Annotated in this window: 76 protein-coding genes and 1 riboswitch (2 of these 77 cut by a window edge); of the genes, 37 read left to right on the top strand and 39 right to left on the bottom strand. The window is 44.9% G+C overall.

The features are described 5' to 3' along the window. Positions 1-151: the beginning of a glycoside hydrolase family 127 protein gene (locus tag ABD894_RS11760; protein WP_345211228.1), read on the bottom strand. Its footprint begins 1,883 nt before the window's first position; 151 of the gene's 2,034 nt are visible here — the first part of the coding sequence; it begins with the start codon at positions 149-151; its stop codon lies off the left edge, out of view. Positions 152-164: 13 nt separating this feature from the next. Beyond that, positions 165-2,603, bottom strand: coding sequence for a 3-keto-alpha-glucoside-1,2-lyase-like domain-containing protein (locus ABD894_RS11755; RefSeq protein ID WP_345211227.1), 2,439 nt, complete (start codon positions 2,601-2,603; stop codon positions 165-167). A 99-nt stretch (positions 2,604-2,702) separates the two neighbouring features. Between ABD894_RS11755 and ABD894_RS11750 the strand changes: the two genes are divergently transcribed. After that, on the top strand, positions 2,703-3,557 hold the full coding sequence (locus ABD894_RS11750) for an AraC family transcriptional regulator (protein WP_345211226.1): 855 nt from the start codon (positions 2,703-2,705) through the stop codon (positions 3,555-3,557). Positions 3,558-3,817: 260 nt separating this feature from the next. Then, positions 3,818-7,819: a cache domain-containing protein gene (locus ABD894_RS11745; RefSeq protein WP_345211225.1), complete on the top strand. Its 4,002-nt coding sequence runs from the start codon at positions 3,818-3,820 to the stop codon at positions 7,817-7,819. A gap of 609 nt (positions 7,820-8,428) precedes the next feature. On the opposite strand, the gene ABD894_RS11740 is transcribed toward ABD894_RS11745, so the two are convergent. Then, positions 8,429-9,250, bottom strand: a complete 822-nt coding sequence (locus tag ABD894_RS11740; protein WP_345211224.1) for a glycoside hydrolase family 19 protein — start codon at positions 9,248-9,250, stop codon at positions 8,429-8,431. Between the two features lie 33 nt (positions 9,251-9,283). Then, positions 9,284-10,318 carry a hypothetical protein gene (locus ABD894_RS11735; RefSeq protein ID WP_345211223.1) on the bottom strand — a complete coding sequence of 345 codons (1,035 nt, stop codon included), beginning with the start codon at positions 10,316-10,318 and terminating at the stop codon, positions 9,284-9,286. Between the two features lie 334 nt (positions 10,319-10,652). Between ABD894_RS11735 and ABD894_RS11730 the strand changes: the two genes are divergently transcribed. The 15 genes from ABD894_RS11730 to ABD894_RS11660 all read left to right on the top strand — a co-directional run bounded on the left by ABD894_RS11730 (position 10,653) and on the right by ABD894_RS11660 (position 35,909). After that, on the top strand, positions 10,653-11,153 hold the full coding sequence (locus ABD894_RS11730; protein ID WP_345211222.1) for a cupin domain-containing protein: 501 nt from the start codon (positions 10,653-10,655) through the stop codon (positions 11,151-11,153). 112 nt (positions 11,154-11,265) lie between these two features. Then, complete coding sequence (locus tag ABD894_RS11725) at positions 11,266-12,102, top strand: helix-turn-helix domain-containing protein (protein ID WP_345211221.1); 837 nt, start codon at positions 11,266-11,268, stop codon at positions 12,100-12,102. Between the two features lie 172 nt (positions 12,103-12,274). Beyond that, the gene (locus ABD894_RS11720; protein ID WP_345211220.1) at positions 12,275-13,288 is read left to right on the top strand and encodes a YncE family protein; all 1,014 of its coding nucleotides are present in this window, start codon (positions 12,275-12,277) and stop codon (positions 13,286-13,288) included. 35 nt (positions 13,289-13,323) lie between these two features. Continuing rightward, a complete protein-coding gene (locus ABD894_RS11715; protein WP_345211219.1) occupies positions 13,324-14,151 on the top strand; it encodes an SGNH/GDSL hydrolase family protein in 828 nt (275 codons plus the stop codon). A gap of 54 nt (positions 14,152-14,205) precedes the next feature. Further along, a complete protein-coding gene (locus ABD894_RS11710; protein ID WP_345211218.1) occupies positions 14,206-15,717 on the top strand; it encodes a glycoside hydrolase family 43 protein in 1,512 nt (503 codons plus the stop codon). Positions 15,718-16,150: 433 nt separating this feature from the next. Further along, positions 16,151-17,446 (top strand): esterase-like activity of phytase family protein, encoded by a 1,296-nt coding sequence (locus ABD894_RS11705; RefSeq protein WP_345211217.1) that lies wholly within the window; start codon positions 16,151-16,153, stop codon positions 17,444-17,446. 156 nt (positions 17,447-17,602) lie between these two features. Then, positions 17,603-18,145: an RNA polymerase sigma-70 factor gene (locus ABD894_RS11700; RefSeq protein ID WP_345211216.1), complete on the top strand. Its 543-nt coding sequence runs from the start codon at positions 17,603-17,605 to the stop codon at positions 18,143-18,145. A gap of 82 nt (positions 18,146-18,227) precedes the next feature. Beyond that, positions 18,228-19,295 carry a FecR family protein gene (locus tag ABD894_RS11695; RefSeq protein ID WP_345211215.1) on the top strand — a complete coding sequence of 356 codons (1,068 nt, stop codon included), beginning with the start codon at positions 18,228-18,230 and terminating at the stop codon, positions 19,293-19,295. Between the two features lie 198 nt (positions 19,296-19,493). Next, positions 19,494-22,865, top strand: coding sequence for a TonB-dependent receptor (locus ABD894_RS11690; RefSeq protein ID WP_345211214.1), 3,372 nt, complete (start codon positions 19,494-19,496; stop codon positions 22,863-22,865). 4 nt (positions 22,866-22,869) lie between these two features. After that, positions 22,870-24,348, top strand: coding sequence for a RagB/SusD family nutrient uptake outer membrane protein (locus ABD894_RS11685; RefSeq protein ID WP_345211213.1), 1,479 nt, complete (start codon positions 22,870-22,872; stop codon positions 24,346-24,348). 106 nt (positions 24,349-24,454) lie between these two features. After that, the gene (locus ABD894_RS11680; RefSeq protein ID WP_345211212.1) at positions 24,455-26,653 is read left to right on the top strand and encodes an alpha-N-acetylglucosaminidase; all 2,199 of its coding nucleotides are present in this window, start codon (positions 24,455-24,457) and stop codon (positions 26,651-26,653) included. Next, on the top strand, positions 26,653-29,565 hold the full coding sequence (locus ABD894_RS11675; RefSeq protein WP_345211211.1) for a beta-galactosidase: 2,913 nt from the start codon (positions 26,653-26,655) through the stop codon (positions 29,563-29,565). The genes ABD894_RS11680 and ABD894_RS11675 overlap by 1 nt, the downstream gene beginning before the upstream one ends. Positions 29,566-29,581: 16 nt before the next feature. Next, positions 29,582-30,709: an acyltransferase family protein gene (locus ABD894_RS11670; RefSeq protein ID WP_345211210.1), complete on the top strand. Its 1,128-nt coding sequence runs from the start codon at positions 29,582-29,584 to the stop codon at positions 30,707-30,709. Continuing rightward, positions 30,706-33,987 carry a GH92 family glycosyl hydrolase gene (locus ABD894_RS11665; protein WP_345211209.1) on the top strand — a complete coding sequence of 1,094 codons (3,282 nt, stop codon included), beginning with the start codon at positions 30,706-30,708 and terminating at the stop codon, positions 33,985-33,987. Before ABD894_RS11670 ends, ABD894_RS11665 begins: the two co-directional genes overlap by 4 nt. 68 nt (positions 33,988-34,055) lie before the next feature. Next, a complete protein-coding gene (locus tag ABD894_RS11660) occupies positions 34,056-35,909 on the top strand; it encodes a right-handed parallel beta-helix repeat-containing protein (RefSeq protein WP_345211208.1) in 1,854 nt (617 codons plus the stop codon). A gap of 79 nt (positions 35,910-35,988) precedes the next feature. On the opposite strand, the gene ABD894_RS11655 is transcribed toward ABD894_RS11660, so the two are convergent. The 3 genes from ABD894_RS11655 to ABD894_RS11645 form a co-directional block, all read right to left on the bottom strand. Continuing rightward, a complete protein-coding gene (locus ABD894_RS11655) occupies positions 35,989-37,119 on the bottom strand; it encodes a hypothetical protein (RefSeq protein ID WP_345211207.1) in 1,131 nt (376 codons plus the stop codon). Between the two features lie 235 nt (positions 37,120-37,354). Continuing rightward, positions 37,355-37,729, bottom strand: coding sequence for a hypothetical protein (locus ABD894_RS11650; protein ID WP_345211206.1), 375 nt, complete (start codon positions 37,727-37,729; stop codon positions 37,355-37,357). A gap of 329 nt (positions 37,730-38,058) precedes the next feature. Further along, positions 38,059-38,211, bottom strand: a complete 153-nt coding sequence (locus ABD894_RS11645; RefSeq protein ID WP_345211205.1) for a hypothetical protein — start codon at positions 38,209-38,211, stop codon at positions 38,059-38,061. Between the two features lie 196 nt (positions 38,212-38,407). Between ABD894_RS11645 and ABD894_RS11640 the strand changes: the two genes are divergently transcribed. Continuing rightward, positions 38,408-38,683, top strand: coding sequence for a DUF4242 domain-containing protein (locus ABD894_RS11640; protein WP_345211204.1), 276 nt, complete (start codon positions 38,408-38,410; stop codon positions 38,681-38,683). Positions 38,684-38,737: 54 nt separating this feature from the next. Here the strand turns inward: ABD894_RS11640 and ABD894_RS11635 are convergent, their stop codons facing one another. The 4 genes from ABD894_RS11635 to ABD894_RS11620 form a co-directional block, all read right to left on the bottom strand. After that, positions 38,738-38,992: a hypothetical protein gene (locus ABD894_RS11635; protein WP_345211203.1), complete on the bottom strand. Its 255-nt coding sequence runs from the start codon at positions 38,990-38,992 to the stop codon at positions 38,738-38,740. A 52-nt stretch (positions 38,993-39,044) separates the two neighbouring features. Beyond that, positions 39,045-39,233, bottom strand: a complete 189-nt coding sequence (locus ABD894_RS11630) for a hypothetical protein (RefSeq protein WP_345211202.1) — start codon at positions 39,231-39,233, stop codon at positions 39,045-39,047. Between the two features lie 141 nt (positions 39,234-39,374). After that, positions 39,375-39,716, bottom strand: a complete 342-nt coding sequence (locus ABD894_RS11625) for a hypothetical protein (protein WP_345211201.1) — start codon at positions 39,714-39,716, stop codon at positions 39,375-39,377. Positions 39,717-39,818: 102 nt separating this feature from the next. Continuing rightward, a complete protein-coding gene (locus ABD894_RS11620; protein ID WP_345211200.1) occupies positions 39,819-41,195 on the bottom strand; it encodes an aspartate kinase in 1,377 nt (458 codons plus the stop codon). Positions 41,196-41,392: 197 nt separating this feature from the next. Here ABD894_RS11620 and ABD894_RS11615 point away from each other — a divergent pair, with 197 nt between their 5' ends. Then, a complete protein-coding gene (locus ABD894_RS11615) occupies positions 41,393-43,012 on the top strand; it encodes an arylsulfatase (protein ID WP_345211199.1) in 1,620 nt (539 codons plus the stop codon). 5 nt (positions 43,013-43,017) lie between these two features. Here the strand turns inward: ABD894_RS11615 and ABD894_RS11610 are convergent, their stop codons facing one another. Continuing rightward, the gene (locus ABD894_RS11610; protein ID WP_345211198.1) at positions 43,018-43,452 is read right to left on the bottom strand and encodes a PAS domain-containing protein; all 435 of its coding nucleotides are present in this window, start codon (positions 43,450-43,452) and stop codon (positions 43,018-43,020) included. A gap of 183 nt (positions 43,453-43,635) precedes the next feature. Here ABD894_RS11610 and ABD894_RS11605 point away from each other — a divergent pair, with 183 nt between their 5' ends. Both ABD894_RS11605 and ABD894_RS11600 read left to right on the top strand, forming a co-directional pair. Then, complete coding sequence (locus tag ABD894_RS11605; protein ID WP_345211197.1) at positions 43,636-46,365, top strand: family 78 glycoside hydrolase catalytic domain; 2,730 nt, start codon at positions 43,636-43,638, stop codon at positions 46,363-46,365. A gap of 195 nt (positions 46,366-46,560) precedes the next feature. Beyond that, positions 46,561-49,131: a M1 family metallopeptidase gene (locus tag ABD894_RS11600; RefSeq protein ID WP_345211196.1), complete on the top strand. Its 2,571-nt coding sequence runs from the start codon at positions 46,561-46,563 to the stop codon at positions 49,129-49,131. A gap of 2 nt (positions 49,132-49,133) precedes the next feature. Here the strand turns inward: ABD894_RS11600 and ABD894_RS11595 are convergent, their stop codons facing one another. From ABD894_RS11595 to ABD894_RS11565, 7 genes are all read right to left on the bottom strand, one after another. Then, the gene (locus ABD894_RS11595; protein ID WP_345211195.1) at positions 49,134-49,739 is read right to left on the bottom strand and encodes a TetR/AcrR family transcriptional regulator; all 606 of its coding nucleotides are present in this window, start codon (positions 49,737-49,739) and stop codon (positions 49,134-49,136) included. 9 nt (positions 49,740-49,748) lie between these two features. Further along, the gene (locus tag ABD894_RS11590; RefSeq protein WP_345211194.1) at positions 49,749-50,363 is read right to left on the bottom strand and encodes a TetR/AcrR family transcriptional regulator; all 615 of its coding nucleotides are present in this window, start codon (positions 50,361-50,363) and stop codon (positions 49,749-49,751) included. Between the two features lie 156 nt (positions 50,364-50,519). Beyond that, on the bottom strand, positions 50,520-51,929 hold the full coding sequence (locus ABD894_RS11585) for an efflux transporter outer membrane subunit (RefSeq protein ID WP_345211193.1): 1,410 nt from the start codon (positions 51,927-51,929) through the stop codon (positions 50,520-50,522). A gap of 36 nt (positions 51,930-51,965) precedes the next feature. After that, positions 51,966-55,130: an efflux RND transporter permease subunit gene (locus ABD894_RS11580; protein WP_345211192.1), complete on the bottom strand. Its 3,165-nt coding sequence runs from the start codon at positions 55,128-55,130 to the stop codon at positions 51,966-51,968. A gap of 62 nt (positions 55,131-55,192) precedes the next feature. Continuing rightward, a complete protein-coding gene (locus tag ABD894_RS11575; RefSeq protein WP_345211191.1) occupies positions 55,193-56,365 on the bottom strand; it encodes an efflux RND transporter periplasmic adaptor subunit in 1,173 nt (390 codons plus the stop codon). Between the two features lie 100 nt (positions 56,366-56,465). Then, entirely contained in the window at positions 56,466-57,053 is a 588-nt protein-coding gene (locus tag ABD894_RS11570; protein ID WP_345211190.1) for a TetR/AcrR family transcriptional regulator, read from the bottom strand. Between the two features lie 298 nt (positions 57,054-57,351). Then, complete coding sequence (locus ABD894_RS11565; RefSeq protein WP_345211189.1) at positions 57,352-58,263, bottom strand: helix-turn-helix domain-containing protein; 912 nt, start codon at positions 58,261-58,263, stop codon at positions 57,352-57,354. 622 nt (positions 58,264-58,885) lie between these two features. Between ABD894_RS11565 and ABD894_RS11560 the strand changes: the two genes are divergently transcribed. The 5 genes from ABD894_RS11560 to ABD894_RS11540 all read left to right on the top strand — a co-directional run bounded on the left by ABD894_RS11560 (position 58,886) and on the right by ABD894_RS11540 (position 67,590). Next, positions 58,886-62,023, top strand: a complete 3,138-nt coding sequence (locus tag ABD894_RS11560) for a SusC/RagA family TonB-linked outer membrane protein (protein ID WP_345211188.1) — start codon at positions 58,886-58,888, stop codon at positions 62,021-62,023. 12 nt (positions 62,024-62,035) lie between these two features. Then, complete coding sequence (locus tag ABD894_RS11555; protein ID WP_345211187.1) at positions 62,036-63,643, top strand: RagB/SusD family nutrient uptake outer membrane protein; 1,608 nt, start codon at positions 62,036-62,038, stop codon at positions 63,641-63,643. 63 nt (positions 63,644-63,706) lie between these two features. Continuing rightward, complete coding sequence (locus tag ABD894_RS11550; protein ID WP_345211186.1) at positions 63,707-64,399, top strand: hypothetical protein; 693 nt, start codon at positions 63,707-63,709, stop codon at positions 64,397-64,399. Between the two features lie 13 nt (positions 64,400-64,412). Then, positions 64,413-65,402: a hypothetical protein gene (locus ABD894_RS11545; protein WP_345211185.1), complete on the top strand. Its 990-nt coding sequence runs from the start codon at positions 64,413-64,415 to the stop codon at positions 65,400-65,402. Between the two features lie 613 nt (positions 65,403-66,015). Then, complete coding sequence (locus ABD894_RS11540; RefSeq protein WP_345211184.1) at positions 66,016-67,590, top strand: glycoside hydrolase; 1,575 nt, start codon at positions 66,016-66,018, stop codon at positions 67,588-67,590. 94 nt (positions 67,591-67,684) lie between these two features. On the opposite strand, the gene ABD894_RS11535 is transcribed toward ABD894_RS11540, so the two are convergent. Together ABD894_RS11535 and ABD894_RS11530 are read right to left on the bottom strand one after the other, a co-directional pair. Then, entirely contained in the window at positions 67,685-70,087 is a 2,403-nt protein-coding gene (locus ABD894_RS11535; protein WP_345211183.1) for a glycoside hydrolase family 127 protein, read from the bottom strand. 19 nt (positions 70,088-70,106) lie between these two features. Beyond that, positions 70,107-72,479, bottom strand: coding sequence for a beta-L-arabinofuranosidase domain-containing protein (locus tag ABD894_RS11530; RefSeq protein WP_345211182.1), 2,373 nt, complete (start codon positions 72,477-72,479; stop codon positions 70,107-70,109). A gap of 413 nt (positions 72,480-72,892) precedes the next feature. Between ABD894_RS11530 and ABD894_RS11525 the strand changes: the two genes are divergently transcribed. The 7 genes from ABD894_RS11525 (at position 72,893) to ABD894_RS11495 (ending at position 82,172) form a co-directional block, all read left to right on the top strand. Further along, complete coding sequence (locus ABD894_RS11525; protein ID WP_345211181.1) at positions 72,893-73,831, top strand: dihydrodipicolinate synthase family protein; 939 nt, start codon at positions 72,893-72,895, stop codon at positions 73,829-73,831. A 9-nt stretch (positions 73,832-73,840) separates the two neighbouring features. Further along, positions 73,841-75,421 (top strand): aldehyde dehydrogenase (NADP(+)), encoded by a 1,581-nt coding sequence (locus ABD894_RS11520; RefSeq protein WP_345211180.1) that lies wholly within the window; start codon positions 73,841-73,843, stop codon positions 75,419-75,421. Then, a complete protein-coding gene (locus tag ABD894_RS11515) occupies positions 75,422-76,426 on the top strand; it encodes a 4-hydroxyproline epimerase (RefSeq protein ID WP_345211179.1) in 1,005 nt (334 codons plus the stop codon). A gap of 32 nt (positions 76,427-76,458) precedes the next feature. Beyond that, the gene (locus ABD894_RS11510; RefSeq protein ID WP_345211178.1) at positions 76,459-77,703 is read left to right on the top strand and encodes an NAD(P)/FAD-dependent oxidoreductase; all 1,245 of its coding nucleotides are present in this window, start codon (positions 76,459-76,461) and stop codon (positions 77,701-77,703) included. Positions 77,704-77,904: 201 nt separating this feature from the next. Further along, on the top strand, positions 77,905-78,807 hold the full coding sequence (locus tag ABD894_RS11505) for an AraC family transcriptional regulator (RefSeq protein ID WP_345211177.1): 903 nt from the start codon (positions 77,905-77,907) through the stop codon (positions 78,805-78,807). A 109-nt stretch (positions 78,808-78,916) separates the two neighbouring features. Continuing rightward, the gene (locus tag ABD894_RS11500; RefSeq protein WP_345211176.1) at positions 78,917-80,707 is read left to right on the top strand and encodes a DUF885 family protein; all 1,791 of its coding nucleotides are present in this window, start codon (positions 78,917-78,919) and stop codon (positions 80,705-80,707) included. A gap of 25 nt (positions 80,708-80,732) precedes the next feature. Beyond that, a complete protein-coding gene (locus ABD894_RS11495) occupies positions 80,733-82,172 on the top strand; it encodes an APC family permease (RefSeq protein ID WP_345211175.1) in 1,440 nt (479 codons plus the stop codon). Positions 82,173-82,207: 35 nt separating this feature from the next. Here the strand turns inward: ABD894_RS11495 and ABD894_RS11490 are convergent, their stop codons facing one another. Next, positions 82,208-83,983 carry an aminopeptidase P family protein gene (locus ABD894_RS11490; RefSeq protein ID WP_345211174.1) on the bottom strand — a complete coding sequence of 592 codons (1,776 nt, stop codon included), beginning with the start codon at positions 83,981-83,983 and terminating at the stop codon, positions 82,208-82,210. A gap of 297 nt (positions 83,984-84,280) precedes the next feature. Here ABD894_RS11490 and ABD894_RS11485 point away from each other — a divergent pair, with 297 nt between their 5' ends. Further along, complete coding sequence (locus ABD894_RS11485) at positions 84,281-86,572, top strand: S9 family peptidase (protein ID WP_345211173.1); 2,292 nt, start codon at positions 84,281-84,283, stop codon at positions 86,570-86,572. A gap of 217 nt (positions 86,573-86,789) precedes the next feature. Here ABD894_RS11485 and ABD894_RS11480 read toward each other — a convergent pair whose 3' ends face one another. Beyond that, on the bottom strand, positions 86,790-86,951 hold the full coding sequence (locus ABD894_RS11480) for a hypothetical protein (protein WP_345211172.1): 162 nt from the start codon (positions 86,949-86,951) through the stop codon (positions 86,790-86,792). Positions 86,952-87,103: 152 nt separating this feature from the next. Here ABD894_RS11480 and ABD894_RS11475 point away from each other — a divergent pair, with 152 nt between their 5' ends. Then, positions 87,104-87,364 (top strand): hypothetical protein, encoded by a 261-nt coding sequence (locus tag ABD894_RS11475; protein ID WP_345211171.1) that lies wholly within the window; start codon positions 87,104-87,106, stop codon positions 87,362-87,364. A 110-nt stretch (positions 87,365-87,474) separates the two neighbouring features. Here ABD894_RS11475 and ABD894_RS11470 read toward each other — a convergent pair whose 3' ends face one another. From ABD894_RS11470 to ABD894_RS11460, 3 genes are all read right to left on the bottom strand, one after another. Continuing rightward, positions 87,475-89,928, bottom strand: a complete 2,454-nt coding sequence (locus tag ABD894_RS11470) for a glutaminase family protein (protein ID WP_345211170.1) — start codon at positions 89,926-89,928, stop codon at positions 87,475-87,477. A 543-nt stretch (positions 89,929-90,471) separates the two neighbouring features. Beyond that, the gene (locus ABD894_RS11465) at positions 90,472-91,566 is read right to left on the bottom strand and encodes a glycoside hydrolase family 76 protein (RefSeq protein WP_345211169.1); all 1,095 of its coding nucleotides are present in this window, start codon (positions 91,564-91,566) and stop codon (positions 90,472-90,474) included. Positions 91,567-91,623: 57 nt separating this feature from the next. Beyond that, positions 91,624-95,778, bottom strand: coding sequence for a hybrid sensor histidine kinase/response regulator transcription factor (locus tag ABD894_RS11460; RefSeq protein WP_345211168.1), 4,155 nt, complete (start codon positions 95,776-95,778; stop codon positions 91,624-91,626). Between the two features lie 478 nt (positions 95,779-96,256). On the opposite strand from ABD894_RS11460, the gene ABD894_RS11455 reads away from it, so the two are divergent. Continuing rightward, a complete protein-coding gene (locus tag ABD894_RS11455; RefSeq protein ID WP_345211167.1) occupies positions 96,257-99,454 on the top strand; it encodes a glycoside hydrolase family 2 TIM barrel-domain containing protein in 3,198 nt (1,065 codons plus the stop codon). Between the two features lie 79 nt (positions 99,455-99,533). Here ABD894_RS11455 and ABD894_RS11450 read toward each other — a convergent pair whose 3' ends face one another. The 13 genes from ABD894_RS11450 to ABD894_RS11390 form a co-directional block, all read right to left on the bottom strand. Beyond that, complete coding sequence (locus ABD894_RS11450; protein ID WP_345211166.1) at positions 99,534-99,812, bottom strand: Trm112 family protein; 279 nt, start codon at positions 99,810-99,812, stop codon at positions 99,534-99,536. 10 nt (positions 99,813-99,822) lie between these two features. Next, a complete protein-coding gene (locus ABD894_RS11445) occupies positions 99,823-100,467 on the bottom strand; it encodes a thiamine phosphate synthase (protein WP_345211165.1) in 645 nt (214 codons plus the stop codon). Then, the gene (locus tag ABD894_RS11440) at positions 100,464-101,510 is read right to left on the bottom strand and encodes an AIR synthase family protein (protein WP_345211164.1); all 1,047 of its coding nucleotides are present in this window, start codon (positions 101,508-101,510) and stop codon (positions 100,464-100,466) included. Before ABD894_RS11440 ends, ABD894_RS11445 begins: the two co-directional genes overlap by 4 nt. Positions 101,511-101,519: 9 nt before the next feature. After that, positions 101,520-102,239 carry a class I SAM-dependent methyltransferase gene (locus ABD894_RS11435; RefSeq protein WP_345211163.1) on the bottom strand — a complete coding sequence of 240 codons (720 nt, stop codon included), beginning with the start codon at positions 102,237-102,239 and terminating at the stop codon, positions 101,520-101,522. 101 nt (positions 102,240-102,340) lie between these two features. Beyond that, positions 102,341-102,441, bottom strand: a riboswitch (TPP riboswitch). A 41-nt stretch (positions 102,442-102,482) separates the two neighbouring features. Continuing rightward, a complete protein-coding gene (locus ABD894_RS11430) occupies positions 102,483-103,067 on the bottom strand; it encodes a DUF1543 domain-containing protein (protein ID WP_345211162.1) in 585 nt (194 codons plus the stop codon). Positions 103,068-103,095: 28 nt separating this feature from the next. After that, the gene (locus ABD894_RS11425; protein ID WP_345211161.1) at positions 103,096-104,808 is read right to left on the bottom strand and encodes an FAD/NAD(P)-binding protein; all 1,713 of its coding nucleotides are present in this window, start codon (positions 104,806-104,808) and stop codon (positions 103,096-103,098) included. A gap of 106 nt (positions 104,809-104,914) precedes the next feature. After that, positions 104,915-106,324: a DUF3943 domain-containing protein gene (locus tag ABD894_RS11420; protein WP_345211160.1), complete on the bottom strand. Its 1,410-nt coding sequence runs from the start codon at positions 106,322-106,324 to the stop codon at positions 104,915-104,917. 161 nt (positions 106,325-106,485) lie between these two features. Further along, a complete protein-coding gene (locus tag ABD894_RS11415; RefSeq protein WP_345211159.1) occupies positions 106,486-106,950 on the bottom strand; it encodes a hypothetical protein in 465 nt (154 codons plus the stop codon). Between the two features lies 1 nt (position 106,951). After that, a complete protein-coding gene (locus ABD894_RS11410; RefSeq protein ID WP_345211158.1) occupies positions 106,952-108,142 on the bottom strand; it encodes a metallophosphoesterase in 1,191 nt (396 codons plus the stop codon). A gap of 141 nt (positions 108,143-108,283) precedes the next feature. After that, entirely contained in the window at positions 108,284-110,563 is a 2,280-nt protein-coding gene (locus ABD894_RS11405; protein WP_345211157.1) for a GH92 family glycosyl hydrolase, read from the bottom strand. Positions 110,564-111,107: 544 nt separating this feature from the next. Next, positions 111,108-112,010: an oxidoreductase gene (locus ABD894_RS11400; RefSeq protein WP_345211156.1), complete on the bottom strand. Its 903-nt coding sequence runs from the start codon at positions 112,008-112,010 to the stop codon at positions 111,108-111,110. Positions 112,011-112,088: 78 nt separating this feature from the next. Continuing rightward, positions 112,089-112,994, bottom strand: coding sequence for a helix-turn-helix domain-containing protein (locus tag ABD894_RS11395; protein WP_345211155.1), 906 nt, complete (start codon positions 112,992-112,994; stop codon positions 112,089-112,091). A gap of 163 nt (positions 112,995-113,157) precedes the next feature. Continuing rightward, complete coding sequence (locus ABD894_RS11390; protein WP_345211154.1) at positions 113,158-113,568, bottom strand: Dabb family protein; 411 nt, start codon at positions 113,566-113,568, stop codon at positions 113,158-113,160. Positions 113,569-113,717: 149 nt separating this feature from the next. Here ABD894_RS11390 and ABD894_RS11385 point away from each other — a divergent pair, with 149 nt between their 5' ends. Further along, on the top strand, positions 113,718-115,343 hold the 5' portion of the coding sequence (locus tag ABD894_RS11385; RefSeq protein ID WP_345211153.1) for a L,D-transpeptidase family protein. 6 nt of this gene lie beyond the right edge of the window; the window shows 1,626 of its 1,632 coding nt (coding positions 1-1,626); the start codon lies at positions 113,718-113,720; its stop codon lies off the right edge, out of view.

The raw sequence follows: 115,343 nt of genomic DNA, 5'->3' as shown, positions 1-115,343 counted from the left end.
CATCAAGCTTGGGCGACCAAAAACTGTCGTCAATTTTTACCTGCCTTAAATTTAAAGGGGTAATGGTATGCTGTGATTGCGCGTTTGCCGTGTTTGCCAATGCAAACAGAACAGCAGGCAGCGCACTCAGTATGAGGAGGGCTTTTTTCATGGGGCGTTGTATATTATCTTTCAAAGCGTAAAATGGTGTAAGAATTGGCCGGCAGATCGTGCTGAATGAGATCGCCATTAAATATATGATCATTTGTTTTAGTGCTGATAAGGTCGGGATGTTCGGGCGTGTTTTCGGCATTAACGGCACCGCTAAGCAGGCTCACTTTTGCAGTGGGTTTCCTGTTTTTGAAACCCGCTATCTGTAAGTCGGTTTGTATTGTTTGGTTAGATGGGTTGACGATATGAATAACCAATGTCTTACCATCGGAGCTCAACGTAGCGGTCACATCAAGTCCTTTATCCACATCGGATGATATGCGTAATGGCTGATGGTTGCGCGCTGCCATTTGCTGCGAGTAAAACGGAGGCATGCCCCACACCTGCGATGGCGTATAGAATATCTGACCCTGATCCCAGCCGTTATCATTTTGCCCCAAAGCCTGTAGCGCGTTAGCCGCGCAGGAGGTAAGTACAAAATCGCCATGGCGGCGTACCGCGTTAAGGGTAGTGGCATGGCCAAGCGCACGGCCCAGGTCGTGCCTGCCGCCGTTCTCTTCAAAAATGGCACACTTCATTTTGTAATCAGGCACCCACTTTTTAAACAAGGCCTGCATGTTGGTTAATGTACTGTCAACCTTTAGGCCCGAGTTTGGCGCGTCCGCGTCGGTATGCAGGTCCCAATAATCGGCTTTGCCGTTTAGGGCTTTAAATACTCTTTCCATATTCGCCGATCCGGGGCGCCACCATGCCGAGTTGATGAACTTTATCGACGCGTCCTTAGCATGCATCGCTTTGTGCAGAATAGTAAAGCGCTCAATATAATGGTCGTATTCGGCGGCATTATCACCGTTAAATATTACCTCTTCGTTACCAATTTCAAAGTACTTCACTTTATATGGTTGCGGGTGACCATTCTGCGCCCTTTTCTTCCCCCAGGTGGTATTAATGCTGCCTTTCAGATATTCTACCATGTCGGCCGCGTCCTGCGGTGTTTCCTCAATGTTTATCGCGAAGGCAGCTTCAAAGCCCGCCGCTTCACAAAATTGCAGGAAATCTTCAATACCAAAACCATTGGTAGAGTAGGGGTACCAGTGCCCTTTGTAGGGTGGCCGTTTACTGCGTTCGCCAATCATTTTCTTGAACCGGTAACCGGGCGCGTTAACCATGGTACCGCCATACCGCACAAAGTTAAGTCCCTGTTGCTGCATTTTTACGGCGATATCAGCACGTAAGGGTAGGCCTTTAAACTGATCTTTACCGGTGGTCATCAGCGTTATCTGGTCGGCCCAAAGCTTTCCTTTTTTGGCGATATAAAACGCGAAGCGGGCTTTAGGATCGGTAGTATTAGAGGTAAGGCGGAACTGGTAAGCTTTCCATGTGCTGCTGATGTTGGCTATATTTTGCAGGGCGTAAACCTTTCTGCCATCGGCACTTTGCAATGCTACGGTAACAGGGCCTTGCAGATTTTGTGCTTTCAGATAGATACTGCCTGCAAAAGTTTGACCTTTTCTTAATGCAATTCCCCAACGGTTAAGACTGCTGTTGGCCACACCGATGATTCCGCTTCCCCCCTCATGCACAATTACCTGCGACTGGCTGCCATTAAAGGCATGCTCCGTATCTATCGAAAAACTCCCGGATTGGGTGGTGTTAAAGCCATCCCATGCACTGCTTACGGCAGGTACGGGCGCTGCCTCGAAAGATAGTTTTTCTGTTTTGCTACCCTGTGTTACCATTAACGAGCGGTATTCAACCTCAGCATCAAAAGTGCGCAGGGCAATTTTCCCGGCAGGGAAGGGCTGCTTTTCATCGGTGTAAACAAGTGCCGGTTCCTTGGCATCGTTCAAATACACACTTAACTTGTTGCCGTTAACTGCGACTTTCAGGGTAGTCCAGTCGCTGCCGTTTATATTGATCTTTTCTTCCTTAACAGGGATCCAGTTATTGAGGTGCTTGCCTAACACCAGCATTTGCCTGCGCGCGTCGATACTTACTTCATAACCATAAAAATTATCGGCACCCATGCCTGCCTTATCTACATTGAGCAACAGGCCGGCATTAAGTCCGGTTTTAATAAATTTGAGTTGTACCTGTAGGGTATAATCGCCGGTAAGCGGTTTGTTATTCACCAGTTTAAACCCAGGGCCGCCGTTTACTTTTATACCATCGTTGGTTTGTGTCCAGTTACCATCGTATACCGTCCAGTTTTTAAAAGAGGGGTTCGGCTTAGGCTCCTCAAAGCTTTCACCGAAAATGCGCTGATCATACAGTCCCCCATAAATTTCGTGGTTCACATCTTCAATACAAGAGCCGTACAGGTTGGCGGGTATATTGTTGAGCACCTGCGCGGCGTTTACCGCAATGTGCGCCCGCTGGCCAAATACAACCAAAGGTTGTATTAAAATAATGGTGTAAATAATGTTTTTTAGCAAACGGTTACGAGGTGGCATGTGTAGGTGATATTAGTTAGTTAAATTTGTTCAAAAATGGGCTATACTAAATCAATAAACTTGTACTTTGTTAGCCAATTCTGATACACATTTGATATTTTGAAACTATTTGAGGAAAAGATAATCACGGGGAACAGGTTATTCGTGGTAAAGGAAGAACGTTTTCCGTATAATGATTTTCCGCTGCACATCCATCCCGAGTATGAATTGATACTGGTGATGAAAAGCAGCGGCAAGCGTTATGTAGGCGATCACATGGCCGATTTTTTTCCGGGCGACCTCTGTTTGTTCGGCCCCAACCTGCCGCATACCTTTTACAATAAGCACCTGCCCGGCGATAGGGAAGTGCACCAGATCGTTATTCAGTTTCATGAAAATTGCCTGGGTGAGGCTTTTTTTGATAAGCCTCAGTTCAGCAATATTAAAACGCTTTTTAAGCGGTCGGGGCATGGCATGTCGTTCAGTGGTGAAGTATGCCAACAAGCCGAATATAAAATGAAAGAAATGGTAGAGGCCGATGAAGCCGATGCCACTGCGCACCTCATCAGTATATTGAACCTGCTGTCAAAATCGCCCGATTACCAGTTATTATCCAGCCAGCAAAAGGTATCAGCAAGCATCGAAAAGGATACCGAGCGGATGAACCGAATTTATCATTACTTGCTGGATAACTTTAAGAATGATGTAAGCCTGACCGAAATTGCCGATGTGGCCAACCTTTCAACCGCCGCGTTTTGCAGGTATTTTAAACAGCATACCCGTAAAACATACTCCCAATTTGTTAACGACCTGCGCATCAGCTACGCCTGCGGCTTGTTGCAGCAGAAGGATTTGAGCGTATTGCAAATTTGCTTTGAATGCGGCTTTAACAATATCTCCTATTTTAACCGCCAGTTTAAGCTGCAAACGGCATTTTCGCCTTTGCAATATCAAAAACGGTATAAAATGTATTGAGATAGTATCGGCAACTAACTTATCGGATATACTTATTCTTTTAAGTTGAATGGATATTCTTTCTGGTTGTTTTTATATTGTTTAATTTCAAATAGTTAACTATATTGCTCACGCCGAATGAGTATGAAACCGGCACCAATTATATAAATGGCCTTGTAAACCCCTGCAAGGTTGTTAGAATAGCCTATCCCGGCCTCCCCGACATGCACAGGGCCGGTAAGCGTATACATTTTTTGTACTAAGCAATTTATAGGTTTACTATGTCGAGTAAGTTTTTCTCTTTCAGCCGTAACCAGGGTGTTGTTATGGTTACCGTATTTTTCCTGGTGGCTATCGGGGCTATATATTTCTTTAAATATGTACCCAACCGTCAGCGCGAATTGGAAGAAAAGCAATTCCGCGGACTGCAAAATATTGAAAGCAATGTATCCCGAAAAATAGATAACTCGCTGGCTTTATTAAAAACGCTTAGCGATGCCTACGTGGCGGATAGCCCTAACTATCGGAGAGTAGCCGTAAAAGCTTACGCGAAAAGCTTTCCAGAACAAAACTTTACGGTAGATGTAAATGTGCTCCCTGCACCCAAAAAGCAAGACTCCACTCAAAAAAATATCGATACCTCGTCGGTTGAATTTAATAACAGGGAAGTGATACTGCGGCTGATAAAAGAGCAAACTGAAGCAAAGATGACCTACACCATGCAGCAGTTCATGGAGCCCTTGTTATCTAAAGACATGTTTAATGAGTATATTCTTTTCAATAATAATAAGGATATTATTTATCAAACATTTCCGAGCGGCATCTCAACCAACATTATCGATTCTTTAAAAAGCAGTTTCTCCAAGGGGCAAATAAAAGATGTTATTGTAAGCGGTACCACATATAAACCATTTATACAACAGCTGCATCTTAACAGCACCACTACCATTACCATAGCCGGTTTACTAACTAAGGAGAGTTATGATGCCGAAAGAAATAAACTGCCCGGCAGCGCGGTACTGCTTTTACTCACCATAGCCATTGCAGGCATATTGGCGCTACCGTGGATAAAGCTGTATCAGGTTGGTAATAAAGACAGGCTTACCTGGGCCGATGGTTTGCTGTCGTTCGGGGTATCGATGCTGCTGATGTCGATATTGTTTTTTGCGCTTTTCTCTTACAATAGCTCATGGCGGCCCGGTGTTAAGGCAACCGAAAAATCGGGGAAGGTACTGGCAGGCAAAATTAAAAAAGCGTTCGGTGCCGAAATATCCAGGGTGTATACTGTTTTAGATACAGCCGATAAACTGATCAACAAGCCGGGCATCGGCAAAATTGAATCTGACGCGGTGGGTACGCTTTATGGGGCTCAGCTTAAAAAAATAACCAAAGGCATCAGCGTTAGCCAGATCTTTCAGCTGGATAAAAAGGGGATAGAGGTGTACAACTGGTCGCCGGGCGGGCAGCCTTCACCGGCAGGGAACTTCTCAAACAGGGCATATTTTCTTAATTTGAGAGATAAAAAGCCATTTTATTTAAACGGGGATGCCCGCAGTAAGTTCTCATTGGAGCAGGTAATTTCATGGACTACCGGTACTTTTACTACGGTACTTGCCAGGGAGTCGATAAAAAACAAAGCCGTGCCTTACATCGCTATCTCTTTCGACCTTAAATGCCTCGACCGGCCAATATTACCCGCCGGGTTTATTTATTCAATTGTTGACGAGAGGGGCCAGGTTTTATATCACTCTAACGTATCGCGGCAGTTGAACGAGAATTTGTTCAATGAGTTTTCTGATCATACCCCCTTAAAGGCCGCTATTGAGGCACGCGCCGATGTGTTTTTTAAAACAGATTATGCCGGTAAAAATTACAGTGCCTTTGTTAGCCCCATCAGCGATCTGCCTTATTCTGTGGTGATACTGGAAGATAATGCCTACACCGGAATCCGCGAACTCAATAATTTCTGCTTTAGTTATTTTATGCTGTTCGGGTTCTTTTTTATTTTGGCGATAGAGTTGTTGCTGGTGTTTATTGTATCGTACAAAAAGCGTTACTACAAAAAAAGACATTTCGATATTTCGTGGATAGGCCCTAACGAGCGCTTTCATCAGCAATACAATATTTCTTCGGTTGGTAATATCTTAACCATCATATTACTGTTTGGCGCCTTTTTCTGCACTACCTTTTTGCAGTATGTTTTCATTTTGCTGCTGGCTGCCACCATGAGCTTTATCTTCATCACTTGCCTCTATATTTTAGGTTATGATGATGATGACGATCCCGGTTTGATCAGCGATAAAAGGAACGGCCTGATCGCGCTGGGGATTGCAATGCTTATCATCAACCTGTTTGCGGCTAATTTTACAAAAATTGTCCCGGTATTGGTTTTTCAAGGGATGTTGGGTATCATTTTACTGCTTTTAGGCTGGTACCATAAGGAGACGAAAAATAACAGATCAACCAATAACCGTGGCAGCTGGAATTTCAGCAGCAGTTTTTCGCTGATGACCTTTACCCGGCTTATTATTACCAGCGGCCTGCCGGTGGTTTCGTTCTATATAGCTACAACAACCTACGAGGTAAAGCTGATATCGCGTTACCGGCACACCGAGTTTTTAAAGAGCCTGCAACGGGATACCAGTATTGATCTTGACCATTTTAGCGCTGCCAGGTTTTACCTTGATTCGGTTTGGATAGTTAAGGTGGATACTGCAAGCGATACGATAAATCATGCCAATACAGCCGATGATTATTGTGCCAACGCGCTATTCAAAAAACTGATGATAGGGGCCGATGACCTGATGCCTGAAATTAAGGAGCTTGATCATGACGCGGCTGATACTTCGCTGATCTACAGCAGCCTGTTTAAGCAGGGAGTAGCAAGATCTTATTATTACTATCAAAACAAAAAACACTTCCATGTGGAGTCCGCCAACCTTTGGTATACACTGCCTAATGCTTTTGACCCCGATGATTGGTTTGTAGGGATTATTTATTGGCTTGTGTTTTTTGGAGCACTGGGTGGTTTTTGGTTTGTGCTGCACCATATTTTACGAAAGCTATTTGCCCTCAACATCACCTCCGAAGCTTATTGGGATGATATTGATACGCTGCTGCTCACTCATAACACACTTAACTCATTGGTGTTCCTTATTGGTTCGCCGGGTTCGGGCAAACTTGGGAAGGTAAAGAAGCTTATTGAAAAAGAGCTCATAAATGATAAAAACGGCAACCCTATTATTGATGCCGGCGACGATCAGCGGGATCCTACTTTTATTGTGATAGATATGATCCTGATTCCTAACGGAGAAGATAGCGAAGAAGAAAAGCAGCTATGGGAAGATATTTTGAAGAAGGCTGATAAAGATCAGTATAAATTGATCATCGTTAATCACTTTGAATACGATATTAAAAACCCGAAAACCAATACGATCAAGCTGAACCTGTTGGAAGCCCTGCTGCAAAAAAATAAGAGTAAGCTACTGGTGATCTCTACCGTGCACCCGGTTAACTTTTTGGATTCGCTTAACCAGGAGCAAAGCGACAAAGCAAAAGACCAGCGGCAGCCTGAGCACGAATTGGAAAGATGGCATGTGCTTTTAGGCCATTTCAATATTGCTATTGAACGACTTAAAAACTGCGAGATCAAATTTAGTGAAGATATGGCTGCCTGGAAACGCATATTGTTATACGAAACCCGTAACACCCACTTCCTGCAACGCTTGCGCGAACCTGTACTGGAAAAATTGAAAGAGAAGCAGGCAGAGAATTTAAAGAAAGGCGAACAGATAAAAGAACTCGACGGCGATTCATTATCGGCCAAGCTGGGAGTAACCTCGCATTATTTTTATATGTACGTATGGCAATCGCTCACTAAGGAAGAAAAGTTTTTGCTGTACGATTTGGCCGAAGACGGCCTGGTAAATCCTTACGACGACTATAACCTCACACTGCTGATAAGCAAGGGTTTGATCATTAGGGAAAATAACATTCTTAAGATTTTTAATAACGAGTTCAGGAATTTCATACTTACCGCAATAGGCCATGCCGAGGTGGTGCAAATTCAGCAGCAAATTAAGGATACCGGTAACTGGGGCAAACTAAAAGTACCATTGCTGATATTGATCGTAGCTGTTCTTATCTTCCTGTTTACCTCTCAAAAAGAAGCCTATTCCACATTGCTCAAGTACCTGGCCATTATTACCGCCGGTGTACCAATTGTATTGAATACGTTATCGCTGTTAAAACCGAAACCAAAGGATGGTGGTTCAGGGGCTTAATTGAGGGTTATAAATAGGTGCAATTAAAAGTCGTCATTGATTTTTAATTGCTTTGGGGCTTTGAAGGCTAAATGAGAATGGCTCACACGCACTCCACTGTCATGCTGAGGAACGAAGCATCTATCGTAGATAAGCATAGCGAAGAAGATTCTTCAAACGTTTAGAATGACAGGTTTTTTAACATATCATGGGTAGGAACGAAGCAATATTTACTTAGGTTGTTCTTGTGCTATAATTAATGTTAGTCTGCTCTTGGGCGCAGGGCCCCATTACTTTTGAGGGCAAAAGTAACAGACTAAGCGAAGCGATCTCATGAGCACCTATAAAAAACAAACCAATAGCGAATAAACCCTTGTCCAGCAAAAGGCTTCTTTGCCGCACAAGGCCATCCCCTGCAAATCAGTCAGAACTTAGGGCTGGAACTTTTGCCCCGCCGCTATTATCCACCCCACATGCAACAAGTTCGCTATGCCCGCCTTTGCGCTCATGGCCCCCACAGTTCTGCCCGCTTTCGCCCGAAGCTTCTTTGCTGACGAGAAAAGGAATGATATAAAAAATATAAAGCTCTATCCTTTGGATAGGTTGGGTGAGGCAAAACAAATCTTACCCTTACACAAACGCTGCCACCCCATTCTTATACCTCGAAACACGGTCGCTAAGGCCGTTGTAGCCGCCGTTTATTTTGCGGGTAATCAGTTTAAAATGATCGAGGTTGGGGCGTTCTTCTATTGATGTATGGATATTGATATTATCGGCGATGGCATTTAATGCCCGGTTATTCCAAAACCAGCCGGCGCTTAATGCCGCGTATTTTAACTGTTGCGGACTGCACACATCAATATTTTTACCGCCAAGCAAGGGTGGATTATTAACAAAGTCCTCACCAAAATCGGTACCGAGCCATTGATAGTTTCCGCGGCCGGTTATTTGTATCAGGCCGCGGCCTTTATAGCGTATGCCATCGCCCGGGTGTGTATTACCTAAATCTGTACGGCCTTCGTAAGCACGTCCGCTGGCCAGTTCTTCGGTGAAAAATAACCCGGCGCTTTCATGGCCTAATTGGGCTAAAAAGCATAGTTGCCTTATCGGCGTGTTGATATGGTATTTTGTGCAGGCGGCGGTAATGTAAGGCAAAAACTTTTGCGCGTTATTTAAAGTACTGCCGGTGGCGGCTTTTATCTTTGCCGCATCCAGCGTTACCGGTGCCGCAGAGGTAAACGGGACTACGCCGCTTCCTGAATAAAAGAAACCGGCGGCATCCTGGTACCATTTACCCAACGATGGGTTGGGGACGTTGGCTACGTCTACTTCCTGTCCGTCAAATTCAAAGCCTTTGGCCACTTTTTCAACAATGCTGCCATCATCGGGCAAACTTGCCGGTATCGATCTGCGCTTGTTGAGTACGGTTGCGGTTACAATATAATGTGCCATTTTTGTGATTGTTTAATGTATGTTGTTGTAATGCTATGCTTCTTTTTTTGGTTCGGGTTTATTGCCATTGCCGCGCAGGTTGGCTACCTTATTAAGCAGTTCGAACCAAAACGGCGCGCCCATCATTATGGCCAAAATCGTTGCCGCTAATCCGGCCACCTTGGTTGGGATGAGCCACCAGCAAAATACCCCCTGACTGTTTTTAAAAATACGGTTGTTCCAACCCAAAGGTATCGCGTCATCCAGCGCCGCCTCTGCCGAACGTAATGTCTTCACCCGGGCAGATAAAGTATCAGTGATCTGCTGCATAGTTTGGGCGGTGGTATCATTGGTAGCATGCGCGGTTTTCAGGTTTTGTACTTGTTTTATTAGCGCGGTATCCTTAGCAGCGGCATAAGCCTGGCCCGCTACATGCGCTCTCGCTGTAGGATTACTATATAAATATTGTGTAATGCTAACCGTATCGGCATTTAAAAACAGCACAACCACTACCGATGTCCAAAAGGTAAACGGACGGGCGAGCCTTGTTTTTAACGAACCGCTTACCCGCTGCATGTTGGTATCGTACCAGGTTTCTACCTTTGATTTGAACAGGTCTATTTCGCTGGCCGTTTTTGTACTTATAGCGGCATAGTTGGCTTTGGCTTCGCTGGCATAGCTTAGCAGTACACGCCTTAGTTCGGTTGGTAGTGCATCGCTGTTTTCTATTGATGTAACGATGTTAGTAAGATCGTGGGCGATACTTTTTGGGTTCTTTTCATCAAAGGTCACCTTTTCCAGCAGCGCCTCGGTAAAGTTGCGGGCATCCATGTACGAGTTTGACGAGCCTTTTGAGGATAATGCCGTGGTAGAGCAATGATCCATGATAGCCTGCCCCAGCAATTCTTTTTTTCCGCTTGAGGTTGTAATTTCTTTATCAAAAATTGTTAACAGCCATTTTTCGAGCATTTTGGCGCGATACTTTCCAACGGTAATTAAAATTTCAACCATTGAACTGCAAATAATACTCAGCAGGAAATAGATAAATATAATACCTACAACCAAATCAAGAATAGGAAAGCCACTCATAAATTATATAGTGATTTAGGGTTTACTTAGTAGCAGCCGGGAATAACCGAACCGGGGTATAGTTCGCCATGTAATTGGTGTTATAATGTTAAGTATATTCTTTTAATTTTTAATAGATTTTTTGTTAAAATATAATTGATAATCAAATGATTGAGACGGTTTATGTGCAATGGTGTGAAGTTTTGAGAAATGGCATGCCTGTGCAAGAGTATTTGCAGGAGTGATAACATTTTATCGGCACCCGCAAAATGTCGCATTTATTCAATGGCGGGCCTGGTGCAAGGGGTAGTTTTGCAGTATTAATAAATTAGTTTACACATTAAAAATCAATAACATGCACACCCAACCAGACCTTACGGCTATGGAGCCGGGAAAACAATTTATAGTTTTCGGGCACTTTTTTAACATGCTGGTAACCGGCGACGAAACCGACGGCCGCTATTTTATTTATGAGGATGTAACGCCTCCGGGTGCGGGCCCGCCGCCGCACACCCATCCGGATGAAGAGTTGTTTTACATTATTGAAGGCGACTATGAGTTTATCCTGAACGATCTGTCGAAACCATTTAAAGTAGCGCCGGGCAAACTGGTAAAGATACCTGCAAATGCCGTGCATTGCTTTAAAAATGTGGGCACAACACCGGGCCGTACCATTACCATGCTGTTACCCGGCGAACTGGAACAATATTATCGCGCGGTAGGTACACAGGTATTTGATGCCAACCAGATTCCCGACCTGTCGAAAACACCCGACTACGCCAACATGGACCTGTCGAAAGCATTCGCGCTGGCACCTGAGCATAACGTACATTTTGTAGTGCCCGAGGGCGTTTAAATAGAAAAGTGTTTGTCTTTTCTTGTTTGTTTACGGGCGATGATGCAAATCATCGCCTTTTTAATACATCAGTTGTAACATTCGCGCCTGTTTTTAGGTCTTGGTAGTAATAATGAATTACAGGGAATACGTACCAACAACCGTTTTACAACCTTATATTGATTGTTACTGGTATTGCGAAATGCAGGCATCAGCCGGCGTGGAGATACCTGTACAACGTTGTATCCCTTTGGGTACGGTTGAATTGATCGTTCAAATCAACCTGAAACCCTGTACCATTATGGATACTGATGGGGTTTATCGCGATAGTGCCGGCATTTATTTTACGGGACTTTACACTGATGCCGCCTTTTGGAAACCGTCAACCGATAATGCCATGTTCGGCATACGCCTGAAACCCGAAAGCCTTATCGAACTATTTAAACTGCCAGCTAACCTGTTGGTAAATAAGGTAATTAATGCCGAAGACCTGCTTGGTAAATCGGTAAAGCTAATGTGTGATGAAATGACAGGTATTTTCGATGTGAACCGCCTGATACAGATAGCCGAGAAATACCTGCTTGCCCTGGCCTGGAATATAGATAATCGACATAACTACGTGGTAGGGGCCTGCCGCCTTATTCGCAATACAATGGGCAGCCTTTCTGTTGAAAGCATGAGCGAGCGGTTATACATCAGCAAACGCCAGTTGGAACGTTGCTTTAAAGACCAGTTTGGTACCAGCCCTAAGACGTATCAGCGTATTATCCGCTTCAGAAATGCTTATACACGGGTAAGGCTGGCAAGAGAAAGCCGCCTGCGGTGGACGGAGATCAGTTACGCGGCGGGTTATGCAGATCAGGCACACTTCATCCGCGATTTTAAAGCCTTTACAGGCGAGCTGCCCACCACACTTGTTGAAAATACCGACGCCTTTTTTCAAACACTGGAAGTTTCGGCGGCATTATAAATCATCGTAACACTGCTAACTATTTAATTGGCAACGATTGCGTAAATAAATACCTGCTAAATCGATTGGTTTTTATCACTCTGCTTATAAATTGGCTGTATAATATTTTACGTAGGGTAATCGACGTATTTTTAATAAGCCAATCATAAACCAATTAAACTCAAATTACACAATGGAAACTCAACCATTATTAAATGGGAGCAGGCGTTTTGCAATGTTCGCTATGTTATTGTGCGCATTTTGCTCTGCCCAAATAACCTTCGCCCAAACCAATGAGCCGTTTGCACCTGCCGTATTGCCCGGCAATGGCCTTAAACATTTCGATTTTTTTTATGCAGGTGAGGCGCAAGCGCGCAATATGTACATTGTGCGTGATGGCAAAATAGCATGGGAGTATATTGATACCACCGGCAGGGGCGAAATAAGCGATGCCATACTAATGGCCAATGGCAATGTACTGTTCGCGCATCAGTACGGTATCACCTTAATTAATAAGGCTAAAAAAGTGCTTTGGCATTATGATGCTCCCAACGGATTTGAAACCCATACCGCCCAACTTATTGGAGCCGAACATGTGATATTTGTGCAGAACGGAAACCCTGCCAAGGTTATCGTGATCAACATTAAAACTGATAAGGTGGTGAAAGAATTCGCACTGCCTTTTAAAAGCGGCACCCACGGACAGATCAGGCATGCGCGCTTAACACCTGCGGGTACCCTGCTGGTAGCACACATGGATTTGGGCAAGGTTAACGAGTATGATAGTAACGGCAAAATACTTTTATCAATAGATGTGCCGAGTGTATGGTCGGCGGCGCCATTAAAGAATGGTAACATACTGGTGGCCAGCAACCAAAACTTTGTAAAAGAAATTACACGCAAGGACGAGGTAGTATGGGATATACAGTTGAAAGAAATCCCCGGCTATAAAATAACCGATCCGCAGCTGGCTGTTCGCCTCCCGAACGGGAATACCTTAATAAACAACTGGTTTAACCAATGGGATAAGAAGCTGGACGTTAACAACGTGCCTGTACAAGCTATTGAAGTTACTCCGGATAAAAAGATAGTATGGGCCTTACGTTCATGGGCTGCACCGGTAAACCTTGGCCCGGCAACTACAATTCAAATACTTAATAATACCGATAATGGTACCGAGAAAGCCTATTTTGGCGATATCAGGTAAATTGTGGTAATTTATATCAACTCTTATAAATACTAATGAGAAGAATATTGGTGCTTTTGTTGCTGATGGCGGCTTTAACCGCCTTTGCTCCTGAAAAGAAGCTGACGTGGATGGCTATTGGTGATTCGATTACCTACCACAACGGCAAACCGGAGGAAACCAAAAACAGGATAACAAAAGGATACATGGATAGGGTAGTTGAAAAATTGCCCTACATACACTTTGCCAATCATGGTCATGGTGGTTGGACGGCCCGGAGCATTGCCGATAATATTAATAACCTGGGCTTGGAAAGAGCCGATTTTTATTCGGTGTTTTTAGGAACGAACGACTGGTGGACAGGTTTGCCAATAGGCACCATGAGCGATTATGAGCAGGCCACCGGTAACCAAACCGTATATGGCGCTTACCGTACTATTATCAACAAGATTCGCAGCTTAAACAACGACGCTGTCATTATCCTCATCACCCCAATGCAGCGTACCGATTTTGTTGACGTAAATAATTCGTCGAGCATTATCTACGGTTCTTATAAGGCTAAGGATGGCCGCTTTTTATCCGACTATGCCGATGCTATTAAAGCCATAGCCAAAGCAGAAAATTTTAAACTGGTCGATTTGTATTATAAAAGCGGCATTACGCCCAAAAACGCGGTGAAGTACCGCCGCCTGCGCGACCCAAAGACAGGCGAATATAAAAATTATACTTATCCCGATTATATCAATATACCGTTTAACCCCGCTACCGATGATTACCCTTACCCGGTTGATGCCATGGATATGACTTACGATGGCCTGCACCCATCAGACAAAGGGCATGCGCTGATTGCCAAAATGCTGGTTAAAATAATGGAGAAATATTGATTTTGTTGGATTTAGTAAATCGGTTTTATGAATAGTTTGCTAATTTAGCAAGCTATGAAACCATTTATATCCTGCCTGTTATCCGTTGTTTTATTATTTGCTTTAAAACCATCATCGCTGCAAGCGCAGCAAAAAGATGGTGCCGTAATTGCCGGTGATTTTGCCGATCCGTCGATCATTAAAAGCGGTAATACCTATTACGCGGTAGGTACATCGTCGGAGTGGGCGCCGCATTTTCCGGTTTATACCTCAACCGATCTGAAGAGCTGGAAGCAGACAGGTTATATTTTCGATAAGGCCCCGGCATGGACGTCCGGTTCGTTTTGGGCACCCGAATATTATAAGATCAACGATACCTATTATATCTACTATACGGCCCGCCGAAAATCTGACAATACTTCGTTCATCGGCGTAGCCACCTCAAAATATCCCGACAGGGGCTTTACCGACCATGGTATAATTGTTGAATTTGGTAAGGAAGCGATAGACGCGTTCATTATAAAAGATAATGGCCAGTTGTATATCACCTTTAAAGCTTACGGTCTTGATGACCGCCCGATTGAAATATTAGGTTCCAAATTGTCGGCCGATGGCTTAAAACTGGAAGGCGAAACGTTTTCATTATTGAAAGATGAATCACGCATAGGCATGGAAGGGCAAAGCATCATTAAAAAGGATGGTTATTACTACCTGTTCTATTCGGCGGGTAATTGCTGCGGCGTACAGTGCAGTTATAACGTGAGGGTAGCACGCTCTAAAAATTTCAAAGGCCCTTACGAGGTTTACGGAAACAACCCTATACTAACAGAAAACGACAATTGGAAATGTATGGGGCATGGCACTTTCGTAAAAATTAACGATAATAAATACGAATACCTGCACCATGCCTACAATAAAAAAAGTACGGTATTCACCGGAAGGCAAGGTTTGTTATCTGAACTAAGCTGGCCAAAAAAAGGTGGCTGGCCGGTGTTTAAACCGCAAGTAATAGCAGGCCCGGCGGTAAGTAATATCAACGAAACCTTTACTGCTGCTAAACCCGGAAAATACTGGCAGTGGGATTTTCGTAACTCGTGGCCGGTAGTAAAGCAGCAAAAAGGTGTGCTGCATTTATCGGGCAAGGTGAAAGCGGGCAACGAAACAGGTATAGTTTTAACCGCCAGGCCGGTATCTGGTAGTTTTGAAATGACCACAACCGTTGCCAACCATAACGAAGCGCTTAAAGGCCTTGCCTTTTACGGTGATGCCAACGCGGCTATAGGTATTGGCACCAGCGGCGATAAAGTAATTTTATGGCAGGTGAAAGATAATAAATACACCATATTGGCCGAAACAAAAGCAGCCACAAGCTCACCGGTACAATTAAAACTCTCGCTGAATAATAGCACTACTTGCAGCTTCTTCTACAAGCAAGGCACCGGCGAATGGAAACCTTTAACTTCAACCACACCTATCGACATCAACTTCTTACCCCAATGGGACAGGAGCCCCCGAGCAGGTCTGCACTTTAAAGGTAATGCAACAGAGGAAGCGCAGTTTTCGGCGTTTGGTGTTGTGAATAAGTAGATCGAACTTCCGTCAGCAAACAGCTTCGGGTGAAAACGGGCAGAACTCTATGGCCATTAGCGCAAAGGCGGGCATAGTGAACTTGTTGCATGTGGGGGAGGTAAGAGCGGTGGGGCAAAAGTTCCAGCCCTAAGTTCTGCACGTTTTGCAGCGCAGAGGCCTTGTGCGGCAAAGAAGCCTTTTGCTGGACAAGCCTTTTTGTTATCTTTTGTGGCCACAAAAGTAATAGGCCCCTGCGGCTATGAGCAGACTAACGTAAATTATAGCACAGCTTTAACATTTTTAAGTACGAATCTTTATTTAATCACTGGGTCAATATTATCTAAGTTAAAAAACTTCACCTTAAAGTTATAAATCCTTGTTTTTAACTTAACCTTAGCTTCACATGCGGAAGATAATCTTGTAAGATTCTAATCACTTTTTAATTTATCACATGAAAAAAATCTTACTAAGAGCTCTTGTAATTTCAGTAGTAGCCTCAACGGGCTGTTCAAAAGATCATAATGATACTCCCGTAACGCCTATTACTTATCCTGATATGGCCGAAGCCGTTGATCCTACGGTATTGTTCACCACCTCTGCGGGTGTTAAAGTTTATAATGGCGGTTTCGGTTCTGCTGTTGCTGCTGATCCAAATTCACCGGATGTGTTTTACATGCTTACCGACCGTGGCTCAAACGTAGCGGGTACGGTGGCCAATTCTATCATCATCGGTAAACCCGATTTTGATCCGCAGATAGGTAAATTCAGGCTGAAAGATGGCAAGCTTTATTTGGAGCAGGTAATTGAACTTAAAAATAGCACAGGCGGTAAACTGAACGGTTTGCCAAATCCGGCAGGTATGGGCGCATCAGGCGAAACCGCTTACGACCTTAATGGTGCCGTTATTGCGCCAAGCGCGGATGGTATAGATTCGGAAGGTTTGGTAAGAGCAGCCGATGGCACGTTCTGGATCAGCGACGAGTACGGTCCGCACATCGCGCACTTTGATGCTACCGGTAAAACCATAGAGCGTATTAACCCGTTTGGTACAGGTACCGGCGGTCGTAAAATACCGGCTGTGTTTGCCAATCGCAGGGCTAACCGTGGTATGGAAGGTTTGGCTATTACACCTGATGGTAAAACATTGGTAGGTATGATGCAATCGCCAATGTACAACCCTAATAAGGCTGCTGTAGCAAGTTCGGTTGTGTTACGTATCCTTACTTTTGATATCGCTACCGCTACTACAAAACAATATGCTTATTTAATGGATAACACTACCCTTACCGGTGTAAGCGATATCGTAGCTGTTAACGCAACCACCTTTTTAACCATTGAGCGCGACGGACTTTTCGGCGGTAATGCTACCAGCCCGGCTACGTTTAAAAAAGTGTTCAAAATTGATTTAAGCGCGGCTACAGATATCTCTGACCCTGCAAACGGCCCAACCGGTAAATTATACGGTGGCAAAACAGTTGAAGAGCTAAACAATGCGGCAGGCTTAGAAGCCGCGGGGATTAAACCGGTTACCAAAACATTGGCGGTTGACTTATTGAAAGATTTGCCATCTGTTTATCCGCACGATAAGGCTGAAGGTTTGGCCTTGTTACCGGGCAATATCCTGGTTATTTCAAACGATGACGACTTTGGCGTAGTTGATAACGGTGCCAGTGGTTTCGCGCAAAAAATATTACCGTTAACCAACTCGGTTGATCGTAACCGTTTATATTTCTTTAAACTGAAATAATAAACTCATACAAAAATATGAACAGGGCTGTTACATCAATGTAGCAGCCCCGTTTTTTGTTCCGATGTAAACTTTAGCCAATTGCTGTAAAAAATTACCTAATTTTACTACACCACCGCGGGTGCTTTCATAAAAGAAATCACCGGTGATTTTAAATTGACTATACAAGACCTCTTTAATTTAATTCGTTTTGAACACGACGAATCGGCTTTTAACGCGTTATACCGTACACAAGTGGTTAAGCTTTCGCGTTTTGCCCGCTCGTTTCTGGATGATAACGAAGCCTGCAAAGAGATAGTGAACGATGTTTTTTTGCGATTGTGGCTTAACCGCGATAGCTTGCACCAGGTGCGCAATGTGCAGGTATACTTGTATGTGTGTGTTAAAAATGCCTGCCTTAACTACCTGAAAAGTGTTTCATCGCGCAAGGTACGCGAGTTAACAGTTGCGGGAAAACTGTATTTCCGGCTGGATGCCGACCCTGCCGAACTACTCATCAATAAAGAACTCCATATTGAAATTACAAAGGCCATTAATAACTTACCGCCCCGTTGCAAACTGATCTTTAAAATGGTGAAGGAAGACGGCTTGAGCAGTAATGACGTAGCCGCGATACTCGAACTCTCCAATAAAACCGTATTTGCCCAGCTGGCCATAGCCCTAAAACGCATCGAAGGCGTTGTTAATTCGTATCAATAAGCTGTTCCTTTCAAAAAAATAAAAAAAGTTTAAAATGCTTTAGGAAAATACCCGGGCGTAGTTGTCCTTGCTTCAGAATATTATGGGAAAGTCACGATTTACCGAGCTGATGGCCAAAAGCCTTGCAGGTTCGGCCAGCGAAGATGAACTGAAAGAGCTTGAGCGCTTCCTTGAGCAATCTACGCGCTATAAAAAAATGCAGCAGGTAACAAATGCTATTGTTCAGGATGATAACGGAGCCGAAAATATAAATATTGAATCGCAAATAGAAGAGTTGTGGGGCAGGATCAACAATGCGGAGCAGAACGAAGAACTTGTTCAGATTAGCGAAGCGCCGGTAAGGCATATCAACATTATGAAATGCGCAGGCGCTGTTGCTGCTATGCTGGTGATAGCTATATCAGTTTTCTTTTTTTACAATCGTAAGCAGGAATCGATAAAGATCGCCTACCAAACAATTAATGTTCCTCTTGGCAAGGTAATGCAGGTCACCCTGTCCGATGGTACAAAGGTTAAACTTAATGCCGGCAGCCATTTCTCGTACCCTGCAAGTTTTTCGGGTGCTAAACGCGAAGTTAAATTAGATGGCGAAGGCTTTTTCGAGGTGACAAAAAACGCGGATATGCCCTTTTTTGTACATACCAATGGCATTACGGTGCGTGTGTTGGGCACCGTGTTCAACGTAAAGGCCTACGGTGCCGATGCTAAAATAGAAACCACGCTTTTAGAAGGTAAGATACAGGTTGAGCTTGCCGGCGATAGCGAAAAGAAGATCATCCTTACCCCGCACGAAAAACTGACGGTAAATAAAACGCTTACAGCCAAACAGGCAAAGGCTATTGGTAACGAAGTTTCACCTATAAAATATGAAGTGGCCGCCCTGCCCGAAACAGGGGAGAGCGTATATCCGGAAAACGCCTGGATAGAGAACAAGATCATGTTTGCCAATACCAGTTTTGATGAGGTAGCTTTGGCAATGGAACGTAAATACAATGTGCACATCATATTTAAAGATGAAGCCTTGAAAAAGGAGCAGATCAGCGGTGTACTGGAGAATGAGAGCCTGCCAAAGGCGCTGGGATTGTTGAAGCAGATAACCCCGTTGCAAGCAAAAATGGTTAATGATACCGTTTACCTGGGGCGTAAATAAAAGCAAAAACTAATTAAAATAATAACTTAACCCTAAAGTATGAACAAAAAAAATTACCTGACAGATTCCTGAAATTACCCGATATAAATAAGGGAAGAGTTACGACCTCTTCCCCTTAAAAATGTGGGATTTAGTATTGAGAGTAAGACGATTTTCGACGGCGACTTACTCTATCCATTAATTTTCAAAACAAAAGTAATGAAAAAATTAAGAAGGGCATTTGCCAGTCCGGGTGCCTCTGTATGCCTAAAAGTTATATTGCTAATGAAAGCAACTTTCCTTTTAATTCTTGTTACGTGTATGCAGGTTTCCGCGCATGTGTACTCGCAGCAAAAATTTACCCTTAGTATAAAGCAAACGGAAGTGAGCAGTATACTAACCAAAATGCAAAAACAAAGCGATTATCGCTTTTTTTACAACTATGCCGCGCTCAAAAAGCTGGGCAAGGTTGATGTAGATATTAAGGATGCCACTGTTGAACAGGTTTTGGCCCTTATCATCAGCAATAAATTGGCTTACAAATTTGCAGACGATCATGTGGTGATCATTTCCACACCCGAAGCTGCCGACAGCCAGGTAGCCATAAAAGGTAAGGTAGTTGATACCGCCGGGGTTGAATTGATAGGTGTTACCGTGCGTTTGCAGGGTACTAACATCGCTACCTCAACTGATGTTAACGGTGCATTCAGCATTGAAGCGCCTGTTAACGGTGTGCTGGAATTCAGCTACATAGGTTACGAAAAAAAGCTGGTAACCATTACGGGTAATCAGCCGCTTAACGTTACCATGAAAAGTTTGCCATCATCACTTAACGAGGTGGTAGTAGTAGGTTACGGTACCAGTAAAAAGGTTGATATCACGGGTTCGGTAGCCAGTGTAAAAGGTGCCGATTTTCAGAATTTACCTGTAAGTACTGCTGCCCAGGCGCTTGAAGGCCGTGCAAGTGGTGTAAACATTGTACGTAACGATGGTTCGCCGGGTGCTCCGCCAAGTATCAGGATACGTGGTACAGGTACGCTTAACGATGCCAACCCGCTGATCATTATTGATGGTGTACCTACTAACAACCCCGACGCTTTAAATGATATCAACCCTAATGATATCGCTTCGGTAGATATATTGAAGGATGCGTCATCAAGTGCCATCTACGGTACACGTGCTGCCAATGGCGTAGTATTGGTGACCACTAAAAAAGGTACATACAGCCAAAAACTGTCAACAACGGTTAACTTTTACAACGGTTTTTCAAACTCAACCAAGTATATTAGCCTATTGACCGCCCCTGATCTTTATCAGCTTAAACGTGAGCGTTATACTAATGATGGCCAAGCCATTGGAGACCCATGGAATGATAGTTATTATGCTACACAACGTACCGACTGGCAACGTGCCATTATGGGCACAGGTCATGTTACTAATGGCGATGTGAATATACAAGGCGGTAATGATGCATCAAACTATTATTTTTCTACCTCTATATATAATGAGAAAGGTATCATCGATAAGTCGGACTTTAAACGCTATAGCCTACGTATCAACTCAGAACATAAAGTAAAACCATGGTTAAAACTGGGCGAAAATGTGCAGCTTACTTTTGCTGATAATAACGGTTTTGATAATAATAATTCACAAACAGGTTTAGTTTTTTCTGCTTTACGCTTTAATCCGGCTATTCCGTTAGTTAACCCCGATGGGTCTTATGGTACATCAAAAGCCTTAGCCAATCAGTTAGGCGATATCAATAGCCCTTACGCAACTATTCAGCAGGCTGATAGATACAATCGTAAATATAGAGTACTAGCAAATGCGTTTGCAGAAGTAGCTATTCTGAAAGAATTGAAATTCAGGATGAATTATGCATTTGATGGCACTATTACCCGTACATACAATTTCAGTATTGCAGATGTAAACCAAGCGAGGCAAACTAACGCATCAACTTTGACACAAGGAGAAGCAGAAAACTCTTCGCAATTGATAGAGGGGTTTTTGACGTATGATAAACAGCTTAATAAGAGTCACATTACATTTACCGGCGGTGTTTCGTATCAAAATTACAAAGGCAGCGATTTCAGTGCAGGCCGTGTAGGGTTTGATGACACCTCTTTTGATCAACGTATATTGAATAATGGTACAGGGCAGCGTAGTGCTACGGGTGCCTATGCGGATCCATACTCACTTGCATCAGGTTTCGCGCGTGGATTTTACGATTATGACGGGCGCTTTTTGGCTACGGTAACTTTCCGTGCCGATGGTTCATCTCGTTTTGCTTCAGGTAACCGTTGGGGGTATTTCCCGGCTTTCTCATTAGGATGGAGGCTGTCTAATGAGCCTTTTATCAAAAAGATTGATTGGATTAGCAACCTGAAATTAACCGGTGGCTGGGGTGAGCTGGGTAACCAAAATGTGAGGCCTTTTCAATACCTGAGTTTGATTAAAGTTAACAATACTTATGGTAATGGTGGTTATGCCTTTGGCGGTAACGGTGTAAGCGGTTCGGCCGTGACAACTATTGCTAATTTGGATATTCATTGGGAACGTACACAAATGACCAATATCAGTTTAGAGGCCGGTTTCCTGAATAATCAATTGAATGGTACGTTAACCTATTTCAATAAAAATACACAGGATATGTTAACCACGCCTCCATTGGTAGGTACTTATGGTTTGGTATCAATCCCTGATCAGAACATAGGTAAAATGAATAACAAAGGTATTGAGGTTGAAGTAAATTACCAGGGTGGCAATGAAGTAAAATATAGTATAGGCGCTAATGCTGCTTTCATCAAAAATAAGGTAACGCAGTTAACCGGCCCTGGTAGTTATGTACCTTCAAGAACTTACGGACGTTCGAGCCAGGAAATCTCCAGAACTTATGAAGGACAGCCAATTGCTTCTTTTTACGGTTACAAAACAAATGGACTGTATCAAACGCAAGCCGAAATTGACAGCGACCCGGCATTGGCCAATGATTCACGCAAGGCAAGAATAAAACCAGGTGACGTCCGTTTTGTGGATTTGAACAATGATGGATTAATTGATGGTGCAGATCGTACCAACATTGGTAACCCTAACCCAAATGTAACTGCAGGTTTACAAGGAAGCATAAAATATAAAGGTTTTGATCTGTCGGCCAACTTTACCGGCGTATTTGGAGTAAGTCTTTACAATGCCGACAGGATGCAGGGTATCGACCCAACTTATCCGTTTAACCTGTATGCCGAAACGCTTAACCGCTGGACAGGTCCCGGAACCAGTAATACTATACCGCAGTTATCACTTGATCGTAACAATGATAATTATCGTACTTCCGATCTGTTTGTTGAGAGCGGTAACTACTTCAGCATGAAAAATATAACTATCGGCTACACCCTACCTGAAAGCTGGGCTAAAAAAGCTGCTTTAAGTAGTGTTAGATTTTACGCATCTGGACAAAATGTGTTTATTATAACCGGGTATAAGGGTTATACACCTGAACTTGGTTACACAGATGGCAACATACAAAGAGGGGTTGACGTTGCGCAATACCCTGCCGTACGTACAATTACATTTGGTGCAACAGTTAAATTATAACCTCATGAAAGCAAAACATATAGCATATATAACAATGGCGCTGGTTATTACATTAACCTCTGCCTGTAAAAAAGCGCTTGATCTTGATCAGAAGGGCGTATACAATACCGATAATTATTTCCGTAACGAGGCTGATGCCGTAAATGCCATAACGGGTATTTACAGTTTGCTGGAGGGTGAAGATTATATATCTCATGCCGAAACCACGTTCGATATCGCATCTGACGATTATTGGCGCTCCGGTGATCATAGCGAAGATGAGGCGATTGAAAACCTCACCTATGACGCCTCAAACGCGCAGGTAAGGTATAGCTGGAAATGGAAATATGAAACCGTTAACCGTTCAACAAATTGTATCATCAATATAGCTAAGATTACCAATATTACCGATGCTATTAAAAAGCGCAGCATGGGCGAGGCTTATTTTTTCCGTGCTTTTGGCTACTGGCGTTTAATGGTAATTTATGGCGAAGTTCCTATCATTACCAATGAGGATTACCTCACCCAAAACTTCAATGTGCCTAAATCATCTGTAGAGGAGGTGCGTAAACAAATAGAGGCCGATTTGAAACAGGCTGTTGATATGCTGCCTGAAAGTTATACCGCTGCCGATAGGGGCCGTGTAAGCAAGGGTACCGCGTTAGGCTTACTTACCAAGTTATACATGTATTGGGAAAAATTTCCTGAAGCGATAGCCGCGGGTCAGCAGGTGATAACAAATCCTAATTACGCGCTTGCCGCCAATTACCAGGACAATTTTACCCGCGCTAACGAAAACAGCAAAGAGATACTTTTTGCTGTGCAGGCAGTACAAAACGTAATACAAAACGATTATACCATTTATTACATTCCGCGTGCATGGGGTGGTTATGGCTTTAGCCAGCCGCTGCAAGGTTTGGCCGATGAGTTTGAGGCGAATGACCCGCGCAAAGCTGCTACGCTGTTAAGCGTTGGCGATCAGATGGATTTGGGGGATGGTAACGGTTTAACCACCTTTACTGCCGATCTTTCAGAAACGGGTTACAGCTTTCGTAAATACGCTGTGTTTAACACGGTAGGTGATGGCGGTGGTCCGGATCATACTTACGCGGTGCCATTGATGCGCTCGGCAGATATTTACCTGCTGGTAGCCGAAGCGCAAATCAGAACGCAAGGCGCAGGCGCAGGCGACGCGTTGATTAACCAGGTCCGCAGACGTGCCTCGGCAGCGTTGCCGCCGGTATCAGGCGCGGGCATGACCCAGCTTATCCACGAACGCCGTGTTGAACTGGCCGGAGAAGGCGAACGCCACCAGGATTTGATGCGTTGGGATAAAGCGCAAATTGTTGATATAGCAGCTATTTATAACCTGCCGGTATCAAAAGCGCCGCTTGACAGAAATAAGACGATTAACTTTATACGCCCTAAGCACTACTACTATCCAATTCCGCAAGAGGAAATTGATAAGAGTAAGGGCGTTTTAGTTCAAAATCCTAACTTTTAAATAAAGTATACCCGGTAATTGCCGGCAGTAATTTTAATTTGACCAGATCAGCTAATTTACTGCCGGCAATTTTTTAATATCAACCCCATAAAAACTCATTTTAATAATGATGAAGAAAGGCCTGTTTACACTTTTTGCTTTTTTGTTGAGTTTCCCATTGTATGCCCAGGTAGATCAAAAGGCGACGACCGATTTTATAGAACGGGTGATCCCCGGCAGGGCATCGGCCTTTGTTATTGAGGAGATACCGCAGGTAAACGGCAAGGATGTGTTTGAACTGGATGCCAGGCAGGATAAGATAATATTACGCGGTAACAATGGACTTTCGGTAGCTTCGGCGTTGAACTACTATTTGAAAAACTATTGTTTTTGCGATATCGGCTGGAATGGTACCAATTTAAAACTACCCGCCACACTGCCCACGGTTACCAAAAAAGTACACAAGGCTACGCCATATACCTATCGTTATTACCTTAACTACTGCACGTTTAACTACACCATGGCCTGGTGGAACTGGGAACGCTGGCAAAAAGAGATAGACTGGATGGCCCTTAACGGTATCAACATGCCGCTGGCCATTACCGGCGAAGAAGCGATATGGCAGGAGGTTTACAAAGAAATGGGCTTTACCGATAAAGAACTGGATGCCTTTTTTAGCGGCCCGGCTTATTTTTCGTGGTTTTGGATGGGAAATATCGATGCATGGGGTGGCCCGCTGCCGCAGCATTGGAAAGACACCCACAAGCAGTTACAAAAGCAGATATTGGAGCGCGAACGTTCATTCGGTATGAAACCGGTATTGTCATCTTTCACCGGGCACGTGCCGCCGTCGTTTAAAGATAAATTTCCGCAGGCTAAAGTTAAAAAGACCAATTGGGATGCCGGTTTCCCGGATGTATATATCCTTGATCCGGATGATGCCCTGTTTGAAACCATCGGCAAAAAATACATTACCGCGCAAACCAAGGAGTTCGGTACCGATCACCTGTATTCGGCCGATACCTTTAATGAGAACATTCCGCCTACAAATGATTCAACATATTTGGATGGCATGAGTAAAAAAGTATTCAGGTCGATGACCGCTGCCGACCCGAAAGCGGTGTGGGTAATGCAGGGCTGGATGTTTCATTACAACAACAAATTTTGGCAGCCGCAGCAAATTAAAGCCTTGCTGAACGCGGTGCCCGATGACCAGATGATCGTGCTCGATCTGTACAGCGAATCGCACCCGGTATGGAACCGTACCGAAGCTTATTATGGCAAGCCGTGGATCTGGAATCTGCTGCAAAATTTTGGCGGTAACATCAGCATGTTTGGCCGTATGCGCCATGTGGCATCTGATCCGGCTGTTACGCTGCACGACCCGGAATCTAAACGGATGATGGGTATTGGTTTAACCCCCGAAGGTATTGAACAAAACCCGGCGTTGTTTGCCCTGATGCTGGAGAACGTTTGGCGCGATACGCCTATTGATGCCGACGCCTGGTTAAAAAATTACGCGCTGCGCCGTTACGGTAGCAATAACAGCAAGGCCGATGAAGCGTGGCATATATTACTGAACACGGTTTACAGCGGCCCGCTTACCGAAGGTGGTAACGAATCTATCATAGTAGCGCGCCCAACTCAAAAGCCTGTGGTAGACAGGGTGCTCACCAAAATAGCTTATGATCCTAAAGAACTGGCCAAAGCATGGGGCCTGTTAGTAACCGCTGCCGACAGCCTGCAACAAAGTGATGGTTTTCAGTACGACCTGATTGATGTGACAAGACAGGTTTTGGCTAATTACGCCACGCCTTTGCAGCAAAAATGGGTAGCGGCCTATAAGAGCAAGGACGCGGCCGAGTTTAAAATACAAAGCGCGGCCTTTTTGCGCTTAATGGATGATATGGACCAGTTATTGGCCACCCGTAAGGATTTTCTACTGGGTAAATGGATCAGCGAAGCACGTGCCAATGGTATTACCACTAAAGAACAAGACCTTTATGAATTTAATGCCCGCGACCTGGTAACTCTTTGGGGCGATAAAGAAAGCGGCCTGCGCGAATACTCTAACAGGCAATGGGCCGGGTTGATCAAAGGTTATTACAAACCCCGTTGGGAACTGTACTTTACCGGTTTAAGCAAGGCCATGGCTGCTAAAACGCCATTTGATGAGGCCGCTTTTGATAAGCAGGTTAAAAACTGGGAATGGCAATGGGTGAACAAGCACGATAATGCCTATCCAAATGCTACCAAAGGTAACCCTGTTGACGTGGCAAAGGCCATGTTTATTAAATACAGCAGCATTATAGACGCCGCTTATTAATGAAAAGATATTTATTATTTATTGCTGTTTATCTGCTGCTATACCCCGCTATAACAAGGGCGCAGCAGGTAAACGATCATATATTTAAACCCGCACCGGCTGCTAAATCATTTATTGATTTTGATAACAAGGGCTTCATGGTGAATGGCAAGCGTACCTTCCTGGTATCGGCAGGGTTGGAGTACGCACGTGTGCCAAGGCAGCTTTGGCGCGACCGATTGATGCGTATAAAACGTGCCGGTTTTAACTGCGTGGAAGTGTACACGATATGGAACTTTCACGAACCGGTTGAAGGCAAGTTTAATTTTAGTGGCGATGCCGATCTCGACGCTTTCCTGAACATAGTGAAGGAGTTGGGTTTGTATTCCATTGTGCGGGTTGGGCCGTATTACTGTGCCGAGTGGGACAGTGGCGGCTACCCGATATGGCTGAAGTTTAAAAAAGGACTGCGCGTACGCGAACACAACGCGCTGTTTGAACAGTATGTTGATCGCTTTTTTGATAAGCTGCTGCCGATCGTATTTAAGCATCAGATCAATCATAATGGCTCGGTGATATTAGTACAATTGGAAAATGAGCACCCGCAGGGTTGGGGTACCGATATGCCCGACGATTACTTTAGGCATCTGCAAACCAAAGCGCTATCGATGGGGATGGAAGTGCCGTACTTTTTCAGCGGCCTGCACCATGCCAGCGACCCGGCAGGTGACGGGCATCTGGATGACGCGAAACGGCCTAATCCCTGGTTTTCTACCGAATTTTGGAGCGTTTGGTATAACCAGTACGGTGCCAAACCTGCCGATGCCGCTGTATATGATCGCCGTACCTGGAAGATCATCGCCCATGGCGGCAACGGTTACAATTACTACATGGCGCATGGCGGCTCAAACTTTGGTTATACCAATAATGATGAAGATGCCGCCTCGTATGATTATGGTGCGGCTGTCGGGCAGGCCGGTGACCTGCGGCCAATTTATTATGCCTTTAAACGGGCTTCCTGGTTTTCGCGCAGCTTTGAGGATGTGCTGGAAAACAGCGTAAATGATTCTGCATCTTACAGCAAAATAATAGCTGATACCGCTTTAAAAGTAAGTGTGCGCAAAAGCCCTGAAGGTAGTCTGATCTTTATCGACAACCCCGGTAAGCAAGCCATAACAGCGAAGCTGAACATTGATTCTGTTAGTGATTTCAACTTGAACGTTTCTCCCGGCGAGATTTACCCGCTGGTACATCAATACCGCCTTAATCAGCAGGTGACACTTAACCGGGCGCTTACCCGTATATACGCCATTGTAAAACAAGGCAATACTATTACCATTATTACCGATGCCGAACAAGGCGCAAGGCTCTATCTGGATTTTACTGTGCAATTGGCACCCGATATGTTATCGCCGGCCTTTAAGCTTACAGGTAACCGTTTACTGCTTGATGAGTTGATGTCTGCCATCGATCAGCCCAAAGAATACATGTTCGAAACCGGCGACCAGATAGTGCGCGTTTTAGCCATGAACAGGGCCTGGACAGACAGGACTTTTATCGATGAATCAACCGGGCAAAATTTGATAATCAGCGGAGCTGATTATATACATGATGTTAAGCTGAAAGGGACGCAACTATCTGTCGAAACAGAAGCTCCGTTATTGGCAAAAGAACAATATCCCAAGCTATTATATACAGCTAATAAAACCATCAACCTTAACGAAACGGTTGTACCTGCTATTGCTCCGGTTAAACCTGTTGCATTAAGCAAATGGACAACTAAAACCGGCTGGCCTTCGGCAACAACTCATTGGACCACATCCGCGAACCCATTACCCATGGGTGCCGACGCTGATGTTACCGCCAATGCCTGGTACAAAACCAGCTTGAAAGTTGCAGCCACAGGCAAATACATATTGCAGGTAAAAGGGAACGGCAGGGGACAAGCTTTTGTTGATGGCAAAGCCGCCGCCAACTGGAAACTGAACGAAGGTGAGGTATCGCTCAACCTTAAAAAAGGAACGCATCAACTGACCATATTTACCGCGCACGACGGCCGGGACAAGCTTGCCGCATACATCGGTCCGCTTGATGAGGTGGATAGCAAAGGCATTTTTGGTCCGGCAGTTATAAAAGCAGGCGGTCCGTTCATAAAAGAATTGACAGATTGGTACTTTGTAAAAGCCGCCAAGAACGACGATAAAAAGGGTCCGCCTGCTTTCAACACTTCTTCATACGGCAAATATAAAATAGGTGCCGATGTGTTCAATTTGAGCGAAGGTTACGCGTGGTTTCATAATGTTATCGCTCCGCAGCATACATCAAAAATAGTGTTGCAGTTTAAAAGCGTTGATGAAAACGCGGTGGTGTTTATCAACGGTAAAGAAGTTCATCGTCACGTTGGCTGGAACCAGCCTTTCGAGATTGTGATAGACGATGCAGCAATACTTAAAAATGCCATCAACCTGGATGTGTTTATCGAAAACTACTCTAATGAGGGTGGGATAGATCAGCCTGTAAAGATCAACACCATTGGCAATGTGCCTGCCATAAGCGGCTGGCAAATGAAGGGCGGCCCCGGTAGTATTGCGGGTGGCTGGAAAGTGATGCCGGTGAATAGTAAAGCGACTGATCGCCCGGTATTTTATCGTACCACGTTTACAGTTCTTCCGTATAAAAACCATACTTTAATATGGCGTTTCAACCCAAAAGGTTTAGGCCATGGCTCTGTTTGGGTGAACGGCCATAATTTAGGCAGATACCCTGAAAAGGCAGCCGCGCCGGGTTTATACATCCCCGAATGCTGGCTCAACGCAGGCGCTAACGAATTGGTTATTTATGATGAAGATGGTAAAAAGCCGCTTCAAACAAGTCTCCTTTCGGAGCCCGAGGCAAGCCGTAAAAAGGTGAATATAATTGCAGATATTAAATAAAAAATAGATCATAAAGATGACTGCTACCAGCCAAAGATTTACCGCGCTCGATGTTTTTCGCGGTATGACGATATGTTTCATGATCATTGTGAACGCGCCGGGTTCGGGTGCAGCAGTGTGGGCACCGCTGGACCATGCCCAATGGTTTGGTTTTACACCTACCGACCTGGTTTTTCCGTCGTTCCTTTTCGCGGTTGGTAATGCGCTGAGCTTTTCAAAAAAGAAATACGAAAGCGATGTGGCTTTCATCACCAAAATACTTAAACGTACGCTCATTATCTTTTTACTGGGCTACCTTATGTACTGGTTTCCGTTTATGCACCGTACCGGCGATGGCTGGGCCTTTAATGCCTTGGCCACTACGCGCATTATGGGGGTGTTGCAACGTATTGCGCTCTGTTACTTTTTCGGTGCATTGATTGTGCATTATTTTTCGCGCAAGGCGGCGGTGATCATCTCTGTGCTGATATTGATCGCTTACTGGCTTATCCTGCTGTATTTTGGGCCGCAAGGTGCCGAGTATACCATGCTGGGCAACGTAGGCACCAGTTTCGATATTTTTGTAATGGGCAACGCGCACCTGTATCATGATAAAGGCGGTCCGATAGCTTTCGATCCCGAAGGGTTGTTAAGCACATTGCCCGCTATAGTAAATGTAATAGGCGGTTATTTGGCCGGGGCTTTCATTCAGCAAAAAGGTAAAAACTACGAGAGTGTGGCAAAGCTGTTTGTATACGGCGCGGCGCTTATTTGTATCGCTTTGTTTTGGGGGCAGTTTTTCCCTGTGGCTAAAAAACTGTGGACAAGCACCTTCACCCTGTTAACCATCGGTATCGATCTGGCTATACTGGGCTTCCTGCTTTTTGTTATCGAAATAAAAAATAAGAATATAGGCACTAACTTCTTCCTCACGTTCGGCCGTAATTCGCTGGCTATTTACCTGCTTTCCGAACTGTTATTTACCGTTATCATCACCATCAGGGTGGGTACAGATCTTAGCCTGTACGATTGGATAAACCAGGTGCTCTTTCAACGGGTGTTCCCGGGTTCGTTCGGTACTTTGTGCTTTGCTATTTGCTATATGCTGCTGTGCTGGCTGGTGGCTTACGTGTTGGATAAAAGAAAGATCTACGTTAAAATATGAAGCAGCACTGTAGTACACTGTTAAAAATTAAGCTGTTTTTGTTGCCGGTATTGCTGTTTGTGATGTTGCAAGCCAACGCGCAACCTGCCGGTGAAAACCACTTGCAATACGTTAATCCTTTTATTGGTTCGGCCAAAAGCGATGTGCCCACACGTTGGGGAAGCGCGGGTGGAACTTATCCGGGGGCTGTAGCGCCATCGGGCGTGATCCAGTTGAGCCCTGAAACGCGATTAACAGGGGCAAGGGGCTACAATTATGCCGATTCTGTCATTTACTTCTTCAGTTTTTTCGGGCACATGAGCGGCTTTCCGGAAGGTTCGGCCGGTAAACTGCATATTATGCCGGTAGGAGCCGCAAGCAAACTTACATCAGGCAATTACAATCGCAGGTTTACACATGCTGATGAAACCGCTTCGCCGGGGTATTATAAAGCAACTTTTAACGACGATAACACTATTGCCGAAGCCACCGTTACCGCCCGTACGGGTATGTTTCGCTTTACGTTTAGCAAAGGCAATCAACCACAAATTTTTATTGCCGATGCAGGTGAATTAATCTTTCCATCGAAAACCGAATTGCACGCCGTGAACAGGAACACAGTACTGCTTTTTTCAGAAGCCTATACTGCCAAACAAAAGTTACCTAATGGCTGGCTATTTACCTTTGCCAAAGCAACGGCTGCCAATAAAGTATTAACTATAAAACTAAGCACATCCACTATTGACCATGCTTCGGCGAAGCACAATATTGAAAGTGAGATTGGCAAGCAGGGATTCGATGCCGTACGTACGCGAACTGTTGCTGAATGGGCTAAAAAGCTATCGGTAGTTGATGTTGAAGATAACAACGAGCAAAATAAAACAGTGTTTTATACCGCGCTGTACCATTCGTTGCTGATACCCTGGGTAATTGACGATGCCGACGGACGCTACAAGGGCGGTGATGGCAAGATCTGTAAACGGAGTGGCGCTAACCAATATGGCGCGTTTTCGCCATGGGATACCTTTCGTTCGTTGCACCCCTTACTTACCTTGCTTTACCCCGATAAACAGCAGGACGTGATATTATCGATGCTGGATATTTACAAGCAAACGGGGTACCTGCCCATTGAATCGATGACGGGTAACCACAGCATCCCTGTCCTTGTGGATAGCTACCTTAAAGGGATAACCGGCTTTGATAAAGTATTGGCCTATAAAGCCATGAAGAAGAGTATTGTAGATGGCCCCTTTCTGCAAAAGGATATGGTAAGCTATCACAATAATGGCTACATTCCGTTTATGTTTGCCGAATCGGTAACGCGCACGGTGGAGTACGCTTATGATGATTGGGCTTTATCGCAGTTTGCCAAAAACGTAATGCACGATGACGCTACCTATAAACTAACACAAAAACGCGGCTACAACTACCGTAACCTGTTTAACACAGATGACAGGCTTTTCTTGCCCCGTAATCAGGATGCTGTAAAGTTACAACCCGGCATGTCGGGCTATAAGGAGGGCGACAAATGGGTGTATGGTTATTTTGTGCCGCATAATGTGCAGGATTTAATCAACTATACCGGCGGCGCTGAAAGCTTTGCCGAACGGCTGGATTCGGTACTGACGAACGAAGTTTTATTTTTTGATAACGAAACGGTATTTCATGTGCCTTACCTGTTTAACCAAGCCGGTATGCCGTGGCTAACGCAAAAATGGTGCAGCAAAATTATGCTCGAAAGGTTCGGCAATTCGCCAGGCGGTTTGCCCGGTAATGATGATCTGGGTTCTACCTCAAGCTGGTATGTGTTCAGTGCCATGGGCATCTATCCTTCAAGTCCGGGCAGGCCGTGTTACAGTATTGGTACGCCGCTGTTTAAATCGGTTACCGCGCATCTGCCCAATAAAAATAAGCTGACTGTCACCAGCGATCAGAAAGGGCCTTACGTGCAATCTGTAAGAGTAAATAACGCGGATTGGCAGCAGTTAATCATCCCGCATGATATATTGTCAAAAGGCGGCACAATAGCATTCAACACTGCTGATAAGCCAACCGGCTGGCCGCGCAGCAAACTAACAACAGAACTATCCGTAACAAAAGTTCCGGCGGTGTTTACAGTACGAAGTTTCGCGCCGTCGCTTGCAAAAGTGTTGCCTAACGAGCTTTTTTACGTAAGGTTTTCGCTGACCAATGAGGGGAGTAAGGGGCTGAAAAAAGTGATCGTTTTAAAAGACGGACAGCCTTATGCCTATAAGAATTGCCTGGTTGAGCAGGGCGTAACTGTGAAAGATTCTATCGGCATCAAGCTGTATGCCACAGGGAAACACGCGTTGGCTATTGATGGTTTAAAGCCGGTATCGGTAGAAGTGCTGAACAGCGATCTTAAACCCGATCAGGCCTTCGATATAACATCGCTTACGGTAAAGCCGATGGTGAAGCTGAATGAAGAGCAGCTTGTACAATATACCATCCAAAATATCGACGGAAAACCAAATACTTACTATCTGCCAATATTGCGGAATGATACGCTGTTGATGACGGATACAGTAAGTATTAATCCAGGGGAAAAGAAGGAATTGAAGCATATATTATCAACCACGCATGCCGGCTTTCAGCAAATGAGTGTGAGCGGTAAAAGGATAGTTTACAAAGTTTACAACCATACTATGGATGCCTTGTTATTGCAGCTTTCGCCTGTGCGGTATACCGCCAATGGTTTGCTGGCCGATTCATCAGGCTTTAATAATAACGGGCATATTGTATCCGCTAAGCCGGTAAAAAGCGGCAAATTACTTTTCGACGAAAGCACCCACATTGAAGTACCCAACGCAGCTGCTTTGGATGAAATGGATGAAAGTTTGAGCATGATGGGCTGGGTATTCCCAACGGGGAGTGAGCGTGGTTTGGTAGATATTATTACCAAGGGCGATAGCCATGTGTTACAGGTGACCGACCAGAAAACGCTAACCTTTTTTGCCGGTGGCTGGGGCCGTGGCGATTGTACGGTAAAGCTGCCTGCCAACTGGAAAAGTAACTGGCACCACATAGCAGGCGTATGCAATGGCAAAAAGCTGGAATTATACATTGACGGCATATTGGCCGGTACTACCATAGCAGATGAGAACGCTAACCTTTCGAATACCAGTAAATGGTTTTTAGGGCAAAATGAAGAGTTTCCGGGAGAACGCATTTTTCACGGGCGATTAGATAAGGTAAAGGTTTACAAGTCGTCGCTTAGCGCCGCCGAGGTTAAGGCTATCTTTACTATCGAACAAAAAATTGTTAAAAATTCAAATTAGGCTGTGCTGAAATAGGCTTATGTAGTATATTCGCCAACCCCCGCAAAGTATTACTACAAACCTAAAACATGCAAAAAATTATTGCGCGCTTAAAAATTTGTGTGCCTTTGCTACTGCTATGCTTTGGCACCTGCACATTATTCGCCCAAACTAAAACGGGCAAACATTTTTCAAATACTAAAGGGGTAACCAAGGGTAAAACCTGGTTTGTAAACCCCCAAACCGGGGATGATAAAAACACGGGTACCGGTAAGCAACAAGCCTGGAAAACCTTTGTACCCGTTAACCGCCTGCAACTTTCGGCAGGTGATGTGGTGGAGGTTTTGGCAGGAGGGGAGTTCAGGCAGTCGTTAGTAATAAAGGGGAAGGGCAATAAGCAAGCGCCCGTAACTGTAAAACTTGCACCCGGCAGGTATGATATCTTTCCGGATGACGCGGTAAAAAAGCAGCTGCATATTTCAAACACAAACGATAAACCTTACGAGCCCAAAGCCATAGCGCTATTTTTTGATAACTGCCGTTATGTGCAGGTGCAGGGTACCGGGGCTAATATTGTGCTGCATGGCAAAATGCTTGAAACGCTGGTTGACCATTGCGATAATATCAGCATTACCGGCTTAAGCTTTGATTATAACCGGCCTACAGTATCTGAATTACAGGTTACTAATGTAGGTGATGGTTATGCCGATGTTACCATTCATCCCGATTCGAAATTTAGTATTAAAGACAGCCTGATCACCTGGATAGGCGATGGCTGGAGCTATCAGCCCGATGGTTACTGGCAGGTGCTTAACCCGCAGAGCAATGATCTGCAACGTATGGATATGCCTATGAAAGAGCTTCGTTTTGTGGCAGGTGGAGGACGTAATGCGCGCATCTATTTCAAAAATAATCCCGGTTTTGCAAAGGGGAATATCTACCAAAACCGTGATGTAACGCGGGATTGTGCAGGTGTGTTTATGCGCTACAGTAGCAATATCAAGCTGAATAATATCCGCATTTATTTTATGCACGGGATGGGTGTGGTAAGCCAGTATTGCCGTAACATTAATATGGACAAGGTAGTGGTAAAACCTGCTGAAAATTCCGGGCGTACCTGCGCTGCCTGGGCAGATATATTGCACTTTTCGGGATGCAGCGGTAAGATAGAAGTGGCCAACTCGTACCTGTCGGCAGCTAATGATGATGCTGTTAATGTGCATGGCACCCATCTGAAAATAACAAAAATACTTGCGCCCAACCAGGTACAGGTTAAGTTTATGCACGGACAAACATTTGGTTTTGAAGCCTTCGCCGCTAAAGACAGTGTGAGTTTTATTAACCCGGAAAGCCTGTTGATTGTTGAAGACAATGTTGTTGCTGTTGCGAAACAACTTAACGATAAAGAGTTTCTACTCACGTTTAAAAAGCCACTATTAGGTAAAGTAAAAGATGGGTTGGTGGTAGAAAATACTACAGCTACACCGCAGGTTTGGATACATCATACCACGGTAACCCGCATACCTACACGCGGCGTACTCACTACCACAAGGCGCAAAGTGCTGATTGAACATAATACCTTCGAGCAAACCCACATGAGCCCCATTTTTATTAGTGATGATGCATCAAGCTGGTTTGAATCGGGTATGGTTACCAATGTAACTATCAGTCATAATAACTTTAACCTCTGCGGTGGCCCGGTTATTTTTATTCACCCCGAAAATACGGTTAATGGCCCTGAACCTGTACACGCTTATATAAACGTAACGAACAACACCTTTCAACTAAAGGATAAAGAACTGTTTGCCGCTAAAAGTACTACTCATATAACTATAGCCAACAATACTATTAAAGTGGCTAATGCTGTCGATATAAGTGATCTTTTAAAGTTGGTGGATTGCAGTAACGTGGCAATTAGCGGAAACAAACTGATCAATAAATAAGCTTATTTCATAGTTTACAGCAAACAATAATGGCAAGGTGTTAAGCCCTTGCCATTTCTATTTTAAAGATATTGGTGTATCAATAAATAACTAAAGTATTTACAACAGTTGCAGTAGCAAGCGCAACCGGGACTTTATCATACCAGCCTTTAATTGATAACGGCAAGTCGTCGTGGTTAGGTTTAGCTGTTTTACTATCGCGCAGTACGTACCAAAACGATATGTCTTTCAGTATAGAGTCCTTTACTTTTAGTTCGTCGGGTTTTTTGCCGGTGAGCAATATCAGCTTGTTATCCTTACCAATCACTATTAACGATACCCTGGTTAAGAAACTGTAACAGGTAGCGTTATCCGGGTTTATCAGCAGGTAATTAATGTTATGGAATTTCTCTTTACTGATACGTGCGCCCCATTTGGCTTTGAATACCAGTACACCGTTATCAATGTGTGCCGGTGTGCCGCCTAAAATGATCTGGTCGCAACCCAGTTGATATGCTCTTTGAATAGCTTGCCAGTAAAGCGCGGCCACCGCTCCTGAATGCACCAGCGCCGAATCGCCGTTTAGCCATCCCATTTGCGATAGCGTGTACTTGCCATCGTTAAGCAGTGTAAGCATTGAGGCCACACATACATCGTTATGGCATATGTTGATGAACTCGGATCCCTTTTGCCTTAGCTGGTCTTTAAGCGCGTTTATTTGGGTAATGTAAGCGCCCGTATCATGCCTTAGCTGCATGGCAGGCAGGTGGTAGTTATGGAAAAAGGTTTCAACCCAGTTGATATCGGTCGACAGGGCATGCGTATAACCTTCACGTTTAATGCGGCTAAGATCTGAACGGGCAGATTTTGGCAGCGCGTTGCGGTACTCGTCAAACGTTGCAGGTAACGGAATAATGAGCCAAACCAGGTCGGGTACCATCAGGGTATCCTCAACGGGTACTTTCAGCAGCATCTTTTCTGTGACAACAACCAGCCCGGTATTGCTAAGCAACTCTTTTTGTGTAGCGATGCTATTTGAGAAATACTTCCGGATAAGGCTGAAATTTTGCGAGCCTAAATATTGTTTTACATAAGGCCTGCCATGCCCCAATTCGCCTATTACCGCAAATGAGGATTGCTTATTCTGCGGATCGGAAAACAGGCCGTAAAAGTAGCGTATATAAACACGTACGGCTTTTTGTTTGATTTTATTGAGGATGGATATAAGCATTGGTTCTTCAACGTGATAAAGTGAATGTTTTAAATTAGGTCTCTTTTTAAGGGAGACTGAAATTGTCATTAACTTAATATGCCGGCATAACCGTTGCGTTAAAAGCAGCCCTATAAGCATGCCATTAACAAACAGTATGTTAACATATACGTGGTATTTAAAAACGGTCAGTTAAAAAAGGTTGCAGACGTGGGGACTGTCGATTAACCTTTTTAACACATTTACAACCAATAAACTACCTGCCGCCGAGATGCTTTATCTTAGGATCGCTTGTTGCATTAGCGCCGGTATTTTCGAGCAGGTGGGTGTATTTGATCAACAGATCGATATACTTATCTTTCCACTTTTCGTCTTCACGATGATCTGTTGGTTGTTTCGCCTGCGTGCGTTGTTTAAGATCTTCAGCAGCAAATAATCCCGGAAATTCTTCCGCGAAATCATAATTCAACGTTACCGCAATGCGGTAAATGACGGGTTCGCTCAACTGTTCCTGTTTGAACCAATTGTAAATGGTTCTACGGTCAACACTTAAGCTCCTGGCTAAATCACTTATATTGATGCCGGTCTTTCTTACAAAGTTTTCAACTAATTTTCCGCGGTGTTTGTTCATGGTTGTAGGTGAAGAAAGTTTGCAACAATCAGGCCAATTTGTTTATGCAAAGCGTTTTACAACGTTTGGTTGTGTGTCTGCTTTGCATTATCTACTGGTTAATATACATAATTTATCCGAAAATAGAAATGGGGAACGTTTGTAGTGAAACAATTTACACAAAGTGTGAAAAATATTACTCATTTCCCGCAATTTTTCTCGTTTGGATTAACTGATCGATTAATTTGTGTGGTGTAACATCTATTCATCGGTTTCCGAAAAGGAAATACACAAATCAGCTGTAAGAAAATTTTATCTTTTGCGCCATAAAGTTAACATGCTTCCTTTCGCTAAACGATAGCTATGTTTTCCACATCCGGATGCTTAGCGCTTAACCCGTTATATAATATACCGGTGTTTTTAATCCGATGTATCTGTTCGGTTTTTTCCGCCTCCTGATAGGCAGAAGGCACCCATTCGGGCCTGATCTGTTTGTTGCTCATCGTAACTGTTTCTTTATCATGATAAATTTAAACAATAGGGTCTGCTTTTAAACCATAGTATTAGCATAAAACGTGTTTTTTAATTACAACAAACGGTTGTAAAAACGGGGATAATACCACGCAAAACAGGTGAAATCACTACCGGTAAAATAATGGCCGAGTTTTAATATTGTATAAGTAAAAACAACGCTCTCTCATGAAAAAATTTGTAATTGAACGCCACTTACCGGGTGCCGGTAAGTTAAGCAGCGAAGAACTTGCAGGCATCACCCAAACATCATGCGCCGTGGTTGATGGCTTAGGCAAACCTTACCACTGGGTGCAATCATTCGTTACCGACGATAAGATATATTGTATACACATAGCCGAAAGCGAAGAGGTAGTACGCGAACACGCTGCTAAAGGCAACTTCCCGGTTACGTCGGTTGCCGAGGTAAAGGCGGTTATTGACCCTACAACAGGCAACTGGTAGGAGATATAAAAGCAAAAGCCGCTATCGGGTAGCGGCTTTTGCTGAACGTGGAATTTATGATTTCCAGATCTTGAATGTATTTGCATACCGGTTGCCCGTATCCCTGATCAGTATCAGCAGGTCGTCCTGCCGTGAGGGAAAGTAGGCCTCAATGATTTGTTGAATACGCTGCAGCAAAAGCCCCAGGCGTGTTTCAAAATCGGTTGAGGGAATGCTTATTTCTATCTGTATTCCACGTATGGTAATTGTGTATAATTCTTTAAGTTCGGTTTTCAGTAAACTGGCAACCTTACGCTGTAACTTTTTCATTTTTTGATAAAAGCGCATTGGTTAATTAATATGTGCAGAAGAACTGGTGTTATTATTCGGCTATTTCAACATCATCAAGTGTGATAAAGCGAGCAATGCCCAGGTAATCAACCCATATACTCGACCAGCCACAACCGTCGTAACCTAAAAAGGTCATGTGGGGTTCGTCTTCGCGGAAGCCTTCAAATCCTCTGCCTATGTACAATAACCTTGTTTGAACTGTTAAATGGTGCTTACTCATCCTGTTTTTCTGTTAAATGATTCATAAATTGTGTACTGTAGCCATTAAAATGTTTCCGTGCTATGCCGCTGTTCATTTAAAGCAGGTAGATTGATGCTTCAAATTTTAATGCGGCGCAGGAATGATCTTTAATTGGCGGTACTACCAGAACCCGTGAAAAGGATAGAGCATTAAACGGTTTGCCGACCGTATGTACGTATCAGTTAAATTAATTTTAACATCAACGCTAACGGGGTAAACTTTTAAAGAAGGGGTGCCAACCGGTACTAACAAAACAAAAGGTTCTGTTACCCGGTGTATAGAATTACTTAAAGGGCAAATGATCTGAACATCCAGTTCCTGATCGCTTTGCGGGTTCAGGATGGCTTGTCGGTACGCGTCGGCTTTCAGGTTGATAACGGCACGCAGTGGTATAGCGCATGCTATTGAAGCTATGCTCAGGAAAACTATCAGTAAAAGAAATTTACCCGGCTTTAAACGCATATAAACAAATATACATGTAAAGCGATAGTTTTACTCCTTTTAGTACTAATGCTTTGTAAAAAAAAAGTTACAAGACGCTTTTTCTTTTAAAGCGCCTCATTGCTAACCTAATGCCTCATTTAACGCTATAATGGCCGTTTTAAATGATTCGCGCGAGATGAGGAACTGAATGTTAACCTTGCGCAACGCAAAACCGGCGCTTATAATGTTAATATTATTTTGAGCCATGGCATTCGCGCTTTTAGCCAGTAAGCCGGGCTGATCCATATTGCTGCCCAGCAGGCAAACCATAGCCACGTTATCTACCGTTATTTTTTCAAAGGCAGCTTCCAGGTCGGTGATCAGTTCCTGCTTAAAATCGGCCTCCCATATCACTATAGAAATGCTGTTGGCGCTGGTAGCCTTAAAGGTGTAGCTAATTTTATGCTGAAAGAAAAGCTGCATGATCTGCAAATCGCTACCCACATTGCCTACCATCAATGGGTCGTACACATCGATCAGCATCAGTTTATCAATCCCGGTGATCACTTCCACACGTTTTTGTTCCGATACGTATTCGCGGGTGATGAGTGTACCCGGATGTGCCGGTTCAAAGGTGTTTTTAATACGCAGGTTAATGCCGTTTATTTCTAATGGTTTTGATGCCTTCGGATGTATGGCCTCCATACCTACGTCGGCCAGTTGATCGGCAATGTCGTAATTGGTATAACCCACGGGTTTGCAATTTTCGATACCTACAATACCCGGATCGGCGGTTGACAGGTGGTACTCTTTATGAATAATGGCTTCCTGTGGTTTTAATATCTCGGCAATCTTGCTGAAAGTTACTTCCGAATAGCCGCGGTCAAACTCGCGCATAATGCCCTCGGTACCTTTGGTATAACCGGTAACAATGCATATACACTGCTCCAGGTCTATGGTTGAAAAAGCTTCCTTAATACGCTGGTCGATGGTGAAAGGGCGCTGATCGTCAAACCCGCTCAGGTCAATTAACCGTGTATTGATGCCTCGGCTTTGCAGAATATTGGTGAGGTTAAATGCCGAATGTGTTTCGCCAATAGAGGCTAATATTTCTCTCGCGGCCAGTAAGATACCTTCGCGGCTTACATAGCCCGAAGCCAGTATGTTGGCCAGGTTTTCGAGGTAAGTTTGCGCTACCTGTATATGTTTTTCAATAAAAGTATCAGCGGCGTTTAAATCAAGGCCGAGGTATACATATTGTTGATTAATGGCTTTCAGGCGCACCACCAGTTCCTGCAAAGGGGCATGGAAATCTTCGTGTTTGGCTATGCGATGATAAACGCCCGGTTCGGCGGTCTTCTTATTTTCCAGCAACATATTGGTTACGCCCGAAAAAGCCGATACCACAAAAACGCGGTTATATAATTGCTTGCCGGTACGCTCGTAAAGTACAATGTTATTAATTACCTGTTCAAGTGCACTCATCGAAGTGCCGCCTATCTTTTCAACTGTCAACATCTTTTATTGCTTTGGAAGGGCCGAAGCTATAAATTTTTCAATAAAATTTAACGGATTTTATGATGTTATCAGCTTACAGCTATACTTATAATGCTTTAAAGAACTGATAGTGTATCGGCCTATAACAAACGAGGCATAAGCATGTTAATGTTTTTTGGAGTAGATTACTATTTTTACATACCGGTTAAAATATACCTATGAAAGCTTTTTTTAGTTCGCTGGCCTTATGTGTGCTGGCTTTAGCCATGATCTTCTTTAAAAACCCGAAGGATAAGGCTGTTGCCCCAGCCCCGCGACCCAATATTATTGTAATTATGGCCGATGATATGGGCTTTTCGGATATTGGTTGCTATGGCGGCGAAATACCCACGCCTAATATTGATGAGCTTGCAGGCAAGGGGGTAAGGCTATCGCAATTTTATAATAATGCGCGGTGCTGCCCCACGAGGGCCAGCTTGTTAACCGGTTTGCACCCGCACCAGGCAGGAGTAGGCCGTATGGCCGAAGACCCGGAAAGTGTTGACGCGCATAATGAAGGCGTTGATGGTTACCGCGGTTACATCAGTAAAAACACGGTCACCATTGCTGAGATATTGAAGTCGGCAGGATATCATACCTATATGTCGGGCAAATGGCATGTGGGTATGCACGGTAAAGAGAAGTGGCCTATGCAGCGCGGCTTTGAAAAATTTTACGGTATATTATGCGGCGGATCGAGCTATCTGCATCCTTTTCCGCCACGAGGTATAACAACAGGTAATGGCGATATGCAGTATGATTTCCCCGAGGGGTATTATACAACCGATGCCTTTACTACACAGGCAATAAGCTTTATTAATGATCAGGCCGATGCCAAACCCTTCTTTATGTACCTCGCGTATAACGCGCCGCATTGGCCTTTGCAAGCTAAAAAGGAAGATATAGCGCTGTTTGCCAATAAATACAATATCGGTTGGGATTCGGTACGGCACGAACGTTTACGTAAACAGCTCGAAATGGGGCTTACCAAACCCGAATGGGGGCTTGCCCAACGCGAAATGCGCCCCTGGAATGAGCTTACCAAAAAAGAACAGGAAAATGTAGCCTACCGCATGGCCGTTTACGCCGCGCAAGTATACAGTATGGATCAAAACATTGGTAAGCTCATCAGTACACTGAAAGCTAAAAAACAGTTTGATAATACGTTGATCGTTTTCCTGTCGGATAACGGCGCTTGTGCCGAGCCGTACAAAGAACTTGGCGGCGGCCCGATGGCGGAGGTGAATGACCCGCTGAAGTTTTGGGCGGTATCGTATGGTACGGGCTGGGCCAATGTATCAAACACTCCCTTTAAAAAATGGAAGAATCAGGCTTATGAAGGTGGCCTGGCCGCGCCGTTTATCGCCTGTTGGCCAAATGGCATAAAAGCGCAGGCCGGTAAATGGAGCAATACGCCATATCATGTTATTGATATGATGCCCACCTTTATAGAACTGGCCGGGGCAAAATATCCTAAAACATATAATGGCAATACCATTATCCCTAACGAGGGTATTAGCATGTTGCAGGCCTTTAAAACAGGTAGCGGTAAAACACACGATTATTTTTATTGGGAACATGAAGAAAACTGCGCCGTAAGGCACGGTAACTGGAAAGGAGTAAAGCGTCTGCCTAACGGAAGATGGGAGTTATACGATTTGGAACATGACCGCACCGAACGCAATAATATTGCGCAGCAGTATCCTGATGTGGTGAAAGATCTCGATGAAAAATGGCAAACCTGGGCCGATACACATAAGGTGTTCCCAAAAGGGACAGATTATTATAAATCGAAATAGGTGCGTTACGCGAAAATGCGGTTATTAAGGTTATTGGTGGTGATGAGCAAATATGCAGGTCGCCCGCCATCACCTTTTAAGGGTACAATATCCAGCTGCCACCAGCTCTCGGTAAATTCGCCGGCATCAACAGATGGAATGTTGTAGTAAAAGGGTTCGGTAATGACTATTTCGTTGGTTTCTACAGCCTTTAACAATGCTTTAAATAAGGTGTTAACGCCGTCGCCGCCTTTGTCGGGATTAAAGGCTTCCCACAGGTACCAGCCGGTAATATCGCGATGATGGGTGTAGGTAGCATGCTTGTAAGCTTCGTTATAGGCCAGAATAGTAAAGTTTGGTATATCCGCACGCAAAATGATCCTCGGTAAGGTGGTATCAAATAGGGCGGATATCTCAAGTTCTTTAAAGTTCATGTGGCGCGAACTTGTATACGGTGACAAATTAAAAATTGATTTGTTCAGCACTCGTTCATTTTGTTCACAGGGTTGAGTGGGATTTATTATATAAATTTTCTATAAAATACACTTAACAGCCACTGTTATTTTGTAAAATGCAGACAGTTGAGGAAGGTTTATGGCATGCTATGCTATAAATTGCAACCGCTTTATCCCAATTATATCCTGATGAATAAACTATTACTTACTATTTTGTTTTCCTGCCTTGCAGGATTAAACTGTTTCGCGCAGTTAGGCGTAACCCAGTTACGTACCGAAAATCAAAAAGATCCGCTTGGTATTGACGCCAAAACACCACGCTTTAGCTGGCAGGTATTGGCCGGTAATAAACGCAACGTATTGCAAACCGCCTACGAAATAAAGGCCGGTGGCGTACAGGGTGGCAAAACACTTTGGCAAAGCGGAAAAGTTACTGCCGATCAATCATTATATATACCATACCAGGGTACCGACCTCAAAGCGGGCGAACAATATTACTGGCAGGTAAGGATTTGGGATAACAACGGTCGTGTTTCGCCATGGAGCGCTAAGGCTACCTGGCGTATGGGCCTGCTTACACCTGCCGACTGGAAAGCCAAATGGATAGGGCCGGGTTATGCCGGCGATGTGGTGGGCAAACCAAGTCCGCTAATGCGTAAAAGCATTTCGCTTACCAAAAAGGTTAAAAGCGCGGTAGCTTACGTAACTTCGCACGGTTTTTACGAAGCTCAGATCAACGGTAAAAAAGTAGGCGATGCTTATTTAACCCCGGGCTGGACAAGCTATAACAAACGCCTGCAATACCAGGTTTACGATGTTACCAATATGCTGTTGCCAGGTGAAAACGCCATTGGTGCCGAATTGGGTAGCGGCTGGTACCGTAGTCCTCTTGGGCCAGGTAACCCAAGCCCCAATCATTATGGTACGGATGTGGCTTTGTTGTTTCAGTTAGAGGTTAACTATACCGATGGCAGCCACGACACCATTATATCAGACGAAAGCTGGAAATCATCAACCGCGGAAGTGCGCTATGCCGAAATTTACAATGGCGCTAACATTGATGCCCGCCTTGCCAAACCGGGTTGGGCTAAAGCGAAGTTTAACGATGCAGGCTGGGATGCAGTAAAGGTGCAGGATTACAGCAAAGATCGCCTGATTGCTACCTATAATGAGCCTGTAAGAAAGCACGCCGTTTTTAATCCAGTAAAGCTAATCACTACCCCGAAAGGTGAAAAGGTGATTGATTTTGGGCAAAACGTGGTAGGCTGGGTGCAGTTTAAAATTACCGGGAAAGCCGGCGATTCTATCAAAATATCACACAATGAAGTACTTGACAAGGCCGGTAATTTTTACACCGAAAACTTAAGGGCTGCAAGGGCGCAAAATATCTACGTACTAAAAGGCGGCGGCGAAGAGTTCTTCGAGCCGAAATTTACCTGGCAGGGTTTCAGGTATATAAAGGTAGAGGGTATAGCAGGGAGCTTGGATACCAGTAAGTTTAGAGCGGTGGCATTATATTCGGATATGGAACCTACCGGTACGTTCACCTGCTCAAACCCCTTGCTGAACCAATTGCAGCATAATATTCAATGGGGGCAAAAAGGTAACTTTTTAGATGTGCCTACCGATTGCCCGCAGCGCGACGAACGCCTGGGATGGACCGGCGACGCGCAGGTATTTTCACGTACGGCCTCGTTCAATATGGATGTACATAACTTTTTTGCCAAGTGGCTGAAGGATGTATCTGCCGATCAGTTTAAAAGCGGTAGTATTCCGTTTGTAGTGCCCGATGTGTTTTCGGGCGGAAACAACGAAGTTGGCGGCAGTACCGGCTGGGGCGATGTGGCTACCATAGTACCGTGGAATATGTACCTGGCTTACGGCGATAAGCAGATATTACAGGATCAGTACGCGGGTATGAAAGCCTGGGTTGGTTTTATGAAGAACCAGGCTAAAAACGATCTTTGGAATACCACTAACCACTTTGGCGACTGGCTATTTTACAGTATAAATAACGATGTGGACGGTAGTTCGGCCATAACCAGTAAAGCGCTTATAGCACAATGTTTTTATGCGCATTCAACGCAATTATTGATCAACGCGGCTGCGGTTTTAGGTAATAAAGAAGATGAAACTTTTTATACCGCTTTGCTGGCGAAAATAAAGGCTGCCTACATAAACGAATATGTTACCGGCAGCGGGTTGATCTCATCTGATACGCAAACGGCTTATGCCCTTGCTTTGCAGTTTGATATGCTGCCCGAGAACCTGCGCCAGCAGGCTGCCGACAGGTTGGCTTCAAATATTGGCCGTTATGGCGATCACTTAACCACAGGTTTTTTAGGTACCCCGTATTTATGCCATGTGCTAAGTCGTTTTGGGCATACCGATGTGGCTTTTAAACTATTACTGCAAGAAACCTATCCATCGTGGTTATACCCGGTAAAAATGGGTGCTACCACTATTTGGGAACGTTGGGACGGTATTAAACCCGATGGCACTTTTCAGGATGCGTCAATGAACTCGTATAATCACTATGCTTACGGTGCCATTGGCGATTGGATGTACCGTGTTATAGCAGGCGTTGATACTAAAACTGAAGCGCCGGGTTATAAAAATATCACTATAAAACCAACAGTAGGGGGTAACCTTACCTATGCCAATCTGGATTATACCACCATGTACGGCAAGCTAATATCCAACTGGAAAGTACAGGGCGATAAATTTTCGCTGGATGTGGTGATACCCGCCAACACGACAGCAACCGTTTATTTCCCGGATAGTAAGGGCGCGATATTGGATGGAAAACTCCCGGTACTGAACGATAAAAACATAAAGGCAGGCACTGATGTACCCGGCTTTAAGGTGTTCAACATAGGTTCGGGCAGTTATCACTTTAACAGCGAGAAAGCTAAATAATATACAAATCTAACCTGCACAAGAAAAGGTATGCCTGTAATCGGTATACCTTTTCTGCTTTATACAGGCATCAAATGTATCAGCACCGTTACGGGCTTTTTATCGGTTGATTTTAGATGTGCCGTCCGTTATTTATTATATTCGGCCATGCTATGCTGCTGTTTACCCTCCGCAGGTAGAAATAATAATAACTGAATGAAATTTTCCGCAACGCTTATATATTCTTTACTGATCTCAGGTATTGCTACCCCATGTTTCGCGCAAAAAAAAGAAATAAAGGTAGAACCCGGTGTTTCTTATTCATTAGCTGCTTACAGGCACCAGGTATTAACTAATATTCAGTACGATATTAACTTTAATATTCCTGCCGATAAGGACAGCGCCATAGCAGCCGAAGAAACCATCAGTTTTGATCTTAGTTCTACAGCGCAAGGCCTGCAACTTGATTTTAAGCAAAGTGCCGGTCATATTAAAAGCGTTACCATAAACAGTACGACGACTACACCCAACTGGCAGCAAGAGCATTTGGTTATTGACGCGAAGTATCTGCATAAAGGGGCCAACAAGTTAACTATTCAATTTACGGCAGGTAACGAATCGCTTAACCGTAACACCGGGTTTGTGTATGCCTTATTTGTTCCCGATCGTGCCCGAACTGTATTCCCGTGTTTTGATCAGCCCGATCTTAAATCGAAATTCCTGCTTACCCTGCAAGTGCCTGTCGACTGGAACGTACTCGCCAATGCCGTTAAAAAAGATTCGGTGCTTAATGGTGAGCGCTGCACCTATCATTTCGCCAATTCAGATAAGTTACCTACTTACCTATTCTCGTTCACGGCTGGTAAATACACCTCGCTAAGGCAAATGACGGGTAAGCGGCAGTCCGAATTTCTGCACCGCGAAACAGACAGCACTAAGATCAGATTGAGCGTTGGTTCGTTATTTAAGGCACATGAAGATGCCATAGCTTTTCTGGAGCAGTGGACGGGTATTCCTTACCCGTTTCAAAAAGTAGGTTTCGCGGCTATTCCCGATTTTCAGTTCGGTGGCATGGAACATCCGGGCGAGATCCAGTATAAAGCATCTGCCTTGTTTTTAGATGATGGCGCTACCAAAGATCAATACATCGCCCGTTCAAACGTGATTTCTCATGAGGTAGCACACATGTGGTTCGGAGATATGGTCACCATGGCCTGGTTTAATGATGTGTGGATGAAGGAAGTGTTCGCTAATTTTATGGCCGATAAGGTAACCGAAAAACTAATGGGTACCGAAACCTTCAACCTTAAGTTTTTGCAGGATCATTACCCTGCCGCTTACAGCATTGACCGTACAGCCGGTGCCAACCCCATAAGGCAGCAGCTTGATAATTTGCAGGATGCAGGCTCACTATACGGCAACATCATTTACCATAAAGCACCCATTATGATGCGTCAGCTGGAGCTGCTGATGGGGAAGGACAATTTCAGGAAAGGGGTACAGGAATATCTCAGAAAATACGCGTACGGCAACGCCACCTGGAATGACCTGATCGCTATTTTAAGCAAGTATACTAAAGCCGATTTATATAGCTGGAACAAGGTATGGGTTAACCAACCAGGCAGACCTATATTTAGTTATAAGGTAAGTTACGCGGGCGATAAGATCAGCCAATTTACTATTGAGCAACACCCCGAAAATGGCGCCATGCGGATATGGCCGCAGCAGTTTCAGGTTACCTTAGTGTATCCGGAGGGAAACAGATCAGTAAGTGTAAATATGAATGCGCAACAGGTTGTTGTAAACGGTTTAAAAGGATTGGGCAAACCTCAATATATCCTCTTTAATGCCGATGGGATGGGTTATGGCTTGTTCCCGGTGGATAAGGGCATGGAGGCTGGTTTGTTCGCTATTGCCAACCCATTGCAGCGTGCATCGGCCTATATCAATGCTTACGAAAACATGCTGGCCGGCAGGTCATTTACCCCGGCAGAACTGTTAAAACTGTTCAGCAGCGGGCTGCAAACAGAGCAGAATGAAATGAACCTGCGCTTGCTAACCGGCTATATCGGCACCATATTCTGGGAGTTTACACGTCCGGATGAAAGGACTACGTTAAGCGCCGGTTTAGAACGAACCTTGTTAGCTGCTATGGAAAGCCAAACGGCTGCCAATAATAAAAAGGTTCTGTTTAAAACTGTTCAGGATATTTATTTGAGCAAAGATGTACAAGGCAAAATGTACCAAATATGGCAGCATAAGCAAGCGCCCGCAGGTGTAAAACTAAACGAAGACGATTATATTTCACTGGCCTTAACACTCGCGCTAAAAAGCGATACCGCGACATCGGTAATTAAAGAGCAGCAGGGTAGGGTAACCAACATCGACCGTAAGGATCGACTTGCCTTTTTAATGCCAGCTCTGTCATTAGATGTGCACGAACGAGATGCTTTTTTCGAGAGCCTGAAAGACACTAAAAACAGGCGAAAAGAGGCTTGGGTAGTATCTGCACTTTATTACCTGAACCATCCGCTAAGGCAGGCAAGCGCTGTAAAATACCTACCCCAAAGTTTACAGTTGGTAGAGGAGATACAGCGTACCGGCGATGTGTTCTTCCCGCAATCGTGGCTGGGGGCGGTGTTCGGCAATTACCAGAGTAAAGAGGCACTTAAGGTAGTGGATGATTTTTTGAGATCACACCCAAATTATAACCCTAAACTGAAAGCCAAAATTTTGCAGGCTACCGATAATTTGTATCGTGCCAATCAACTGTTTGGCGGCAAATAATATTAGGCGGTTTGTTTATAGTTGTTGAGTATTTCGATGCCCTTAAAGGTACATATACCGTAGTTGAAATGTTGCAGAAACTGCGATTGTACTTCCCAAACATTATATTCAGCAACCGGGAATATTGTAGTGTTGAAACCCGTCTCAATCTGGTTCATACGCATACGTGCCATTATTTTGGCATCGATGCTATCGCGGATGTAGCCTTGTTTAATCCCTTTTGCTAAAAGCTGTTCCAGGGTTTGGGTTAATACATCGGTCTTAAATTTCAGAAAGAGGGCCCATGCATCGGGGTGGTGCTTTTGCAGCTCGTTAATAGCTATAGGGTTAACGCGCGAAAACAACTCCTCAGCAAAATGCGTCATGCTGATCAACTCCTCAATCATATTGCCCGATTGGTTCATGAGCGCGCATAAATGGCTATGATCCGCATTGAGCTTGCTTTGCACAAAGGCTTGTACTAACTCATCCTTATTTTTAAAGAACTGGTATATGGTTTTCTTGGAGATGCCTAAATGTTTGGCAATATCATCCATGGTTACACTCTTAAAACCCGCGTTTAAAAACAGCTGTTCGCTCCCCTCAATTATCTTCTCTGCACCTGTCACTTAGCTTCGTTAATTAATTGGCGGTACAAATATGATGGAGGTGGTAATGCCTTTTACAGCCCCGGTCAATATTTCGAGCCCCATTTTTTCGTCGGTAGTTTGTTGAATGATATTGAGCGAAATGAGGCCGTGTACAACCGCCCAGTAAGTGTAGTATTTCATCCGGATGGTTTCGTCGCTTACCGGCTTGTTTTTAAACAGGGCGGCAATCACTTCGGTCATCAGGTCGGGCACTAAATTGGCCTCTGCCGAATCGTTTTCTGTAGGTACGCAAACAAAGTTGATGCCGTACATCAGCTGGTAAAATACTTTGTGTGTAAAAGCGAAGTTCCAGTAGGCAATCCACATGGCTTCTATCTGCTTTTCGGGGATGCGGTGGCGGCTTTTGGCTTCGCGCACTTTTTCGGCAAGGGTAAGGTGCCCTCTTTTGGCCAGTTCAAGGTAAATACATTCCTTGTTCCTGAAATACTCGTAAATAACAGGCGGCGAATATTCTATCTGGTCGGCAAGCTTGCGCATGCTTAAGGCATCACAACCACCGGTTTCAACTATATCCAGGGCAGAATCAAGAATATTACGCCTGGTTTGGTCTTTCAGGCGCAATATTCTTTCTTTACTTCCCATAAATATCTTAATAATAGGCTCATAATACTCAGTAAAAACGATAATATGAATTTCTGTTTATTTATTGGCAATTGCAATGTTGAAATGCCGTTAAAATATGTCTGAAACTCTGCTGTTTTTAATGTTTCATATAGCAATATGAGCCTATTTATGTTTTTAACGCCATCCGCCGCCTAAAGCCCTATACAGGTTTACAATAGCCTGCAATTCCTGCAAACGGTCGTTAACGCTGCTTAACTGGGCTGTAAGTAAACTTTGTTCGGAGGTTAAAACGTCGGTATAGTTTGTTGCCGAGCTATAGCGCAAAAGCTCCTTGGTATAATCAACCGATTTTTCTAAGGCCTGTAATTGTTTCACCCTTGAACCTTGCTTTTCAACCGCGTTTTGGTAAGAGTACAAAGCGTTTGAAACTTCCTGCCCGGCTGTAAGTAACGATTGCTGAAAAGCGTAGTAAGCTTCTTGTTGCTGTGCTTTGGCGGTTCTTAAACGAGCCCTGTTTTGTCCCTGGCTAAAAATAGGCTGGGTGAGGCCGCCAATGAAGTTGTAAAAGATAGAATTATCAAAGATGTTCTTCAATTGCAATGATGACGCGCCGCCCTGTCCGGTAATGGTTAACTGCGGATAAAAATAGGTACGTGCCAGGTTGGTGCTTTCAAAAGCTGCCCTAAAGGCAAATTCGGCCTGCCGCACATCGGGCCTGTTTTTTAACAGTTGCGATGGAACGCCAATTTTAAGATCGGCAACGGTTTTTTGCTCGTTTAGTGAGCCGCGTTTAATAGGGCCGGGAGCACGTGCCAGCAATATACTCAACGCGTTCTCCGCTTCGCGGATGCTCTGGTTTAAATCCGGAATGGTTACCTCGGCGGCATAACGGTTGGCCTCGCTTTGTACTACGGCGGCACCGTTCACTATCGCGCCTTCTTTCAGGCTTTTCACGGTTTCTACGTCTTTTATCCTTATCTCCAAAGTTTGTTTGGTGATAGCCAGTTGCTGATCAAGCGCCATCAGATTATAATACGTATTGGCAATGTTGGCGATCAGCTGGGTTTGCACAGCCCTTTTAGCCGCGTCGCTTTGCAACAGACCAGCCAACGCCGATCTTTTGGCACTGCTCAATTTACCCCATATATCGGCCTCCCAACTGGTATTAAGCACCAGCTGGTAGGTAGTGGTTTTTAAGTTGAACGAGTTGGCAAACTCCGGCGGAAAGTTAAGGCTTGCCGCCGATGTTTTCGCCCGGGTTACATTAGCCCCCGCGCTTAAGCTTGGCAAAAAGGCAGCCTTGCTTTGCCCAAAGGTAGCCTGTGCTTCGGCAATACGCTGCACGGCGGTTTTCAGGTCGAGGTTTTCGTTCAGCCCTTCCTGTATCAGGTTGGTAAGTACGGTATCCGAAAACAACTGTTTCACCGGCATGTTGGCCATTGATGTGGTATCGGTAAGCGTGGTATCGCGATACAGGTGATCGGTATTAACGGTTGGCTGCCGGTACTTTTTAGTAACACATGAGGCAAGTATGGCCGCCGTTGTCAGCACGGCCAATACTTGTCTTTTATATAAATAGGTCATTTTATGAACTTGTTTAATAGTACTTAATAAATTGTATTATAGCGTGGCATGTTCCGCCCATTGCGCTTGTTCTTCTTCTTCGCTCATTGGTTTGCCGCTGATGCGTTCCTGTAAGGTTTGGAAAATGATGAACAATATTGGTATTACAAATACCCCGAAAATGGTACCGATAAGCATACCGCCAACAGCGCCTGTACCGATAGAACGGTTACCTGCCGCGCCCGCGCCCGATGCCAGCATCAGCGGCACAAGGCCCAATATGAAGGCGAACGAGGTCATGAGGATTGGCCTTATACGTGCTACCGAACCATCAATAGCCGCCTGCACAATACTTTCGCCTTTACGCCTGCGCATTACCGCGAACTCAACGATCAGGATGGCGTTCTTAGCCAGTAAGCCGATGAGCATGATAAGGGTGATTTGCAGATAGATGTTATTTTCGATACCGAATAACCAGGCGAAGATGAATGCCCCGGCTAAACCTACTGGTAGTGAAAGCAATACCGCGAACGGCAATATGTAACTTTCGTACTGCGCGCTTAGCAGGAAGTAAACGAACACCAAACACAAAATAAAAATGAAGATGGTTTGGCTGCCGCTGCTGATCTCCTCGCGTGTTAAGCCCGAAAACTCGTAACCATAACCCGCAGGCAGTGTAGTGGCGGCCACTTCCTGTATCGCCTTAATGGCATCACCTGTACTAAAGCCCGGTTTTGGCGCGCCCGTTACCGATATAGAGGTAAATAAGTTGAAACGTCTGATCGACTCCGGTCCGTAAACTCTTTTAAGCGTTACAAATTCAGATATCGGCGCCATTACATTGTTGGCGTTGCGTACATATATATTGTTTAAGCTGCCGGTGGTGCCCCTGTAAGCGGCATCGGCCTGTATCATTACCCTGTACTGTTTACCAAACTCGTTAAAGTTGGAGGCATAAATACCACCGTAATAACCCTGCAAGGTGCTCAATACCGAGTTTACAGGTACGCCTGCATCCTTACATTTGGCTATGTTAACATCCACCAAAAACTGCGGGAAGTTGGTATTGAAGAAGGTTGAAGCGTATTGAATTTCGGGGCGTTGGTTCAACGCGCCTAAGAATTTTCCGTTTATTTCGGCAAACTTATTAATATCGCCGCCGGTACGGTCCTGCACCTGGAACTCAAAGCCGCTGCTGTTACCAAAACCCTGCAAGGTTGGCGGGGCAAAGAATAATATGGTAGCGCCTTTTATCCCGGCCGTCATCCCGAACAGTTTACCGGTAACGCTGGTTACGTCCGATCCTTTGGCGGTACGGTCTGCCCATGGTTTCAGCTTGATCATGATCAAACCATAAGAACCACCCGCGCCGCTCAATATACCCTGACCGGCCACCCGGATCACCGACTCTACTTCTGGCATTTTTTGTATCATGCCGGCAACCTGGTCAACCACTTCGGTAGTACGTTCTAATGAAGCGGCAGGAGGTAATGATACGTCGCCAATGATAAAGCCCTGATCTTCGTTAGGTACGAAACCCGACGGCGTAGTTTTCAGCAAGAACCAAAATATCACCCCGAATACAACGATACCCGCGATAGCTATCCATTTTTTGGCAGCCAAAAAGCCTACCGATTTTTTGTATTTGCCGGTAAATGCATCAAAACCCGTATTAAACGCGGTATAAAAACGCTGCAATAAGCCCGATTTATGATGTTCACCTTCGGGATGCGGTTTTAATAACAAGGCGCACAATGCCGGACTTAAAGTAAGCGCGTTAACAGCCGATATCAAAATAGCGATAGCCAGCGTTAAACCAAATTGCTTATAAAACACCCCGGTTGAACCGGTGATAAACGATACCGGGATAAATACAGCCGCCATTACCAAAGTAATTGATATGATAGCGCCGCTGATTTCGCCCATGGCGCCAATAGTAGCTTCCTTACCGGATTTTGCACCGTTATCGAGCTTGGCGTGTACCGCCTCTACCACCACAATGGCATCATCTACCACAATACCAATGGCCAGTACCATCGCGAACAAGGTGAGCAGGTTAATAGTAAACCCGAACAATTGTAAAAAGAAGAAGGTACCCACAATAGCTACCGGAACCGCGATGGCCGGTATCAGCGTAGAGCGGAAATCTTGCAGGAAAATAAATACTACGATGAACAGCAGTATAAATGCTTCCACAAGGGTGTGGATCACTTTGTCGATAGATTCATCCAAAAAGTCGTTAACACTGAATATGGAGGTTTGGCTTATACCCGGAGGGAATGTTTTTGATGCCGCCTCAATAGTTTGCTCACAGGTTTTTATCAACTCGTGCGCGTTTGAACCCGCTGTTTGATAAATAGCTATACCGATGGCCGGTTTGCCATTCATTTTAGCGGTACTGGCGTAACTTTGTGCGCCCAGTTCTATACGGGCTACATCTTTAAGGCGTAATAACTGGCCTTTGGCTGCCGACCGTACCACAATATTCTCGAACTCGGAGGTGCTTTTAAGCCTGCCTTTATATTTTAAAACGTATTGATATGTTTGATTGTCATTTTCGCCTATTTTACCCGGTGCGGCTTCGATGTTCTGCTCGGCAAGGGCCGTATTTACATCATCGGGGATGAGGCCGTAACTGGCCATAACATCGGGCTTAAGCCAAATACGCATCGAATAATCCTGCAAACCAAAGGCTGAAGCCTCACCAACACCGTTGATCCGCTTAATTTGCGGTAAAAGGTTAATGTTGGCATAGTTTTGCAAAAAGGTTTGATCGTAGCTTTTGTTAGTGCTCGATAGGGTGAACACCATCACCATGCTGCTTTGGCGCTTGCTGGTGGTAACACCGGCCTTGGTAACCTCGGCAGGTAATAAGCTGGTAGCTTTTGATACCCTGTTCTGCACGTTTACCGCCGCCAAATCCGGGTCGGTACCTTGTTTAAAATAAACGGTAATGGTAGCGGTACCATCGTTACTGGCGGTAGATGTCATGTAGGTCATGTTCTCCACACCGTTAATCTGCTCCTCTAACGGAACAATAACGCTGTTCATCACCACCTCGGCATTAGCACCCTGGTATGATGTGGATACCTGCACCGTTGGCGGCGCTATATCCGGGTACTGTGTAATAGGGAGCGTGGTGAGCCCCAGTATACCCAGTATTACTATAATAACCGATATCACTGTGGATAGTACCGGTTTTTGAATGAATGTACGTAACATAGTTAATTTATGTTGATAGCCCGGCTAAGCTGCTAAGCCTGCCGTGCCTTATTGCGTGAAAATTAATTGAGATCCTTGTAAATAGTTTCGGCGGTTTGGGCTTCGGGTTTAATTACCATGCCGTCCTTTAAAGTATTTGCGCCATCGGTCACTACGGTTTCGCCTGCTTTTATGCCGCTGGTAACCACGTAAAACTGGCCGGTTGCTAAGTCCATAATCTCGATCTCGGTACTTTTAACCGCACCCTTGCTATCAACCACATATACAAAGTGTTTGCCTTGCAGCTCGTAAACCGCTTTTTGCGGTATCAGTATAGCATCCTTTAAAGTTTGCGGTATTTGTATGGTAGCAGTACCACCACTGCGGATAAGGCCAACCGGGTTAGGGAATGTAGCCCTGTAACTTGCCGAACCTGTTTCGGTATTGATCAATCCGCTGATGGTTTCTACGCGACCTTTTTCAGGATAGGTAGTACCATCGGGCAGTACAAGCGATACCGGCGGCGTGTTGGCCAGTTTCTCGTTCATGGTTTTACCCTTCATAGTGCGCGAAAAATCAAGCAACTGCTTTTCGTTGAGCGAGAAGTAGGCGTAAACCTTACCAATGTTTGAAATGGTAGTTAGCGGCTGCGCGGTGTTGGCGTTTATTAAACTACCTAATTTATAAGGTATGGTTCCTACCACGCCATTAACCGGGCTGGTAATGGTTGTATAACCCAAATTTGTTTTTGCATTGGCCAGGTTAGCTTTAGCCTGTGCCAACGCGGCACGGCGTGCTTTTAAGGTTAGTTGCGCTGCCTCCAGTTCGTAATGGCTGATGATATCTTTTTCAACCAGCGGTTTGGTTTTGTTAACCTGCAATTCGGCGCTGCTTACATCGGCTTCGGCACTGTTGATGGCGGCCGCTGCGTTGTTTACATCTTGCTGATATTGCGGGGCGCTTATCTTAAATAATAACTGGCCTTTTTTTACCACGCTGCCTTCGTCAATAAATATCTGTTCAACAAAGCCGTCAATTTTGGGGCGTATGTCGATATTCTGCTGGCCTTGCAGGGTAGCAGGGTAGGTGCTGTTAAGGGTAGCGTTATGTACTGTTAAGGTAAATATCGGGTAGCTTTGCGCAGGCGGCGGACCGCCTGCTGCTGCTGCCGCGCCCTGCTGTGTTTTATCGCCGCATGACGATAGCAGGATCAAGCCCGCGCTAAAACCGGTTAAAAGTTTAATTGTGTTTTTCATAAATATAAAGCCGTGGCTGTTTGAGTGGATTAAATGAGTAGGCATTGAGGTACTTCTATTTTTGTGTTTGACAATTTTGTTAATGGAGGTTCAAATTTTTTTACTGGAAGATCATTTTACAGATCATCATTTTGCGTTCTTTTATTAAGCCATTGAACTCATCGTTACTGAGCTCGAAAACTTTTTTATAAATAGGGGCCATTACCAGCGGATAGGCCATCAGCGAAAAAAGGTTCATCATGAAATGGATGGGGTTCATGGCCTCAATATGCCCGGCATCCATTTCGGCCTGTATCTGGCTCAAAAAGTATTGCATGCGTTCAGGCTTATCTTCATCAGCGTACTTACAGGTATCTGAATTGATCTCGGTGATCAGAAAAGTTTCCTGGTAGGGGAACGCGATGGATTCAGTGAGGAAAACCTCGATGAAGTTTTCGATCTTTTTGCGGAAAGGCAGGTCGGCCTTCATTACCGTATCCAGCTGTTGCGACAGGCCGTGCATGGCTTCCTTAAAAACCTGGTCAATTAAAGCGTCTTTCGACCGGAAATAGTAATTAAGCAACGTACGGCTAACTCCCGCGGCATCGGCAATGGCCTGCGTATTGGCATGCAGGCGGCCTTCGGCAAAGAAAATGTGTTTGGCGGTATCCTTAATTAATTTTTCGGTACCGGTATCTCTAACGGGCATATTTATAAGCACTATTAATAAGAGTGCCCGGCAAAATTGCCTTAATTAAATATGCAGCAGAATGTTGAAAGGGTGTACTAATATGTCAAAAGTTCTGTTTTTCTGAAATGATTGTAATAGATTAGTAATAATATTACAATGATGGTAATAAACAATGTTAACTTATATAACAAGATTAGAGAATGGATATAGATGATGCCGGTTATGCTTTGTCATTTGCAGATGATTTGCATCAACATGATTAATAAATATTTGATATGTCAATAAGTCTGCTAAATATGTCTGAAATTCTGTTCCGCTACCGCTTGCCGGTATCGCCCGATTTTCGGTATTGACTTGGGCTGATGCCTGCCTGTTTTTTAAAATACTTGCTGAAAAAGAACTGGTCGCTAAAGTTAAGGTACGAGGCCACCTGGCCAATGGTGAGGCTAAGGTCGTTCAATAATATCTTGGCTTCCATTAATACCATCTCGTCAATAAACTCGCCTGCCGTTTTGCCCGTAATTTCTTTAATGGTTTGCGACAGGTATTTGGGGGTTATATTTAACATGGCGGCATAAGCCAAAACGCTGCGTTGCTCGCGGTAATGTTGCGGCAGTAGTTTTAAAAAGCGGAAGGTAAGCTCTTCTTTACGCGTACCGAAAACATCATCGTACGATTCCTGCTTTTTATACAACGAACCCATCTCGTAAATAAGTGCAGCGAAAATGTTAAGCACTATTTCGTGCTGAAAGCCCTGCTTATCATCATCGGTTTTATATTTAAGTAATTGTACCATGGTTAACAGCACTTCCGCTTCTTTTGGCTGCAATAGCAGGAGCGGACTGATCTGCGGTGATAAAAACTCCATGGCATCTATATTCTTATTATGTATGCCCGCGCTCGACAAAAAATCGGAACTGAAAACTACCGAAGCTATCTTGCAATCGGGCGATACGCGCACAAACTGACGCACTACCTGCGGCGACAACATCAGGGCATTGCCAACCGTAAGCTGATAAGCCATCAGGTTTACATTGATCTCCAGTTCCCCCTGGGTAATTATAAAAAACGCGAAATGGTCCGACCGGAAAGGATACATAATAGGCGGAGGCGTTTCGCTCGCATCGGTATATATTATATATAGGCCTTTATTGGGGTCGTTAATACCAAAAGGGGCAAGTAACTGGTCAATAGTATGTGTTTGAACAGATGTTATGTTTAAATTCATGTACAGTGCGCTGTGTTTTTCAAAAAACTATCGAACCTAATACAAAAAATCAGGATAATAACCAGTGTTTTTTTAAAGATTGCTTCAAAATGGCGCAATAAACCGGGTTGAAATTTGGTAAAACGTTTCATTTGGCTGCTAAATCAATAAAATGCTGGCTGTTAACTTATGATATCTGACAGGTTTCATACGATTCATTGAATTTTATTCGATAATTATTAACCATTTCGGGCATATTTTATCAATATGTTAAAAAGCGGTGACTATAGGGTAAAATAGGTGATAATGCCCATACGCCAAACGGATACTTTTATAAGTAATTACTATTTAACACTTTAAAACCCCATTTGGTATGTTCATTAATTTTACTATTTCAATTTTCGGAACCTTTTTCAAATCAGAGCATTTACTGCTGTAGCTTATAATAATGGTGTATTGGCTTTGTAAAAAGGCGCCTGTTCTCAGCCAGGCAAATATACATCAAAACAGCAGCACGGCTGCACTGAGCTATAAATGATAGTTATTTAAATAAGCTGCTCACATAAACATAAGGCCTACCGATCTCCGCGTGGCCCGGTGAGTAGTGCTTATATCCGGTCTATAAATATTATATATCATTCTGATGAAAGAAAAATACTTTCTAACGGTTTTCATTTGCCTGTTGCTAATGCAAAACGTGTTTGCCCAAACAAAAATAACGGGCGTTGTTAAAGACGATAAAGGGAACACACTGCCATCTGTAAGCATTGTTGTAAAGGGAGGTAAAGGCGGGCAAACAGATAATAACGGTAAATTCTCAATAGAGGCTCCGGCTGATGCCACCTTAATAATAACCTATATAGGTTACATAAAACAGGAGATAAAACTAAACGGTAAAACCACCATAAACGTGGTGATGGAAGAAAGCCAAACCACGCTGAACGATGTGGTGGTAATTGGTTATCAAAAGGTAACCCGTAAAAAAACTACCGCGGCAATATCCAGTATATCGGCCAAAGAGATCGCCAATTTACCGGCATCCAGTTTCGATCAGTTATTACAAGGCCGCTTGTCGGGTGTAAACGTGCAAAACTTTTCGGGTATGCCGGGTGCTACGCCTACCGTATCGGTACGTGGTAACTCAACGGTAAATTCAAGTTATAATGAGTTCAGCGTAGTTAACTCGCCGCTGTATGTGGTAGATGGTGTACCGCAACCTACCGAAAGTTATGTAGGCCCCGGTACCGGAACAGGTAACAACTACCTGGCAGGTATCAACCCTAACGATATCGAATCTGTCGACGTATTGAAAGATGCCTCGGCTGCAGCTATTTACGGTTCGCGTGCTGCAAACGGCGTTATTTTGATCACTACCAAAAAGGGATTGAATACCGAGCCTAAGGTAATGATAAGCGGTTACACAGGTATTACGCAAAAACCTAAGCTGAGAGACGTTACGCTCGGTTCGGCAGAGCGCAGCCAAAAAATGGACATTTTGAGGGCGCAGCTTGACTATGCCTCGCAAAAGAACCTGCCTTATATGCTTACCGATAGTTTAAACCCGGCCTTTAATGGTAATACCAACTGGCAGGATATGTTTTACCAAACCGGTAAAATAAAAGATGTCGACCTAAGCTTATCAGGCGGTGGTACAGGTGGTACAACCTACCGTTTCAGTTCGGGTTATTATGATGAAGAAGGTATTATTAAAGCTACAGGATTTAAGCGTTATACCATGCGCCTTAACCTGCTTACCAAAGCTTTAAAAGAAAGGTTGACCATTAACCCAATTGTTGGTTATTCGCGCTCAGAGCGGGCGAGGGGTAACGGTGATAATGCTTCGCCTATATCTTTAGGGGCAGGTAATATGCCTTCGTCGTTATTTGAATTATCGCAAACTAAAAAAGATTTTTATTTAGGGGCCTACAATGCCAATTCGGATCAGAACGTGAGTAACCAGTTTACTTTCAACCTGAATATCGGTTATGATATTACCAAGAACTTCAAATTTACATCGCAATCGTCGTTTCTTAATAACTCGGCACGAAGGGATCAAAGCCAGTCGAGCCTTTTAAGAAACAACACGGGTAACTACTCGTACTCTTATGCTGATAACGGTATAACCGCGCTTACCTCAAACTACTTTACTTACTCAAATTCGTTCGGTAAACATAACATCAGCTTAATAGGTGGTCAGGATATCCAGTACGATCAATTCCGTTACACTACTGCATCAGGTACAAATGGCGCGTCAGATCAAATTACGGTAGTACAGGGTTTCCTGCAAAGTAATATTTTCGGTTATTCTGATTATCAGGCCAGCGGTTTGCTGTCATACTATGGCAGGGCGGCTTATGATTATGATAGCAAATACCTGTTATCGGTAAGTACCCGTACAGATGGTTCATCAAGGTTTGGTAAAAACAGCAAATGGGGTTTCTTCCCATCGGCATCAGTAGCCTGGATCATTTCTGAGGAGAACTTTATGAAGGATGGTGGCTCGCCATTTACCTTACTTAAGTTAAGAGGTAGTATTGGTGCCACAGGTAGCTTACCGGGAACTAATTATCTGCAATATAACCTGTACAATGTTAACGCCGGCGATTACGCGGGTAGTAACGGATCATCATCATACGGCGGTGTTACCGCGGTTACCCCAAACTTTATTAATGGTGTTGCGCAGGCAGGCCTTACCTGGGAGCGTTCAACCCAGTGGAACGTAGGTACCGATGTGGAGATCGATAACGGCAGGTACTCAATGGCGCTCGATTTTTATAACAAAGAAAGCTCAATGCAATTGTTCAGCGTAAGGCTGCCGGTTACCACAGGTTATGATAATGCCCTTACCAACTCAATTGGCGTGCGTAACGCGGGTGTGGATCTGTCTATCACTGCTAACCTTTTGCCTAAAACAAGTGCTATCAAATGGTTTTCAAGATTAAACGTATCGTACAATAAAAACACCATCATGAACCTGCCAAACGGCGGTCGCGATTTGGTTTTGAGCGGCGACAGGTTTGATAAATCGCACATATTAAGTGTGGGTAGCCCTATCAATACCTTCTACCTGTACAAAACATTAGGTGTATATAAAACTGATGCCGATGTGCCTGTAAATCCTTACACCGGCGACAGAATGTCCGCAGGTGGCAATGCTTACAGGGCAGGTGATTTTCAATTGGCCGATATGGATGGTGATTACCTTATCGATCCGTTCAATGATGGTATCAACCCCGATAAATTGCCAATTGGCGACCCTAACCCTAAATGGACAGGTGGTTTCACCAACAACTTTACCTGGAAAAATTTCACGGTGGGTGTGTTTTGTACCTTCACTTTCGATCGTGATGTGCTGAATATTTTCAGGTCAGATCTGATGTCGAACTCGTCAAGCGGCTCGCCTTCAAACTTCGCGGCCTATTCAACGCCCGATTTCAGCAAGATCAATATCTGGAGGCGCCCCGGCGATGTGGCTGAGTACGCTAAGGTAGATATAGGTAACTACCGTTACTATTACACCAGCGCACAAACTTTCTTCTTAGAAAAAGGCGGTTACTTCCGTATCAAGAGTATCAACCTTTCATACGATCTGCCGTCAACCGTAACTAAAAAACTGGGCCTAGGCAGGGTAAGAGTGTTTGGCGTTGCCGATAACGTGGCTATGTTCCAGCAGTCGCAATATTTACCTGATGCCGAAGCGGTAAACCCTTATGGCGAGTATAACGGAGCAGGATACCCTATTCCTAAGAAATACACAGTTGGACTTGAAGTTAATTTTTAAAAAACGGGAAGCATGAAAAATAAATATCTGATAGGCAGTTTAATGTGTGCAATGGTTATTGCCGTGCTAACAAGTTCGTGCAAGAAACTACTTGAACAAACACCACAAAATTCAACTTACTCTGAGGTTTTTTGGCAAAGCTCAAGAGATTTAAACAGTGCCATAGCGGGTAACTACGCCTTACTGCGTGCCGCGGCTAATAGCGGTACTTATAATCCAAGTCCGCGGTATTACATGTATGGCGATGCGGTAGCCAAGAGTTATTTCACCATGCAGTATGTGGGCGACGGGCTCGAAAATATCCAGAATGGCGATTATACCTTTATTTATAACCTTAACTCGCTGGCCAACTGGACATCGTATTACAAAACCATCGCGATGTCGAACATTGTACTAAGCAAGGTGCCCGGCGTACCCGAAGATAAGCTGACCGATGTAACCAACCCGGCGCAGTTTAAACGCAAAATTATGGGCCAGGCATTGTTTATACGTGCGTTGTCGTACTTTATGATGACACGTGTTTGGGGCGATGTGCCATTGGTTACCGAGGCTTATGAAGATCCGATCAGCGCACCGCATTTACCGCGTAGCCCGAAAGCTGACGTAATGAAGCAAATTGAAAAAGATTGCCATGATGCCATCGGCATGCTTGATTGGGGATACACCAATACTGCGGAGGCTCACATTACGGCCAGTAAAGGATCGGTTTACGCTTTATTAGCGCACCTGTACCTGTGGAGGGCAACCATGACGGATGTACGTTCAAACACACCTATTGCTGCCGATGTTGCAAGCGCCGATACTACACTTACAGCGGTTATTGCCAAAGGCGGTTATACCTTAACCGATACCAGCAAGTATTACGATACGTTTGTAGGCCGAAGCAACGAAGGCATATTTGAGCTGAACATGAGCGAGAACACTAAAGAAGGTTCAAGCTGGAGCATCGCCAATATGTTTCTACGCAGTAACTATATAGCCTATAACAGCGACAACTCCAGAAACTATGTTAACACAGGTTATTTAAACGATCATTTTTATAAACTAACCAAGGATTGGCAATGGGTATGGACAGGCTCTCAATGGGTTTGGACGGAAGTATCTGTAAAGACGATCGATTCGCTTGATGTAAGGTATCGTAAGAACTTTGATTATCGTGGTACAGATCGCCCTACCTGCATCAAATACCATAACGTGGTTTACCGTAATGCAGGGCAGTTACAGGATGCTTATGTAAGTAACAACATGATCATCTTCAGGCTGAGTGATATGAAGTTGCTGCAAGCGGAGGTAGCCCTTTACCAGGGTAATACGGGCAAAGCAATTGACATTATTAATTCATTCAGGAAAAGATACGGCGCCTCGCCCGATGCGCAGTTAGCTACCGACCTTACAAAAGACCAGGTGATGGACGAGTATATACTTGAACGTGGCAAGGAGATGTACCTGGAAGGACATATATTTTACGATTTGCTGCGTACCCGTAAGTACGAAACCTTTGTGCCCTGGCTATCATCAACCAGGTTTGCACAGGAAGGCTTTTACTGGCCGGTATATCCATCATTATTCAGTGATAATAACCTCTTGAAACAAACCTCTTACTGGTTGGGCAAAATATAGTGGCCTGGCCCGAGAGTGAAATGATTAGTTAGCAATTGATATTGATTTATTACAATGGATAAAATGAAAAAGATAAACAGATATATACTATGCGCCATAATGGGTTTGCTTGCCCTTACCGCGTGTAAAAAGAACGACTATATTAATGATGGGGGCAAAGCCAACGCGCATGTTAACATGACTACGTACGACTTCCTGAAATCGCGCCCGCAATTTGATTCGCTGGTACGCATAATTGATAAGGCCGGTATGAAGGATGAAATAAACGGTAACATCACCTTTTTCGCTACCACTAACTATGGTATAGTTGATTATGTGAAAGCCAAAAAACAATTGAAAATTATTGAAGTAGGCGATGAGAATATCAACTTCGGTATCAAGGATCTGAACGCTGCCGAGTTGCGCGATTCGTTGAAGATCTACATGTATAAGGGTGCTATAAACCGTGCGCAAATGACCACTGAAGGCACCCTGTACGATTCAATGCTGGGCGCTATACCTAACGTGAAGTTTATGATAAGGCTGCGCCGCACGTTAGATTATGGCGGCTATGTTGATTATGTTGACTATGTGAACTTTACCAAAGTAATAGGTACACGCGACGATAAAGAGGCCGACCAGGCAAGCATCCCGCAAAATCAAAAAGATATCTCTTACGATTGCCAAACCTCCGGTATTATCACTACCACAGGGATACTGCACGTACTGTCAGACAACCAGCGATTATTTTTTAACGGTGAATCATTAGGTAATTAAACCCGCAATTAAAATGAAAATCAGATCAATAAAAATAGCATCAGCGCTTGCCCTGGTAATTATGGGGGCCATTGCTTGTAAAAAAATAGATAAGGGCTTTTTAAGCGATACCATTCGTTACAAGGATAATGATATTTACGCTAAGCGGGGGATGACCCTAACCCTTTCAGACCGTATCAATGCCGATGGCTCAACGCCACCGTTCGAATTTGAGATGATCAACTTCAGGGATGTGCTTACCGGCGCCCCGGTACCCGAGGAATTCTATAAAAAGTATGAAATAACAACGTTTAAAAATGGCATGACCTTTAACGCGGCCACCGATACCACCGTGGCGCTTTTGAATGCTAAACGGGAAACCGTTTTACGTGCACCTATGGAGTTCAATCCTATAAGCGGGCAGCTGGCTTTTAACAGGGCGTCGGCCTATTTACCGCTGGGTGTGTATGTGTTCGATTTAAAGGCTACTAACTCTTTCGGTACCAAAACCTATCCTTCATTCGCGCGGATAAACGTAATTGAGCCAAGTATTGAGGATGTTTTCCAGATCACCTATCAGGCAGCAAGCGGATCGAGCGATGCGGAAGCATTTACTACTATTAAGCCGCCACGCCTTACCTGTACCAAAATATCAAACGATGGCGCAAGGGTTATCTTAAAAATTACCGACAAAAATGGTGTTGCCTTTAACCCTGCCAATGGCGAGGTAGTAAAACGCGGCGACAGGCCAACATTTGAATCGCATGCTAAATTTAACCCGGTATTACCAACTGATACAGCGTTGATATGCGATTACGAAGTGGCGCCGTTCCCGCTGGTAAAATACATAACTCCAACAACGGATTGGGGATACCTGATCTACTATCGGATACCTAAACGTTTCGCATCCATTGATGGTGTTCCCAACAATAACGTAAACCCGGTATTTGGTTTCAGGGTGTTAATGGAAGGTACCTACGTAGTTGAAGTAAAACTTACCGACGTAACACGACTGCCACAATAACAAACTAATAATACCCCTAATAAACTAACAAACCGCGGTAGTGATGCTACCGCGGTTTTGTTGTGTTGTTTGAAAGTTTTTACAATAAAAAGTGTTGTCATTGCTTTATACCTCGCAATGACACGTTTTGCCTCACCCAACCCTCTCCATGGGAGAGGGCTTTAGACACCCCTTTCCGTTTTCCGTCAGCAAACAGCTTCGGGCGAAAGCGGGCAGAACTGTGGTGGGTAGGAGCGTAGGTGGGCATAGGAACTTGTTGCACGTGGGGAGGAAATGAGCGGTGGGGCAAAAGTACCAGCCCCCAAGTTCTGCACGGTTTGCAGGGCATGGCCAAGTGCGGCAAAGAAGCCTTTTGCTGGACATGCCCTTTTGCTACTTTTGGGGCACAGCCAAAAGTAGTAGCCCCTGCGGCAATGAGCAAACTGACTTTAATCATAGCACAACAAAAACCTACGTAGAGATTGCTTCGTTCCTCGCAATGACGATAGTGATAGAAACCGAGTTAAAACGCAATAAGATAATTGCTTTGCAACTCGCAACAATGACAATTACTTAATACTATTTATAAACAACACTTACCATGTTACTGCTATTTACCTACTTTTAAAACACAATGAAAACACTAACATCATTACTGCTTTCGGGCGTTGCCTTGTTTGCTTTAACGGGCAATACCCGCGCACAAAATACGCCAACATTAATTTTGCAGATAGACGCGGAAAACAAGGTGCAAACCATTCAGAATATAGGTGCTTCGGGTTGCTGGTTTTCCGAGGGGATAGGCAAATACTGGCCTTCTGAAAAAAAGGAAAAGATTGCTGAACTATTGTTCAGTAGTGAGGTTGATAAAGGCGGCAACCCGCAGGGCATTGGTCTTTCCGCATGGCGGTTCAATATTGGCGGCGGTACTGCCGAGCAAGGCGACAGCAGCGGCATTGTCGATTTTCGTAAAAGGGTAGAATCTTTCCTGGCACCCGATGGTACTTATGATTGGAACAAGCAGGCTGGTTACCAGTGGTTTTTACGAAAAGCAAAAAGTTATGGTGTTAAAGAACTCATCGCTTTTTCAAACACGCCGCCTGTACAGTTCACCCAAAACAACCGGGGTTTTAAAACGGAGAAAGACTATAAGGCCAATTTAAAGCCTGATAGGTATAATGACTACGCCGAATTTTTGGCGACCGTTATAAAGCACTTCGATAAAGAAGGACTGCATTTTAGTTACATAAGTCCGGTGAACGAACCGCAGTGGGATTGGTCGAACAAACCGGGGCAGGCCAGCCAGGAGGGTAGCCCATGGGCAAATGAAGATATTCATCGTGTGATATTGGCTCTGGATGCATCGCTGGCAAAAAATAAATTGCAGACCCAAATACTTACTACCGAAGCAGGGATGCTTACCTACCTGTATTCGGGTAAATCGGCATCATCAAGCCAGATCCAGGCATTTTTTGACAACGGGAGCAAATACAGCCTTAATAACTTGAAGAGCGTACCCAAAGTTATTGCCGGGCACAGTTACTTTACCGATTCGGGCGATAGCGCGATAGTTGCCGTACGTAAAAACCTGGCCGATACCGCCCGTAAATACAAGGTGGATTTTTGGCAGTCGGAATACTCTATGCTGGCCGATGGTTTCAGGGAGGGTACAAAAAACAGCAGGAGTGCTATTGATTGCGCCTTGTTCCTGGCAAAAATAATTCACCATGATATTACCGTCGCCAACGCCTCGGCATGGCACTTATGGAACAGCTACGAACCCGGCAGTGCCGAAAAGGATACCCGCTACTATCTCATCGCCCTCAACCCCGAAAAAGACTATAAGAATGGCGAATTTACCGTTACCAAAAATCTGTGGGCAATGGGCAACTTCAGCCGTTTTGTAAGGCCGGGTATGCAGCGTTTGAACACGCAGCGGAATGACGGCATCGATTTGGTAAAGGCCGCGCAGGATGTAATGGTATCAGCCTACACCGGCAACAACAAACTGGTGATCGTAGCCATAAACTATACCAATGCCCCGCGCGAAATAAAACCGCAGCTAAGTAACTTCAAAGCTATTAAAAGCTACCGCACCTACACAACATCAGCAGCGAGCGATGATAACCTGAAAGCATCGGCTGTTGAAAAAGCCAATACGGCTGTAACGCTTAAACCACGCTCAATAACTACCATTGTGTTTGAATAAGGAATCATCAAGCTAAAAATATAAGCAACAAAAAAGCGGAAGAATTTACTCTTCCGCTTTTTTGTTGCGTTTTATGCGGGTGTGATAGCAGGTGCTATTTAATTACCCACTCGTGTATGCCCGTGGCGTTATCAACCGGTAATTGTATCTCCATTTTAATGGCGGTGGTTTTTACAGGTTCAAAGCTCACGGTGTTCATTTTGTCTTTCTCGTTTTGGTACGGCTTAGTGGTTTTTACCTCAACCCATTGGTCGCCTTTTTTGTAAAGCAACTTGTACGATGCCGGTATTCTGCAACCTCCCCACGGGCCATCATCAAACCAATAAACACTTGATGATGATATAGTGTGCTCGGTATCAAAATCGTACTGTACAAACTCGGTGGTGTTCTTTTTAGGCCACCAGTGCAGGTACGGGTAGTTGGTGTCTTTTGAGTCGGCAGGCTCGTACTGGTCTTTAATGGCGCTGTACATGCGCTTGTTTTTTAACGACGACGATACCATGCTCATGCTGGCAATAGTAGGGGCAGGCTTAGGTTTAACAGCGCTGCTTTCGTAAGGGATCCATACGGTCATTTCGCTTGGGCCGCGGTTTGCCCAGGCGTAATAAGGTATAGCCGTAACTTCCTGCTCGGTTTTTATCAGCGAATCTGAATTTAACTGGCGCTTTGTGCTTACGCCGCTCACGGTAATTACATCAACACCATTTAACAAATTAGGGTTGTAAGCAGTTTTAACCTCGGCGTTTTTGCTCACCATAATATTTTGCACCAGGCTGTCTTTATTATCGGGGCCTTCAAGGCAATATACGATAGGGCCTTTTTCAAAAGCGAAGCGATCGCGGTCGTCTTTAACATTGCTGTTGGCCAGTACTTTTTGCACTTCCATAGGCAGTAAAAGCGTAACCTTGTCGCCTTTTTTCCAGGTTCTGTTCAATACGGCGTAGCCTTTCTCGGTAGTAAAGGTGGTGGTTTTTCCGTTGATCATTAACGTAACAGGCAATTTAGCACTGCTGTTGAATGAGTACAGATCGCCCGGTACAGGCTCTTGTTTAGCCCAGCCCGGTATACGTACCCTTAGCGTGAAATTGCCTGCTTTAGCCGGGGTAACGGTCAGGTCTATTTTACCATTCCATGGGTAATCGGTAGTTTGCTCAATGTTAACGTTGCCCGATGTAAGTTTGATGTTACTGGTGCTGGTCATAAACAGGTTTACGTACAGGTCATTTTTGTTTTGCGCGTACACATAACCCGGTACCGATGGTAAAAAGCGGGTCATGTTTGAAATACAGCAGGCGCAGCTAAACCAAGCGCTGCGTTGGTGCTGAAACATAGATGCCAGCGGGTTCGGATAAAAGAAACGGTCGCCCGATAGTGATACGCCCGAAAGTAAGCCGTTGTATAAAGTTCTTTCGAGGATGTCAATATATTTTGAATCGCCGTGTAGTAAGAACATACGGTTGTTCCAGTACACGTTACCAATAGCGGCACAGGTTTCGGCATAGGCCGACATGTTTGGCAACTGGTAGGCATCGCCAAAAGCCTCACCGGCTCCGGTAGCGCCAATACCACCTGTAATGTAAAGCTTCTTATCCACTACATCGCCCCAAATATCATCAATGGCGTTCAGGTACTTCACGTCGCCGGTAAGCGCGGCAATATCGGCCATGCCGGTATACATGTAGGCCGCACGTACAGCATGCCCCACAGCGGTATGCTGATCAACCACGCGTTTATCGGCCTGGTTATAGGCCTCGCCTTTAGGTCCGCGTACATCCAGGAAAAATTTAGCCAGGTCGAGATATTTTTTATTGCCCGTAACCCGGTACATTTTCGAAAGACCGATCTCCACAATCTGGTGACCCGGATATTCTTCAACCTTGCCCGGTCCGAAATCGCGCACCAACAGGTCGGCATTTTTTATGGCGATGTTGAGCAGTGTTTTTTTGCCTGTAGCCTGGTAATGCGCTACAGCGGCCTCAAACAAGTGGCCCGAATTGTAAAGCTCGTGGCTTAATACTTCTTCTTTCTCCCACCTTTTGCTGCCAATCCAGTCGTGTGGTTTGGCTGCCTTAACGGTACGGAAAGTGTACAGGTAACCATCCTTCTCTTGCGCGGCACCAATAATGGTGATCAACGAATCGATATAGAGATCGAGCTTAGGGTTCTTTTTAACCTGCATGGCATACGATGCACCTTCAATTACCTTGTAAATATCGGTATCATCAAACGGGAACTCGCTTAGCTTATCGCCACTCAATTGCCCGGCTGCCCTTAAAAAGTTATCAACCCGGCCATTCAGCTTACATTGCTGCAAGGTGTAGGGGATGGTTACATTGGCGTTTACCTCCATTTTGGGCTCCCAAAATTTATCGTGTACGTGTACATGCGTAAACGAAACGGGCTGTATGGGATAATCTTTGTATTGCGCCAACGCGTGGCCGGCCATTGCCGATAAGGCCACCGTAGCAATACATGCCGTTCTTAATTTATTGATCATAAACTTATCGTTATGTTGGTTAGTTGCTTTTTACCATGCGCACACCATATATAGGGCCTGCGCCGTTGCCTTGCTTAGGCATTAATTTTATCGTTACTTTCTTTTTGCCCTTGGTTAGTTCGGCAGGTATTTCGTAAGAGATATCGTAAAAACGGCTCTCTTTATACTTGTTCAAATCTTCGGTGGCTACCTTAACATTGTCAACCAGTATATCAAAAATACGCCCGCGGTTGTCCATGCCCCAATAGGTGCCAATCAGCGTGTTCTTTTGCACGTCGTCGGTTTTCATATCAAAGGTGATGTAACCGCCTTCCCATGCCGAACGCCATTTACGCTGGTGATCTTCACCGGTGCCCAGCTTTTCGCCCGCGAAATTATGGTCGCGTTCGGGCTGCATTTCGCCTACACGTAAAATATCGGTGGTGCGTGCTTCCAGTTCCTGGGCTTGTTTACGGGCCTCGTCGTAGGCCTTTTGCTGTACCACCCAGGCATCAGGGCTAAACACATCCCAATAAACCGAATAGTATTCGTTTTTGGTTTGATTGAAAGGCACCAACTTAACATCTGCAGGCTGCGCTATTTTTGCCGTACGGAAATCCAGCTGGCTCTTATCAACCATTTGCAGCCACTTGTTAGGGTCGGTTTCGCTGGTCACAAACACAGGCACACCTTTCAGCGGATCGGGCTCAACGTCGCCCAATACACCGGCTAATAACACCGGACCGTAAAAAAGCGCGCGGCGGTTAGCATTATCAGGCATTGACTCGGTGTAAATGTTTTCGGGAGTGGTAAACTCAATTACATCGTTGTTTTTCCAGGTGCGGTTTACAACAAGGTAGCCGGTGCTGTCTTTACTTACTTGTATAGCCTTGCCGTTTACTTTAAGTACCGCGCCGGTGGTCCATTTTGGTTCACGTATGCGGATGCCCAGCTTGGTGGCTTTTTTAGCGCTGATGGTAAGGCTTATCTTATCGCTTTGCGGCAGGGTAGTTTCCTGTTTAATGCTGATGCCTTTATCCTTATAATTAAGTACCGATGGGATGAACAGGTTTACATAAACGCTGCCATCGCTGCCGCGGAAATAGATACTCTCGTTGTATTTTACATGGTTCTCCATACCCGAACCCACACAGCAGGTAAAGGTGGTGAACGGCGTGCTGTACTCTTTTTTACCGCCCATGCGCAAAGGTACAAAGTAGCACATCATGCCGTCATCATGGTTTTGTGAGGCCAGTATGTGGTTGTAAAGCGCCTTCTCGTAATAATCCATTAACCCTGCCGATGGATTAACCGCGAACAGATGGCGGGTAAGTTTCAGCATGTTGTAAGTATTACAGGTTTCGGTTGTATTTTCGGTAAGCTTATCGTTCAGCTTGCGCGGCTCGCTCAGGTACTCATAGTTACTGTTGCCGCCTGTGGCGTACGAGTGGTTGTTAACCACGGTAGCCCAAAAGAAATCGGCAATGGTTTGATCTTTTTTACTACCGGTAAGCTCGTACCTGCGGGCGCTGGCAATAATTTTAGGTATCTGGGTATTAGAGTGTTTTCCGGGGAGTATGTCCTGCTTTTCGGCCAATGGATCGAGTATGCGTTTATCGTAAAATTTGTACGACAGGTCGAGGTACTTCTTATTACCCGTAATAGCGTACAGGTTCACAAAGGTTTCGGCCATGCCGCCATATTCGCAAAAAAGCATTTTCTCCAGTTGCTCGTCGTTCAGGTTTTTGAGGGTTTCACCTGTCCAGTCGGCAAGGCCTTCGCTTACTTTAAGGGCTTGTTTGTTACCGCAATACAGGTAAACATCCAGCAAGCCTGCAAATACCTTATGTACGGTATACCATGGCGACCAGCCGCCGTTCAAGTCGAATCCGCGCGAGCGTATATCGCCTTTGGCAACTTCGGCCCAAATGGTGTCTTCTTTAGGTATGGCGCCTATGTAACCCGTTTTGCGCGCCTTTTGGCATTCATCCAGTTCGGCTACTATATAATTGGCGCGTTTTAAAAATTCAGCATCGCCGGTTGAAGCATAATGCATAGCTATGGCCGATAAATAATGGCCTAAGCTATGACCCGCCAACCCGGTTGATTCCCAGCCCTCATACATCTTGCCTTTGGGCTTTAAACCCGAGTGCGAACGGAAGCCTGACAGCAGCCTGTCGGTATTAATTGAAAGTAAATATGCCTCGTCGGCTTTCATGGCTGTTTTAAACGGACCATCGAGCAATTGCACCTGGTTTAAATCAAAACTGTAGGCCTTTATAGGCACGGTAGCTTTAACTTTTAAACGGCTATCATTAAACTCGGGGACATAGTTTTGTGCATATAAAGTGTTAAAAGCACACGTATTAATTAACGTAAGGCATGCAGCAAATAGTAAGTTTTTCTTCAACATATTAAGTTGTGTAATTATTTGAATGAACCATGGGTAAAATTAGCTTAAATAACACACCCATGTTATCTCATTCTTGGCAATTGATAACCATATTTTAACTCATTTGGGCATAAATGCCAATCAATTAACAGCCATTGTTAATGTGCTTAAATATGCTAAAACGAGTAAGTTTGCTATATGCAGGTTTTTAATTAATAATAGTACAATATACAATTATAATATAATATTGATGATTTTTGATATATTGCTTTAAATAAAATTAACCCATGAAAACAGTCGCCTTTATATAATATATACCATACATATATTGTTAAACGCGCCGCAGTATGTTTGGTAAATTATTGCTATCATCTGTTAATTTTCAAGTTAAATTATTTTTCACGTTAAGCTACTTTTGAAAAAACGATAACGAAATGATAAAATTTGACTGGAAAGGTGTTTTCCCTGCGGTAACAACAAAGTTTACTGATAACGATGAACTGGATTTTGACGCATTTGATAAAAATATAAATGCCCAGTTAGAAGCCGGTGTTGATGGTATAATATTAGGCGGCTCACTTGGTGAAGCCAGCGTTTTAAGCGACGATGAAAAATTTTCGCTGCTATCACACACCGTTGAATTTGTTGAAGGCCGCGTACCCGTGCTGTTAAACATTGCCGAGCAAACTACTAAAGCAGCCATAGCGGTTGCTCAAAAAGCGCTTGATTTGGGTGCCGATGGTTTAATGGCACTGCCGCCAATGCGTTACAATGCTGATGCTGTTGAAACGCTTACCTATTTCGGCGCTATCGCGAAAAGCACACCTTTGCCTATAATGATATATAATAACCCGGTTGATTATAAAATTGAGGTTACCCTTGATATGTTTGAAGAGCTTACCGCTTATGATAATATACAGGCCGTAAAAGAATCAACCCGCAACATTTCAAACGTTACCCGTATGATCAACCGCTTTGGCGACAGGTTTAAACTGATGACAGGTGTTGATCCTTTAGCTATGGAAAGCCTTGTAATGGGCGCGCATGGCTGGGTTGCCGGTTTGGTTGATGCCTTCCCTAAAGAAACCGTAGCTATTTACCGCTTGGTAAAAGCAGGCCGTATTGATGAGGCTTTGGCTATTTACCGCTGGTTTTTACCTGTTTTGGAACTGGATATTCACCCTAAACTGGTACAATACATTAAACTGGCCGAAGTAGCCACAGGTATTGGCACCGAAACCGTACGTGCGCCGCGTTTGCCACTGCAAGGTGCAGAGCGTGTACAGGTACTAAAAGTAATTGATGATGCATTGGCTGTTCGCCCGGTATTGCCTGTTGGCAGCTGGGGTAAACTAAGTGAGGTAACAGCATAACTTAACTAAATGAATACTAAAAATATTGTAGCGTGCAGCTATGTTGAAGGCAGCGATAAAAAGTTTACAGGGGTAGAGGCTTCTACCGGAAATAAACTCGAAGGCGAGTTCAGCACGGCCACCCAACAGGATATTGACAGTGCGTTAAATGCGGCAACAGCCGCATTTAACGTTTACAAAAATACCGGTAATTTTAAAAAGGCGGCATTTTTAACAGCCATAATTAACGAGCTGAATGCCATTGGCGAAGTGCTGGTAGCCAGGGCGGTACAGGAGAGCGGCTTGCCTTTAGCCCGCTTGCAGGGCGAACTGGGCCGCACAACCGGTCAGCTGAAAATGTTTGCCGATTTGCTGGAGGAAGGCTCATGGGTAGAAGCCATTATCGATAATGCCCTGCCTGACAGGAAACCCCTGCCAAGATCAGACATCCGCAGAATGCTGATCCCGATTGGGCCGGTAGTTGTTTTTGGGGCGAGCAATTTTCCGCTGGCATTTTCAGTAGCGGGCGGCGATACCGCTTCGGCACTGGCATCGGGTTGCCCTGTGGTGGTAAAAGCGCACGCGGCGCACCCGGGTACCAGCGCTTTGGTGGGCGAAGCTATAGTTAAAGCCGCCAAGCAATGCGATATACCCGAGGGTGTTTTTTCGCTATTGTATGATGACGCTTACGAAGTAGGCAGCCAGCTGGTAAAACATCCAGAAACTAGAGCGGTAACATTTACCGGCTCATACAAGGGTGGCATGGCATTGGTGAAACTGGCGCAGGAACGTAAAGAACCTATCCCGGTATTTGCCGAAATGGGCAGTATTAACCCTGTATTGTTATTGCCGGGTGCTTTAGATACCAGTGCCGAAAGTATTGCCGCTAAATATGCCGGGTCTATCACTTTAGGGGCGGGGCAGTTTTGCACCAATCCGGGTTTATTGATCGCGGTTAAATCAGCTTCGCTGGACGTATTTAAAACCGCTTTGGTGAGCGCTATAGAGCAGGTGCCATCGGCAACCATGCTTACCAAAGGCATCTGCGAAAACTATCATAACCTGTCAAAAAACATACTGGCCGAAAACGGTATTACCGTGCTGGCCGAATCAAAGGTGACGAATGCCGAGCTGATCAATCAATCTGCCGCTAAAGTGGTAGAGGTAAGCGCGGCAACATTCTTAAGCAACCCTAAATTTCAGGAAGAGATCTTCGGGCCATACTCTTTATTGGTTGTAGCCGATGATGAAGCCGAGCGTTTAGCCGTGGTAAAGGCACTGGAAGGACAGCTTACGGTAACCCTGATGGCTGCTGATAATGAACTCGCCCAATACACTGAACTTGTATCGGCATTGCAAAATATAACCGGGCGCATTATTTTAAACGGTGTGCCTACCGGTGTTGAAGTTTGCGCGGCAATGCAGCATGGCGGGCCGTTCCCGGCTACTAATGATAGCCGTTTTACTTCTGTTGGCGCTACCGCGGTTTACCGTTTTGTAAGGCCTTTTGCCTGGCAGGATTGGGATAACGCCCTGTTGCCCGACGAGCTGAAAAACGGCAATCCCCTGAATATTTGGCGCAAGGTTGATAATAAATGGACAAAAGACTAAATGAGCAGTAAAACTTTTTTTTGTATAGACGCGCATACCTGCGGTAACCCGGTTCGCCTGGTAGCGGGCGGCGGCCCCAACCTGAAGGGTGCCAATATGAGCGAGAAACGCCAGCACTTTTTAAAAGAATACGATTGGATCCGCAAAGGCCTGATGTATGAGCCCCGCGGTCACGATATGATGTCGGGCAGTATATTGTACCCGCCTCATGACCCGGAGAATGATGTAGCCGTATTATTTATTGAAACCAGTGGTTGCCTGCCAATGTGCGGTCATGGTACTATCGGTACTATCACCATCGCCATTGAGGAAGGCTTGATACAGCCTAAAGTACCGGGCGTAGTGCGTATGGAAGCACCTGCGGGTTTGGTGTTGATAGAGTATAAGCAGGAGGGCAAAAAGGTAACGTCGGTAAAGCTGGTTAACGTACCATCTTACCTCGCGGCGGTAAATTTGGAGGTAGAATGCCCGGATCTGGGTACACTTACCTTTGATGTATCGTACGGTGGTAACTATTACGCCATTGTTGATCCGCAGCCTAACTTTCCGGGATTGGAAAACTACACCGCTTCGCAACTGATTGCCTGGAGCCAGGTGATTCGCAAGCGGATCAACGAAAAATACACCTTTGTGCATCCGCAAAACCCTACCATTAATACCTGTACACACGTATTATGGACGGGCGCTACCTTATCTGAAGATGCCACCGCCCGTAATGCCGTTTTTTATGGCGATAAAGCGATTGACCGTTCACCATGCGGTACCGGTACATCGGCACGTATGGCGCAATGGCATGCCAAAGGGAAGCTTAAACAAGGCGAGCCTTTCATCCACGAAAGCATTATCGGCAGTAAATTTACCGGTAAGGTAGAGGAGGTGGTAAAGCTGGAAAACTTTGACGCCATTGTACCAAGTGTTGAAGGCTGGGCAAAGGTTTATGGTTACAATACCATCAAAATTGATCCGGAAGATGATCCTTACGCTTACGGTTTCCAGGTAATATAATTTAAGAACAAAACATATCGAAATAAGCGTTTATGGCTAATGTATTGATTATTGGCGGGGGTATTATAGGCCTTAGCTCTGCATATTATTTAACCAAGGCCGGTCACCAGGTTACCATACTGGAAAAAGGCGACCTTACCGACAATTGCTCTTTCGGCAACGCGGGCATGATAGTGCCAAGCCATTTTATTCCGCTGGCCGCGCCGGGCATGTTGCAGCAGGGCATCAGGTGGATGTTTAACAGTAAAAGTCCGTTCTACGTAAAGCCCTCACTCAATCCCGAACTCATTTCATGGGGATTGAAATTTATCAAAAATGCCAATGCCGGGCATGTAGAGCGCTCTGCTGAACCGCTGCGCGATCTATCGTTATTGAGCAAAACCTTGTACGAAGATCTGGCTAAAGAACCGGGTTTTGATTTCGGCCTGGAAGAAAAAGGTATCCTGATGTTTTATAAAACAGAAAAGGGAGCCGAAGAAGAAGCGCATTTAGCCGAAAAAGGCCGCGAGCTGGGTTTGGATATGGCCGTGCTGAATCCCGAAGAGTGCCGTCAGTTACAACCGGACTTAAAACTGGATGTATTGGGCGCGGTACATTACCGTTGCGATGCGCACCTGTATCCTAATAAACTGATAGCCGACCTGGTTACTTACCTTGAAAAAGCGGGTGTTAAAATTATGCGCAATCACCAGGTAACTAATATGGAGGTATCGGCCAATAAAATTAAAAGCGTATTTACCGGGCCTAAACAATGGGTGGCCGATGAATATGTGATAGCGGGTGGTTCATGGTCGCCGGCTATCGCTAAGCTGGTTAACCTTAACGTACCGCTGATGCCGGGTAAAGGTTATTCTTTTATGGTAGCCGAACCGCAACAGCGCATGAGCATTCCGGCTTTGCTTTGCGAAGCCCGTGTAGCCATAACCCCGATGAATGGCAGCATCCGCTACGGCGGCACTATGGAATTGTGTAAAATGAACGATCGTATTAATATGAACCGGGTTAAAGGTATTGTGGAAGCCATACCGAAATACCTGCCCGATCTGCAACCTGCATTACCTGCCGAAAAAGACATTTGGTTTGGTTTCCGGCCTTCATCGCCGGATGGCTTACCATATATCGGCCGTAACAAAAAGTACGGTAATTTGGTGGTAGCAACCGGGCATGGTATGATGGGTTTAGGACTTGGACCCGCAACAGGCAAGCTGGTAAGCGAGCTTATCAGCGAGGCGAAACTGTCCATTTCTGTCGATTCTTTCGCTCCTGACAGGTTTTAGCTAATAATTGTATTGCAAATAAGCGGGCTGCCAAACAAAATTTTGGCAGCCCGCTGTGTTTTGTAGCTATTTTGATTTTGTTTTAGCGAAATAACATCAAATATTAGCAAATACTATCCATATTTTACCCTAATTAGCATTAAGTGTTGGTATTTTAAGTTAAATAATTGTAAATTGAACACATATTAAAATTACCACCACATGAAAGTACTGCAGTTTACAATCCCCGTAGCACACGATAAAAGTGTTATTGCAGAGCAGGTTAATCTGCCGCATCATTACCCTTACCTGCATCGTCACCAGGAGGCACAGATCACCTGGATTCAGGAGGGTGAGGGAACTTTAATAGCCGGCAACAATATGCACGCTTTTGCTCCTGGCGATATCTTTTTACTGGGTGCCAACCTGCCACACCTGTTTAAAAGTAACCAGGAGTATTACCAGCCCGATAGCACCCTGCGGGTAAAAGCGATCACTATTTTCTTTAACCCCGATGGTTTGCTGGCATCCATGTTTGAGCTGCCTGAGATGAAAGCCTTCAAGATATTTATTCAGCAGCACCAGCAAGGGTTTAAAGTACCGGCAGATCATTCGTACAAAATATCGCAGGTAATGTATTCAGTAAAAAAGGCCAAGGGTTGTGATCAGCTGATCGCTTTCTTCAGCCTGTTGAAAAACCTGCAAACCATGAATGTTAAGCTTGATCCTTTATCGGCTTTCGGCAGTTTGCCCGGCATTACCGAAAACGAGGGGATCAGGATAGGTAATATCTACAACTTTATAATGCAAAACTACAGCGAATCAATAACGCTGGAAGATGTGGCCAAAGCCGCCTACATGACGCCCGAATCGTTTTGCCGTTATTTTAAAAAGCACACCGGGCACACTTTTATATCGTTCCTTAACGAAATGCGCATTAACGAGGCTTGTAAAAAACTTACCGAGCACAAGTTTGAAAGCATTTCAACCGTGGCCTATAGCTGCGGCTTCAAGAGCATCAACAACTTTAACCGAGTGTTTAAGTTTGTAATAGGCAGCTCGCCGCGCGAGTACCTCGATAGCTATAATAACAGCGTAAGTAACCTTACAAGGGTAGCCAGCTAACAGCATTTATTAATTAATTTCTATTCAAGTTTTATAGCCGGACAAGCACCGGACGGCAACCCTTTTGTTTTTACTTATGAACAACCTCTATTCTTTATTTACAATTTTTATGCGGCGTAACAAGCTGTATAAGGGAATTTTTATTTTACTGCTGATGGCTTACAGCCCGGTAGCATCCGCGCAAAACGCGGCAAATATGACCGCCATTTATGAGCAGGCCAGCGAAATGACAGGTAAGATCACCCAGTACAACCGGGATGTGAACGCCATACAGGATTTTTATTCGCCCTATACTACTAATGACCGGTCGGAATACCAATACAGGCAGCGTGTACTTAATTCGCCACAACAACGCAAGCGCCTGGTTGAACTCAATAACGATTACCTTAAACAGTTAGCCGCAGCCGATTTTGATGCCATGAGCATTTATGGTAAGGTTGATTATATTTTGCTTAAAAAGAAGATCAATTTTGAACTGCTTGATTTAAGTAAGGAAGAAGAAAAGTACAACAGCATAAAAAGCTATATTTCGTTCGCACAACCTATTTACGAGCTGGAAATGATCCGTCGCAGGGGTGGCAGCATGGATGCCCAAAAGGTAGCCCTGCAACTGGCCGATGTGATCAAACAACTTAAAACGGATTCGATAACGATTAAAAAGCTCGCGTCTATAGATATGCCTTTGGCAAGAATAGCGCAATCTGCCGTGATGGGTTTGCGTGCCCGTTTAAGGAGTACCTGTACTTTTTATCTGGGTTATGATCCGCAATTTACCTGGTGGGTAAACGCGCCGTACAAAACATTGGAGAGCAGCCTCGACCAATACAGCAGGATGCTTATTGGTAAAGGCAAGGTAAATACCACACAAAAGCCCGATAGCAGCGGGATAAAGGGCGTACCTATTGGCCGCGATCAGCTGATACAGGAACTGAAAGCCGAACTGATCCCTTATACCCCTGAAGAACTTATCGCCCTCGCCAATAAAGAATTTGCCTGGTGCGATAAAGAAATGCTGAAAGCATCAAACGAAATGGGCTTCGGTAACGATTGGAAAAAGGCTCTCGAAAAAGTAAAGAACAGCTATGTAGAAGTTGGCAAACAGCCGGAGCTGATTGTGAAACTATATAACGACGCGCTTTCATTTATCAAAGAACGCGATATGATCACTATACCGCCGCTGGCCGAAGAAACATGGGGCATGGTAATGATGTCGCCTGAAAGGCAACTGGTGAACCCTTTCTTTACCGGTGGTAAAGAGATCAGCATATCGTACCCTACCAATACCATGAGCCAGGAAGATAAGCTGATGAGCATGCGCGGCAACAACCCTTACTTTTCAAGAGGAACCGTACAGCACGAACTGATACCGGGCCACAACCTGCAATACTTTATGAACAGCCGCTACAAACCGTATCGCGAAGATTTTTCTACGCCGTTCGCTACCGAAGGCTGGTCGTTATATTGGGAGTTGCTGTTGTATGAAAAAGGCTTTGCCAAATCGCCCGAAGAACGGATAGGCATGTTGTTTTGGCGCATGCACCGTTGCGCGCGAATCATTTTCTCGCTCAACTATCACTTAGGCCAATGGACCCCGCAGCAATGTATCGACTTTTTGGTTGATCGTGTAGGCCACGAAAGGGCCAATGCCGAAGGCGAAGTTCGCCGGTCATTTGTAGGCGGCTACAGTCCGCTATACCAGGTGGCTTATCTGGTGGGCGGCCTACAACTCTTCAGCCTGAAAAAAGAACTGGTTGATAGCGGCAAAATGACCTTTAAGCAGTTTCATGATACCGTTATTAAAGAAAACCTGATACCGGTAGAACTGCTCAGGGCCACCATGACCAACCAGAAGCTCGACCGCGATTTTACCACGAAATGGAAGTTCTACGATTTTAAATAACCCCTAAAATAAGCACCGATACTTTATGGATAACAATACCCAATTTAAGCCCTCGTTGCGCCTGGTTGATGCCACCATGCTGGTTGCAGGCAGTATGATAGGCTCGGGCATATTTATTGTAAGCGCCGATATTACCCGTAACGTAGGCAGCGCGGGCTGGCTCATTATGGTATGGCTCCTTACCGGTTTCATGACGCTTACGGCCGCCCTAAGCTACGGCGAACTTAGCAGCATGTTCCCCAAAGCGGGCGGGCAATACGTGTACCTTAAACAAGCCTACAACCCGCTGGTTGGTTTTTTATACGGCTGGAGCTTTTTTACCGTGATACAAACCGCTACCATAGCCGCGGTAGGGGTAGCCTTCGCCAAGTTTACGGCGTACTTGATACCGCAGGTAAGTGAAGATTTGGTAGCAGTAGATCTGGGTTTTATGCACATATCGCCGGCGCAGTTGTTATCTATTTTGGTTATCGTGTTTCTAACCTACATTAACACCCGCGGGGTAAACAGCGGCAAATTTGTGCAAACCATACTTACCATGGCCAAATTGCTGAGTATTTTAGGTTTGATCGTATTTGGGTTATTCGCCCTAAAAACGAGTATATGGAACAGTAACTGGACGGATGTATGGAACCTGCATAAACTTAATAAAGATGGTTCTGTAGCATCTTACACTACTATTGCGGCTTTAGGTGCCATAGCGTCGGCAATGGTAGGTTCCATTTTCAGCAGCGACTCATGGCATAACGTAACCTTTATTGCCGGAGAGATAAAAAACCCGAAACGTAATATAGGTTTAAGCCTGGCGCTGGGTACCATCATTGTAACCGTAATTTACGTAGTCACCAACATTATGTATACCGGCGTATTGTCGTTACATGAAATAGCGATATCTGATAAGGACAGGGTAGCGGTTACCGCCTCACAACAAATTTGGGGAAGCACCGGTACCGTTATCATTGCCCTTTTAATTATGGTATCCACCTTTGGCTGTAACAATGGCTTAATAATGGCAGGGGCAAGGGTGTATTATTCCATGGCTAAGGACGGCCTGTTCATTAAAAAAGCAGGCGAGCTCAACAAAAATTCCGTTCCGGGCTTTTCTTTGTGGGTACAGTGCCTTTTTGCCTGCCTCTGGAGTCTGAGCGGACGGTACGGCGATCTGCTGGATATGATCTCTTTTGTGGTAGTGGTATTTTACATGCTCACCATTGGCGGTATCTTCATCCTCCGCAAAAAAATGCCCGATGTAGAGCGACCTTACAAAGCTTTCGGCTACCCCGTTTTGCCAATAATTTATATCATTATGGGGCTGTCGTTTTGTTTGCTGCTTATCTACTACAAACCTAACTACACCTGGCCGGGGTTGATCATCACCCTTTGTGGCATCCCGGTTTATTACCTCATTATGGGTAAAGATAAAAAGAAACCCCAACCAGTGCCCGAAGCGGCATTGACCGAATAATAGAAAAAGGCCCTTATTTTAAGGGCCTTTATGTTTTATATCGCTTTGGTCTTTTCTTTAAGCCATTGCTTTTCTTCGTCGTTCAGTTGTGGGCTAAGCCTATCGTAAACGGTTTGGTGATATTGGTTAAGCCAGTTGATGTGGTATTGCTCCAACAGGTCTTTTTTAATGAGGCGGGTATCAATATGTGCCAGCGTAAGCGTTTCAAAAGCGTAGAACTCGCCAAATTCGTTAACGCTGTTCTCAATAGTTAAAACAAGGTTTTCTATACGGATGCCATGTTTGCCCGGACGGTATATTCCGGGTTCGATGGAGGTGATCATACCCAGCTCAACCGGGATAGGGGTAGCCGTAGCGTTAAACACCTGCGGACCTTCGTGCACGTTCAGGTAAAAACCTATGCCGTGCCCGGTACCGTGGCCATAATTGCGGGCATAATCCCACATCGGTTTACGACATATCGCATCTATCTGGTAGCCGCAAGTCCCTTTTGGGAACAGGGTGCCCGAGCCTTCTATCATCGCTTTCAGCACTAATGTGTAATCGGTACTTTCCTCATCGGTATTGTTGCCCAATGGCATCATGCGGGTAATATCGGTAGTGCCGTAAAAATACTGTCCGCCCGAATCTATCAGGAACAAACCTTCAGGCAGTATCTCGCTATCGCTTTCCGGAGTGGCTGCGTAATGAGGCAGCGCGCCGTGGGCTTTGTAACCGCCAATGGTATTAAAGCTCACCCCGGCAAAACCATCCTGCTCTGCACGGAAGCCTTTCAGCTTTTCGGCAGCGCTAAGTTCAGTTATGCTGATGTTGCCAACATTTTCTTCGGCCCATTTAAAAAAGCGGGTAATGGCTACGCCATCTTTTACCATCGCCTGGCGAATGTTTGCTACTTCAACGTTGTTTTTAACCGCTTTGAAATGGGTAGATGGATTGATGTCTTTAATTACTTTAACACCTGCCGGTAACAACTTTAAAAAGCCGAAACAGTTACGTTTAGGGTCGATAAAGATGCTGGTATCTGCCGGTAGCTGCTGCAAATCGTCGGCTATGGCTTCGTAAGGTTTTATGGCTACACCGCTTTGCTGTAGCTTTTGTTTGTCTGCATCGGCTATCTTACTATTGTCGATATACAGGGTAGCTGTATCGGCATTTATCAAAGCGAAACTCAACACCACAGGGTTATAGCTTACATCGTTACCACGGATGTTGAACAACCAAGCCATATCATCTAATGATGAAACAAGGTGGTAGGCAGCCCCTTGTTTTTTAAGCGAATCTCTAACAGCAGCCAGTTTATCCTGTACCGATTGCCCGGTGAACTGCTCGTCTATCAAAAACGCGGCGTCGGCAGGCAGGGCAGGGCGATTTTTCCATACGGGGTTCAGCAGGTCTATATTTTTAAGGCCGATGCTTTTGGTGGCCAGTTTGCCCTCCAGCAATTCGCCCGATAGGATAGGCATCAATTGAAAATCGAACGCTACGGTATCCCCTTCGTTAAGGGTTTCGTGCAGCCAGTCGATGTATTCGGGGGCGTGTTGTACTTTTAATTTAACCAGTTCAAAACCGGTATTTTCCAGTTGCTCGTTTGCCTGTACAAAATACCTGAAATCGCTCCACAAACCGGCAAAACTTTCGGTGATCACCAGCGTACCGGCCGAGCCTGTAAAACCCGAAGCGAAATGAAGACATTTATACCTGTCGGGCACATACTCGCTAATGTGCGGATCGGCAGAAGCGATGATATAAGCGCTAACCCCATTCTCTTTCATCAGCGAACGTATAGCGGCAAGTTTTTCTTTATAAGTCATGATATAAAAACATTGATAGTGCAAAAGTATTGTAATACACGCTATATAAACTAACCCATATTACCATAAAGTGCCAGTAATTTGATTTTATGATACTAAGGTTAAAATGTGGCCTGAATTAACTAAAATGCAAGTATAAAGCTTTACAGTTTTGCAATACTTTTGAAACATAGCTTACGCTTTAAGGGCAAGCGAGTTTGCTCATTATATAGTATACCGTGTTCAGGAAAGCCCGATCGGGCAGGTGTGCGGGTGGTTCCGGTATTTGATCGTTTTATATTAATCGAACTTATAAATATGAATTTCAGGTTAGCGCCATTGCTGATAATGGCTTCAGCTACATTTTTTACTACCATAGCTTTAGGGCAGCAAGCCGTAACGCCCTATTTGCCTACCCATCAGGAGGTGATAGCCTCGTATAAAAAGGCGAACGATCTGGATAGCGCGCTGCGTAATATTGCCGTGGTTACCAATATTGCCCCCAACTGGCAGCCCAAAGGCGAAACCTTTTGGTACCGCAAAGCCCTTGATAACCGCAAGCAGGAATATTACCTGGTGAACGCCGCTACAGGCAGCCGCAAAAAGGCCTTTGATCATGAGCGTATTGCCTCGGCACTTTCAAAACTTACCGGTACTGCTTACGATGCGCAAAAGCTACCATTCACTGATATGCTTTTTAGTGAGGATGGTACTGCCGTAACCATTAAAGCCGGTGCTGATTGGGTAAAATGCGACCTGAATACCTACACCGCCGAAAAAACTTCAAAACCCGATTACCGGGCTTATAACCCTAACCTCCCTTTACAGCAACGAACTTACCGCTGGGAAGGCTCGCGCAGCAGGGATTCGATATCGCCGGATAAGCAGTGGACAGCTTACGCGAAAGATGGTAACCTCTTTGTTAAAAATGTAAGTGATGGGCACGAGGTGCAGTTTACTACCGATGGTACATCTACCCAGCCTTATGGCGGTTTTGTATGGTCGCCGGATAGTAAGAACCTGATCGGTTACCATATCGACCCAAAGAAAACAAAAGAGGTTTATTATGTGCTGAGTTCGGTTACAGGCACTACCCGTGGCGAATTGAAATCGCATGAGTACGATCAGCCCGGTGATGATTTTACCAGCTACGAGCCTTTTATATTTAATATTGCTACAAAAGCCAAATTGCCTTTTAAAACCGATAAGATAGATTTTTTCGGAACGCCTAAGTTACGCTGGCGCGAGGGCAGCACCCGCTATTTTACCTATGAAAGGGTTGACCGCGGTCACCAGCGTTTCCGGGTGATAGAGGTGGATGTGCAAACCGGGAATACCCGCAACATCATCGACGAAAAAACTAACACCTTTATTTATGAGCAGCGTATTGATACCCGTTACTTGCCTAAAACCCACGAGATACTTTGGGTTACCGAAGAGGATGGCTGGCGACATGCTTACCTTGTAAATGATATTACCGGTAAGCAGCAGCTGATTACCAAAGGAAATTGGGTGCTGCGTGATATTGACAGCGTTGATGCCAAAAAACGCGAAATATGGTTTAAAGCCAGTGGGATGAACGCAGGTGAAGACCCATACTTTATGCACTATTACCGCATTGGTTTTGATGGGAAGAACCTGGTAAACATTACGCCCGAAAAAGGTAACCACAGCGTTACTTTCTCGCCGGATAGAAAATATTTTATTGATACCTACTCGCAGGTGAATGTAGCACCGGTGATAACCCTTAAACGTACGGCTGATGGTAAAAAGGTGACCGACCTGGAAACTGCCGATTTAACCAGCTTGCTGGCTACCGGTATTAAACTGCCGGAAGTATTTGTAGCGAAAGCCCGCGATGGTAAAACGGATATATGGGGCGTGATCTACCGCCCTGCCTTTATGGATCCGGCTAAAACTTACCCTATCATCGAAAATATTTACGCCGGTCCGCAGGATTCATTTGTGCCCAAAAGCTTTTCGGCAGTGAACGAAATGCAGAGTCTGGCACAGTTAGGTTTTATTGTGGTTCAGATGGATGGCATGGGCACGGCCAACCGTTCAAAAGCCTTTCATGATGTATGCTGGAAAAACCTGGCCGATGCCGGTTTCGACGACCGTATATTATGGATGAAGGCCATGGCGGCCAAATACCCGCAGGCTGATATTAACAGGGTAGGCTTATTCGGTACCTCGGCAGGCGGACAAAATGCCGCGGGCGGACTGTTGTTTCACCCCGAATTTTACAAAGTGGGCGTAGCCGCTTGTGGTTGCCACGATAACCGTATTGACAAACAATGGTGGAACGAGCAGTGGATGGGTTACCCGGTTGGGCCTCATTACGAAGCGCAATCAAACATCACTAATGCCGCCAAACTTAAAGGCGATCTGTTGCTGATAGTAGGCGAGGCCGACGAGAACGTACCGCCTGAATCAACCTATCGCTTTGCCGACGCGCTGATAAAAGCCAATAAAGAATTTGAACTGCTTACCGTACCCGGCATGGGGCATAGCGATGGCGGGCCTTATGGTCGTCGCCGCAAAAGAAACTTTTTTATTAAACACCTGCTAAACGCCGAACCACCATCAAAAAATACAGGCGAAATGTAGATGCAAGATATTTACTATATCTCTCATGGGTTAGTAAATTTGATCAGTTGGTTAAAAGGCCCGTCTCGTTAACGGGCCTTTTTTGTGTTTTGAAGAGATGTGTCATTGCGAGGTACGAAGCAATCGCGAACTATACAAAGCGTGCCTGTAAACCGGAGATTGCTTCGTGCCTCGCAATGACATTCGTTTTTTAATTCCTTGATATTAAGTAAAAATATTACTTCCTGAATGCTGACACTAACCAAAGTATCAAAGCGATAACAACGATCACCACGATGATCCCGGTTACGGCACCGGCTTTAAATATTCCTCCGATAACTGAACAGCTGTTCAGCAAAAGCATTAAACAAACGATTAATCCTGCATGATATGTTTTCATAGTTTTATAGTGTTTAGCAGGCCTCAATGTGGCCATGATAGTACATATAATGCGTTAATAAATCATATTGTTTTGCGGTAAACGTATTAAATAAACCTAAAACAAGATGGATATACGGGTGTTAATCAGATAGAATCAAAACTTTAACGATTATGAAAAATCCATTCAAAAAAGATAACAACAAGTATTTGGTGCCTGTGTTGATTGGTACTGTCGCGGCGGGTGCTGCGGCCTATTTCCTACTTTCGGGCAATACTTCTGAATTACGCAACAAGCTATCAGAGAATATTGATAAGGGCTTAAGCGACCTTAAAGGTAAATTACCGAGCGGCGAAGAATTAGTGGCCCTTAAAGATAAGGTGCTGCATACGTTTACAGCTAAAGCTAACGCTGCTGTTGAACAGGTTTCTTAAGCTTATATAAAATACTAAGCAGGTATGAAGTATCTGCATAAAACAACAATCCCCGCTATGGCTTACATTAGGCCATGCGGGGATTTTGTTATTGTGGGGGTAGGTTTGTGTTATTTTTTAAACTTATCGTCGAGTATTTTTATAAAGTATGCGCCAACTACGCTGCGGGCAGTAAAGTTCATACGTTGCGCGTTGGTGGTGCGGTGCCAGTCGGTTAAAGGTGAGCGGTCACTTGTTTCTACGGCAAATTTGTACATTGGGGCAACTAAGGCATCAAAATCCTTTTGGTTATCGGCCAACGTAGCCGACCAGGTAACCCAGTCAGATTTGGTATAGGTTTCGCGGCTATCCAAAGGCAATCCATACTTGTTTTGCTTGGTCAAATAAAAATCGATCTCCTTTTTGTATACCGTTTTCGGGAACAGGTTTAGGCCGAGTACTTTATCCCATACCATATTGTATTTTTGGCTCCAGGTGTTCTTGTTGTCAAAGGTAAGCGCGTAGTGGTCGCCTGCATCGGCAGCTTTCATCCAGCGTTTGGCCATATCTTTAGCCATGGTTTCATATTTTTTACCGGTAGTTTTATCGCCCAGCATATTGGCCAGCATTCCGTAGCTGCCCAATGCCTCAATAGCTTTTACCGATAAGTTGGCATTACGTGCAAGGTGGCCCGAAAAATCATCGCTTGATAATTGATTGGCCGGGTCAAAACCTTCTTTGCTCAGGTACTCGGCCCAAATAGTTAATGTTTTCCAGTGTTTTTTAGCGTATTCGGCATTGCCATCGGCTTTAGCGATAGCAGCGCTCAGGATGAGCATATTGCCCGATTCTTCAATCGGCATATCTTCGCCGTAAGTTTGGCCGTTAGCAATAGGGTAGGTACCCAAATCGTGCGAGGCGAATGGTTTTGTCCAGCGGCCGCTTTCGCTGTAATAAAATATGCCGTTCATCATTCCCTTTAACAATTCGGTATTGTATATCAGGAATAATGGTGCCGATGGATAGGTAATATCAACCGTATTGATAGAGCCGTTGCTATAGTTCTCCTTAGATAAGAACAATATCTCACCTTCCGGACTTTTAGCCAGTTTATGTGCCGATATGGTTTGCCTGTAAGCAATTTTGCAAAGATTAGCATAGGCTTCTCCACCGCTTTTAAGCGCGGTATTGTACAACTGTGTATCAAATGCTTCGCATTGTTTTACAACCTCAGCGTATTGCTGCGCGGCCAGTGCCATTTGGTGTTCAATGGTTTCGGTGCCGTTGTTGTTCCACCACGGGCGCAGGTTATTGCCGAAGTATTGAACAGAGAACATATCGTCATAACCCATCAGGATGAACTGTTCTTTAGCAGTTTTGCCAACAGTACCTAAAGGGATCAGTGTGTTCAATACCAGTTTTTTACCGGTTAAATCTGTCGCGGCGGCATCCGTATTGGCAGTTAATATTTTCAAAGCGTCCAGCTCGGTACTTACCGTTTGGATAGCCTTAGCTTGTTCAGGAACGCCTACGTACATGTATCCCCAGTCTATCCTAACGTTATCGCCGGTTCTTTTAAGCATGGGTTGTTCTATAGTTCCGGCTTTTAAAATATTGAGGCCATCTCTTGAATATTCAACCCCTTTTACCAGTTGAAAAGGTATGTGGGTAGCAACAGTGCTTGAAGCGCCAAAGTATAACTTAACCTGGTGCTCATTACCATCGTTAGCGCTTACTTTAGCCGAGATGTATGATACCGGCCTCGCCAAAAGATCCAGGTTGTTCATCAACAGCGGCGAAGTGAAAGTAAGGGTAAGGTTAGCCGTGCCGCAGGTAAATTCATAAATGGTTTGGGTGGCGTTAAACTTAAGGCCGGTTTGTTTAGCCTCGGTAATATTAGCGGCGTTGTCGGCTTCGGGTTCTGCTACCAGGCCTGCATCTAACCAACGACCGCCGGTTAAATTTACGCAATGTATGGCCAGTATATTCTCGCCTGTTTTTAAAAGATCCTTGCTGATAGGGATGTAAATGAAGCTATCTGTCCAGCCTACTTTGCTGTATACCTGTTTACCGTTCAGATATACTTCCACGTTTTCATCGTGATTAAGTTTAAGGTAAAGTTTGTTCGCGCTTACTTTATCTAAGTTGAAGGTTCTGCGGGTCCATATATTGTCTGTTCTCCATTGAGTTTTGGCATCGCCCTTTTCAAAGCCGAACGGCGCGGCACCTGTTTTCCAGTCGGCATCCTTAAACGAGGCAGTTTCCCAACCGTCGGCAGGTTTGCTTTCGGTATATTTAACGGTATAATTGGTTTCGTCGCCTGCCGGGATGATGGTGTTATACACCTTTTCAACCTTACCTAAAAAGTTATACAGCTTGCCATCTACACTTAAAATACCGTTTAAAGATTGGTTAGCACCCGTCCAATGCGAAGTTGTGGCGGCATTAAGCGTATCACTGGTGGACCATATACTGAAATAAGGATCGTGCGTGATAAGCGGGTACGCCGGTGCCTGCCTTACCTGCGCGTTAGCACACGAAATACATAGCAGTCCGCAGGCAATTGAAAGTAATTTATTCATCATTTTTTGTAGGGTTTAACGGATAGTTTATTAGGGATTGTTTAAAGCTTATTGTATGATATTATTATATATAATTAGGTTATTATTACTCATATTGAGCAGTATTGCAGACCTAAATATAAGCTAAAAGCCACACGAAAACACAGTGCAAACACTGATTGAACCGATATGATGAAATATTGAGAGGATATGAAGAACTGCCTGTTTAGCAATCGATAAACATTTTATTTCTTTTAAAAACTATGGTAGATATTGGGTGATGTTGTAGTTTCTGAAATTACCAAAATGCGTCATTGAAAGAATTTTAACTCTTTTTAGACTTTGAAGGTAAATGACGATGGCACACCACCACTCTCCACTGTCATGCTGAGGAACGAAGCATCTATCGCAGACAAGCATAGCGAAGAAGATTCTTCACTGCGTTCAGAATGACAGTTTTTTTTAACACGTCATGGGTAAGCACGAAGCAATCCTCGATTGGCAGAGCCGCTCTGTGAGTTTGGGATTGCTTCGTGCCTCGCAATGCGCGAAGATTTATTAATAAACTTACTTACCGCTTTTCAACTGCTGTAGCCTTGCGTAAATTTCTATCATGGCTGCCTGATCAATAAGGCGTTTGCTTTTTTCTACGCCTACCAGGTTGTTGGCATCGCGTTCTTTGTTCCAGATGGCTTCGGCGTCTTCTTCGTAAAAGTCGATCCAGTTTTTGTCCTTGTCAATTTTGTACAGGTCAACATATCCGCGCAGCATTACCGCGTTAAACCAGTAGTTACCGCTTGGCAGCCTGCCGTTTTTAAAGAAATGCTCACGACCGGCTTTGGCTACGCGCTGTGCTTCGGTAAGGTATTTTTTGTCTTTAGTGATCTGGTACAGCAATACGTTCGATTGCAACATGGTACCTGTATTGTAGGTATAGGTATCCTTGTTTACCTTAAGCGTTTTAGTGCTGATGTTATCATAATACACGCCGTTTGGGTCTTGCAGGTATTTGTTGGTCCAGTGATAAATATCAAGGGCCGTTTTAAGGTACGATGCCTTGTGGTTTACCTTGTACAACTCCAGCAATACCAGTATGCCCGGTCCGTTCGAGCAGGTGTTTTTGGTGCTTTTGTCGCCTTCTTTCCAGTAAATACCGCCGCCGGTTACAGTATCCAATCCGCCCAAAATATAACGGCCAATCAGTTCAGATACTTCCAGATATTTCTTTTTATGGTTACGTTTATAAGCATCAAGGTAGGCAATAGCTATCCACTGGTTATCATCGTAAAAACGACTGCTCAGGCGTTCTTTGGTTACGTAATCCTGGTAGCCGGGTAATGGCGGCTGGGCGCTGTAGTATTTATCTATCGCCTTTTCAACGGGCAGCATGTATTGCTTTTTAGGCTGCAATACCTCCATTTCGTTAGCGCCTTGTATGTAAGCGCATAAAGGCCACAACCACGAGTGCGGGTTCTCTTTTTGCACGGCATCGTTAGTTTCGAGGTACAGCCCTGTTTTATGATCGCTTAAATGGGTATTGATGGCCTGCTGAAGCGCGTCGATCCTTTTTTGATAATCTACATTTTGAGCGTTAAGCGTTGCGGGAAGTACGGCAATGGCCACCAGCGCGGCGGCGTATTGTAAGCTTCTTTTTAAGTTCATTGTGGGGGATTTGTTTTAGATTTTTATATGGATGATCTTTTGGTTAGTTATTCATTATTAAGTCCGTTTCAATGCCTGCATGTATTGTAACGGCGATTTGCCGTATTCCTTTTTAAACGCCCGCGAAAAGTTTGAGCTGCTTTGAAAGCCTATGCGGTCTACCACCTCGTTCATGGCGATATCCTCATGCGTCATGATCTGGATGGCTTTTTTTAGGCGGATGGTTCGTATAAAATCGCCTACAGATTGGTCGGATATGCTCTTGATCTTTTGATACAATTTTGTGCGGCTGATGTACAGGTGGGTGCACAAAAACTCCACGTCCAGTTCGGGGTCTTTAATGTTATCTTCGATCAGGTTCAGTAGTTTTTGTACAAACTCTTTATCCTTTTTAGAGTGTACCAGCTCGGTAGCTTCTGACAGGTAATTATCGGTATATCGCTGTTTCAGTTTTTCGGCCTGTTCAAAAATATTGTTTACCGTTAACAGCAACAGGTTAATGTTGAGGGGTTTTGAAAAATAGTAATCCGCACCCGATTCCATCCCTTCAATTTTGGTATCCAGCGCGTCCTTAGCCGAAAGTATAATGAAGGGGATATGCCGGGTTTCAAACGTATCCTTAATTATTTTACAAAGCTCAATACCGCTCATACCCGGCATCATCACATCGCTGATGATCAGGTCGGGTAATTTCTCCGAGGCCATTTCAATGGCCGAACTGCCATCTTCAGCTTCTTCAATATGGTAATGCTTTTCGAGGGTTTGCTTTAAAAACGCGCGCAGTTCCTGGTTATCATCTACCAGCAAGATACGCTTGCGCGGATTGGAAGCCACAGTTACCTGATCTTGCTCGGCAACAGAAAGCGGCAGCAGGGTAGAGTTATCAATCGGTTCCAGCTGGGCTTCCATATCGGTGCCGGTAATCGCTTTTTCGTTTTCGGCGTAATTTTCATCGCCCCATGGCAAACCTATCACAATCTCGGTGCCTTTATAACGCTCGCTGTACACATAAATATCGCCTTTGTGCAGCTGGGTAAGGCTTTTAACCAATGCCAAACCCACACCCGAACCCAAATGGTTTTTACTGAAGCGGTAATAACGGTCGAAGATCTTGGAAATAGATTCCGCCGAAATACCAATACCCGAATCGGCCACACGGAAATAGATGTACTTTGTTGCCCTGTGCTGCTGGTTCAATAATTCGTAACCGGTAGTAAAGGCAGGTTTAAAGCTCTCCATATCAAAAAACACGTCGAAGGCTATCTGCCCGCCGGTATTGGTGTATTTAATGGAATTGTTGAGGATGTTGAACAGTATTTTTTCGAGCACCTGCACATCAAATAAGCTGGTGAACGGATAACCGGTTTCGCCCTCGGTATGGTCGGTCATTGTAAATTGGATGCCCTTGCCGGTAGCCAGGTTTTGAAACTCCCATGCCAGATCTTTACAAAACTGGTTGATGAGCAACGGCTGTACCTGTAGCTTGATAATACTGTCGGCCACTTTTTTAAAGTTCATCAACTCACTGATCAGGTTCATCAGTCTTTTGGCGTTACGGAACATCAGCTGATAGGAGTGGTTGAGCGCTACATTCTTATTCTCGGTAATCAAGCCTTCCAACGGCCCCAGTATCAGGGTAAGCGGGGTGCGAAACTCATGCGATATATTGGTGAAAAAGGTAAGCTGCTGCTGATAAAGCTCCTCGCGCTGCTTGTGCATTTCCTCCTTCTTTTTTTCGTTGATGGCCCTGACTGCCAGCTCGCGTTTAAGGCGATACCACCTGGCCTGGTAAAGGTAAATACCCACCAGTGCCGATAGCACCAGCAAAGCATAGATCACCTTAGCCGCGACGGATTTCCACCATGGCGGTGTAATAATGATGGCAGTTTCGGCTTTGTAGCTGCTCCAAATTCCATCGTTATTGGTGGCTTCCACTATAAAATGGTAGCCGGTATAGTTGAGGTTGCTGTAGGTAGCGCTCGGGTTCTTTCCGTCGGTATATCGCCAATCTTTATCAAAACCTACCAGTTTATAGCGGTATTTGCATTTTAGCGGATTAGCAAAATGCATTGACGAAAAGAATATAACAAAGTTGTTTTGCAGGTAGTTAAGCTTTAACTCGTTGCTGTAACCCATAGGGGCCGCGATGGTATTGGCGGATGAATCCTGCTCACCATAACGCGGCTTTCTGTTATTGATGAGTATACTGGTAAGGATAGGGCGGGCAGCTAAATTATTAGGCTTAATTTGATCGGGGTAGAAATAATTAAGCCCGTTTATACCCCCGAAGTAAAGCCTGCCATCTGCACCCTTGTATGATGAACCCACCTTGAAGCTATTGCCCTGCAAACCATCGTTTTTATCATACCTGATGAGCTTTCCGCTAACCGGATCGAAACGTTGCAGGCCATTACCGCCCATCCATATATTGCCTGTATTGTCAATCTCCAGGCTTTCTACATCCTTAAAAATACCGTAATTATCAGCATAAGATTTTATGGTGTAAGCATCGCTGTTCGCTTGTAACGAAAGCTTGTTTAAGCCGCCGCCAATGGTGCCTATCCAATAAGTATTATCGCGGCCGCTGATAGGGTAGGTATAGTCGGAACTCAACACATTACCCTTAGCCCCGGCATTATAACGGACGGTTTTTACAATGTTGCCCTCTTTATCAATTACTAATCGCTTAAGCCCCTGCGTGCTCGATACCAGCAACTGCGGACGGTTGCTATCGGCAAAAATGAAGAAGCCTTCATCATAATATTTTACGTTATAATGGTTAGCCGCATCTTTCCAGATTACACCATACCTATCCGTATGGTTGCCGAACCATATATTTCCATAGTAATCTTTGGCCAGCGTTTCTATCACGTAGGTAGGGAACTGGTCGTACCCAGGTGGTTGCCATAAGGCATTGCGGCCGGGTTTTAGTATTTCTATCCCGTTGGCAGTGCCCAGCCAAAGATTATGGTCGTTATCGAGCGTGAGCGAAGCTATCAGATCTTTCTTTAAGCGTAATGCGGAATTGTAAGTATTGTAGTGCGTAAAGGCCTGTGTTTTTAAGTTAAAGCGGTTAAGTCCATTGGCTGTAGTGCCTATCCAAAGGTCTTCGCCATCTTCCATTACCGAGCGGATGTGGTTGCCGCTTAACGAGTTGCTGGTTTCAGGGTTGTGCTGTAAGGTGTAAAACAGCTTTTGGTTTAAATCACAATAATTTACCCCGCCGCCAAAAGTAGCCACCCATAAACATTCCGACCTGTCTATGAATATATTCAGCAACGAGTTGGAATTGATGCTGCGTAAGGAGCTTTTATTGTTAACCACCTGTATCAGTTTCAGGCTATCGTTAAGCCGCAGCAAATCGCCCCCGGCGGTATTCACCCAATAATCTGTACGGCCTTTTTGTACTACGTTTTTTATGTAATGATTATTGGGCGCGGTAAATTGCCAGGTTACGGTTAGGCTTTGCCTGTTAACGAGTGCCAGCCGGCCTTCGTTTGCCAGTACTATATTGTTAAGGTGATCGAAACTGATGCGGGTGATGCTTTGATAGGGCAGGCCTTTTATGGCTACCTGTTTAAAGTGGTTGCTTTTATCAAGTGTCCAAAGGCCTTTATTGCTGGTGAGGTAAATTAAGCCATTGTTATCATAGCTCATATCGCTAAAGCCAACATCGTGCGGTACGGGTAGCACCTGCTCCTGAATGGTATCGCCTTTCAAAACAAATAGTTTTATGCAATTCCAGGCCAGGCCATAAATACGGTTGCCTGCGGGTTTGTAGATCTTCCAGATTCCGTAATCGCTTTTATTGCTGCGGTAGTCTATATATTTTTCGGTGTGGGTATTAAAGCATTGGAGGCCGCCTTCGGTACTTAGCCAAATATTGTCATCATCATCGGCAAATAAACTGTTGAGGCGGTTTTTAAAGGCGTTGTTTAACGGCACATTGGTATTGTAAAACTTCTTTACCGAATAACCATCATACCTGTCGAGCCCGAAGTTAGTAGCCACCCAAATGTAACCATGCTTGTCCTGCACAATATCGTTGGCATCGGTATGCGAGAGGCCTTCATCAACCGTAATGTAATTGAATTTATAAGGGTACGACTGCCCCGGGCTAAGGTTAACGGCACCGAAAATAAACAGCAGCAGAAAACACAAACCTTTGGCGTAAGTTTCTTTATTAAAACAAAACAGGTTGTTAATTCTCATTTATACCGGGTGTTCAAACTAATCTTTAAAAATAAAAAGCCGCATAAATATTAGCGCCCTTTTGCCAGTAAATTTAAAGCATTGGTTGTTATGGCCATGCTTGCATAATTGGTTACGCGGCTTTTTTCAAAACTATGGCTTTATTTGATCTTTTGCCTAATTGAAATAACAACGCCCGCAAAAATGAATTTATATGCCCAATAAACAGAATTATAAGGCTGCGAAATGTACGCTTGGTCAAAAAATATGTATGATTTTAATATTGGCGCATTTGTGTAAAGAGCCTTTCTATCAGGTGTTTGTTTTGGAGGCTATTCAAGATCTCCGCGCGTGATACAATGGCTCTGTATTGCCGCTTTAACATTAGTGTACGCTGTGTCAACAAATATGTATGCTATGGCAAGCCACTGTTTTTAAAAATGCGGTTATTTGCTTTACGATAAACCATACCGTTTAAACTAACCATTATTAATAATTCATGAACCAACCTCTATCAAAAAAAATAATTGCCGGTGCATTACTGGCTTTTCTTTTTGTGTGCAGCTATAGCCGTAGTTTTGGCTTTCAGCAGCAAACGGGTAACTTTTTGTCGGCAACAGATACCGCGACAGTACCCAAGGAAATTGAAGACCCCGAAAATATCGGTATCAATAAAGAGCTTAACCACGCTACCTTAATGCCTTATGGGTCGTTAAAAGAAGCGCTGGCGACCAACAGGCATGCCTCCACCTACAGCCAAAGTTTAAACGGCTTATGGAAGTTTAACTGGGTCGACTGGCCTCAAAAGCGTCCTGTTAATTTTTATAAAACAGATTATGATGTATCGGGCTGGAAAAATATTAAAGTGCCGTCGAACTTTCAGGTAGAGGGTTACGGTACACCTTACTACAGTAACTACAATTACATTTTTCAAAAAGATTTTCCGAAGGTGATGAGTGCGCCTCCCGAAAAGTTTACCGCCTATAAAGAGCGTAACCCGGTAGGTAGTTACCGCCGCGATTTTACGGTGCCTGCTACCTGGAAAGGCCGTCGCATCTTCATTACTTTTGATGGTGTTGATGCCGGTTTCTTTATTTGGGTGAACGGCAAAAAAGTAGGCTATAGCGTAAACAGCCGTAATGCTGCCGAGTTCGATTTGACCAAATACCTTAAGCCGGGCAAAAATATACTGGCCGTTGAGGTGTACCGCTTTACCACGGGCAGCTACCTCGAAGATCAGGATATGTGGCGATTGAGCGGTATTTTCAGAAATGTGACACTATGGAGCAGTCCGCAAGCGCATGTTCGCGATTATTTCATCAAAACCAACCTGGATAAACAATATCGCAATGCCGAGCTGGTAACCACTGCCAAAGTGAAAAACTACGGCACTACGCCAACAAAAGCACAGGTATTAAACGTTGCCCTGTATAATGGCACTGTACCTGTAGCGGGCGCTGTTGGTAAAAAAGCCATTCCGGCGTTAAAACCCGGTGAAGAAGTAACGGTTAATGTAAGCTTTAACGTAGCCAACCCTAAAAAGTGGACTGCCGAAACGCCTAACCTGTACACCGCTGTTATTACTGTTAATGATGGCGCGCGTACTGTTGAAACCCTTTCGGCACGTACCGGTTTCCGCCAGATAGAGCTTAAAGGCCGTTTGTTTTTGGTGAACGGAGTGCCCATCAAACTGAAAGGGGTAAACCGCCACGAGAACTGGCCGGATGACGGTCACGCGGTTACCGAAGCGCAAATGATTAAAGATATTATCCTGATAAAACAGGCCAACTGTAACCATGTGCGTACCAGCCATTACTCTGATGACCCGCGCTGGTATGAGCTGTGCGACCAATACGGGCTTTACCTTGTTGCCGAAGCCAATGTGGAATGCCATGGCGCTATGAATGACTTTAACGACGAGCCCCGTATTAAAGCCGCTATTATTGAGCGTAACGTGGCTAATGTGGAGAATTTCAAAAACCATCCGTCGGTAGTAATATGGTCCTTAGGTAACGAGAACGGCAGCGGGGGTACTAATTTCAGGGCCGCGCTGAAAGAAATAAAAGCGATTGATCCGGACAGGCCTACACATTACGAGGGTTTCGGTATAGGTGATAAAAATCCGGCAGATATGGATAGCCAGATGTATACCGACTTGGTAAACCTCGAAAAACATGCGAAGGATAATTCGCTTACTAAACCTTTTTACCTGTGCGAATACGCCCACGCCATGTTTAACTCTATGGGCGCGGTTGATCTGTATAACGATTTGTTTGATAAGTACCCTGCATTGCTGGGCGGTGCTATTTGGGAGTGGCAGGATCAGGGTATTTATAATAATCGCGACCCTAAACACCCGATAACCGCGTTTGGCGGCGGCTTCGGTGAGTTTCCTAACGATAGGTATTATATTCATAAGGGCGTGGTGTTTTCCGATAGATCGCTTAAACCGCATTATCCCGAACTGAAACACGCTTATCAATGGGTAAGCATAGTGGCGGCCGATTTAAAAGCACAATTGTTCACCATCAAAAACCGTTACCAGTTCACTAACCTTAACAGCCTTACAGGCAAGTGGGAATTAACTGAAAATGGTGATGTAGTGGCTAAAGGCGGGTTAGCCCTTGGTTCGGTAAAGCCGGGTGAGCAAAAGGATGTGAAAATACCTTACAGCGTTACGCCTAAACCGGGTGCCGAGTACTTTTTAAGAGTGTCATTTGATTTGGGTGCCGATGAACTTTGGGCTAAAAAAGGATACGAAGTAGCCTCGCAGCAATTTGAATTACCGGTAGCTGTTCCGGCTGTTGCCCCAACCGTAACCGGCACATTAACGCTTGCCGATAGCAAAGAAGCGATCAATGTAAAAGGCAATGGTTTCGCGCTGGAATTTAGCAAAGCGAAAGGCACTTTCTCTAAAATAGAAGAGAACGGCAATAACCTGCTGCAAGCAGATGGCGGCCCTATGCTGCACCTGTGGCGTGCCCCGCACCAGATAGATGATACCTGGACCTCACCTAACTGGGATAAGAATGGCCTTAAAAATATCAGCTGGGTGGTTAACGAAGTAAAAAGTAGCCAGCCAGCTCCCGGTGTGGTTGAAATTAAGGTGAGTTTGACAGGTACGGGTAAGCAAAACTTTACCGTGCAGCACCAGGTAACTTATACCATTAATGCTAACGGAACGGTAAAAGCGGTAAACAATGTGAGCTTCAGCGATCCTAAACTGGTACTGGCACGCATTGGGGTGCGTTTGTTCCTGAATAAAGATCTTGACCAGTTTGAATATTTTGGCCGCGGCCCGATGGAAAACTATGCCGACCGTAAAAGCGGATCGGACGTAGGGCATTACGCCAGCAGCGTAGCCAAACAACAAACGCCTTACGAAAAACCGATGGAAAGCGGTAACCATGAGGATGTGCGTTGGGCGAATGTAACATCGGTAAAAGGAGAGGGGCTATTGGTTAAAAAAGATACCGCCCTGTTACAGGTAGCCGCGTTGCCTTACAGCGATGAAGAGATGGAAAATGTAGAGTACAAAATAGATCTGCCAAAAAGTAAAGGCACTGTTTTGTGTATCAGCCATAAAACGCTGGGCGTAGGTACCTTCGGTTGCGGCCCGGTACCTTTAGAGCCTTTCCGTGTGTATGCCGTACCAACTACCTTTAGCTATCAGTTGCAATTGCTGAAAAAGAAATAAAGCCCCAATCCCTTCTACAATTAAGTTTAGTTTTACTGCTGCAAGGCTGCCCCAAAAAGGCAGCCTTCGCGGTTTTATATTAAACGGTGGTAGTGCTCACAAAAGGCAATAACTGTATTTCGCTGATGCCGTGTTCAAGCTGCCATTGCTGTACTACGGGTTGCTCCAGTTTTAACTGGCGGTATTCATCAGGCGCCATGATGGGTACGCCATAAATAATGGGATAATTGCGGCGACAGGTGGCGCAGCTCAGTAAGCCCTCGGTAATGTTATGGTCGATGGTTTGGGCGAATATTTGTAGGGTAAGATCTGCCTTATCAAAAGGGCAGCAAAGCTTTTCAATGGTTTTTAATCTCATATCAATCGGTTTAAATGCCTGCGGCATCTTTATATTGTTTAATTATTTCTTCAGGGTCGTCGGCACTCATAATGCCCGATATTACGGCTATGCCATCAAACGGAACGGTAACTTTTAATTGCCCCGCATTGGCCGGTGTAATTCCGCCCGATACAAACAGGGGCATAGCGGTAAGCGCTCTTGCCTGCCTCACCGTTTCGGGCATCACAATGCTGCAACTCCCGGCGGATGGCGACGGGAACATGGCGCAAAACGATATGTAATCAAAGCTATTCTCATTGGCGTAGGTTACCGGTAGCAGATCATCCGAACAGGTTATGCCGGCAATAAATTCACGACTCACCTGTGCCCGTATGGCAGCGATATCATCAGGTATTTCATCAAAGTGAATCCCGTTCAATAATGGATTTTCAATCAGTAATTGCCAATCGTTATTGATGAGTAACGGAACATCATAGCTTTGGCATAATTCGCCTGCTTTATTGATCAGCGCGTGCTTATCTGCACCCGGAGCCCAGTTATCCCACAATTGCACCGCCTGTAAGCCGCCACGTAAGGCAGCTGTAAGTTTATTGAGCAGTACATCTTCATCCATTGCCGGATTGATGACCAGGTAGATGCCACCGGCAATAGCTTGTTGCTTTGTTTTCATCATTTCCATCCGTTTTTATAAGCGTTATAAAAAGCTGCCCAGTAAGGGTCTTTGCTGTAGTAGGGCATCGGGTTGGCTGTGCCATTTTCTACCAATAAGCAGCCGTGCGCTTGTTCTTTCAGCTCGCCTACAATAGTCGCGCCGATACCCTGCGCTTGCAAGTGCTCGACTATTGCAGGGGCATAAGCCGGATCGGCAGCCATTACCATAGCACCCGCGCCAATGCAGAAACGAGGATCAAGATCAAACAATCCACAAATTTCTCGCTGTGCTTCGCCGATGGGGAGTTGATCATTGTAAACCAATACCCCGTTGCCCGATGCTATGGCCATTTCGTAAATAGCGCCTAATATGCCGCCTTCGGTAACATCGTGCATGGCTGCCAATCCTGTTGGACTGACTGCTTTTGCCGCGAGGGCGTCAGCTAATGATGATGTTTGATAAAAGAGCGCGCAGCCTTCATTATAAATTTCGATACCGAGTTTGTTCTTCACCGTATCCGGGAAGCTCATGGTCAGTATAGCGGCAGATGACATGGCGCATTGCTTGGTAACAATAATTGCATCGCCGGGGCGGGCATATTTGCTCAATAATATCTCGTGAAAAGGAGCGGTTAGCACCATAGTGCCGCCACCTGCAATGGTGGAGTTTTGCCCTTCAATGCTGCCGGTATGCCCGCCGGTTATGGCTACGCCAATAGCTTTACAGTATTGATGCACAAACTCCCAGTAGGTTTTAAAATCGTCCTCGGTGAGAGTAGGCGGCAGGTTAAGTACCATTTGCGCATATTGCGGAGCAAAGCCGGTGGTGGCCATATCATTAGCCATAAGGTGCGCCGATAACCATGCCGACTCCTGTAAGCCAAGTGAGGGGATAAGCGACAACGGATCGCTGGTGAGTGCCAGCCCGAGTTCGCCGGGCAATTCAATAAGCGATACATCAACCCCAAAGGCGGGGCCGCTTTTTACCTCGGAGCGATGGTGCCCGCAGTAAGGTAAAATGATCTGCTCAAAACCCGGATGGTCTATTTTTCCTGATAATGCCATGGGTGTAAATTAATCGAGCAGTTTAACATATAAACCGAAGAAGTCGCCAACGGGCACACCCCACTGTTGCACCGGGAACCATTTTGGTAAGCCTGTACAAGTCCACTCTACACTATACTGACGGCCTTGCAGGGCTTCGTCTATTTTTTGAATGAGCAATGCCGGCGTATAAAAAGTAGCCGTTACATAAAACGGGTTTTTACCGAACATTTGCTGCACACGCCTGCGCAATACTTTGGGCGAATTGCGATTCATCATGCCAAAGGCAATGCCGTGTTTACCTACACGGGCAGCTTCGCGTATCACCTGCACCGGGTCGCGGTAATACTCAAAAGTGGTAATGAATGCTACCGCATCAAACGTATGGTCTTTAAAAGGCATAAAGTGCGAGTCGGCATTTACCAGGTCGCCGTTGAACAGGTGCACGGCCTGCCCCAGCATAAAAGGGGAGATATCGCCGCCTGTGGCTTCAATACCTATCTCATGCCACCAGCGGGTAAAGCGGGTAGTGCCGCAGCCAAATTCCAGCAGTTCTTTAACGCGGGTATCCTTGCCCAATAGCTGGCCCATTACTTTCTTTTGCCATACTTCGGCGCGTTTGTAACGGCCCTCGTACCATTGCTCGTAAGTATCGGTATGTTCGCGGTTAAAAAACCATTCTTTACGGCCCTGCCAGTTGCTGAGGTCGCGGGTAATGAGCCCGAAATTGTTTTGGGGTAATGTTTCCATAAATGCTGTAAATGTTAAAAGCCTTGCCCGCTGCGCCGGTAATGCGGTACAGGGGACAAGGCTTTTTAGTATACAAATACAGCTTATGCTGAAACGTTGATCTAATTATGCCCATGCATTCCTACGCCGGTATTATCCGTATCAGGTTATCGGGTATTATCTCAGCCTTTACCAAACAGTAAAAGCACCCCGTGCAAGTATGAAAGCAAATATAGTTAATTTGGCGGCTTGGCAAAACGCATATTAAACCAGTTTTTCCAGTTTAAAATAGCCCAGGTGAATCTCATCTTCGGCCAACCCTTGGGCGGGCGTTATTTGAATATGGTACTTAGCTTTTTGAGCCGGACTTAATATTTCTTCTATCCGATAAATATCATCCACATCTATACCGTATTTTTCATCGATATGCGAGTTAGCACCCTTGATGGTATTGGTTTTAAAGAACACGGTTTTCTTGGCATGCTGTACCGCTAACGCCCTATCTGTTTGCACGGTGAGCAGGGTATAATGCTGCTCTTCCAGTTTACCATGCTGGTATCCGCCTAAATTGATAAAAAAGAGTTGCTCCGCTGATTCTGCACCGGCCTCCTCTTTTAGCACCGCTTTGATTTGGTAACCTTCAACCACGTTCACTTCGCGCCAGCCATCTAAATGGATGCTGTTGCCTGCTTCGGGCCAAAAGGCTTTTATTTCGGGCACCAGTTCTTTTAAGCTTGTTGCTATCGCGAAAAAATAATCGTGCTGTTCTACATTGCGCTGCGGTGCTTTTGAGCCTAACAGCAGCAGGTATAATTTAAGTTGGGGCGATGCCTGTTGTATGGTAGTCATGTTAATAATAATTGAATAGCCGGACAGATCAACTGCCCAGCATACTTTTAGCAATACAATTAGACGCGGTATCACAAAAATCAAGCCCGGAGTAATCGGGGTTGTAGCCGCCAATGTAAGGTACGGCCATCATGTAAATACGTTCGTTATACGCGCCGTAGCTGTCCACCACCTGGAAACAATCGTTAATGGTAACTCCCGGCACTTTTAAATAATAGTTCCCTTTGGCATCGGCTTCCACATCGGTATTGCCTTTCTCCATTATTTCCCGTGCGGCATCATTATCCCTGAACTGCAGCTTCGCCGGACTAACCGTATGTTTGTCGATCAAACTTTTATAAGGCAGTTCGCTGAAAGGCAGCGGCGGTTGGCCTACACTATCAATAAAGGTTTCATAGTGTTTGTCGCATTGCTGTCCGTCGCAATCGGTATAATGGTAAATGATGCCGCCTTTTTCAACAGGTTCAACCCGGCTGTCGTCATCTACCGATATCAGATCGAGCACATCGGCCTCATGGAGCGCCAGTATCACTTCTGCCGAACTCTGAGGCACAAAAGCTATAACTATGGAAATCAGCGGCATCAGCACCTTTTTCAAACGCAGCATATCCTCGGCCGAAAAGTATTTTGCGGGATAGTTCATCACATAGCTCAATTCGGCCAGCATCTCTTTCCAGTATATAGATTCGTGCCGTTTTATTGATTGCTCTGCTTCTTCGTATTCGGCTTCAAATAGTTCAAAGGCATCGCGCTTTTCGCGGCGGTCCATCATAGCCGTCACAAAATCTTCCATGCGCATGTCCTTTATCTGCTCATAGATTTCCGGTTGTTTATCGCGAAAGCTATCCTTAAAACTCTTTTCAAATACGTAATCCAATTGCAGAAAACCCTCGTTAGCACCACGGTTGGCCTTAATCTCTTCGGGACTAAGCAGCGCGTCCTGCGTAACCAGCGATTCCTCCAAATGGAACCTGATAGCAGGCAGCAAGCCATTGCGGGAGTGCATCACAATTTTAAAATCCGGACTGTCATCGGCTAACTTGAAAACCGGGCGTTTGTTGTCTTCATGTACAAAGGTGCCGTTATGCATGGCCAGCGTACGTATGGCATCAATTGCTGTTAGCGAAGCCCCCTTTATAGCCACCGGATGATTGGCCCTGAACTGCAATTTTGCCGGCGGATAAGGCGAATCAAAATAACCCGGTATAGTGCCCTCATGCTTTAACGGCCAGCAATGCCCGGTACTGACGATCACCCTATCGAACTCAAATTTGCCATGGTCGGCAGTATCCACAAGGGTGATGTTTTGTTCGGGATAATCTGCCACATCGGTTACCCGGCAACTGAAACGGGCGTTTACTTCGATGCCTTTCTCTTTGGCTATCTGCTGTAGCAGCACAAATTGATGCGCAAGATACCTGCCGAATAACAGCCTTGGCAGCACTTCGTATTCATGAAATTCGTCGGGATCGATCTTAAAGCGGTGCAGGGTATCACGGTCAACGGTTTTTATCCAATCAACAATGGAAGTAACCAGGTGCGGTATCTCATTGTCGGATATGTTGGTGATGTGTTCATCGTTAGCGCCATCGTGGCTGTAGGGCATCCCCGGACCCAACTGCTTTTTCTTCTCGAAAATATCGATAGCGATGTCATCCCTGCCGCTATCGAGCAGTTTTTTAAACAGAAACAAACCGGCCGGGCCGCCACCCAGTATAGCAATACGTAAAATAGTTTTCAATTAAATTATAGTAAATGGTTGAACGGTATCAGCAGGAAAAGCACAATAACATAAATGCTGAATAAGTACAAACAGCCGGGCTTGTTTGTTTGGAAAAAATAACCTTTTACAGGTTAACCATATACCTCGTTGATATTCTTAAATAAGGATAATTACGGTTCACGTCGGGGTAATCCTTATACGTACCGCGCAGGGTAAAATAGCCCGGTTCAACGGCAATCAGCAGGTCTTTCACAATGGCATAACTCACTTCGGTTGATACAGTATGCAGAAAATAACTCGACTCGTTGCCATTAAGTGTTTTCATCCAGCCGCCACGGTAATAAAAGTTGTAAAAGAATTTATTGGCTATGTTAAACCCGCCGCCGCCGTTAATAGCAAAGCCCGGTCCGTAATTATAGTTGCGGCCTTTGTACAGGTAGGGGTCGGGTACGGCGGCCAGTATCACCGGACCGGCTCCCAATGTGGTGTTCGCTTTTATTTTTTTAGAGATGTTATAGTTGGAGTACAGGTTCATTTTTACGCTTTGCGCGCCATAAAAGAATGCCTCGTTACGGATGTAATCGTAATTGGCCGATAGTATGGCGAGATGCTGCGTACGCCCTGTCGATTTTATTTCCCAGCCTGCCAGTGAACCATACACGCTGATCACATTCACCTTGGTACTGTCATCCTGCCCGAACTCGGCATTAATGGTAATGTTGCTAAAAGGGGTATCATAATCTTCATAAGGCGTGCCATAAATAAAGCGCGCATGACCGTACCAGCCAAACCTGCCGGAGGTAATGAGATTGCTTTCATCGGCATTAAACTTTCTTAAACCGATATCAAATTCGGCGCTTATTTTTGATGAATCGCGCTTGGCAAGTCCCGATACCTTGCCCCATTTACCATCCAAAATGCGGTTCAAGCCATTCATCGGACTAACGATAAAGCCCATTACTTCGCTCACCTGCCTTTTAAAACCACGACTATTATTGTTCACTATTTTGTTGGATAAGCGATAGGTCATCTCGCCTAATACAATACCTCCGAAGCTGGTATTCACAAAATCATTAGGAGAAGGAGCTTGGTTTTCGGCAAAGGTTTCCCATAAATAACTGCCCACTACCGCCGCCTGTGCCGACTGCCAAAAGCTATAACCATTGGTACGAAAGGCGTTGAAAAACTGGCTGCCGTGGTAAGGATGCCCAAACTGATTGGTTTGAAAAGGGTCGTTATCCCAGCTCCAGCTACCGGGCTTTATATTATGCCCTACGGTTTTCCATGATATTTTAGCGTAATCAACCTGGGCTACGTAGCGGTCATAAGTCCAGGGAATCACTTCGGCAAGGCCCAATTCAAACGCTGCCCGGCCGAAATGTTTTTTTACTACAGAGGTGTCTTTTACAGGCTTTTTAAACAAGTTGGTTTTAAATACCTGGTCGTTATAAATGGGGGGCTGTTGTGCAAATGTTTTTTGGTAGATAAACAGAATAGCTATAAACAGTAGTTTTTTAGTAGTTGTAGAGATCATCAAATAAACGCGCTGTGAAATTTCGGCAATCAATTTTTTTAATGAGGATAATACCCTGTTAACCTATCGTTTGTTTTACGCTAACATAGGCTTAATGCCAAACTGATGCTGTTAAGCCCGTTTTATTAAATTAATTTGACAATTGCCGCATCATCAACCCATCAGAATGGCCTGAACCACGGCCTGCTGATAAGCGGTGAAAACGCCCACGGAATTGATGATAATATAACCAGCAAACCTATGGTGAACCATACAGCCTGTGTACGAAATTTATCATTATCGGTAAGTTTCCTTTTGGCTTTTGCCGAACCTATGGTGACGAGCACAATGCCGGTGAGCATCATGGTAACATGCTCCATACCAAAAAAGCGGATCTGGCGCATGTGTACCGCCTCTTTAAAGTTGTGCAAAAAGTAGCTGACTATTGGGCTGATAAAATATAATGCTACACCAATAATCAACTGTATATGCGCTATGGTGGCGGTAATGTGCCTTACCGTATTATCAAAGCCCGTGTAGGTTTTCTTTTTTAACCAGCCACTATACGAGCGGAATATGGAGAATAGCAGGCTCAGCAAAACCAGCCAGCGCACCAGCGAATGTAAAGCTAAAAACAGGGGATACATATTATGCCTTTTTTACTTGTCGTTTTAAGGTGATCACTGCTATTTCGGGCCATATACCTACACGGCCTTTTAATCCCAAAAAGCCGAAGCCACGGTTTACATACAGGTACTTGCCGCTTTGCTGGTATAGCCCCGCCCATTGCTTGTACACGTATTTGATAGGGCTCCATTTAAAGCCAAACAGCTCGATACCGAACTGCATACCGTGCGTATGGCCTGCAAAGGTTAAATGAATATGCTGCTCATGGCCAAGAGTTACCGCTTCCCAATGTGAAGGGTCGTGCGAGAGGAGGATATTGAACGAGTCGCCGGATATTTGGGCGGTGGCTTTTTGCAGGTCGCCGTATTTGTGGAAACCGCCCTTGCCCCAGTTCTCTACGCCGATAAGCGAGATCGACTGGTCGCCTTTATGTATCTTAACGGTTTCGTTAAGCAGTAGCTTGAAACCGATATCGCCATGCACTTCCTTAAGTCTTTTTAAATTAGCCTGCTGAAGTTCTTTGCTTTCCCACGGGATGTAATCGCCGTAATCATGATTGCCCAGTACCGAATATTTGCCAAAGGGAGCGCTCAGTTGAGAGAAATACGGGATCCACGGATCCATTTCTGATGCCTTGTTGTTTACCAGGTCGCCCGTGAAAAATATGATATCGCTTTTCTGTTCGTTCACCAGGTCGATGCCTTTCTGCACTCCCTGCGCATCGCTGAAGCTACCAGAATGAATATCAGATAACTGGGTGATGGTGAAGCCGTCGAATGCCTCCGGCAGATCGGGGAAGTATATGGTTTCGCGGCGCACCTTGTAAAAATGCCTGCCGCGGGTAATACCAAATAGCAACGAGCCGAAGATGAACAATGCCAAAGCCAATGTCAACTCGCTTACTATAGCCGAACGCGGCGGGAAGCCCCTGAAAAGGCGGGTAATATCTTCAAGTAACAATAACGGCATCGAAAATAGCCTTGGCACAAATGATAACAGCATCAGCGCCATTAACCAGGTAACCAATTGCTGCGGATTGCGGTTAACCCGGCGCGCAAATATAACGGCTATAAGCCCGGCGATGAGTGTAAAGTCAATAAGCCAGTAACCCCAGCGCAGCAGGTTGTTATAGGAAAGGGTTTCAATTGCGTTATAAAAATAAATATCAGTAAATAACCAAAGGAGGAGTATTAGGGGAAGTCTTTTTGCCATGTAGAAATTAAAAAATGCAATGTGTTTGCTTATATAGACGATTGCCGCTTCAAAACATTTTAAGCAATCGTCTATATTTTTTGCTACAGGTAAATTAAAGGTTATTTTAAATACCCATCGTCATTTTTTAATCAGGAATATTTACTTGGTTTTCGGCGTAGCTGCCATATATAATTCGAGCTGACCACCGGCGGTTATATCCTTAAAGCTGATGTAGTTAGTATTCAATACCTTGCCATTCAACTTTATCGATTGGATGTAAATGTTTTTTGGCGAATTATTGTATGCCTTGATAATAAACTGCTTGCCTTTAAAGTATTTAGTGTTCAGATTGATCTTGACGTAATTAAAAAGCGGACTGGTAAGGTCTATCCGCAGATCGGGAGAGGTGCTGCCGTTCATTTCAAATATACCAAGCGAGCTTAGCACAAACCAGGCACCCATCTGGCCTTCATCTTCGTCGCCGTTCCAGCCTACGTAAGGCGAATCGTCATAAAAAGTATCCAGCAGTTTGCGGGTATAATATTGGGTAAGGTATGGTTTTGAAGTATAATTGAACAAGTAAGCTGCCTGCATGTTCACCTCGTTACCATGGTTGATGTAGTACTCGGCAGATTGCTCCATGGTGCGATCAAGCGCGTGAGCGGCAAATTTATGTTGTTCTGATTTTTTAAAGCCTGTTTCGAGCCTGTTTAAAAAGGTGGTTTCACTTACAAATTTTACCAGGCCCTTTATATCATGCGGAACATAAAACGAATACTGCCACGAGTTACCTTCTACAAAGTGGTTTACCGAAAACAGGTCGAAATTATCTATGAATGAGCCATCAGCATTTTTTGGGATTACGTACCTGCTTTTAGGATCGAATACATTTTTCCAACTGTCAGCACGTTTCAGGAAGAAGTTATAATCATCGGTTTTGTTCAGCAGTTTCGCCATTTGGGCAACGCACCAATCGTCGAAAGCGTAATCGAGTGTTTTGGAGGTAGCACCTTTTTCAACCGGCACAAAGCCCAGCTTGGCATAAGAAGTTATCTGCGGGTTACCCGGATTACCGCCGCAGGCAGGTTGCGGCTCAACTTCCATATTCTTTTTCATGGCAGCATAAGCCAATTCAGCATCGGTTTTTACAATGCCTTTCAGGTAAGCGCTGGTAATGAGCGCCATTTCGTGCGAGCCCTCCATAATTCCCGAATATTCCACACCGGCCGGGCCTTTTGAGAGCCACCCTGTTTTTTCATACATTTCCAGTTGGGTGCCGGTCAGGTCTTCAACAGTTTCGGGCGAGGTGAGCGTCCACAGCAGGTTCAAATTCCAGTAGGTGTTCCAAAAGGCATCACCGCCTATCATCGCTTTACGATGGGCGGGGAGTTGCTGCACATTTTCGCAGGCATCGGTATATTTGCCGTTGGCATCACTCATGATCATTTTGCCGGTAAAGCAACGGTAAAAGTTGGTGTAGAATTTAGTTTTATCTGCTTCGCTCTTGCCATCAACAACAATCGTTTTCAAAATGCCGTTCCACTTGGCGCGGTTGCTTTTTACCAGCTTATCAAAATCCCAGTTGAAATCTTTTAGTTCGATATCGAGATTTGATCTCGCCTGATCTATACTTACAAATGAGATCCCGGTTTTGATGATCAGCTGTTCGGATTTGGCAGTAGGGTAGGTCACATACGCGCCCAAGTCTTTGCTGCCTTTTACTTCTTTGTCGCCCTTGGTTTCCTGCTGGTTCACATAACCATGAAACCCGGAAAACGCCTTGCTGAACTGCATTACAAAGTACAGGGTGTATTCGTTAAAACCCGCGCATGATGAACGGGCGTAACCCTGCACTTCGGTATTTGATATTTTGGTGATCACGGCATCGCGCAGCTCCAAACCATATTCGGTAGGCATATTGAGCTGTATCATTACCCGGTTGCTGCTGTCTTTAGGCAGATGATAGCGTTGTACGCCGGTTCTTTCTGTAGCGGTAAGTTCAGCTTTAATGCGCGAATCGAGCAGGTATACCGAATAATATCCCGGTGAAGCATGTTCCTGATCGTGCCTGAAACGGGAGTGATAGCCTGCATTTGCTCCCTTAAAAGGTTCATCGGGTGTGCCCGGTTTCAGGGCAAGGTCGCCGTTGGTAGGCATGGTGAGTAAGCCGGCCATTGTCCACCCATGGATATGCGTAAAACCATGTATACTACCTACCGAATACTCATAACCGCCCTGCCAAACATCTCCCTGGTTATCCGGACTAAGCTTCACCATCCCGTTAGGCATGGTAGCCCCCGGAAACAGCATCCACCGGCTGTTGGAGGTGCCAATAAAGGGATCAACATAATCAACAGGTTCTTTTTTTACCTGCGCGTAGCTATTGGCATACGCTCCCGAAAGCAGGTAAAACAATAAGGCGGTTTTAAGTATATTCATGTATGGTTTACAGGCTAATAAAGTACAAAAACGCCTGCAATATAACACTTCATTTTAATTGTATGTACATATATACATAATTAAATAAAAAAATGGTTTTAAACAATATTGTCATTGCGAGGGACGAAGCAATCTCGTCGCGTTTTGTGCTTCTTTCATGTTAGGATAGTGCTGTAATCAACGTCAGCCTGCTCTTGGGCGCAGAGCCCCATTACTTTTGAGGGCAAAAGTAACATACTAAGCGAAGCGATCTCATGAACACCAATAAAAAACAAACAACCGCGAATAAACCCTTGTCCAGCAAAAGGCTTCTTTGCCGCATAAGGCCTTCGCTGCAAACCGTGCAGAACTTAGGGCTGGAACTTTTGCCCCATGCTTCGCCGCGCATTTCCTCCTCACATGCAACAAGTTCCTATGCCCGCCTTTGCGCTCATGGCCAATACAGTTCTGCCCGTTTTCACCCGAAGCTGTTTGCTGACGGTAGGGGCGAATTGAACGCCTGTCAATGTAATGACAGGCGTTTAATAAGACTCAAGATTTACTCTTAACCCGGAAAGCTTATGCCTGTAACTTCTTCAGCAAGTTCCCATAGTTTTATGGCAGCGGCTTCATCCACACCATTAGCGGTAATAACCGATTGTGAGGGGAAGCCACGGTAACCGTTATCCTGATCCGGGCCATACAATGCACCGCCCAACGCGCGGGCATCAACGGCGGCGTAAAGTTGCGATAAGGCACCTTGCCATGGTTCCATCAGTTCGCCAACACGTTCAATCGCGGCTTTGTACTCTTCATCCGTCATGTGGCGGGCAAGGTCGGTTTTATTGGCGCCGGGCTGGGCCGCTATGGATAGTACATTATGTTTTGCCGCATTGATGCGGCGTTGCAGTTCGAGCGAGAACAGGAGATTGCCCAGTTTGCTTTGGCTGTATTCGCGCATGGCATCGTAAGATACCTCTGATCTTAAATTATCAAAATCAATACTGCCGCGCAGGTATGCGCCACTGCTTACCGTAATTACTCGCGAAAATGGCGTTGCTTTAAGCAAAGGGTACAAACTGCCGGTAAGCGCGAAGTGGCCTATCACATTCACCCCAAACTGCAATTCAAAGCCATCCACGGTTTTTGATGCAGGCGGAATCATCACACCCGCATTATTAATAAGTATGTCCAATTGCCGGTGCGTTTTTAAAAATTGCGCAGCGAACTGTTTTACCGAATCGATACTGCCCAGATCGAATAGCGCAGTTTCTAAAGAACCAGTTCCGCCGGTTGCCTGCAAACGGGTAACCGCCTGTTCTGCATTGGCCGAGCTGCGGCAGGCGAGTATTACATGCGCGCCTGCTTTGTATAGTGCCAGCGCGGTTTCAAATCCAATACCTGTATTTGCCCCGGTTACCATGGCTACTTTGCCGGTTAAGTTGGGGATGTTTTCTGTTGTCCACATAATTAAAATATTTATGGCACAAAGTTGAGGTATTATATGGCGGCAGTTTAACGGATATAAATCCAAAAACTACAAAAATCAATCAATATTCAACTGGCGGAACTTTTTGGGTGTGGTTTGAGCCATCTTTTTAAAAAAGCCTGAAAAATGATTAGGCTCCTTAAAGCCGAGGCTCCATGCAATTTCATTGATGGTCCAGTTGGTGCTTTTCAGCAGGATCTTAGCCTCTTGGGCTATGCGGTGGTTAATGAGCTGTGAGGTACTTTGACCGGTAATTTCTTTCAGTGCTTTGTTGAGGTGGTTAACGTGTATGTTAAGCTGTTTGGCAAAAGCCGATGGGGTATTGAGTTGAATAACCTGGTCTATCATTTCAATAGGAAATTGGCGTTCCAGTAACTCTGCAAACAACGAAGCGATGCGTTCCGCGGCGTTTGAGCCGGTGGCCGGGTTACCAATAGCGGGCTGCATTTTTTGCGCGCCGTGTACAATCTCCATTAACAGGTTGCGCAGCAGGTTATACTTATAGGCATAGTCGCCGTGTAACTCATCAAACATCCTGTTAAACAGGCTGGTGTAATAAGGTTTTTCATCTGCAGATAATGGTATGATGGCTGCATCGGCAGAATGAAAAACGGGATAATCCTTAATATGCTCGAACCGGTTAAAAAAGGCTTCGGTAAAAATGCACACATAACCGCTGTGCTGTGCGCTTATGCGTTCCCAAAAATAGGGGATCAAAGGATTAGTGAAAACCAGTGCGGTATCGGCCACTTCAATACACTGATCGGCATAGTATATTTTGCTGCGCCCGGTAACCAAACTTATCTTAAAAAAATTACGGCGACTGTAATTAACCGGCCGTTGTTGCTGTGGCAGCAAAAGATCTTCTACCTTGAAAATATTAAAATGACCTATCTCATCGGGCACAGGTCTTAAATTTTCATTAAGCAGTTTATAAAAAGCCGGTAATTCAACAAGTTTCATTAATTACAAATGTACATAAATCAAATGGTGAACGGGCAGTGAGTGAGTGAGTGACGGTTGGTTAGTGGGGAGTGGTGAATTGATAGTGAATAGGGAATTAAATGAGGCCGAATGCGTTGAAAATACGAAAGCCGAACCTCATGTTCGGCTTTCGTAATATTAATTAAGCTTCAGTGGCATCGTAAACGATCACCTTTTCCCATAAATGACTATAGTTTTTTACGAAGGCCAAGTGTACGGGGTGGGTTTGGTAAGTGGCTTGCCCGGCGAGGTCTTTAAAAAATATCAGTTCAGATACGCCCCAGCTGTTATCAACCACGTCGCGTTTTTCGGTGCCGGCCACTATGCCTACACGCAGCGAGTGTACAGTTTCAATTTTTGATAGTGTTTTTACACCTTCTACCAACTTGTCCCTGTCGGCAGTTGAAGCCGGGTTTTTAAGCCAGAAGAACACATGGTGAACAATAGGGTAAGTCTCTTTGGTCATAACTAAATTGTTTGCTGATGCCGCGGCGGCGGTTGTTGCTAAAACCGTACCTGTGGCTATAAATTTTCGCCTGTTTATTGCTTTCATAATGGATATAATAAAAGGCTTAATTTATGTATAATTTAATTAAGTAGGGATGATGCCGGGTTATTCAATTTATAATTTAATATAACCACGATGTTTTAAGTTTTATATTAGCGGTATACGGTTGCGGCCGTAAAACTTAAATCTTGCTTATGCGTGTACAGTCGTTTACATCAGCCTTGTTAATTATTGCGGTAAGTATCATTAGCCTTAATAGCTGTAACCGTTCGGCCAAGAAAGTTAAAAAGAAGCGGGATACCGTACACAAAGCCTGGAACAAAACCATCCCCGGCAGCTTTAGTGAGCAAACTATCCTTGTTTTCGATAGCGGAAAGGTGGCCACTTTTTTAACTCAATACCCCGAACTGGATGCTTATAAAAGCGATATCAGAAACTTCTACACCAAAAGAAAATACGCTTATGCCTGGTTTGAAAAGAACGCGCTGATAGAGCAGGCGGGCAACCTTGCCAACCGGGTAATGAACATACAGCAGGAGGGCATTTACAAAGCGCCGCCTTATCAAAAAAAGCTCGATTCTTTACTATACACGGTTAATTCGGCTAAAAAGCAAAAGCCTAACCCCGAGCTGGAACTGATGCTTACCGCGCAGTATTTCGTATTCGCTAAAATGGCCTGGAACGGTTTGAGTAGTGCCGAAAGCAAAGCAAGCAGCTGGTATGTGCCACGCAAAAAAATATCTTACGATCAATATCTCGATAGCCTGTTATCGGCTAAAGGGCGTTCGGCTGATGAGCCTGTTTACCGCCAGTATGATCTGCTTCGGGGCTTCCTTAAAAAGTATACGCAGCTGGACACCCTCGAAAAATGGGCGCCTATAGTGGCTGCCAAAACATTAAAACCCGGCGATTCATCGGCGGTGATAGCGAAGATAAAACGCCGTCTTTTCCAGTTAAGTGATTTTAAGGGCGATACCACCGGGGCCTTATACGATACCACCTTACAGGCATCGGTAAAACAGTTTCAGGAACGCCACGGGTTATATATCAGCGGGCAGGTGAACAAAGCCACGCTAACCGAACTGAATGTAACACCTAAAGACCGCATCAGGCAAATACTGGTTAATATGGAACGCAGCCGCTGGTTGCCGGTTAGTGTAGATAAAGACTATCTGGCAGTAAACATTCCAGAATTTAAGCTGCATGTATACCATGCCGATAGCTTGCTTTGGAGCTGTAATGTGGTGGTGGGGCAAACGGTGCATCAAACTACGGTATTTTATGGCGAGGTTAAGTATATAGTATTTAGTCCGTACTGGAATGTGCCGCCGGGTATCCTGAAAAACGAAATATTGCCCGGTATGCGCCGTAACCCCAATTACCTGGCTGCCCACAATATGGAACTTACCGGTTATGAGGGCAAAACCCCTGTTATAAGGCAAAAGCCTGGCGCATCAAACTCCCTGGGTTTGGTGAAATTTCTGTTCCCTAATAGTTATAATATTTATTTGCACGATACACCATCCAAATCCCTTTTCGGCGAATCATCCCGTGCTTTTAGTCATGGTTGTATCCGTGTGGGCGAACCCGCGCGACTGGCCGCTTTTCTGCTAAGGGATAAACCCGAATGGACTCCCGAAAAAATAGATAAAGCTATGCACGCGGGCAAAGAGCAGTACTACACCCTTAAACAAAAAGTGCCTGTATTTATAGCCTATTTTACCGCTTTTGTTAACCGCGATGGCCGACTGAACTTCCGCAAGGATATTTACAAGCTGGATGAGCGTTTGGCAGCTACCATCATGTCGGGAAAAGGCAGC

This window comes from Mucilaginibacter gynuensis, assembly GCF_039541195.1.
Lineage (GTDB): Bacteria > Bacteroidota > Bacteroidia > Sphingobacteriales > Sphingobacteriaceae > Mucilaginibacter > Mucilaginibacter gynuensis.
Note: the sequence above shows the minus strand (reverse complement) of the source record. Positions and strands in the feature narration are given on the sequence as shown.

What these genes read in the sequence shown, in the direction of transcription:
- ABD894_RS11755 (WP_345211227.1), bottom strand. Translation starts at nt 2,603, where the DNA reads ATGCCACCTCGTAACCGTTTGCTAAAAAACATTATTTACACCATTATT.
- ABD894_RS11745 (WP_345211225.1), top strand. Translation starts at nt 3,818, where the DNA reads ATGTCGAGTAAGTTTTTCTCTTTCAGCCGTAACCAGGGTGTTGTTATG.
- ABD894_RS11740 (WP_345211224.1), bottom strand. Translation starts at nt 9,250, where the DNA reads ATGGCACATTATATTGTAACCGCAACCGTACTCAACAAGCGCAGATCG.
- ABD894_RS11735 (WP_345211223.1), bottom strand. Translation starts at nt 10,318, where the DNA reads ATGAGTGGCTTTCCTATTCTTGATTTGGTTGTAGGTATTATATTTATC.
- ABD894_RS11730 (WP_345211222.1), top strand. Translation starts at nt 10,653, where the DNA reads ATGCACACCCAACCAGACCTTACGGCTATGGAGCCGGGAAAACAATTT.
- ABD894_RS11725 (WP_345211221.1), top strand. Translation starts at nt 11,266, where the DNA reads ATGAATTACAGGGAATACGTACCAACAACCGTTTTACAACCTTATATT.
- ABD894_RS11720 (WP_345211220.1), top strand. Translation starts at nt 12,275, where the DNA reads ATGGAAACTCAACCATTATTAAATGGGAGCAGGCGTTTTGCAATGTTC.
- ABD894_RS11715 (WP_345211219.1), top strand. Translation starts at nt 13,324, where the DNA reads ATGAGAAGAATATTGGTGCTTTTGTTGCTGATGGCGGCTTTAACCGCC.
- ABD894_RS11710 (WP_345211218.1), top strand. Translation starts at nt 14,206, where the DNA reads ATGAAACCATTTATATCCTGCCTGTTATCCGTTGTTTTATTATTTGCT.
- ABD894_RS11705 (WP_345211217.1), top strand. Translation starts at nt 16,151, where the DNA reads ATGAAAAAAATCTTACTAAGAGCTCTTGTAATTTCAGTAGTAGCCTCA.
- ABD894_RS11695 (WP_345211215.1), top strand. Translation starts at nt 18,228, where the DNA reads ATGGGAAAGTCACGATTTACCGAGCTGATGGCCAAAAGCCTTGCAGGT.
- ABD894_RS11690 (WP_345211214.1), top strand. Translation starts at nt 19,494, where the DNA reads ATGAAAAAATTAAGAAGGGCATTTGCCAGTCCGGGTGCCTCTGTATGC.
- ABD894_RS11685 (WP_345211213.1), top strand. Translation starts at nt 22,870, where the DNA reads ATGAAAGCAAAACATATAGCATATATAACAATGGCGCTGGTTATTACA.
- ABD894_RS11680 (WP_345211212.1), top strand. Translation starts at nt 24,455, where the DNA reads ATGATGAAGAAAGGCCTGTTTACACTTTTTGCTTTTTTGTTGAGTTTC.
- ABD894_RS11675 (WP_345211211.1), top strand. Translation starts at nt 26,653, where the DNA reads ATGAAAAGATATTTATTATTTATTGCTGTTTATCTGCTGCTATACCCC.
- ABD894_RS11670 (WP_345211210.1), top strand. Translation starts at nt 29,582, where the DNA reads ATGACTGCTACCAGCCAAAGATTTACCGCGCTCGATGTTTTTCGCGGT.
- ABD894_RS11665 (WP_345211209.1), top strand. Translation starts at nt 30,706, where the DNA reads ATGAAGCAGCACTGTAGTACACTGTTAAAAATTAAGCTGTTTTTGTTG.
- ABD894_RS11660 (WP_345211208.1), top strand. Translation starts at nt 34,056, where the DNA reads ATGCAAAAAATTATTGCGCGCTTAAAAATTTGTGTGCCTTTGCTACTG.
- ABD894_RS11655 (WP_345211207.1), bottom strand. Translation starts at nt 37,119, where the DNA reads ATGCTTATATCCATCCTCAATAAAATCAAACAAAAAGCCGTACGTGTT.
- ABD894_RS11650 (WP_345211206.1), bottom strand. Translation starts at nt 37,729, where the DNA reads ATGAACAAACACCGCGGAAAATTAGTTGAAAACTTTGTAAGAAAGACC.
- ABD894_RS11645 (WP_345211205.1), bottom strand. Translation starts at nt 38,211, where the DNA reads ATGAGCAACAAACAGATCAGGCCCGAATGGGTGCCTTCTGCCTATCAG.
- ABD894_RS11640 (WP_345211204.1), top strand. Translation starts at nt 38,408, where the DNA reads ATGAAAAAATTTGTAATTGAACGCCACTTACCGGGTGCCGGTAAGTTA.
- ABD894_RS11635 (WP_345211203.1), bottom strand. Translation starts at nt 38,992, where the DNA reads ATGAAAAAGTTACAGCGTAAGGTTGCCAGTTTACTGAAAACCGAACTT.
- ABD894_RS11630 (WP_345211202.1), bottom strand. Translation starts at nt 39,233, where the DNA reads ATGAGTAAGCACCATTTAACAGTTCAAACAAGGTTATTGTACATAGGC.
- ABD894_RS11625 (WP_345211201.1), bottom strand. Translation starts at nt 39,716, where the DNA reads ATGCGTTTAAAGCCGGGTAAATTTCTTTTACTGATAGTTTTCCTGAGC.
- ABD894_RS11620 (WP_345211200.1), bottom strand. Translation starts at nt 41,195, where the DNA reads ATGTTGACAGTTGAAAAGATAGGCGGCACTTCGATGAGTGCACTTGAA.
- ABD894_RS11615 (WP_345211199.1), top strand. Translation starts at nt 41,393, where the DNA reads ATGAAAGCTTTTTTTAGTTCGCTGGCCTTATGTGTGCTGGCTTTAGCC.
- ABD894_RS11605 (WP_345211197.1), top strand. Translation starts at nt 43,636, where the DNA reads ATGAATAAACTATTACTTACTATTTTGTTTTCCTGCCTTGCAGGATTA.
- ABD894_RS11600 (WP_345211196.1), top strand. Translation starts at nt 46,561, where the DNA reads ATGAAATTTTCCGCAACGCTTATATATTCTTTACTGATCTCAGGTATT.
- ABD894_RS11590 (WP_345211194.1), bottom strand. Translation starts at nt 50,363, where the DNA reads ATGGGAAGTAAAGAAAGAATATTGCGCCTGAAAGACCAAACCAGGCGT.
- ABD894_RS11585 (WP_345211193.1), bottom strand. Translation starts at nt 51,929, where the DNA reads ATGACCTATTTATATAAAAGACAAGTATTGGCCGTGCTGACAACGGCG.
- ABD894_RS11580 (WP_345211192.1), bottom strand. Translation starts at nt 55,130, where the DNA reads ATGTTACGTACATTCATTCAAAAACCGGTACTATCCACAGTGATATCG.
- ABD894_RS11575 (WP_345211191.1), bottom strand. Translation starts at nt 56,365, where the DNA reads ATGAAAAACACAATTAAACTTTTAACCGGTTTTAGCGCGGGCTTGATC.
- ABD894_RS11570 (WP_345211190.1), bottom strand. Translation starts at nt 57,053, where the DNA reads ATGCCCGTTAGAGATACCGGTACCGAAAAATTAATTAAGGATACCGCC.
- ABD894_RS11565 (WP_345211189.1), bottom strand. Translation starts at nt 58,263, where the DNA reads ATGAATTTAAACATAACATCTGTTCAAACACATACTATTGACCAGTTA.
- ABD894_RS11560 (WP_345211188.1), top strand. Translation starts at nt 58,886, where the DNA reads ATGAAAGAAAAATACTTTCTAACGGTTTTCATTTGCCTGTTGCTAATG.
- ABD894_RS11555 (WP_345211187.1), top strand. Translation starts at nt 62,036, where the DNA reads ATGAAAAATAAATATCTGATAGGCAGTTTAATGTGTGCAATGGTTATT.
- ABD894_RS11550 (WP_345211186.1), top strand. Translation starts at nt 63,707, where the DNA reads ATGAAAAAGATAAACAGATATATACTATGCGCCATAATGGGTTTGCTT.
- ABD894_RS11545 (WP_345211185.1), top strand. Translation starts at nt 64,413, where the DNA reads ATGAAAATCAGATCAATAAAAATAGCATCAGCGCTTGCCCTGGTAATT.
- ABD894_RS11540 (WP_345211184.1), top strand. Translation starts at nt 66,016, where the DNA reads ATGAAAACACTAACATCATTACTGCTTTCGGGCGTTGCCTTGTTTGCT.
- ABD894_RS11535 (WP_345211183.1), bottom strand. Translation starts at nt 70,087, where the DNA reads ATGATCAATAAATTAAGAACGGCATGTATTGCTACGGTGGCCTTATCG.
- ABD894_RS11530 (WP_345211182.1), bottom strand. Translation starts at nt 72,479, where the DNA reads ATGTTGAAGAAAAACTTACTATTTGCTGCATGCCTTACGTTAATTAAT.
- ABD894_RS11525 (WP_345211181.1), top strand. Translation starts at nt 72,893, where the DNA reads ATGATAAAATTTGACTGGAAAGGTGTTTTCCCTGCGGTAACAACAAAG.
- ABD894_RS11520 (WP_345211180.1), top strand. Translation starts at nt 73,841, where the DNA reads ATGAATACTAAAAATATTGTAGCGTGCAGCTATGTTGAAGGCAGCGAT.
- ABD894_RS11515 (WP_345211179.1), top strand. Translation starts at nt 75,422, where the DNA reads ATGAGCAGTAAAACTTTTTTTTGTATAGACGCGCATACCTGCGGTAAC.
- ABD894_RS11510 (WP_345211178.1), top strand. Translation starts at nt 76,459, where the DNA reads ATGGCTAATGTATTGATTATTGGCGGGGGTATTATAGGCCTTAGCTCT.
- ABD894_RS11505 (WP_345211177.1), top strand. Translation starts at nt 77,905, where the DNA reads ATGAAAGTACTGCAGTTTACAATCCCCGTAGCACACGATAAAAGTGTT.
- ABD894_RS11500 (WP_345211176.1), top strand. Translation starts at nt 78,917, where the DNA reads ATGCGGCGTAACAAGCTGTATAAGGGAATTTTTATTTTACTGCTGATG.
- ABD894_RS11495 (WP_345211175.1), top strand. Translation starts at nt 80,733, where the DNA reads ATGGATAACAATACCCAATTTAAGCCCTCGTTGCGCCTGGTTGATGCC.
- ABD894_RS11490 (WP_345211174.1), bottom strand. Translation starts at nt 83,983, where the DNA reads ATGACTTATAAAGAAAAACTTGCCGCTATACGTTCGCTGATGAAAGAG.
- ABD894_RS11485 (WP_345211173.1), top strand. Translation starts at nt 84,281, where the DNA reads ATGAATTTCAGGTTAGCGCCATTGCTGATAATGGCTTCAGCTACATTT.
- ABD894_RS11480 (WP_345211172.1), bottom strand. Translation starts at nt 86,951, where the DNA reads ATGAAAACATATCATGCAGGATTAATCGTTTGTTTAATGCTTTTGCTG.
- ABD894_RS11475 (WP_345211171.1), top strand. Translation starts at nt 87,104, where the DNA reads ATGAAAAATCCATTCAAAAAAGATAACAACAAGTATTTGGTGCCTGTG.
- ABD894_RS11470 (WP_345211170.1), bottom strand. Translation starts at nt 89,928, where the DNA reads ATGATGAATAAATTACTTTCAATTGCCTGCGGACTGCTATGTATTTCG.
- ABD894_RS11465 (WP_345211169.1), bottom strand. Translation starts at nt 91,566, where the DNA reads ATGAACTTAAAAAGAAGCTTACAATACGCCGCCGCGCTGGTGGCCATT.
- ABD894_RS11460 (WP_345211168.1), bottom strand. Translation starts at nt 95,778, where the DNA reads ATGAGAATTAACAACCTGTTTTGTTTTAATAAAGAAACTTACGCCAAA.
- ABD894_RS11455 (WP_345211167.1), top strand. Translation starts at nt 96,257, where the DNA reads ATGAACCAACCTCTATCAAAAAAAATAATTGCCGGTGCATTACTGGCT.
- ABD894_RS11450 (WP_345211166.1), bottom strand. Translation starts at nt 99,812, where the DNA reads ATGAGATTAAAAACCATTGAAAAGCTTTGCTGCCCTTTTGATAAGGCA.
- ABD894_RS11445 (WP_345211165.1), bottom strand. Translation starts at nt 100,467, where the DNA reads ATGATGAAAACAAAGCAACAAGCTATTGCCGGTGGCATCTACCTGGTC.
- ABD894_RS11440 (WP_345211164.1), bottom strand. Translation starts at nt 101,510, where the DNA reads ATGGCATTATCAGGAAAAATAGACCATCCGGGTTTTGAGCAGATCATT.
- ABD894_RS11435 (WP_345211163.1), bottom strand. Translation starts at nt 102,239, where the DNA reads ATGGAAACATTACCCCAAAACAATTTCGGGCTCATTACCCGCGACCTC.
- ABD894_RS11430 (WP_345211162.1), bottom strand. Translation starts at nt 103,067, where the DNA reads ATGACTACCATACAACAGGCATCGCCCCAACTTAAATTATACCTGCTG.
- ABD894_RS11420 (WP_345211160.1), bottom strand. Translation starts at nt 106,324, where the DNA reads ATGATCTCTACAACTACTAAAAAACTACTGTTTATAGCTATTCTGTTT.
- ABD894_RS11415 (WP_345211159.1), bottom strand. Translation starts at nt 106,950, where the DNA reads ATGTATCCCCTGTTTTTAGCTTTACATTCGCTGGTGCGCTGGCTGGTT.
- ABD894_RS11410 (WP_345211158.1), bottom strand. Translation starts at nt 108,142, where the DNA reads ATGGCAAAAAGACTTCCCCTAATACTCCTCCTTTGGTTATTTACTGAT.
- ABD894_RS11405 (WP_345211157.1), bottom strand. Translation starts at nt 110,563, where the DNA reads ATGAATATACTTAAAACCGCCTTATTGTTTTACCTGCTTTCGGGAGCG.
- ABD894_RS11400 (WP_345211156.1), bottom strand. Translation starts at nt 112,010, where the DNA reads ATGTGGACAACAGAAAACATCCCCAACTTAACCGGCAAAGTAGCCATG.
- ABD894_RS11395 (WP_345211155.1), bottom strand. Translation starts at nt 112,994, where the DNA reads ATGAAACTTGTTGAATTACCGGCTTTTTATAAACTGCTTAATGAAAAT.
- ABD894_RS11390 (WP_345211154.1), bottom strand. Translation starts at nt 113,568, where the DNA reads ATGAAAGCAATAAACAGGCGAAAATTTATAGCCACAGGTACGGTTTTA.